This window comes from Pararhizobium sp. LjRoot255 (assembly GCF_964252905.1).
Taxonomy (GTDB): Bacteria; Pseudomonadota; Alphaproteobacteria; order Rhizobiales; family Rhizobiaceae; genus Pararhizobium.
On sequence record NZ_CAXUPQ020000001.1, the window covers coordinates 55,242 to 167,217 of the forward strand.

General features: G+C 61.1%; 113 protein-coding genes and 4 tRNA genes (2 of these 117 only partly in view). 39 read left to right on the forward strand and 78 right to left on the reverse strand.

The window, feature by feature from the left end; translation table 11 throughout:
- Positions 1-404: the 3' portion of a hypothetical protein gene (locus ACSQ2W_RS00285; protein ID WP_436084447.1), read on the forward strand. 178 nt of this gene lie to the left of the window's left edge; 404 of the gene's 582 nt are visible here — the last part of the coding sequence; its start codon lies beyond the left edge, outside the window; its stop codon occupies positions 402-404.
- 26 nt (positions 405-430) lie between these two features.
- On the opposite strand, the gene ACSQ2W_RS00290 is transcribed toward ACSQ2W_RS00285, so the two are convergent.
- The 25 genes from ACSQ2W_RS00290 to ACSQ2W_RS00410 form a co-directional block, all read right to left on the reverse strand.
- Positions 431-1,114, reverse strand: coding sequence for an ABC transporter ATP-binding protein (locus ACSQ2W_RS00290; protein WP_436084448.1), 684 nt, complete (start codon positions 1,112-1,114; stop codon positions 431-433).
- An 18-nt stretch (positions 1,115-1,132) separates the two neighbouring features.
- Complete coding sequence (locus ACSQ2W_RS00295) at positions 1,133-2,443, reverse strand: lipoprotein-releasing ABC transporter permease subunit (RefSeq protein WP_436084449.1); 1,311 nt, start codon at positions 2,441-2,443, stop codon at positions 1,133-1,135.
- Positions 2,444-2,453: 10 nt separating this feature from the next.
- Positions 2,454-3,782, reverse strand: a complete 1,329-nt coding sequence (gene proS, locus ACSQ2W_RS00300) for a proline--tRNA ligase (RefSeq protein ID WP_436084450.1) — start codon at positions 3,780-3,782, stop codon at positions 2,454-2,456.
- A 702-nt stretch (positions 3,783-4,484) separates the two neighbouring features.
- Positions 4,485-4,754 (reverse strand): DUF1467 family protein, encoded by a 270-nt coding sequence (locus tag ACSQ2W_RS00305; RefSeq protein ID WP_436084451.1) that lies wholly within the window; start codon positions 4,752-4,754, stop codon positions 4,485-4,487.
- A gap of 108 nt (positions 4,755-4,862) precedes the next feature.
- The gene (gene mce, locus ACSQ2W_RS00310) at positions 4,863-5,267 is read right to left on the reverse strand and encodes a methylmalonyl-CoA epimerase (protein ID WP_436084452.1); all 405 of its coding nucleotides are present in this window, start codon (positions 5,265-5,267) and stop codon (positions 4,863-4,865) included.
- Positions 5,268-5,300: 33 nt separating this feature from the next.
- The gene (locus ACSQ2W_RS00315) at positions 5,301-6,968 is read right to left on the reverse strand and encodes a ribonuclease J (protein WP_436084453.1); all 1,668 of its coding nucleotides are present in this window, start codon (positions 6,966-6,968) and stop codon (positions 5,301-5,303) included.
- 19 nt (positions 6,969-6,987) lie between these two features.
- A complete protein-coding gene (locus tag ACSQ2W_RS00320; RefSeq protein WP_436087630.1) occupies positions 6,988-7,752 on the reverse strand; it encodes a biotin--[acetyl-CoA-carboxylase] ligase in 765 nt (254 codons plus the stop codon).
- Entirely contained in the window at positions 7,752-9,194 is a 1,443-nt protein-coding gene (gene nuoN, locus ACSQ2W_RS00325; RefSeq protein WP_436084454.1) for an NADH-quinone oxidoreductase subunit NuoN, read from the reverse strand. Before nuoN ends, ACSQ2W_RS00320 begins: the two co-directional genes overlap by 1 nt.
- An 18-nt stretch (positions 9,195-9,212) precedes the next feature.
- The gene (locus ACSQ2W_RS00330) at positions 9,213-10,724 is read right to left on the reverse strand and encodes an NADH-quinone oxidoreductase subunit M (protein ID WP_436084455.1); all 1,512 of its coding nucleotides are present in this window, start codon (positions 10,722-10,724) and stop codon (positions 9,213-9,215) included.
- Positions 10,724-12,721 (reverse strand): NADH-quinone oxidoreductase subunit L, encoded by a 1,998-nt coding sequence (gene nuoL / locus ACSQ2W_RS00335; RefSeq protein WP_436084456.1) that lies wholly within the window; start codon positions 12,719-12,721, stop codon positions 10,724-10,726. The genes ACSQ2W_RS00330 and nuoL overlap by 1 nt, the downstream gene beginning before the upstream one ends.
- A gap of 7 nt (positions 12,722-12,728) precedes the next feature.
- Entirely contained in the window at positions 12,729-13,037 is a 309-nt protein-coding gene (gene nuoK / locus ACSQ2W_RS00340) for an NADH-quinone oxidoreductase subunit NuoK (protein WP_436081730.1), read from the reverse strand.
- Between the two features lie 27 nt (positions 13,038-13,064).
- Positions 13,065-13,679 (reverse strand): NADH-quinone oxidoreductase subunit J, encoded by a 615-nt coding sequence (locus tag ACSQ2W_RS00345; RefSeq protein WP_436087631.1) that lies wholly within the window; start codon positions 13,677-13,679, stop codon positions 13,065-13,067.
- Positions 13,680-13,801: 122 nt separating this feature from the next.
- Positions 13,802-14,293 (reverse strand): NADH-quinone oxidoreductase subunit NuoI, encoded by a 492-nt coding sequence (nuoI, locus tag ACSQ2W_RS00350; RefSeq protein ID WP_436081731.1) that lies wholly within the window; start codon positions 14,291-14,293, stop codon positions 13,802-13,804.
- A 64-nt stretch (positions 14,294-14,357) separates the two neighbouring features.
- Positions 14,358-15,401: an NADH-quinone oxidoreductase subunit NuoH gene (gene nuoH, locus ACSQ2W_RS00355; RefSeq protein ID WP_436084457.1), complete on the reverse strand. Its 1,044-nt coding sequence runs from the start codon at positions 15,399-15,401 to the stop codon at positions 14,358-14,360.
- A 21-nt stretch (positions 15,402-15,422) separates the two neighbouring features.
- Positions 15,423-17,504 carry an NADH-quinone oxidoreductase subunit NuoG gene (gene nuoG / locus ACSQ2W_RS00360; RefSeq protein ID WP_436084458.1) on the reverse strand — a complete coding sequence of 694 codons (2,082 nt, stop codon included), beginning with the start codon at positions 17,502-17,504 and terminating at the stop codon, positions 15,423-15,425.
- Between the two features lie 113 nt (positions 17,505-17,617).
- Positions 17,618-18,304 (reverse strand): NADH:ubiquinone oxidoreductase, encoded by a 687-nt coding sequence (locus ACSQ2W_RS00365; protein ID WP_436084459.1) that lies wholly within the window; start codon positions 18,302-18,304, stop codon positions 17,618-17,620.
- 5 nt (positions 18,305-18,309) lie between these two features.
- Positions 18,310-19,614 (reverse strand): NADH-quinone oxidoreductase subunit NuoF, encoded by a 1,305-nt coding sequence (gene nuoF / locus ACSQ2W_RS00370; protein WP_436084460.1) that lies wholly within the window; start codon positions 19,612-19,614, stop codon positions 18,310-18,312.
- 11 nt (positions 19,615-19,625) lie between these two features.
- Positions 19,626-20,750: an NADH-quinone oxidoreductase subunit E gene (locus ACSQ2W_RS00375; protein ID WP_436084461.1), complete on the reverse strand. Its 1,125-nt coding sequence runs from the start codon at positions 20,748-20,750 to the stop codon at positions 19,626-19,628.
- Between the two features lie 15 nt (positions 20,751-20,765).
- Positions 20,766-21,029: a hypothetical protein gene (locus tag ACSQ2W_RS00380; protein ID WP_436081737.1), complete on the reverse strand. Its 264-nt coding sequence runs from the start codon at positions 21,027-21,029 to the stop codon at positions 20,766-20,768.
- A complete protein-coding gene (locus tag ACSQ2W_RS00385; RefSeq protein ID WP_436084462.1) occupies positions 21,029-22,219 on the reverse strand; it encodes an NADH-quinone oxidoreductase subunit D in 1,191 nt (396 codons plus the stop codon). Before ACSQ2W_RS00385 ends, ACSQ2W_RS00380 begins: the two co-directional genes overlap by 1 nt.
- Before the next feature lie 57 nt (positions 22,220-22,276).
- Positions 22,277-22,882, reverse strand: coding sequence for an NADH-quinone oxidoreductase subunit C (locus ACSQ2W_RS00390; RefSeq protein ID WP_436084463.1), 606 nt, complete (start codon positions 22,880-22,882; stop codon positions 22,277-22,279).
- Between the two features lie 17 nt (positions 22,883-22,899).
- Positions 22,900-23,478 carry a NuoB/complex I 20 kDa subunit family protein gene (locus ACSQ2W_RS00395; protein ID WP_436084464.1) on the reverse strand — a complete coding sequence of 193 codons (579 nt, stop codon included), beginning with the start codon at positions 23,476-23,478 and terminating at the stop codon, positions 22,900-22,902.
- Entirely contained in the window at positions 23,469-23,834 is a 366-nt protein-coding gene (locus ACSQ2W_RS00400; RefSeq protein WP_026203374.1) for an NADH-quinone oxidoreductase subunit A, read from the reverse strand. The genes ACSQ2W_RS00395 and ACSQ2W_RS00400 overlap by 10 nt, the downstream gene beginning before the upstream one ends.
- Before the next feature lie 621 nt (positions 23,835-24,455).
- A tRNA-Asp gene (locus ACSQ2W_RS00405) sits at positions 24,456-24,532 on the reverse strand.
- 47 nt (positions 24,533-24,579) lie between these two features.
- Positions 24,580-24,656, reverse strand: a tRNA-Asp gene (locus ACSQ2W_RS00410).
- A 404-nt stretch (positions 24,657-25,060) separates the two neighbouring features.
- Here ACSQ2W_RS00410 and ACSQ2W_RS00415 point away from each other — a divergent pair.
- Positions 25,061-25,136, forward strand: a tRNA-Val gene (locus tag ACSQ2W_RS00415).
- Positions 25,137-25,330: 194 nt separating this feature from the next.
- Positions 25,331-25,603 (forward strand): hypothetical protein, encoded by a 273-nt coding sequence (locus ACSQ2W_RS00420; protein WP_436084465.1) that lies wholly within the window; start codon positions 25,331-25,333, stop codon positions 25,601-25,603.
- A gap of 110 nt (positions 25,604-25,713) precedes the next feature.
- Here ACSQ2W_RS00420 and ACSQ2W_RS00425 read toward each other — a convergent pair whose 3' ends face one another.
- The 4 genes from ACSQ2W_RS00425 to ACSQ2W_RS00440 form a co-directional block, all read right to left on the reverse strand.
- Positions 25,714-26,088: a CAP-Gly domain protein gene (locus ACSQ2W_RS00425; protein WP_436084466.1), complete on the reverse strand. Its 375-nt coding sequence runs from the start codon at positions 26,086-26,088 to the stop codon at positions 25,714-25,716.
- A gap of 178 nt (positions 26,089-26,266) precedes the next feature.
- Complete coding sequence (locus tag ACSQ2W_RS00430; protein WP_436084467.1) at positions 26,267-26,665, reverse strand: (R)-mandelonitrile lyase; 399 nt, start codon at positions 26,663-26,665, stop codon at positions 26,267-26,269.
- 140 nt (positions 26,666-26,805) lie between these two features.
- A complete protein-coding gene (locus ACSQ2W_RS00435) occupies positions 26,806-30,282 on the reverse strand; it encodes an AAA family ATPase (protein WP_436084468.1) in 3,477 nt (1,158 codons plus the stop codon).
- Entirely contained in the window at positions 30,282-31,559 is a 1,278-nt protein-coding gene (locus ACSQ2W_RS00440) for a metallophosphoesterase family protein (protein ID WP_436084469.1), read from the reverse strand. The genes ACSQ2W_RS00435 and ACSQ2W_RS00440 overlap by 1 nt, the downstream gene beginning before the upstream one ends.
- Positions 31,560-31,728: 169 nt before the next feature.
- Between ACSQ2W_RS00440 and ACSQ2W_RS00445 the strand changes: the two genes are divergently transcribed.
- Positions 31,729-32,196: a MarR family winged helix-turn-helix transcriptional regulator gene (locus tag ACSQ2W_RS00445; RefSeq protein ID WP_436081746.1), complete on the forward strand. Its 468-nt coding sequence runs from the start codon at positions 31,729-31,731 to the stop codon at positions 32,194-32,196.
- Between the two features lie 241 nt (positions 32,197-32,437).
- Here ACSQ2W_RS00445 and hupB read toward each other — a convergent pair whose 3' ends face one another.
- The 6 genes from hupB to ACSQ2W_RS00475 form a co-directional block, all read right to left on the reverse strand.
- The gene (gene hupB / locus ACSQ2W_RS00450; protein WP_037121853.1) at positions 32,438-32,710 is read right to left on the reverse strand and encodes a DNA-binding protein HupB; all 273 of its coding nucleotides are present in this window, start codon (positions 32,708-32,710) and stop codon (positions 32,438-32,440) included.
- A gap of 230 nt (positions 32,711-32,940) precedes the next feature.
- Positions 32,941-35,361: an endopeptidase La gene (lon, locus tag ACSQ2W_RS00455; RefSeq protein ID WP_436084470.1), complete on the reverse strand. Its 2,421-nt coding sequence runs from the start codon at positions 35,359-35,361 to the stop codon at positions 32,941-32,943.
- Between the two features lie 466 nt (positions 35,362-35,827).
- Positions 35,828-37,105, reverse strand: coding sequence for an ATP-dependent Clp protease ATP-binding subunit ClpX (clpX, locus tag ACSQ2W_RS00460; RefSeq protein WP_037121850.1), 1,278 nt, complete (start codon positions 37,103-37,105; stop codon positions 35,828-35,830).
- 301 nt (positions 37,106-37,406) lie between these two features.
- A complete protein-coding gene (gene clpP / locus ACSQ2W_RS00465; RefSeq protein WP_037121848.1) occupies positions 37,407-38,039 on the reverse strand; it encodes an ATP-dependent Clp endopeptidase proteolytic subunit ClpP in 633 nt (210 codons plus the stop codon).
- Between the two features lie 270 nt (positions 38,040-38,309).
- Positions 38,310-39,869, reverse strand: coding sequence for a phospholipase D family protein (locus ACSQ2W_RS00470; RefSeq protein ID WP_436084471.1), 1,560 nt, complete (start codon positions 39,867-39,869; stop codon positions 38,310-38,312).
- An 18-nt stretch (positions 39,870-39,887) separates the two neighbouring features.
- Positions 39,888-40,742, reverse strand: a complete 855-nt coding sequence (locus ACSQ2W_RS00475; RefSeq protein WP_436084472.1) for an endonuclease/exonuclease/phosphatase family protein — start codon at positions 40,740-40,742, stop codon at positions 39,888-39,890.
- A 212-nt stretch (positions 40,743-40,954) separates the two neighbouring features.
- On the opposite strand from ACSQ2W_RS00475, the gene ACSQ2W_RS00480 reads away from it, so the two are divergent.
- Positions 40,955-42,202, forward strand: coding sequence for a cytochrome P450 (locus ACSQ2W_RS00480; protein WP_436084473.1), 1,248 nt, complete (start codon positions 40,955-40,957; stop codon positions 42,200-42,202).
- Positions 42,203-42,221: 19 nt separating this feature from the next.
- Here the strand turns inward: ACSQ2W_RS00480 and ACSQ2W_RS00485 are convergent, their stop codons facing one another.
- The 4 genes from ACSQ2W_RS00485 to ACSQ2W_RS00500 all read right to left on the reverse strand — a co-directional run bounded on the left by ACSQ2W_RS00485 (position 42,222) and on the right by ACSQ2W_RS00500 (position 45,321).
- Entirely contained in the window at positions 42,222-42,980 is a 759-nt protein-coding gene (locus tag ACSQ2W_RS00485) for an adenylate/guanylate cyclase domain-containing protein (RefSeq protein ID WP_436084474.1), read from the reverse strand.
- 104 nt (positions 42,981-43,084) lie between these two features.
- A complete protein-coding gene (locus ACSQ2W_RS00490; protein ID WP_436084475.1) occupies positions 43,085-43,429 on the reverse strand; it encodes a cupin domain-containing protein in 345 nt (114 codons plus the stop codon).
- 49 nt (positions 43,430-43,478) lie between these two features.
- Complete coding sequence (locus ACSQ2W_RS00495) at positions 43,479-44,759, reverse strand: O-acetylhomoserine aminocarboxypropyltransferase (RefSeq protein WP_436084476.1); 1,281 nt, start codon at positions 44,757-44,759, stop codon at positions 43,479-43,481.
- Between the two features lie 133 nt (positions 44,760-44,892).
- The gene (locus ACSQ2W_RS00500) at positions 44,893-45,321 is read right to left on the reverse strand and encodes a CoA-binding protein (RefSeq protein ID WP_436084477.1); all 429 of its coding nucleotides are present in this window, start codon (positions 45,319-45,321) and stop codon (positions 44,893-44,895) included.
- A 209-nt stretch (positions 45,322-45,530) separates the two neighbouring features.
- Between ACSQ2W_RS00500 and ACSQ2W_RS00505 the strand changes: the two genes are divergently transcribed.
- Genes ACSQ2W_RS00505 through ACSQ2W_RS00515 form a run of 3 tightly spaced genes read left to right on the forward strand, consistent with a single transcriptional unit; the run spans position 45,531 to position 46,939 of the window.
- Positions 45,531-46,367 carry an EamA family transporter gene (locus ACSQ2W_RS00505; RefSeq protein ID WP_436084478.1) on the forward strand — a complete coding sequence of 279 codons (837 nt, stop codon included), beginning with the start codon at positions 45,531-45,533 and terminating at the stop codon, positions 46,365-46,367.
- A gap of 51 nt (positions 46,368-46,418) precedes the next feature.
- Positions 46,419-46,673 (forward strand): type II toxin-antitoxin system Phd/YefM family antitoxin, encoded by a 255-nt coding sequence (locus ACSQ2W_RS00510; RefSeq protein WP_436084479.1) that lies wholly within the window; start codon positions 46,419-46,421, stop codon positions 46,671-46,673.
- The gene (locus ACSQ2W_RS00515) at positions 46,670-46,939 is read left to right on the forward strand and encodes a Txe/YoeB family addiction module toxin (RefSeq protein ID WP_436084480.1); all 270 of its coding nucleotides are present in this window, start codon (positions 46,670-46,672) and stop codon (positions 46,937-46,939) included. The genes ACSQ2W_RS00510 and ACSQ2W_RS00515 overlap by 4 nt, the downstream gene beginning before the upstream one ends.
- Positions 46,940-46,942: 3 nt before the next feature.
- Here ACSQ2W_RS00515 and ACSQ2W_RS00520 read toward each other — a convergent pair whose 3' ends face one another.
- Positions 46,943-47,764 (reverse strand): enoyl-CoA hydratase, encoded by an 822-nt coding sequence (locus tag ACSQ2W_RS00520; RefSeq protein ID WP_436084481.1) that lies wholly within the window; start codon positions 47,762-47,764, stop codon positions 46,943-46,945.
- A gap of 386 nt (positions 47,765-48,150) precedes the next feature.
- On the opposite strand from ACSQ2W_RS00520, the gene rplM reads away from it, so the two are divergent.
- Positions 48,151-48,615, forward strand: coding sequence for a 50S ribosomal protein L13 (gene rplM / locus ACSQ2W_RS00525; protein WP_349433858.1), 465 nt, complete (start codon positions 48,151-48,153; stop codon positions 48,613-48,615).
- A 2-nt stretch (positions 48,616-48,617) separates the two neighbouring features.
- On the forward strand, positions 48,618-49,085 hold the full coding sequence (rpsI, locus tag ACSQ2W_RS00530) for a 30S ribosomal protein S9 (RefSeq protein WP_264265780.1): 468 nt from the start codon (positions 48,618-48,620) through the stop codon (positions 49,083-49,085).
- Positions 49,086-49,200: 115 nt separating this feature from the next.
- Here rpsI and ACSQ2W_RS00535 read toward each other — a convergent pair whose 3' ends face one another.
- Positions 49,201-49,662 carry an Lrp/AsnC family transcriptional regulator gene (locus tag ACSQ2W_RS00535; RefSeq protein WP_436081777.1) on the reverse strand — a complete coding sequence of 154 codons (462 nt, stop codon included), beginning with the start codon at positions 49,660-49,662 and terminating at the stop codon, positions 49,201-49,203.
- A 152-nt stretch (positions 49,663-49,814) separates the two neighbouring features.
- Between ACSQ2W_RS00535 and ACSQ2W_RS00540 the strand changes: the two genes are divergently transcribed.
- Positions 49,815-50,606, forward strand: a complete 792-nt coding sequence (locus ACSQ2W_RS00540) for a phenylalanine 4-monooxygenase (RefSeq protein WP_436084482.1) — start codon at positions 49,815-49,817, stop codon at positions 50,604-50,606.
- An 8-nt stretch (positions 50,607-50,614) separates the two neighbouring features.
- Here ACSQ2W_RS00540 and ACSQ2W_RS00545 read toward each other — a convergent pair whose 3' ends face one another.
- On the reverse strand, positions 50,615-51,772 hold the full coding sequence (locus ACSQ2W_RS00545) for an acyltransferase family protein (protein WP_436084483.1): 1,158 nt from the start codon (positions 51,770-51,772) through the stop codon (positions 50,615-50,617).
- A gap of 230 nt (positions 51,773-52,002) precedes the next feature.
- Between ACSQ2W_RS00545 and speB the strand changes: the two genes are divergently transcribed.
- Positions 52,003-52,959 carry an agmatinase gene (speB, locus tag ACSQ2W_RS00550; protein ID WP_436084484.1) on the forward strand — a complete coding sequence of 319 codons (957 nt, stop codon included), beginning with the start codon at positions 52,003-52,005 and terminating at the stop codon, positions 52,957-52,959.
- A gap of 81 nt (positions 52,960-53,040) precedes the next feature.
- The gene (gene argC, locus ACSQ2W_RS00555) at positions 53,041-53,973 is read left to right on the forward strand and encodes an N-acetyl-gamma-glutamyl-phosphate reductase (protein ID WP_436084485.1); all 933 of its coding nucleotides are present in this window, start codon (positions 53,041-53,043) and stop codon (positions 53,971-53,973) included.
- 52 nt (positions 53,974-54,025) lie between these two features.
- Here argC and ACSQ2W_RS00560 read toward each other — a convergent pair whose 3' ends face one another.
- A complete protein-coding gene (locus ACSQ2W_RS00560) occupies positions 54,026-55,129 on the reverse strand; it encodes a COX15/CtaA family protein (RefSeq protein ID WP_436084486.1) in 1,104 nt (367 codons plus the stop codon).
- Between the two features lie 181 nt (positions 55,130-55,310).
- Between ACSQ2W_RS00560 and ACSQ2W_RS00565 the strand changes: the two genes are divergently transcribed.
- The 3 genes from ACSQ2W_RS00565 to ACSQ2W_RS00575 all read left to right on the forward strand — a co-directional run bounded on the left by ACSQ2W_RS00565 (position 55,311) and on the right by ACSQ2W_RS00575 (position 57,695).
- Positions 55,311-55,523, forward strand: coding sequence for a DUF2842 domain-containing protein (locus tag ACSQ2W_RS00565; protein ID WP_436081783.1), 213 nt, complete (start codon positions 55,311-55,313; stop codon positions 55,521-55,523).
- A gap of 12 nt (positions 55,524-55,535) precedes the next feature.
- On the forward strand, positions 55,536-56,279 hold the full coding sequence (locus tag ACSQ2W_RS00570; RefSeq protein WP_436084487.1) for a metallophosphoesterase family protein: 744 nt from the start codon (positions 55,536-55,538) through the stop codon (positions 56,277-56,279).
- A gap of 147 nt (positions 56,280-56,426) precedes the next feature.
- Positions 56,427-57,695 (forward strand): GNAT family N-acetyltransferase, encoded by a 1,269-nt coding sequence (locus ACSQ2W_RS00575; protein WP_436087632.1) that lies wholly within the window; start codon positions 56,427-56,429, stop codon positions 57,693-57,695.
- Between the two features lie 10 nt (positions 57,696-57,705).
- Here the strand turns inward: ACSQ2W_RS00575 and ACSQ2W_RS00580 are convergent, their stop codons facing one another.
- Entirely contained in the window at positions 57,706-59,820 is a 2,115-nt protein-coding gene (locus tag ACSQ2W_RS00580; RefSeq protein WP_436084488.1) for a GumC family protein, read from the reverse strand.
- A gap of 213 nt (positions 59,821-60,033) precedes the next feature.
- On the opposite strand from ACSQ2W_RS00580, the gene ACSQ2W_RS00585 reads away from it, so the two are divergent.
- The 5 genes from ACSQ2W_RS00585 (at position 60,034) to ACSQ2W_RS00605 (ending at position 65,897) form a co-directional block, all read left to right on the forward strand.
- Entirely contained in the window at positions 60,034-60,609 is a 576-nt protein-coding gene (locus ACSQ2W_RS00585; protein WP_436084489.1) for a polysaccharide biosynthesis/export family protein, read from the forward strand.
- Between the two features lie 5 nt (positions 60,610-60,614).
- Positions 60,615-61,790, forward strand: a complete 1,176-nt coding sequence (locus tag ACSQ2W_RS00590) for a glycosyltransferase family 4 protein (RefSeq protein WP_436084490.1) — start codon at positions 60,615-60,617, stop codon at positions 61,788-61,790.
- Positions 61,791-61,847: 57 nt separating this feature from the next.
- On the forward strand, positions 61,848-63,407 hold the full coding sequence (locus tag ACSQ2W_RS00595) for an undecaprenyl-phosphate glucose phosphotransferase (protein ID WP_436084491.1): 1,560 nt from the start codon (positions 61,848-61,850) through the stop codon (positions 63,405-63,407).
- Entirely contained in the window at positions 63,404-64,669 is a 1,266-nt protein-coding gene (locus ACSQ2W_RS00600; RefSeq protein ID WP_436084492.1) for an O-antigen ligase family protein, read from the forward strand. Before ACSQ2W_RS00595 ends, ACSQ2W_RS00600 begins: the two co-directional genes overlap by 4 nt.
- A 61-nt stretch (positions 64,670-64,730) precedes the next feature.
- A complete protein-coding gene (locus ACSQ2W_RS00605) occupies positions 64,731-65,897 on the forward strand; it encodes a glycosyltransferase (protein ID WP_436084493.1) in 1,167 nt (388 codons plus the stop codon).
- On the opposite strand, the gene ACSQ2W_RS00610 is transcribed toward ACSQ2W_RS00605, so the two are convergent.
- Positions 65,894-66,547, reverse strand: coding sequence for a thermonuclease family protein (locus ACSQ2W_RS00610; RefSeq protein ID WP_436084494.1), 654 nt, complete (start codon positions 66,545-66,547; stop codon positions 65,894-65,896). The two genes, ACSQ2W_RS00605 and ACSQ2W_RS00610, sit on opposite strands and share 4 nt — an antisense overlap.
- A gap of 178 nt (positions 66,548-66,725) precedes the next feature.
- Here ACSQ2W_RS00610 and ACSQ2W_RS00615 point away from each other — a divergent pair, with 178 nt between their 5' ends.
- Both ACSQ2W_RS00615 and ACSQ2W_RS00620 read left to right on the forward strand, forming a co-directional pair.
- Complete coding sequence (locus tag ACSQ2W_RS00615; RefSeq protein ID WP_436084495.1) at positions 66,726-67,103, forward strand: hypothetical protein; 378 nt, start codon at positions 66,726-66,728, stop codon at positions 67,101-67,103.
- Between the two features lie 293 nt (positions 67,104-67,396).
- Positions 67,397-67,473 (forward strand) — tRNA-Pro (locus ACSQ2W_RS00620).
- 112 nt (positions 67,474-67,585) lie between these two features.
- On the opposite strand, the gene ACSQ2W_RS00625 is transcribed toward ACSQ2W_RS00620, so the two are convergent.
- From ACSQ2W_RS00625 to ACSQ2W_RS00670, 10 genes are all read right to left on the reverse strand, one after another.
- Entirely contained in the window at positions 67,586-68,359 is a 774-nt protein-coding gene (locus ACSQ2W_RS00625) for a DUF2726 domain-containing protein (RefSeq protein WP_436084496.1), read from the reverse strand.
- A gap of 226 nt (positions 68,360-68,585) precedes the next feature.
- Positions 68,586-68,852: a hypothetical protein gene (locus ACSQ2W_RS00630; protein ID WP_436084497.1), complete on the reverse strand. Its 267-nt coding sequence runs from the start codon at positions 68,850-68,852 to the stop codon at positions 68,586-68,588.
- A gap of 5 nt (positions 68,853-68,857) precedes the next feature.
- The gene (locus ACSQ2W_RS00635; RefSeq protein WP_436084498.1) at positions 68,858-69,208 is read right to left on the reverse strand and encodes a hypothetical protein; all 351 of its coding nucleotides are present in this window, start codon (positions 69,206-69,208) and stop codon (positions 68,858-68,860) included.
- 64 nt (positions 69,209-69,272) lie between these two features.
- Complete coding sequence (locus tag ACSQ2W_RS00640) at positions 69,273-69,518, reverse strand: DUF982 domain-containing protein (RefSeq protein ID WP_436084499.1); 246 nt, start codon at positions 69,516-69,518, stop codon at positions 69,273-69,275.
- Positions 69,519-69,651: 133 nt separating this feature from the next.
- A complete protein-coding gene (locus tag ACSQ2W_RS00645; RefSeq protein ID WP_113003932.1) occupies positions 69,652-70,185 on the reverse strand; it encodes a MerR family transcriptional regulator in 534 nt (177 codons plus the stop codon).
- A gap of 124 nt (positions 70,186-70,309) precedes the next feature.
- On the reverse strand, positions 70,310-70,648 hold the full coding sequence (locus ACSQ2W_RS00650) for an integration host factor subunit alpha (RefSeq protein WP_436084500.1): 339 nt from the start codon (positions 70,646-70,648) through the stop codon (positions 70,310-70,312).
- Between the two features lie 94 nt (positions 70,649-70,742).
- A complete protein-coding gene (locus ACSQ2W_RS00655) occupies positions 70,743-71,714 on the reverse strand; it encodes a beta-ketoacyl-ACP synthase III (protein ID WP_436084501.1) in 972 nt (323 codons plus the stop codon).
- A gap of 6 nt (positions 71,715-71,720) precedes the next feature.
- Positions 71,721-72,779 carry a phosphate acyltransferase PlsX gene (plsX, locus tag ACSQ2W_RS00660; RefSeq protein WP_436084502.1) on the reverse strand — a complete coding sequence of 353 codons (1,059 nt, stop codon included), beginning with the start codon at positions 72,777-72,779 and terminating at the stop codon, positions 71,721-71,723.
- A 202-nt stretch (positions 72,780-72,981) separates the two neighbouring features.
- Positions 72,982-73,533, reverse strand: a complete 552-nt coding sequence (locus ACSQ2W_RS00665) for a YceD family protein (RefSeq protein WP_436084503.1) — start codon at positions 73,531-73,533, stop codon at positions 72,982-72,984.
- Between the two features lie 78 nt (positions 73,534-73,611).
- The gene (locus tag ACSQ2W_RS00670) at positions 73,612-74,151 is read right to left on the reverse strand and encodes a ubiquinol-cytochrome C chaperone family protein (protein WP_436084504.1); all 540 of its coding nucleotides are present in this window, start codon (positions 74,149-74,151) and stop codon (positions 73,612-73,614) included.
- A 131-nt stretch (positions 74,152-74,282) separates the two neighbouring features.
- On the opposite strand from ACSQ2W_RS00670, the gene ACSQ2W_RS00675 reads away from it, so the two are divergent.
- On the forward strand, positions 74,283-74,807 hold the full coding sequence (locus ACSQ2W_RS00675; protein ID WP_436084505.1) for an outer membrane protein assembly factor BamE: 525 nt from the start codon (positions 74,283-74,285) through the stop codon (positions 74,805-74,807).
- Between the two features lie 113 nt (positions 74,808-74,920).
- Here ACSQ2W_RS00675 and ACSQ2W_RS00680 read toward each other — a convergent pair whose 3' ends face one another.
- From ACSQ2W_RS00680 to ribH, 4 genes are all read right to left on the reverse strand, one after another.
- Complete coding sequence (locus ACSQ2W_RS00680; protein WP_436084506.1) at positions 74,921-77,056, reverse strand: sodium-translocating pyrophosphatase; 2,136 nt, start codon at positions 77,054-77,056, stop codon at positions 74,921-74,923.
- 220 nt (positions 77,057-77,276) lie between these two features.
- Positions 77,277-78,512: an MFS transporter gene (locus tag ACSQ2W_RS00685; protein ID WP_436084507.1), complete on the reverse strand. Its 1,236-nt coding sequence runs from the start codon at positions 78,510-78,512 to the stop codon at positions 77,277-77,279.
- Between the two features lie 9 nt (positions 78,513-78,521).
- Positions 78,522-79,004: a transcription antitermination factor NusB gene (nusB, locus tag ACSQ2W_RS00690; RefSeq protein ID WP_018326037.1), complete on the reverse strand. Its 483-nt coding sequence runs from the start codon at positions 79,002-79,004 to the stop codon at positions 78,522-78,524.
- Positions 79,001-79,462, reverse strand: a complete 462-nt coding sequence (gene ribH / locus ACSQ2W_RS00695) for a 6,7-dimethyl-8-ribityllumazine synthase (protein ID WP_436084508.1) — start codon at positions 79,460-79,462, stop codon at positions 79,001-79,003. Before ribH ends, nusB begins: the two co-directional genes overlap by 4 nt.
- Positions 79,463-79,668: 206 nt before the next feature.
- Between ribH and ACSQ2W_RS00700 the strand changes: the two genes are divergently transcribed.
- The 3 genes from ACSQ2W_RS00700 to ACSQ2W_RS00710 all read left to right on the forward strand — a co-directional run bounded on the left by ACSQ2W_RS00700 (position 79,669) and on the right by ACSQ2W_RS00710 (position 82,677).
- On the forward strand, positions 79,669-80,172 hold the full coding sequence (locus ACSQ2W_RS00700) for a cupin domain-containing protein (RefSeq protein WP_436084509.1): 504 nt from the start codon (positions 79,669-79,671) through the stop codon (positions 80,170-80,172).
- A gap of 43 nt (positions 80,173-80,215) precedes the next feature.
- Positions 80,216-80,734: a GNAT family N-acetyltransferase gene (locus ACSQ2W_RS00705; RefSeq protein WP_436084510.1), complete on the forward strand. Its 519-nt coding sequence runs from the start codon at positions 80,216-80,218 to the stop codon at positions 80,732-80,734.
- A gap of 170 nt (positions 80,735-80,904) precedes the next feature.
- Complete coding sequence (locus ACSQ2W_RS00710; protein WP_436084511.1) at positions 80,905-82,677, forward strand: adenylate/guanylate cyclase domain-containing protein; 1,773 nt, start codon at positions 80,905-80,907, stop codon at positions 82,675-82,677.
- Between the two features lie 41 nt (positions 82,678-82,718).
- On the opposite strand, the gene ACSQ2W_RS00715 is transcribed toward ACSQ2W_RS00710, so the two are convergent.
- The 7 genes from ACSQ2W_RS00715 to ACSQ2W_RS00745 all read right to left on the reverse strand — a co-directional run bounded on the left by ACSQ2W_RS00715 (position 82,719) and on the right by ACSQ2W_RS00745 (position 89,228).
- The gene (locus tag ACSQ2W_RS00715; RefSeq protein ID WP_436084512.1) at positions 82,719-83,342 is read right to left on the reverse strand and encodes a riboflavin synthase; all 624 of its coding nucleotides are present in this window, start codon (positions 83,340-83,342) and stop codon (positions 82,719-82,721) included.
- On the reverse strand, positions 83,342-84,451 hold the full coding sequence (gene ribD, locus ACSQ2W_RS00720; RefSeq protein ID WP_436084513.1) for a bifunctional diaminohydroxyphosphoribosylaminopyrimidine deaminase/5-amino-6-(5-phosphoribosylamino)uracil reductase RibD: 1,110 nt from the start codon (positions 84,449-84,451) through the stop codon (positions 83,342-83,344). Before ribD ends, ACSQ2W_RS00715 begins: the two co-directional genes overlap by 1 nt.
- 65 nt (positions 84,452-84,516) lie before the next feature.
- Positions 84,517-84,990, reverse strand: a complete 474-nt coding sequence (nrdR, locus tag ACSQ2W_RS00725; protein WP_037170417.1) for a transcriptional regulator NrdR — start codon at positions 84,988-84,990, stop codon at positions 84,517-84,519.
- 17 nt (positions 84,991-85,007) lie between these two features.
- On the reverse strand, positions 85,008-86,309 hold the full coding sequence (glyA, locus tag ACSQ2W_RS00730; protein WP_436084514.1) for a serine hydroxymethyltransferase: 1,302 nt from the start codon (positions 86,307-86,309) through the stop codon (positions 85,008-85,010).
- A gap of 172 nt (positions 86,310-86,481) precedes the next feature.
- Complete coding sequence (locus ACSQ2W_RS00735; protein ID WP_436084515.1) at positions 86,482-87,810, reverse strand: L,D-transpeptidase family protein; 1,329 nt, start codon at positions 87,808-87,810, stop codon at positions 86,482-86,484.
- A gap of 336 nt (positions 87,811-88,146) precedes the next feature.
- A complete protein-coding gene (gene ldtR, locus ACSQ2W_RS00740; RefSeq protein WP_436084516.1) occupies positions 88,147-88,659 on the reverse strand; it encodes a transcriptional regulator LdtR in 513 nt (170 codons plus the stop codon).
- A 131-nt stretch (positions 88,660-88,790) separates the two neighbouring features.
- Positions 88,791-89,228, reverse strand: a complete 438-nt coding sequence (locus tag ACSQ2W_RS00745) for a DUF6163 family protein (RefSeq protein ID WP_436084517.1) — start codon at positions 89,226-89,228, stop codon at positions 88,791-88,793.
- Between the two features lie 361 nt (positions 89,229-89,589).
- Here ACSQ2W_RS00745 and ACSQ2W_RS00750 point away from each other — a divergent pair, with 361 nt between their 5' ends.
- Positions 89,590-89,895, forward strand: coding sequence for a hypothetical protein (locus ACSQ2W_RS00750; protein ID WP_436081891.1), 306 nt, complete (start codon positions 89,590-89,592; stop codon positions 89,893-89,895).
- Between the two features lie 268 nt (positions 89,896-90,163).
- On the opposite strand, the gene ACSQ2W_RS00755 is transcribed toward ACSQ2W_RS00750, so the two are convergent.
- The 8 genes from ACSQ2W_RS00755 to ACSQ2W_RS00790 form a co-directional block, all read right to left on the reverse strand.
- On the reverse strand, positions 90,164-90,430 hold the full coding sequence (locus ACSQ2W_RS00755) for a DUF1488 domain-containing protein (RefSeq protein ID WP_436081892.1): 267 nt from the start codon (positions 90,428-90,430) through the stop codon (positions 90,164-90,166).
- Between the two features lie 130 nt (positions 90,431-90,560).
- The gene (locus ACSQ2W_RS00760) at positions 90,561-90,887 is read right to left on the reverse strand and encodes a hypothetical protein (RefSeq protein WP_436084518.1); all 327 of its coding nucleotides are present in this window, start codon (positions 90,885-90,887) and stop codon (positions 90,561-90,563) included.
- 267 nt (positions 90,888-91,154) lie between these two features.
- The gene (locus ACSQ2W_RS00765; protein WP_436084519.1) at positions 91,155-91,880 is read right to left on the reverse strand and encodes an amino acid ABC transporter ATP-binding protein; all 726 of its coding nucleotides are present in this window, start codon (positions 91,878-91,880) and stop codon (positions 91,155-91,157) included.
- Entirely contained in the window at positions 91,858-92,517 is a 660-nt protein-coding gene (locus ACSQ2W_RS00770) for an amino acid ABC transporter permease (protein ID WP_436084520.1), read from the reverse strand. The genes ACSQ2W_RS00765 and ACSQ2W_RS00770 overlap by 23 nt, the downstream gene beginning before the upstream one ends.
- Complete coding sequence (locus tag ACSQ2W_RS00775; RefSeq protein WP_436084521.1) at positions 92,514-93,185, reverse strand: amino acid ABC transporter permease; 672 nt, start codon at positions 93,183-93,185, stop codon at positions 92,514-92,516. The genes ACSQ2W_RS00770 and ACSQ2W_RS00775 overlap by 4 nt, the downstream gene beginning before the upstream one ends.
- Positions 93,186-93,257: 72 nt before the next feature.
- On the reverse strand, positions 93,258-94,013 hold the full coding sequence (locus ACSQ2W_RS00780) for a transporter substrate-binding domain-containing protein (RefSeq protein WP_436087633.1): 756 nt from the start codon (positions 94,011-94,013) through the stop codon (positions 93,258-93,260).
- A 50-nt stretch (positions 94,014-94,063) separates the two neighbouring features.
- On the reverse strand, positions 94,064-94,798 hold the full coding sequence (locus ACSQ2W_RS00785; RefSeq protein WP_436084522.1) for a GntR family transcriptional regulator: 735 nt from the start codon (positions 94,796-94,798) through the stop codon (positions 94,064-94,066).
- A gap of 317 nt (positions 94,799-95,115) precedes the next feature.
- Entirely contained in the window at positions 95,116-95,514 is a 399-nt protein-coding gene (locus tag ACSQ2W_RS00790) for a RidA family protein (RefSeq protein WP_436084523.1), read from the reverse strand.
- A gap of 154 nt (positions 95,515-95,668) precedes the next feature.
- Here ACSQ2W_RS00790 and ACSQ2W_RS00795 point away from each other — a divergent pair, with 154 nt between their 5' ends.
- From ACSQ2W_RS00795 to ACSQ2W_RS00825, 7 genes are all read left to right on the forward strand, one after another.
- Positions 95,669-96,262 carry a TetR/AcrR family transcriptional regulator gene (locus ACSQ2W_RS00795; RefSeq protein ID WP_436084524.1) on the forward strand — a complete coding sequence of 198 codons (594 nt, stop codon included), beginning with the start codon at positions 95,669-95,671 and terminating at the stop codon, positions 96,260-96,262.
- Between the two features lie 375 nt (positions 96,263-96,637).
- A complete protein-coding gene (gene hemB / locus ACSQ2W_RS00800) occupies positions 96,638-97,654 on the forward strand; it encodes a porphobilinogen synthase (RefSeq protein ID WP_436084525.1) in 1,017 nt (338 codons plus the stop codon).
- 256 nt (positions 97,655-97,910) lie between these two features.
- Positions 97,911-98,375: an RDD family protein gene (locus ACSQ2W_RS00805; protein WP_436081900.1), complete on the forward strand. Its 465-nt coding sequence runs from the start codon at positions 97,911-97,913 to the stop codon at positions 98,373-98,375.
- Positions 98,376-98,550: 175 nt separating this feature from the next.
- Positions 98,551-99,321 carry an arginyltransferase gene (locus tag ACSQ2W_RS00810; protein ID WP_436084526.1) on the forward strand — a complete coding sequence of 257 codons (771 nt, stop codon included), beginning with the start codon at positions 98,551-98,553 and terminating at the stop codon, positions 99,319-99,321.
- Between the two features lie 3 nt (positions 99,322-99,324).
- Positions 99,325-100,221: a DMT family transporter gene (locus ACSQ2W_RS00815; protein ID WP_436084527.1), complete on the forward strand. Its 897-nt coding sequence runs from the start codon at positions 99,325-99,327 to the stop codon at positions 100,219-100,221.
- Between the two features lie 65 nt (positions 100,222-100,286).
- Positions 100,287-100,508, forward strand: a complete 222-nt coding sequence (locus ACSQ2W_RS00820; protein ID WP_436084528.1) for an AbrB/MazE/SpoVT family DNA-binding domain-containing protein — start codon at positions 100,287-100,289, stop codon at positions 100,506-100,508.
- Positions 100,505-100,894 (forward strand): type II toxin-antitoxin system death-on-curing family toxin, encoded by a 390-nt coding sequence (locus ACSQ2W_RS00825; protein ID WP_436084529.1) that lies wholly within the window; start codon positions 100,505-100,507, stop codon positions 100,892-100,894. The genes ACSQ2W_RS00820 and ACSQ2W_RS00825 overlap by 4 nt, the downstream gene beginning before the upstream one ends.
- Positions 100,895-100,909: 15 nt before the next feature.
- On the opposite strand, the gene parC is transcribed toward ACSQ2W_RS00825, so the two are convergent.
- Complete coding sequence (gene parC, locus ACSQ2W_RS00830) at positions 100,910-103,186, reverse strand: DNA topoisomerase IV subunit A (RefSeq protein WP_436084530.1); 2,277 nt, start codon at positions 103,184-103,186, stop codon at positions 100,910-100,912.
- A 382-nt stretch (positions 103,187-103,568) separates the two neighbouring features.
- Here parC and ACSQ2W_RS00835 point away from each other — a divergent pair, with 382 nt between their 5' ends.
- The gene (locus ACSQ2W_RS00835) at positions 103,569-104,762 is read left to right on the forward strand and encodes a hypothetical protein (protein WP_436084531.1); all 1,194 of its coding nucleotides are present in this window, start codon (positions 103,569-103,571) and stop codon (positions 104,760-104,762) included.
- Positions 104,763-104,832: 70 nt separating this feature from the next.
- Here the strand turns inward: ACSQ2W_RS00835 and ACSQ2W_RS00840 are convergent, their stop codons facing one another.
- The 3 genes from ACSQ2W_RS00840 to aspS form a co-directional block, all read right to left on the reverse strand.
- Complete coding sequence (locus ACSQ2W_RS00840; RefSeq protein WP_436084532.1) at positions 104,833-105,147, reverse strand: DUF1236 domain-containing protein; 315 nt, start codon at positions 105,145-105,147, stop codon at positions 104,833-104,835.
- A gap of 136 nt (positions 105,148-105,283) precedes the next feature.
- The gene (gene creD / locus ACSQ2W_RS00845) at positions 105,284-106,723 is read right to left on the reverse strand and encodes a cell envelope integrity protein CreD (protein WP_436084533.1); all 1,440 of its coding nucleotides are present in this window, start codon (positions 106,721-106,723) and stop codon (positions 105,284-105,286) included.
- Positions 106,724-106,906: 183 nt separating this feature from the next.
- Complete coding sequence (gene aspS, locus ACSQ2W_RS00850) at positions 106,907-108,697, reverse strand: aspartate--tRNA ligase (protein WP_436084534.1); 1,791 nt, start codon at positions 108,695-108,697, stop codon at positions 106,907-106,909.
- Positions 108,698-108,993: 296 nt separating this feature from the next.
- Here aspS and ACSQ2W_RS00855 point away from each other — a divergent pair, with 296 nt between their 5' ends.
- The 3 genes from ACSQ2W_RS00855 to rnd form a co-directional block, all read left to right on the forward strand.
- Positions 108,994-110,232, forward strand: coding sequence for an MFS transporter (locus ACSQ2W_RS00855; protein WP_436084535.1), 1,239 nt, complete (start codon positions 108,994-108,996; stop codon positions 110,230-110,232).
- A 91-nt stretch (positions 110,233-110,323) separates the two neighbouring features.
- Positions 110,324-111,724, forward strand: coding sequence for a multicopper oxidase family protein (locus ACSQ2W_RS00860; protein ID WP_436084536.1), 1,401 nt, complete (start codon positions 110,324-110,326; stop codon positions 111,722-111,724).
- 84 nt (positions 111,725-111,808) lie between these two features.
- Positions 111,809-111,976 carry the beginning of a ribonuclease D gene (rnd, locus tag ACSQ2W_RS00865; RefSeq protein ID WP_436084537.1) on the forward strand. The gene runs 978 nt beyond the window's last position, so the window shows 168 of its 1,146 coding nt (coding positions 1-168); its start codon is at positions 111,809-111,811; its stop codon lies beyond the right edge, outside the window.

Here is a 111,976-nt window from a genome sequence, read left to right on the forward strand (position 1 = left end):
ACGCGGTCTATATCTATCTCGACGACGGAGATACCGCGCGGTTGAAATTGAAAACCGTGGCGCCGAACAAGGTCTGGGGGGACCTGGTCATGGCCGGTCGAGCCCCCTTGATCGCTGCCTTGCCGAACGGCTCGATCCTGATCACGTCACATAACGACTCCATCGGCCGCAACCGCTGGGAGCAGAAGCTGACCGTCGCCTACCGCAATTTCGATTTCGTGGTCGCCGGATACACGTATTCGTCCTACGACACGCTCGACCTCGACAACACCTCGGAATGCGATTTCAACGTGCTCACGGGCAAGGGCAAGAGCAATGGCAAGCCGATCGCTACCAAGGGCGAAATTGTGCTGCTGAAAGATTGGTCGGACGATCGCGGCCAGTCGGCCTGTGGCAACGAATAGGGTTGCCTCGCCGCGCCGTGTTCCTGCTAAAGTTCCACGACCTTGCCATCCTCGATGGTGACGCGGCGGTCCATGCGCGACGCGAGCTCATAATTGTGCGTGGCGATCATTGCCGCGAGCCCTGATTGACGCACCAGCGCTTCCAGAGCTTCGAAGACATAGCCTGCCGTTTCCGGATCGAGATTGCCGGTCGGTTCATCGGCCAGCAGCACCAACGGCGCATTGGCGACGGCCCTGGCGATCGCAACACGCTGCTGTTCACCGCCAGAAAGCTCAGAGGGGCGATGCTCGGCGCGATGGCCGATGCGCATATAGTCGAGCAGTGCCGCGGCCCGTTCGCGCGCCTCGGCCTTTGCGAGACCGGCGATCAGCTGCGGCATCATGATGTTTTCGATCGCCGTGAATTCCGGCAGCAGGTGGTGGAACTGGTAGACGAAGCCGATGTCGTTGCGGCGGATCGCCGTGCGTTGCTCGTCGCCGAGCATGCCGCAGGATTGGCCGTTGATCAGCACCTCGCCGGCATCCGGTCGCTCGAGCAGCCCTGCCAGATGCAAAAGCGTCGACTTGCCGGTGCCGGACGGCGCCACGAGTGCGACGGTCTGCCCCCCATGCAGGGAAAAGTCGGCGCCCTTGAGGATCGACAGGACCCCCTCGCCCTGGGTGTAATGACGCTCGACGCCGGAAAGCTGCAATGCCACGCGCGCATTCATCGTGTCTGTAATCCTTATTTATTCATAGCGCAGAGCCTGAACCGGATCGAGGCGCGAGGCGCGCCAAGCCGGAAAGATCGTGGCGAGGAAGGACAGGCTGATCGCCATGACGACGACCGAGATGGTCTCGCCCGGGTTCATGTCGGCCGGAAGCTGGCTCAAGAAATAGAGTTCGGGGTTGAACAGCGTCGTGCCCGAAACCCAGGAAAAGAACTGGCGGATGGATTCGACGTTAAGGCAGACGATGATACCCAGAAGCACGCCCGCGAAAGTGCCGACGATGCCGATCGCCGCCCCCGTCATGAAGAAGATGCGCATGATCGAACCGGAGGACGCGCCCATGGTGCGCAGGATGGCGATGTCGCTGCCCTTGTCCTTCACCAGCATGATCAGGCCGGAGACAATGTTGAGCGCTGCCACCAGCACGATCAAAGTGAGGATCATGAACATGACGTTGCGCTCGACCTGCAGGGCGGAAAAGAAGGTCTTGTTGCGGTCGCGCCAGTCGCTGATCAGCACCTGGCGGCCGGCGGCATCCTCGATCGGCTGGCGCAGGTCATCGACCAGATCCGGATTTGTGACGAAGAGCTCGATCGACTGAGCGATGCCTTCGGCGTTGAAATAGAGCTGCGCCTCCTCGAGCGGCATGAAGATGATCGAGGCGTCATATTCCGACATGCCGATCTCGAAGATCGCCGAGACGGTATAGGACTTGACGCGCGGGTTGACGCCCATCGGCGTCACGTCGCCCTCGGGCGCGACCAGCGTGATCGTGCCGCCGGCCGTGATGCCGAGCTGTTCGGCCATGCGCGAGCCGATGGCAACACCGGTTCCGGCCGTATAGCCGACGAGATCGCCGGACTTGATATGGTCGGAGATGGACTTCATCTTGATGAGATCATCGGCGCGCACACCGCGTACCAGAGCACCGGTGCCTGCCCCGCCCGGCCCCGAGGCAAGCGTCTGCCCCTCGATCATCGGGATCGCCATGGTCACGCCCCTGACGCCGGAAAATTTCGCCGCCAGGTCCGCATAATTGTCGAGCGGCCCGTCGAGCGGCTGCACGATCATGTGGCCGTTGATGCCGAGAATGCGCGAGATGAGCTCGGTGCGAAAGCCGTTCATCACCGCCATGACGATGATCAGTGTCGCCACGCCGAGCATGATGCCGATGAAGGAAAAGCCGGCGATCACCGAAATGAATGCTTCCTTGCGCCGCGATCGCAGATAGCGCCAGGCCACCATGCGCTCGAACGTCGAAAACGGACGGCTCGACGGCGGCTGAACGGCGGCCGCCGCCTTGTCCTGCTCTAGCGTGGTGGCGCTCATCCCGGCTCCCTTATTTCGAAGCAGTCAGCTTGTTGATCGCAGCCTCGATGGTCAATGTCTCGCGGGCGCCGGTCTTGCGGTCCTTGAGTTCGACCTCACCGGCTGCGACCGAACGCGGACCGGCAATGATCTGCACCGGCACGCCGATCAGGTCGGCGGTGGCAAACTTGGTGCCGGCGCGGTCATCCTTGTCGTCATAGAGCGGATCAAGGCCCGCCTTGTTGAGCGCGCCATAGATGGTTTCGCAAGCCGCGTCGCAAGCGGCATCGCCGGATTTCATGTTGATCACGACCGCATCGAAGGGTGCGATTGAAGCCGGCCAGATGATGCCATTCTCGTCATGCGAGGCCTCGATGATCGCCGGCACCAGCCGCGTCGGACCGATGCCGTAGGAGCCCATATGCACCGTGTGCTCCTTGCCGTCCGGCCCTTGCACCTTGGCGCCCATGGCTTCGGAATACTTGGTGCCGAAATAGAAGATATGGCCAACCTCGATGCCGCGCGCGGACACCTTGGAGGCATCATCGATGCCGTTGAAAGCGGCCTCGTTGTGCATCTCCGACGTGGCGGCATAGAGCGACGTCCACTTGTCGAAGATCGCCTTCATTGCAGCCGCGTCCCAGAAATCGGTGTCTTCGGCCGGAACGTCGAAGTCCAGGAAATCCTTGTGGCAGAACACTTCCGATTCGCCGGTGTCGGCGAGGATGATGAATTCGTGGCTGAGATCGCCGCCGATCGGGCCGGTGTCGGCACGCATCGGAATGGCGCGAAGCCCCAGGCGCGAGAAGGTACGCAGATAGGCGGCAAACATCCGGTTATAGGAATCCACCGCGCCTTCGCGGTCGAGATCGAAGGAATAGGCGTCCTTCATCAGGAACTCGCGCGAGCGCATGGTGCCGAAACGCGGCCGGATCTCGTCGCGGAACTTCAGCTGGATATGGTAGAGGTTGAGCGGCAGGTCCTTGTAGGACTTCACATAGGAGCGGAACACATCGGTGATCATCTCCTCGTTGGTCGGGCCGTAGAGCATCGGCCGGTCCTGACGGTCCTTGATGCGCAGCATTTCCTTGCCGTAGGCGTCGTAACGGCCGCTTTCCTGCCAGAGTTCGGCCGATTGCAGCGTCGGCATCAACAATTCGACGGCGCCTGCCCGGTTCTGCTCCTCACGGATGATGGTGTTGACCTTGTCCAGCACCCGTTTACCCAGCGGCAGCCAGGTATAGATGCCGGCCGACTGCTGCCGAACCATGCCGGCGCGCAGCATCAGGCGATGCGATACGATCTCCGCTTCCTTCGGGTTTTCCTTCAGAATGGGCATGAAAAAGCGGGACAGGCGCATGAACGGGTTCCGGAACTTGATGCACTTCGCACTATCGTTGGATTCGGGCGAAATAACGTTGAGCTTGCAGCTCCCGCACGCTCAACGAGCATGCAACGGGCACTGCTGTTTGACTATGTACCGCGACGCCCCGACCAGCCGATTCAGTAAGAGGGATACACCGCGCCCAAGCGTTCATAGACGCTTCGCGACAGGAAGAAAACCCGTCATCTTCGCTGGCGTCACGGCGAGAGGAGCCGGCGTTTCGGGCGCTGAAAAAGCGGTCAAGGAGGTGCGGCAAAAAGGCACGGAAGTAACATCAACCCGACAGATATTGTCAATGGAAAAATTTTGCTCGACTGTAGCAAAAATGCAAAAAAATCAGATGACAACGCATAATGTTTAAGCTAGTTTCGGCTCACAAAAGAGGCAGGGAGATTAAATTCTTGTCGATTTCGCGGTCAAGTCTTGGGAGGATAAGATCTTAGGCGCGTTCACACGCAGCCACCGGTAACGGATAAGGATCACGCGATACTTTAAGAAACAAGGCTCTTAGCCTTGTTTTTTTTTGACTTTTCAGAAAATTGATTCTCCACCAAAAGCGTCGCCGCTCCAATCGTGTCTATTCCGTGGCAAGGCACCTCGACCGCATTGGCCCGACCATCCGTAAGCCGTCGCTATCGCAACAGTGAATGTCTCAACAACGACACGTTCGATTTGATCCTAGTAAAATTTCGGCGCGAATTGCGGAATTGCGTCCAAACCGTAGCCGAGGCGTACGGAGAGGATATACCACGCGACGTGGATAACGGCCGCCAGCACCGAGGTCAGCAGAAAAACCCGCAGCGCCCGGAAGCGCGCCGGCGCGCTCTCGACACTGCCGGGCACGACCTCGTTCTCCTCGGCCTGGGTGCGCAGACCGATCGGCAGCACGATGAACAGCGTCAGCCACCAGATGATGAAATAGATCGCAAAAATGGAAAAGATCGGCATCGTGGTCTCTCACTGCGAAGGGAACTGGAAGAGCTCCCTTTGGCATTGTTGGGCGTCGTTATACCGCTTTCCGGCTTGTCCGACAAACGCCCGGCTCGCGCCCTTCTGTCACACCTCTTCCAGTTCGATCAGCGTGCCGAAGAAATCCTTGGGGTGAAGGAAGAGCACCGGCTTTCCATGCGCCCCGATCTTCGGCTGGCCGTCGCCGAGAATCCGCCCGCCCGCAGCGACAAGACTATCGCGGGCGGCGATGATGTCATCGACCTCGTAGCAGATATGATGCATGCCGCCTGCGGGGTTCTTGGCAAGGAACGCTGCGATCGGGGAGGCGTCGCCAAGCGGCTCCAGCAATTCCACCTTGGTATTTTCCAGTGTCACGAAAACCACGCTGACGCCATGCTCGGGCAGCGCGTCCGGCGCGGTCACTGAGGCACCGAGCACAGACCGGTATTTTTCCGCCGCCTCGGCAAGGTTGGGAACGGCCAGAGCGATGTGATTGACACGTCCGAGCATGTGAATTTGCCTTTCGCGTGAACTTTCCGGCTCTCACAGCTTGTTGATGAACACGGTGACGACCGGTTTTTTGCCCCAGACCTCGTTGGCCGTGCCGCGAACCGCCCGTCGAACCGCTTCCTGCACCATGGCAAGATCCTTGCGCTTGCCGCGCGGGATGCTTTCGACGGCGCCAAGCACGGCATCATAGAGCGTATCATTCATGTCCTCGCCCTCGTCGTCGAATTCGGGAAGGCCGATGGTGACAACATCTGGGTCGGCGTTGAAATCATAGCGTTCGTCAAGCACGACGCTGACGGCAACATGGCCGGCAAAGGAAAGCTTGCGGCGCTCGCCGATGCCCATCTCGTCAAAGTCGCCGATCAGGCGGCCGTCCTTGTAGATGCGGCCATGCGGCGCCGTGCCGATTACCGTTGCCGGACCGGGCGCGAGCCGCAGGATATCTCCATTGCGCACCCGGGGAACAGTCTTGATGCCGGATTGCAGGCCGAGTTCCGCCTGTGCTGTCAGATGCGCCGCCTCGCCATGAACCGGCACGAGGATCTGCGGCCGTGTCCATTCGTACATCTGCTGCAGCTCGTGGCGGCGCGGGTGACCGGAAACATGCACGAGGGCTTCGCTATCGGTGACGATATGGATGCCCTGCTCGACGAGGCCATTCTTGATGTCGTTGATCGCCTTCTCGTTGCCGGGAATGGCGCGGGAAGAAAACACCACCGTATCGCCGGCCGTGAAGGCAACGTTGCGCATTTCGTCGCGGGCGATCTTTGCCAGCGCCGCGCGGGATTCTCCCTGGCTGCCGGTGAGGATCACCACGACCTTGTCACGCGGGATATAGCCGAATTCGTCTTCCGCGATGAACGGGTTCAATCCTTCCATCAGGCCGACATCGCGGGCGACGTCGCAGACGCGCTTCATTGAACTACCGAGCAGAAGGACTTCGCGGCCGGCGGCGGCGGACGCCTTGGCGATCGAGCGGATGCGGCCGACATTGGACGAGAAGGTGGTGATCGCGACACGGCCCGTGGCGTTCTCGATGATCTTGGTGAGGCTCTCAGAAACCTCCTCTTCCGAGGGCGAGACGCCATCGCGCATCGCGTTGGTGCTGTCGCACATCAGCGCCAGCACGCCCTCGTCGCCAACGGCGCGGAAGCGCGCCTCATCCGTCAACGGCCCGAGCGACGGTTCATGATCGATCTTCCAGTCGCCGGTGTGGACAAGGTTGCCGAGCGGCGTGCGGATCACCAGCGACATCGGCTCGGGGATCGAGTGGTTGACGCCGACCGCTTCGATCTCGAACGGACCGACATTGATCCGGTCGCCCTGCTTGAAGATCGTGATCGGTACGTCAGTGCGCGTTCGTTCGAAATTGCGTTTCGCATCAAGCATGCCGTCTGTAAACGGCGACGCATAGACCGGCACGTTCAGGCCCGGCCAAAGATCGGCGAGCGCGCCGTAGTGGTCTTCATGCGCATGGGTAATGATGATGCCCTTGAGGCTCTTGCGCTCCTCCGCCAGGAATCGGATGTCAGGCAGCACTAGGTCAACGCCCGGCAGGTCCGGTCCCGGAAAGGTCACGCCGCAATCGACCATGATCCACTGGCGGCTGGAGGGCGCACCATAGCCGTAAAGGGCCAGGTTCATGCCGATTTCCCCAACTCCGCCCAGCGGCAGGAAGACGAGTTCGTCTTGTTTGCTCATTTAATGATTGCGCCTTGTTTCATCCAAAAAATACATCGCCCGCGGCGATGCGGTGGACCATGCCTGCGCCCATGTCGAGCATCAGCCGGCCTTCTTCATCTATGCCTTCGAACCGTCCGGAAAGCGAGCGATCCGGCAGGTTGACGGTGATCTTCTGACCTATGCCGCTCGCTGCGGAGCGCCATTGTGCAATAATTTCGGCGATGCCCTGCCCGCGGTTCCAAATATTCAGTGCTTCGCCCATGCTGCGAAACAGGTGGGCAAACAATTCGTCCGGCGACACAGACGCCCCCTCCGCCTGCAGGCTTGTCACGGGATAGAGCCCATGGTCGGGCGCCCGCGCGACATTGATGCCGCAGCCAATGACAAGGGCATGCCTGCCGCCAGGCAACCCCTCGCCTTCGAGCAGGATACCGCAGCACTTCTTGCCGGCAATGAGGATGTCGTTCGGCCATTTGATCGATACGGGGTTGGACCCCGGCGGCATGACCGCCTGGATCGCTCGATGCACTGCGACGGCGACCGCGAGCGGAAGCGAATGAAGCTTGTCCATCGGCGCCGGGTCGATCAAAAGCAGCGAGGCATAGAGATTGCCCGGCTCCGAAGCCCAGGCCCGTCCACGCCGCCCCCGTCCTTCGAGCTGGCGTGTTGCGGTGATCCAGTGAAGTCCCGGATCACCCGCCCGGGCACGGATCAGGCATTCGGTGTTCGTCGATCCGACATCGCCAAGCGCGGTATGCCGGAAGTCATCGAGCGAGAGCGTGCCGATCCGGTCCTTGCTGATCAAAAGAAGGTCCGCGCTGCAACTTCGGCCGCCGTACCGATCGGTCCGCCGATCAGCACATAGGCAGCCACGAACAGACCGGAGAGACCGTAGACGAGACGCAACACGCCGGAGGGACGGGCGAATTCATCCTTGGCATCATCGAACCACATCAGCTTGATGACGCGCAGGTAATAGTAGGCACCCACGACCGAAGCCAGAACGCCGATGATCGCCAGTGCATAAAGCTGCGCCTCGATCGCCGCCATGAACACGAAATATTTGGCGAAGAAGCCAGCCAGCGGCGGAATGCCGGCCAGGGAGAACATCATCACCGTCAACACCGTCGCCATGAGAGGATTGGTCTGCGACAGGCCGGCGAGGTCATCGACGCCTTCGACGTGCTCGCCATCCTTGCGGCGCATCGACAGGATGCAGGCAAAGGTGCCAAGCGTCATGACCATATAGACCAGCATATAGATGAGCACACCGCGCACACCAGCCATGGAACCGCTGGCAAGACCGACCAGCGCGTAGCCCATATGGCCGATCGACGAATAGGCCATCAGTCGCTTGATGTTCTTCTGGCCGATCGCCGCAAATGCGCCGAGCAGCATCGAGGCGATCGAGATGAAGACGACGATCTGCTGCCAATCGCCGACAATCGGCTGGAACGGCGTGATCACCAGACGGATGAGCATCGCCATCGCTGCAACCTTTGGCGCAGCGGCGAAGAACGCCGTTACCGGTGTCGGCGCGCCTTCGTAGACATCCGGCGTCCACATGTGGAACGGAACGGCCGAAATCTTGAAGGCGACGCCCGCGAGAATGAAGACGAGCCCGAAAACCAGACCGAGCGAACGGCCTTCGGCCGATAGAGCAGACGCGATGGCCTCGAAGCCGGTATGGCCGGTGAAGCCATAAACCAGCGACATGCCGTAGAGCAGCATGCCCGATGACAGGGCGCCGAGAACGAAATATTTGAGGCCCGCTTCGGTCGAGCGGAGGTTGTCGCGGTGCATGGCAGCCACGACATAGAGCGACAGCGACTGCAGCTCGAGCGCGAGATAGACGGAGATGAGGTCGTTGGCCGAAATCATCAGCAGCATGCCGAGCGTCGCCAGCACTACCAGCACCGGGAACTCGAAGCGGTCGATACCCGCCGAGCGCGCCTCGCCCGCCGACATGATCAGGGTAACCAGGGAGCCGGCCAGTGTCAGCACCTTCATGAAGCGGGCGAACGGATCCGACAGGAACACGCCCCCATAGGCCTGACCGTCGCCGGTCTGCCAGATCAGCCAGGCACCCGAAACGGCAAGCAGGCCGACCGCAAGGCCGGTGACCAGTCCGGACGATTTCTCGCCCGAGAAGACACCGATCATCAACAGGACCATGGCGCCGACCGCAAGGATCAGCTCCGGCGTCGACAGATGCAGGCTAGCGAGGAATGTTTCAGCAGTCATTTCGATCCCGTCCTGTCGTCATTTCGCCGAAAGCGCAACGTCTTGCGCGGCCTGCACGGCGGCAGTGTAGTTGTTCACGAGGAGATCCACCGAGGCTGCCGTCGCATCGAACACCGGCGCCGGATAGACGCCGAAGAAGATGGTCAGCACGACAAGCGGGTAGAGGATTACCTTTTCCCGGCCGGAGAGGTCGAGCAGCGACTTCAGGCTGTCCTTCTCGAGCGCACCGAAGATCACGCGGCGGTAAAGCCAGAGCGCGTAGCAGGCCGAGAGAATAACGCCGCTCGTTGCGAAGAAGGCAACCCAGGTGTTTGCCCGGAAAGCACCGAGCAGCGTGGTGATTTCGCCAACGAAACCGGAGGTGCCGGGAAGGCCGACATTGGCCATGGTAAACACCATGAAGGCGACCGCATATTTCGGCATGTTGTTGACAAGGCCGCCATAGGCGCTGATCTCGCGGGTGTGGGTGCGGTCATAGACAACGCCGACGCAAAGGAAGAGCGCGCCCGAGACGATGCCGTGCGACAGCATCTGGAAGATCGCGCCCTGTACGCCTTGCGTATTGGCGGCGAAAATCCCCATGGTGACGTAGCCCATATGGGCGACCGACGAATAGGCGATCAGTTTCTTGATGTCGGACTGCATCATCGCGACGAGCGAGGTGTAGATGATGGCGACGATCGACAGCGAGAAGACCATGGGCGCAAAATATTCCGACGCCAGCGGGAACATCGGCAGCGAGAAGCGCAGGAAGCCGTAACCGCCGAGCTTCAAGAGGATGCCCGCCAGGATGACCGAGCCTGCCGTCGGCGCCTGGACGTGCGCATCGGGAAGCCAGGTATGAACCGGCCACATCGGCATCTTCACGGCGAAGGAGGCGAAGAAGGCAAGCCATAGCCAGGTCTGCATCTGGCGCGGGAAGTTGTAGGCAAGCAGTTCCGTAATATCGGTCGTGCCGGCTTGCCAGTACATCGCCATGATGGCGAGCAGCATCAGCACCGAGCCGAGCAGCGTATAGAGGAAGAACTTGTAGGACGCGTAGACGCGATCCCTGCCGCCCCAGACGCCGATGATGATGAACATCGGGATCAGGCCGGCTTCGAAGAACACGTAAAACAGCACGATATCGAGCGAGACAAAGACGCCGACCATGAACACTTCCAGAAGCAGGAAGGCGATCATGTACGCCTTCAGGCGCTTCTCGATGGTCACCCAACTCGCCAGCACGCAGAAGGGCATCAGGAAGGCCGATAGCACGACGAAGAGGACCGAAATGCCGTCTACGCCGAGATAATAGGAGATGCCCGTACCGAGCCAAGCATGCTTCTCGATCATCTGGAAGCCCGGGTTGGTGTAGTCGAAGCTCCACCAGACCCAGAGCGACAGGATGAACGTCGCGATCGTCGTCAAAAGCGAGATATTCAGGATATTGCGGCGACCGGAGGCGCTGTCTTCACGCATGAGAAGCAGAAGAGCAACGCCGGCCAGCGGCAGAAAGGTGACCGCGGAAAGAATGGGCCAATCGGTCATCAGAAGGAGCTCCCGAGCATCATCCAGGTAACGAGCGCCGCAATGCCGATCAGCATCGCGAAAGCATAGTGATAGAGGTAACCGGTCTGCAGGCGAACGACCCGGTCGGTGACGTCCATGACGCGGGCGGCGATGCCGTTCGGGCCAAAGCCGTCGATGACCCGGCCGTCGCCTTCCTTCCAGAGGAAGGTGCCAAGACGCTTGGCCGGACGCACGAACAGGAAGTCATAGATTTCGTCGAAATACCACTTGTTGAGCAGGAACTGGTAGAGGACGCGATGCTGATTGGCCAGGTACTTCGGCGTTTCAGGCGAGCGGATGTACATGTACCAGGCTGTGATCAGGCCGAGCGCCATGGCGCAGAACGGACTCCATTTCACCCAGAGCGGAACATGGTGATATTCCTCGAGCAGCTCGTTCTCCGGCAGCGTGAACAGCGAGCCCTGCCAGAATTCGGCATAGTGATGGCCGAAGAAATAATCGTGGAACAGGAAGCCGGCTAGAAGCGCGCCGGCGCCGAGAAGGTAGAGCGGCACCAGCATGACCTGCGGCGATTCATGGACGTGGTGCATGACTTCATGGGAGGCGCGCGGCCTGCCGTGGAAGGTCATGAAGGTCAGGCGCCAGGAATAGAAGCTCGTGAACAGCGCGGCGAGCACCAGCAGCGAGAAAGCGAAACCGGAGAGCACGCTATGTGAGGCGAAGGTCGATTCGATGATCGCGTCCTTCGAGAAGAAGCCTGCCGTACCGATGACCGTGCCTGGGATACCGACCCCCGTCAGCGCAATCGTGCCGATGAACATCGTCCAATAGGTCAGGGGAATGTGCCTGCGCAGACCGCCCATGAACCGCATGTCCTGTTCACCGTCGACGGCATGGATGACCGAGCCGGCGCCAAGGAACAGCAGCGCCTTGAAGAAGGCATGCGTGAACAGGTGGAAGATACCAGCACCATAGGCACCGACGCCGAGCGCCACGAACATGTAGCCGAGCTGCGAACAGGTCGAATAGGCGATGACGCGCTTGATGTCGTTCTGCACGAGGCCGACGGTTGCTGCGAAGAAGGCCGTGATCGCGCCGATCAGGACGACGACCGTGCGGGCATCCTCGGTCAGTTCGAACAGCGGTGACATGCGGGCAACAAGGAAGACGCCGGCGGTGACCATGGTTGCGGCATGGATGAGCGCCGACACAGGGGTCGGACCTTCCATGGCGTCCGGCAGCCAGGTGTGCAGCAGGAACTGCGCCGACTTGCCCATCGCGCCCATGAAGAGCAGCAGGCAGATGGCAGTGACAGCATGCGCCTTGTCGAGATGCATGCCGAAAAGGTTGATGACGGCTTCGCCGCCTTCAGCGGCCCCCTCGGCCGGCAGATAGCTTGCGGCCGCCGCGAAGATCGTTTCGAGATTGATCGAACCGAACAGAACGAAGACGCCGAAGATGCCGAGCGCGAAGCCGAAATCGCCGACGCGGTTGACGACAAAGGCCTTGATCGCGGCAGCGTTGGCCGACGGCTTCTTGTACCAGAAGCCGATCAGCAGATAGGACGCCAGACCCACGCCTTCCCAACCGAAGAACATCTGCAAGAGATTGTCCGACGTGATCAGCATCAGCATGGCGAAGGTGAACAGCGACAGATAGGCAAAGAAGCGCGGCCGGTTCGGATCGTGGTGCATGTAGCCGATCGAGTAAATATGCACCAGGCACGACACCGTGTTGACGACGACGAACATCACGGCCGTCAGCGTATCGACGCGGAACGCCCACTCGGCATCGAAGCTGCCGGACTGGATCCAGCGCATCACCATGACCTTGATCATCTCCGTCTCGCCGAGTGCGACGTTGAAGAAGACGAACCACGACAGCACGAGGACGATGACCATGAAGCCGCTGGTGACATATTCCGACGCCTTGGCACCAATCGAGGTGCCGAACAGGCCGGCGATCAGGAAGCCGATCAGCGGCAGGAAGACGATAGCTTGAATAATCGTATTCATTGCCCGCTCAGCCCTTCATCATGTTGACGTCTTCGACGGCGATCGAACCGCGGTTGCGGTAGAAGACGACGAGAATTGCAAGACCGATCGCGGCTTCCGCGGCCGCGACCGTCAGAATGAACAGGGCGAACACCTGGCCGGTGATGTCGTTCAAAAACGACGAGAAGGCGACCATGTTGATGTTCACCGCAAGCAGGAGGAGTTCCACCGACATCAGGATGATGATGACGTTCTTCCGGTTGAGGAAGATGCCGAAGACGCCGAGCGTAAACAGGACGGCGCTAACGGTCAGATAGTGGGAAATACCGATTTCCATGATGATTGTTCCTTGACCCCGCCCGCCTTAAAGACCTTGTCCCGATTTCACCTTGACCACTTCGACAGCGGTCTTCGGCGAACGGGCAACCTGTGTGGGAATATTCTGGCGCTTGATGTGTTCGCGATGGCGCAGCGTCAGCACGATGGCACCGATCATCGCGACCAGCAGAACCAGACCAGCGATCTGGAAGAAATAGACATAGTGCGTGTAGAGTACGTCACCGAGCGCGGCCGTATTCGTTCGGTCCGTCACAGCCGGGATCGGCATCGAAATCGACTTGGCAATCTCCGGCGAGAGCGTGCTGCCGCCGACCACGATGATCAGCTCGGCGGCAAGCACGAGGCCGATCAGCGCGCCGACCGGCGCGTAGTCAAGCACCCCTGCCCTCAATTCCGTGAAATCGATGTCGAGCATCATCACGACGAAGAGGAAGAGAACCGCGACCGCGCCGATATAGACAACCAGCAGGATCATCGCGAGGAACTCGGCGCCTGTCAGAAGGAACAGACCGGCCGAGTTGAAGAACGTCAGGATCAGGAACAGCACGGAATAAACCGGATTCCGCGCGGAAATGACCATGAACGCCGACGCAACCGCGACGAATGAAAAAAGATAGAAAAAAAGAGCCTGCAGACCCATGATCGGTGCCTTTTTCGTCTTCCCAAGGCAGGCATGACCGGCAGGCCACCCTTCCCACTGGCGGACCGGTCTTCCGGCCACGCCCAAAATCTCGTTTACGCCTGCCCGGCAATCGAACGGTCTCAGCGGTAAGGCGAGTCCATTGCGATGTTGCGGGCGATTTCCCGTTCCCAGCGGTCGCCGTTGGAAAGCAGGCGCTCCTTGTCGTAGTAGAGCTCCTCGCGCGTCTCCGTGGCGAACTCAAAGTTCGGACCTTCGACGATCGCGTCCACCGGACAGGCTTCCTGGCAGAAACCGCAATAGATGCATTTCACCATATCGATGTCGTAGCGGACCGTGCGGCGCGTGCCATCGTTGCGGCGCGGGCCGGCTTCGATGGTGATCGCCTGGGCAGGACAGATCGCCTCACACAGCTTGCAGGCGATGCAGCGCTCTTCGCCGTTCGGATAGCGGCGCAACGCATGCTCGCCGCGGAACCGCGGGCTGACGGGGCCTTTTTCGAACGGATAGTTCAGCGTCGACTTCGGCGCGAAGAAATAGCGCATCGACAGGAAGAACGCACCGACGAATTCCTTCAGGAACAGCGAACTGACGGCTTGCGACAGACTTGCCATCATCAACCTCCAAACATGCCGGCCTGGGAGGCGCCGGCGAATATTGCCAAACGGGGAGCGGACATCAGGCCCACACCACCAGTTTCAGCACAACTGCAACAATGAAGACCATGGCGAGCGACAGCGGAAGGAAGACCTTCCAACCGAGACGCATCAGCTGGTCATAGCGGTAGCGCGGCACGAAGGCCTTCACCATGGCGAACATGAAGAACACCATCGAGGCCTTCAGGACGAACCAGACGATGCCGGGAACCCAGTTCACGAACCAGACGTCGACCGGAGGCAGCCAGCCGCCGAGGAACAGGATCGTCGTCAGCGCGCACATCAGGCAGATGGCGGCATATTCGCCGAGCATGAACATCATGTAGGGCGTCGAGCCATATTCGACCATGAAGCCTGCAACCAGTTCCGATTCCGCTTCGACGAGGTCGAAGGGCGGACGGTTGGTTTCGGCCAGCGCCGAGATGAAGAAGACGATGAACATCGGGAACAACGGCAGCCAGTACCAGTCAAGAAACGAGCCGGGCAGCCCGATCATCGTACCGAGGCCGTCACGCTGCGAATCGACGATGTCCGTCAGATTCAGCGAGCCGGCGCAAAGCAACACGGTGACGATCACGAAACCGATCGAGACTTCGTAGGAGACCATCTGCGCTGCCGAGCGCAGCGCGCTGAGGAACGGATATTTCGAGTTCGATGCCCAACCGCCGATGATGACGCCGTAGACTTCAAGTGACGATATGGCGAACACATAGAGGATGCCGACGTTGATGTTTGCCATCACCCAGTTGGCATTGAGCGGAATGACGGCCCAGGCTGCCAGCGCCAGGGTGACGGAGACCAGCGGCGCAAGCAGGAACAGCACCTTGTTCGAGCCTGACGGGATGACCGGTTCCTTGAAGACGAACTTCAAAAGATCGGCGAAGGACTGGAAAAGACCCCAGGGGCCGACCACATTGGGTCCACGGCGCATCTGAACCGCGGCCCAGATCTTGCGGTCGGCGAGCAGAATGTAGGCGATGAAGATCAGCAGAGCGACCAGCAACAGCAGCGACTGGGCGATCATGAGGGCCGTTGGCCACACATAGGTCGAAATGAAAGCGTCCATTTTCGTCTTATTCCCTCGCGCTCATTCCGCCGCAGCTTTGAAGTTGTTGCGTGCCAAAGCCGAACATTCGGCCATGACGGCGGATGCGCGTGCTATCGGGTTCGTCAAATAGAAGTCTTTGACCGGAGACGCAAACACCGATTTGGCCATCTCACCGGCTTTTTGCCCAAGTGCGGCAATTTCACCGGTCGCGCCTGATGCGATCGCATCAACCTCAGCGAAATGCGGATGGGACGCATAGAGCTTTGCGCGCAATTCGCTCAGCGAATCAAACGGCAGGCGCTTGCCGAGCACATCCGACAGCGCGCGGATGATCGCCCAGTCCTCGCGCGCATCGCCCGGTGCGAAACCGGCGCGGTTGCCCATCTGGACACGGCCTTCGGTGTTGACCCAGGTTCCGGACTTTTCCGTGTAGGTCGCACCCGGCAGGATGACGTCGGCACGATGCGCACCTTCGTCGCCATGCGAACCGATATAGACGGTGAAGCCAGCGGTCCTGGCCGAGAAGTCCATCTCGTCAGCGCCGAGCAGGAAGAGCACGTCCATAGCAGTCAGCATCTCGGCTGCGGTCATGCCCCCCTCGCCCGGTACGAAACCGAGATCGAGGCCACCGACACGGGCGGCTGCCGTATGCAGAACGGCAAAACCGTTCCAGTCGGCGGTTACAGCGCCAACAGCGCCTGCGAGCTTGGCGGCGGCGGCAAGAACCGACGCGCCGTTGCCACCCGAAATCGCACCCTGACCGACGATGATCATCGGGCGCTGCGCCTTCTTCAAGACGCTCAGGAACTTGCCCTTGCCGCCGACCAGTTCGGCCAGCGTATCGGTGCCGGCGCCCAGATATTCGTAGGAATACCGCAGCTCGCTCTGCTCGCCGATCACGCCGATCGGGAAATTGGCCATGCGGAACCGCTTGCGGATGCGAGCGTTCAGAACCGAGGCCTCGAAGCGCGGGTTCGAGCCGATGATCAACAGCGCGTCGGCGTTTTCAATGCCTTGGATCGTCGGATTGAAAATGTAGCTTGAACGGCCGAACGACGGATCGAGCGCTGCGCCATCCTGGCGGCAGTCGATGTTCTTCGAGCCGAGCGACGAGATCAATTCCTTCAGCGCGTACATTTCCTCGACGGAGGCCAGATCGCCGGCGATCGCGCCGATCCTGTCGCCGCTCGTCCTGGCAACTGCCGACTTGATCGCGGCAAACGCCTCGTTCCAGGTCGCAGGCTGCAGACGGCCGTCCTTCTTCACATAGGGGCGGTCGAGGCGCTGGGTCTTCAGGCCATCCCAGATGAAGCGGGTCTTGTCGGAAATCCACTCTTCGTTGATCTCCTCGTTGACGCGCGGCATGACGCGCATCACTTCGCGGCCGCGCGTATCGACGCGGATCGCAGAACCGACGGCGTCCATGACGTCGATCGATTCGGTCTTGCCGAGTTCCCACGGACGGGCATTGAAGGCGTAGGGCTTGGAGGTCAGCGCGCCAACCGGGCAGAGGTCGACGACGTTGCCCTGCAACTCCGAGGTCATCGCCTGCTCGAGATAGGTGGTGATCTCGGCATCCTCGCCGCGGCCGATCAGGCCCAGTTCGGCGATACCGGCAACTTCGGTGGTGAAGCGGACGCACCGCGTGCAGTGGATGCAACGGTTCATCACGGTCTTGACCAGCGGGCCGATATACTTGTCCTCGACGGCGCGCTTGTTCTCGTTGTAGCGGGTCGAATCGACGCCGAAGGCCATGGCCTGGTCCTGCAGGTCGCACTCGCCGCCCTGATCGCAGATCGGACAATCGAGCGGATGGTTGATCAGCAGGAATTCCATGACGCCTTCGCGGGCCTTCTTGACCATCGGCGTGGTCGTGAAGACTTCCGGCGCTTCGCCGTTCGGGCCGGGACGCAGATCGCGCACGCCCATGGCGCAGGAGGCTGCCGGTTTCGGCGGCCCACCCTTCACTTCGATCAGACACATACGGCAGTTTCCGGCGACCGACAGCCGCTCATGAAAACAGAAGCGCGGAACCTCGGCGCCGGCTTCTTCACACGCTTGCAACAGCGTGAAATGATCCGGGACCTCGATCTCTTTTCCGTCAACTTTCAGCTTCGCCATCTTCGCACTCAATCCTGTCGTTCATTCGCCAGCCAAAGCGGCGAACAGAAATTATAAAGGCACGCTAACCTCTTGAACGGAAACCGTCTTCGATTGCCGTTCGAAACTCAATCTCAACCCTTCATCAGGGCCTTCGCCTGCTCGACCCAGCGATCCCGCGCGATGCGCCCGCCAAAACCGAGCTGCGCGTCGAAACGCTGCACATCTTTTTCGCTCCACGACGCCACGTCGGCGTAACGCCGGATACCCATGCCGTTCAGCACCTGTTCCAACTTCGGACCGATGCCCGAAATCTGCTTCAGGTCGTCGGCCTGCGTTTCGACTATGTGCGCCGCAGCCTTCTGCCGCTTCGGTTTTTCAACCTTCACCGGCGTCTTGACAGCCGGCTCTTGACTGACCGGCCTCGCGGCGACGGGCGTCGCGGAATCCGGCGCCTTCGCCACGGGTGCTGTTTCCCTTACCGCCGCCGTATCCACGACCACGGCAGCGCTTGCCACCGGCTCTGCGGGACTCTGCGCCGCTTTTTCATCTGCGACGGCCGTTTTCTGCGTCGTCCCGGCTACGCGCTGCATCGCGCCGAACATCAAGCCGGCAAAGTGACTGGTCATGCCGAGACCGATCGCAGTTGCCGCCGCCATCGCTGCTGCCTGCTGCTGCATCAGCGGATGCAGCGGCACCTTCGGCATGTCCTTCAACCATGCGGCCATGCCGAACGGATCGCCACCGGCCGGGGAATCCGCCGTAGGACCGGCATTTCCTGCCCACATTCCCTTGCCTGCTTCCTGTTCCGGCCTGGTCATATCGCTTACTCCGCTGCTTGCAGCACCGCCCCATGCGATGTCGAATTCCGCGTGTATTCGTCGATGCGCTTTTCCATCTCCGGACGAAAATTGCGGATCAAACCCTGGATCGGCCATGCGGCCGCGTCTCCGAGCGCGCAGATCGTGTGACCTTCGACCTGCTTCGTCACGTCGAACAGCATGTCGATTTCGCGCTTCTGGGCGCGGCCCTGAACCATGCGCTCCATGACGCGCATCATCCAGCCGGTACCTTCGCGGCACGGCGTGCACTGGCCGCAGCTCTCGTGCTTGTAGAATGCAGCCAGCCGCCAGATCGCCTTGATGATGTCGGTCGAGCGGTCCATTACGATGACCGCCGCCGTTCCGAACGACGACTTGACGTCGCGCATGCCGTCGAAATCCATCGGCGCATCAATGATGTCCTCGGCCTTGACCACCGGACAGGACGAACCACCCGGAATGACTGCCAGAAGATTGTCCCAGCCGCCGCGGATGCCGCCGCAATGGCGCTCGATCATCTCGCGGAACGGCACACCCATCGCATCTTCGAAGGTGCACGGCCTATTGACGTGGCCAGAAACCATGAACAGCTTGGTGCCGACATTGTTCGGACGGCCGATCGCTGAGAACCAGCCGGCGCCACGACGCAGGATCGTCGGCGCAACGGCGATGGATTCGACGTTGTTGACCGTCGTCGGGCAGCCGTAGAGACCCATATTCGCCGGGAATGGAGGCTTCAGGCGCGGCTGGCCCTTCTTGCCCTCGAGGCTTTCGAGCAGAGCCGTTTCTTCACCGCAGATATAGGCGCCGGCGCCATGATGGACGTAGATGTCCATGTCCCAGCCGTGCTTGTTGTTGGTGCCGAGAAGGCCGGCGTCATAGCATTCGTCGATCGCCGCCTGCAGCGCCTCGCGTTCGCGGATATATTCGCCGCGAACATAGATGTAGGCGGTATGCGCGCCCATCGCGAAGCTCGCGATCAGGCAGCCCTCGATCAGCGTATGCGGATCGTGGCGCATGATGTCGCGGTCCTTGCAGGTGCCGGGCTCGGACTCGTCGGCATTGACGACCAGGTAGTGCGGTCGGCCGTCGCTTTCCTTCGGCATGAAGGACCACTTGAGACCGGTCGGGAAGCCGGCCCCGCCACGGCCGCGAAGACCGGACGCCTTCATCTCGTTGATGATCCAGTCGCGGCCCTTTTCCAGGATCTGCTTGGTGCCATCCCAATGGCCGCGCGCCATCACGCCCTTCAGCGACTTGTCGTGAATGCCGTAGATATTGGTAAAAATGCGATCTTTATCGTCGAGCATGGTTCACCTGTTTATCGCGGCTTCTTGCCGAAGACTTTGATGTATTCGGCTTCGCCGCCCTTGGCCAGCGCCTTGGCTTGCTTGACCCAGTCGTCACGTTCGATGCGGCCCTTGAAATTCAGATAGCCGTCGATCCATTCGCGCTCGGCCTTCTTCCAGCCCGCAACCTGCGTGTAGGTGAAAATGCCGAGTTCATGCAGGGTGGCTTCGATCTTCGGACCGACGCCGGAAATCAGCTTCAGATCATCCAGGGTGGCCGGTTTCTCGATGCCGGCCGGGCGGTTCTTGTCCTGTAGTGACAGCTTTGCAGCGGCTGCCGTTGGCTTGGCGGTGACACCGCCTTCAGCCTTGGTCTCGCCGGCAACCTTGTCATTCGCCGCGGACTCCGCCTTTGCCGTTGCCGGCGTCTTCAGCGTCGGATCGGTCTCCGGCGCAGCGGTTTTCACCCTTGCGGCATAAGAAGGCGGCACGCTGACGGCGGGCTCGGCGCTCACCTTCTTGACGCGTGGCGTAGCCGGTTTCTTTTCCGGTGTCAGCAGCGTCGTCGGACCGCCGACAGGTGCCGAGAAGATGCGGTCGATCTGCGGCCCCGGCTTGACGTCGGAACCCTTGCCTGCGTCGAAACGGTCGATGATGTATTCCAGCTGCGGAACCGTGAGGTCTTCGTAGGTGTCCTTGAAGATCATCACCATCGGCGCGTTCACGCAGGTGCCCTGACACTCCACCTCTTCCCAGGACAGCGTGCCCGCCTCATTCGGCGTCAGCGGATCGGGGTGGATGCGCTTCTTGCAAAGATTGATCAGATCCTCGGAGCCGCGCAGCATGCAGGGCGTCGTGCCGCAGACCTGGACGTGGGCGCGCGTGCCAACCGGCTTCAGCTGGAACTGGGTGTAGAAGGTGGCGACTTCAAGCACGCGGATATAGGGCATGCCGAGCATGTCGGCGACGCTTTCGATTGCCGCCTTGGTCACCCAGCCATCCTGCTCTTGCGCCCGCATCAACAGCGGAATGACCGCGGATTGCTCGCGGCCTTTCGGGTATTTCTTGATCGTTGCCTTGGCCCATACCGCATTGTCCTTGCTGAAGGCAAAGCTCGCTGGCTGGACATTTTCCTCGGCTAGTCGACGAACGGACATTCTTCCCGCACCTTATCAGTTAATCGAACCGCACCGCGACTTCGTCAGGGAGACGAACTCGCAGGCATAGGCTGACTGGTCTTTCTGCAAAAATACAATATAGCGCGTGCCGTTCGGCACCGCGGCCCTGATCTCATAGCCCTGGCTCAGGAGCTTGCCCATGCCACTGCCCGACGAACTACTCATGCTCGGATCGCCGGTGTCTGTCGCAGTTTCCTGCGCGAACGCCGGCGCCGCCGCAAGCAGCGATCCGCAAAGCATCAGGGTGCTCAGACGCATCAACGGTCTACCTCGCCGAATACGATATCGAGCGAGCCAAGAATGGCCGATACGTCGGCCAGCTGGTGGCCACGACAGATGTAGTCCATCGCCTGCAGATGCGCGTAACCCGGGGCGCGGATCTTGCAGCGATAGGGCTTGTTGGAGCCGTCGGAGACGAGATAGACGCCAAATTCGCCCTTCGGCGCTTCGACGGCCGCGTAAACCTCGCCCTCCGGCACATGATAGCCTTCGGTGTAGAGCTTGAAATGATGGATCAGCGCTTCCATCGAGCGCTTCATCTCGCCACGCTTCGGAGGCACGATCTTGCCATCTAGCGACGAGACCGGCCCGATCTTGGCATCGCCGAGCAGGCGATCGACGCACTGGCGCATGATCTTGGCCGCTTCGCGCATCTCGATCATGCGGATCAGGTACCGGTCGTAGCAGTCGCCGTTCTTGCCGATCGGAATGTCGAAATCCATGTCGGCATAGCACTCGTAAGGCTGCGCCTTGCGCAGGTCCCATGCGGCACCCGAACCGCGCACCATGACGCCGGAAAAACCCCATGCCCAGGCATCGTCGAGCGTAACCACGCCGATATCGACGTTACGCTGCTTGAAGATGCGGTTGCCGGTCAGGAGTTCGTCGATATCATCGACGGTCTTCAGGAACGGATCGATCCACTTGCCGATGTCTTCCACCAGCTCGTGCGGCAGGTCCTGATGAACGCCGCCCGGACGGAAATAGGCCGAGTGCATGCGCGCGCCGCAGGCTCGCTCGTAGAACACCATCAGCTTCTCGCGCTCTTCGAAGCCCCAGAGCGGCGGCGTCAGCGCGCCGACGTCCATGGCCTGCGTCGTGACGTTCAGAAGGTGCGACAGGATACGGCCGATTTCCGAATAGAGAACGCGGATCAGCTGGCCGCGGATCGGCACTTCCGTTCCGGTCAATTTCTCAACCGCCAGCGCAAAGGCATGCTCCTGGTTCATCGGCGCGACATAGTCGAGCCGGTCGAAATAGGGCACGGCCTGCAGATAGGTCTTGGTTTCAATCAGCTTCTCGGTACCGCGATGCAATAGACCGATATGCGGATCGACGCGCTCGACGATTTCGCCGTCGAGTTCGAGAACAAGCCGCAAAACGCCGTGCGCCGCAGGGTGCTGTGGTCCGAAATTGATATTGAAATTGCGGACGTTATGTTCGTTCATGCCGCTTGCTCCAAGCCGGAAAGGTCCTCGCTCTTGCGGGGCCGCCGGCCTTCCTTGTCACTTCGCGTTTGCTTTTTCATCACCCGGCAGAACGTAATCCGTCCCTTCCCAAGGCGACATGAAGTCAAAGTTGCGGAATTCCTGTTTCAATTCCACCGGCTCGTAGACGACCCGCTTGGCTTCGTCGTCGTAGCGCACTTCGACGAAACCGGTCGTCGGAAAGTCCTTGCGCAGCGGATAACCCTCGAAACCGTAGTCGGTCAGAATGCGGCGCAGATCCGGGTGGCCGGTGAAGAGGATGCCGTACATGTCGTAGGCTTCCCGTTCGAACCAGTCGGCACCCGGATAGACAGCGCAGGCCGACGGCACCGGCTGATCTTCGCCGGTTGCGACCTTGACGCGGATGCGCAGGTTCTGCTTCGGCGACAGCAGATGATAGACGACATCGAAACGGTCAGGGCGCTGCGGCCAGTCCACACCGCAAATATCGGTAAAATTGACAAAACCGCAGCGGGCGTCGTCACGCAGGAAGGTCAACAGCGCAATCAGATTGTCCGCAGTCGCCGTCAGCGTCAGTTCGCCGAAGCTGATGACAGCATCGGAAATCAACGCGCCGCGGGTCTCGCGGATGTAGGTCGCCAGTCCGTTCAGGGCTTCACTCATGATCAGATCCCCTGCCCTTACCGTTCGATCGTGCCTGTGCGGCGGATCTTCTTCTGCAGCAGCAGCACCCCATAAAGGAGAGCCTCTGCCGTGGGAGGACAGCCTGGCACATAGATGTCGACCGGCACGACGCGATCACAGCCGCGCACCACCGAATAGGAATAGTGATAGTACCCGCCGCCATTGGCGCAGGAGCCCATCGAGATGACGTAACGCGGCTCGGGCATCTGGTCATAAACCTTGCGCAGAGCCGGCGCCATCTTGTTGGTGAGCGTGCCGGCGACGATCATGACGTCGGACTGGCGCGGCGAGGCGCGCGGCGCAAAGCCAAAGCGCTCGGCGTCATAACGCGGCATCGACATCTGCATCATTTCGACGGCGCAACAGGCCAGACCGAAGGTCATCCACATCAGCGAACCGGTGCGCGCCCAATTGATCAACTCGTCGGTCGACGTGACCAGAAATCCCTTGTCGGCAAGCTCGTTGTTGATCTCGCCAAAGTATTTGTCATTGCTGCCGATCGGCTTGCCGGTCGCGGGATCGACGATCCCCTTAGCCCTTGGCGCGACGAGCGTGGTGCTGGAGGTCAGTTCCATTCCAGCGCTCCCTTCTTCCATTCATAGATAAAGCCGATGGTGAGCACACCGAGGAAGACCATCATCGACCAGAAACCGAACCAGCCCATCTCCTTGAACGAAACGGCCCAGGGAAACAGGAAGGCCACTTCAAGATCGAAGATGATGAAGAGAATCGACACGAGATAGAATCGGATGTCGAACTTCATGCGGGCGTCGTCGAATGCGTTGAAGCCGCATTCATAGGCCGACAGCTTTTCATCGTCAGGCGCCTTGTAGGCGACGGCGAACGGCGCAATCAGCAGCGCCAGGCCGATGACCAGCGAGATACCGATGAAGATGGCGATCGGAATATAGGAACCGAGAAGGTCTGTCATTGTATCCGTCCCCGCCTGCGAGGCGCGCTGGAGAAGCGCAAAAAACAAAGCCCACAGGTCGAAAAGTATGTTGCAACGCCAAAGTCGTTAGCGCAGCCAGCGCCACTGTGCAAGCCTCCAGAACGGTTTTCATCCCCTTCCACGGGCGGAATGAAGACCGGGCAAAAGCTAGCATCTGCGCGAGCCACGCGCAAATCTCGCAAAACCCGCGAGTAGGCAGGCGCCCAGATCGCAACGGCCTCGCGGCACAGCTCCAGGGACATATGGTCGCGCGCGCTAAAATCGATTGAAATCTCACGTTGAATATCAGGAATTTACCCTCCGCGGCAGCCCGCAAGGCACCGCAACAGGGCATAGCCACCATCCGGGCTTCGCATGGGTGGAAATGCCTGTGACGACGTCGTGGTCGTAGCGGACGCCCGCGCGCGGCGACCGAGGAAGCGGAGACCGAGATATAGACCCGCGGCCACGGCCAGCCTCGATTCAGCCGGAGAAAACAGAGCCGGAATCGGCGCGACGGGTTTTGATCGCGACGGCCGCCGAAGCGCACGACGTCAAACCGCAATCAAACACGCGGCAGAGCCGCTTTTGCTGTTTCTCGTTTCGATTTAAAGACAAAAATGGCGCGAGTGACGGGGCTCGAACCCGCGACCTCCGGCGTGACAGGCCGGCACTCTAACCGACTGAGCTACACCCGCGCACTGGAATGGAAAACCCGGATTGGCGCAGAAGCACATCCTTGAAATGGCGCGAGTGACGGGGCTCGAACCCGCGACCTCCGGCGTGACAGGCCGGCACTCTAACCGACTGAGCTACACCCGCGCATTTCATTTCAAGCAATCCGGATGCTTTCGCATCCGCTCGAACCGGACTGGCCGCTTCGATGAGCGGCTAACTACGGGGTTCGTGTTTTAGTGTCAAGCACGTTTGGAGACAAAACGATGACAGCCGGCGAATTGTTTCCACAGGGACGAAAAAGCACAATGGAAAATGCACCGGAGACGGGGAGCCGCTCCTCTCCATCGCACTGGCATCGACCGCCGCGCCGCTTTGGCGGCATCGCAGTTCCGTCAGTTTTCCACAACGCATTCATCGCCTTGTTGCCGGGCTTATTCACGATCGCCCGCAAAAAAATCAAAAAATCTTTGCAAACGCTCTTGCGGTTTTTCGCCGATACGCATAGATCACGGCCACCGACGCGGCGGACGCTGATCCTGCTTCGCGAAGGGCGATTAGCTCAGTTGGTAGAGCGCCTCGTTTACACCGAGGATGTCGGGAGTTCGAGTCTCTCATCGCCCACCATTTATCCCTTGATATAAAAATTGCCTGTTTTCAGCGTGAAATCGTGTTCGCACGGCTATGTTGTGGGCACCGCTCGTTGCACTTGCCAATGGACGGCGGCATCGCCATGTGTTGGCGGATGAAAAGGTGGGGCGAGTGCGTTCCGTCCACCGGTGCGTTATTGTTGACAGGTTCGCGAATAACAGGGGATGCCGATGAGGAATGCGATTTTGACTGCAGCGCTTGCCACGGGGCTCGCCGCCTGCGCTGCCATGCCGGAACTTGCGCCTATACCCGGCAGCATCACCTATAATGACCAGCCGGCAACAAAACTGACCAAGGCGCCCGTCGGCAGCGTGGTGCGCCACCGGCTGAACGACGAATACGGTCGTCCCTCCGAAGAGACCTACGTCATCCAGCCGGACCGGTCATTGCGGCTCGTGCGCAGAGAGACCGTTTTCGACGGGAACGGCAACACGTCATTTTGAGAGGCGCGTGCGGGCGTGCCGCTAGGCAAGGCAGGGTTTCCCTCGGGAGCCCGTGACGTGGCCTGCAACACAGACTTGCCGCACCGATTCAAACAGACGCGTGACGCTCGTCAGATGGTTTCCTTCTTTCGCACCGGCGTCTTGCGCTTCGGTTCTTCCGGTGCCTCGGGCAAATACGGCTTTTCCCCCTTCGGCGTCGGCGCAAGCAGGTTCTTCAGCGCCGATAGCCGATCCTTCAGCAACGGCCGGAACCGCGTCGCGCGATAGGGCATATCATCCGCGCCGTAACCTTCAGGGCCATCATCGGGGCCGCGGTGGATTTCCGCCAGCTTGACGCCGATGAACTCGCCATCGACATAGTGCTTGTAGGGCCCAACCCAGCGGATCGTATAGATCTGGCCCTTGCGTATACCCTGATCGATCGAGACATGTTTGAACGTGTCGTTGATGCAGACGACCTTCTGTCCGACATGAAAATTGTACATCGCGAAATCCTTCTGCCCAGCCTCTATCCACGCGATTGCGGCCGGCAAGTTCCTTGCTATCAGATAGCGCTGGCCGGCCTCGCATTGCAACGAACAAGTCCCGGGAGGCACGCTACGACAAGCCTCAAGCGAAACACCTGCCGCCTCGGTCACGCCAACCAGCCGCAATGACGCAGCCTTATCCGCCACGATACTGGCTGTCCGTCACATGCTCCATCCAGTCCACCGCTTTTCCGTCAAGCGCCTCCTGGATGGCGATATGGGTCATGGCAGTGGCCGCGGCCGCGCCGTGCCAGTGTTTTTCACCCGGCGGAAACCAGACGACGTCCCCTGTCCTGATCTCGCGAATCGACTCGCCCCAGACCTGCGCCAGCCCGCTGCCGGCGGTGACGATCAAGGTTTGGCCGAGCGGATGCGTGTGCCAGGCCGTGCGTGCACCCGGTTCGAAGGTGACGGATGCGCACCGCATGCGGGCCGGTTCCGGCGCATCCATGATCGGATCCACCCGGACGCTGCCGATAAAATAGTCCGGCGACGGCTTGACCGACAGCCGGGATCCGCAGGGTTTGATCTCCATGGCAATGGCTCCTTGGTTCGACACATCTGTCATGCCGGTTGCCGCTTCGGGAATGGAAGCGGCGTTACGATGAACCATACCTTGCATATCACTGCCGCCGAATCGAGCCGTCACGGAGCGGCAAAAACGACAAGCGGCAGTCAAAGTGAATGGATCGTCACGTCCGGGCAGGCAGCACGGGCAATATCGCACAGGTGCTGATGGTGGGTGAGGTAGATCACCTGTCCGACCCGCGCCATGTCTGCCATCAGCGCGAAGGCATGTTGCGCGCGGCCGTCATCGAAGGTTTCCATGATGTCGTCGGCGATGAAGGGCAGGGATTCGCGCGTTGCCGCGACCTCGTGATAGCCGGCGATGCGCAACGCCAGATACAGCTGGAAACGGGTGCCCTTGGAAAGGTCGTCCGCCAGTTTCGAGCCGCCGCTGGCCGCGTTCGCGATCAGGAATTCCTTGCCGTTTTCCGCTTGGGTCGAAAGCCCGACATAATCGCCGCCGCTGATCGCGCTGAAGGCTGCCGAAGCCCGCTGCATCATCGCACTGCGATGCCGTTCGCGGTAGAGCCTGAGCGCCGTTTCGCCCGCAAGAATGCCGGTTTTAAGCCGCAGATAGGCGATCGCCCGCTCCTCGACTTCCGCCAGCAGGGTGCGGCGGCGTTCCTCGATATGGGCAGCCGCATCGCCGCCGCCAATTGCCGCCAGCGCCTTCTCCGCGTCACGCCGCTCGGCATGCAGTTCGCTGGCGTCTCGATCGCATTGCTCCCACCGCGACTGCAGTTCCGCGGCTTCCAGCCGCAGGCCCACCTCGTCGACTGCGCTCAGAATCATCTCCGCTTCTTCGACACGCCCGACAGCCAGGCGCGCCGCCAAATCGGATTCGGCTTCGGCAATCCGCTCCCGCAGACGACCACGCGCCTTGGCTGTCTCCAGCCATTCGGCGACTTCGGCGAGCGTGACGCAACCATAGAGATCGAGCATGCTTTGCTTCTGAGCGTCGTGGCGCCGCCGCGATCCGATCAAATCACGATGTTCTGACACACGCAGCTCATTCTCATCCGAAATCCGCCGAAGCAACGCGTCCTTTTGTTCGGCATCGGCAAATCGCTGACGGATCACCCGAAAAGCAAGCAATGGCTCATCGGGCGCCGGCAATACGAGCCTTTCGGCGAGACAGGCGACGGCGGTCGCGAAGGCCACCTGATCCTTGCGCATGCCGTCGATGCGATGGTCCAGGTCAGACCTGCGTTGGATGAGCTTGTCCAGTTCTTGAAGGACGGCAAGGACGGCCACCGTCTCCTGGACAGCCAAGGCCCTTCCGTCCCTGGCAAGCCAGGTCGCACCGATTGTCTCATCCCACCGCGCGATCCAGCCTGCCATTTCGGTATCCGCCGAGGACCAGGCCGCATCGCGCGCGCGCAAAGCCGCCTGCGTCCGCTCCACCGTCTCCGCGGCGGCGGCATGGGCGCGGTGTGCCGACTGCAGCGCCGTTATCGTGCGCTCGGCCAAGGCAAGTGCATCGTCCAGACGCTCGGGCATGCCTTTTGTCACCCCGCGTTCCGCGAATGCCCTCGCCAGCCGTTCGAGCGCCCGTTCCTCGTCTTCTCTTGCGAGACGCAAATCCTGACGCACTGCGCGAAGCTGATTGCGCACGTCCAATACCGCCGTCCGGCGGCTAAGCCAGGCAACCAGCTGATTGAGTTTTGTCTCTTCGGGAAGGCCACAGCCGCGAGCGGCCGCCGAAATCTCCCCCCTCAGCTCAGCGACCTCAGCGAGCACGGCCTGGTGCTGCTCACGAAACGCAGAAAGCTTTGCATTGCGCTCAGCGATGGAGAGGGAAAGCCCCCTCGCCGCAGCGAGATCTTCGGCTCGCGCCAGCCGCATCGCCGTCGCCTCATCGTCCTTGCGCAGGGCGGCTTCGAATGCACGTGCAGTCTCGCAAGCCAGGTGGGTCACATGAATCTGCCAGGCGTCATCCCGTTCCTGCCGCAACGTCCTCGCCATATCGTCGGCGGCAAAACCTCCGCTTCGCGTCAATTCCGCCAGCCGGGCTTCCTCCGCCGCAATCAGTGCCATCTCGTCGGCGATCCGGTCATCGAGCCGCTTCAGCTGTTCCGTCAACGCCGTTCGCCGCGCCGTCCACTCAGCGATATCGGTGTCTTCGGGGATGGCAAGAGCCGCCAAACTGTCCGCGTCCAGCTGAGACGGGGCCAATGCCGCGAGCTTTTCGGCAAGCTGGTCGTCGAGCGAGGCAAGCTGCCGGTTCCCCGCCTGCTGCCGCAGCAGGCAATCGTTCTGCCGCAGGCTTTGCAGGACATCGGCGAGATGCACCGGATCGCCCGAACCGGCGGCGCGGCCCGATTCCAACAGGGCCGCATGTGCCCTCATCGCCTCGCTGTTCGCCTCCACGGCAAGCTGCCGCTCCCGCACGGTCGTGACCAGTCGCTCGTTCAAGACGGAATAGTTCTGCGCCAGGCCCTGAATACGGCCGGTGACGACCGCAGGCAGAATGAGGGTCGCCGGGTTCGCCACATCGGCACGGTCCAGGCGTACAAGACATACGGCAATGTCTGCACCGATCTTGCCGCGCTCGTCGAGGCGATTGGACATGTCGCTCGCAGCCGATATATGGCGCGCTTCCAGCCCGGAGCGCTCCAAGTCAAGGATATCGGCTGCAAGAGCAAGCACGGCTCCGTCCCGCTCGATGGCGGCAATCTCGGCGCTCCTGCGCTGGATATCCGCTTCCAGCTGTTCAAGGCGGGTCTCGATCTCGGTTTCCTGACGCTGCAGCTGCGGCAGCATGGTGTGCCAGATAGCCGGCGGTTCTGGCATGTCGCAGAGAGCGCCAAGCTCAGCGCGCAGGCCGCGCAGCCGAGCCAGAAGCGGCAGTCCCTCGGTGCGGTCGCGGGCGTGGTCAAGGGAAACGTGCAGCTCTGCCCGTGCTTTCACCGCGGCCTCATGTCGTTCAGCAGCTACGTCCCGCGCCTTGCGCAGCACCGCAAACTCGCGTGCATTCACGTCGATTTTGCTCTTTTCGTCCTTCAGCGCATCGAGTTCCGCCTTCAACTCACCCAGTCGATGTTTTTGCCCTCGCGGCTTGTAGAAGGCATCGGCCTGCGCTTTCAGGCCGGACAGGACGGCGCTGCTGTCCGGCAGGCCGGAACTGGCGGAAAACAAGAGAGTTCCAAGTTCCCCCTCACTTTTCAGGATGCTTTCGCCGCCCTTTTCGATGCTGTCATCATCGAGCGAAAACATCATCTTGTAGGTCACCCGGTCGATCGAGCCGAGCGCTGCGGAAAACAGATTGTCCGGCAGCGGCTGGTCATCCGGTCCGAGAAGCGTATTTTGCCGGCGCTTGATCCGCGCGACAGCCCGAGCGCTGCCGCCGACTGCGATCACGCCGCCAATCCGCATTGTCTCGTAGGGGTGCAAAAAACCGTAGGTGCTGCGGTTGTCGATACCGAACAGCAGATCGAGAAAGGCGGAAAACAGCGTAGATTTCCCTGCCTCGTTCGGACCGTAGACGAGATGAAAATCCGGACGCTGATGGCGGGCATCACCAAAGTCGAGGCTGCGTCCGGTAAACTTGCCGTAGCGAACAAGGTCGAGACGATTGAGACGCATCAGCGGGCCGCCTCGCGTTCGCTGCCATGCAGATGCGCAAGCACATCATCGCTGCCGGCAGCCGCGATCGTTTCAACCAGCCGTGCTGCAGCTGCCTGGTCGCTGGCCAGGATCTCGCGGAGTTCACGCGGCAGCTGCTGCAGCAACTCATCCAGCATTGCCTCGGCTTCCTGACGAAAGGCGTGGGACGGCAGCACGTCGGAATGGATCAGGGCTGCAAGTTCCTCGACCGGATCAGGCCCGGACAGGGCGCCCGCGCCCTCCAGGCCGCGGCAATGGACATCGATCTTCTCGATCCAGCAACCGCCCAGCCCCGCGGCCATGCCGGAAAGTTCGGCAAGCAGAAAATCCGGATCGCGGCGGAGCTTCCAGGCAAGTGATGTGGCACCGGTCAGGGAAATTCGCAGGATGAGATGACCAGCAGGCGTTCGGTTTCTGAGCGATGACAGGGTTTCTGCCGCCCTGTCCAGCATCTGCCGCCAGTCCTGCGCGCCATCGAGATCGATCGGGACGCGCTCGAATACAGCCTGCCCGATCGCGCGTTCCTGATGCTCCAGTGAGCCGTCGTCGCCAACGGTCGCCAGCGTCACCGATTTCGGCCCGGCCTCGTTGATATCCCGCCCCTGCGGCATGCCGGGCATGACGATCAGTGGCTTTTCGGAATGTATTTGCCTAAGATGCACGTGGCCCAGCGCCCAATAGTCGAAACCGTGCCGCATAAGCTCGGCAACGCTGCAGGGCGCATAGGGATCATGCCCAGGCGTACCGGCCAGGCTGGTGTGCAGCATGCCGATGTTGACCGCATCCGCGATGGGCGCCTGGAACGACGGCAGCAGGCTCTCGGGCGCATGCGGATTGGCAAAGCCGATACCGTGAATATAAACCTCGCGCCCATCGGCGAGCGTCTTGGCCTGAACGGGCTTGGCATGGCCGGAGAACACATGGACGTTGGCCGGCAAGGTCAACTCGCGCGTCACCGTCGACTGGGAATCGTGATTGCCGCGGATCACGAAGACGCGGATGCCGGCGGCCTCCAGCCGGCGCAGCTCGCTCGCCAAATAAAGCGCCGTGTTCATCGATGTCTGCGAGCCGTCGTAGAGATCACCTGCAATCAGCAGGGCATCGACGTTTTCCGCCAGGCACAGGTCGACGATCCCTGCGAGCGCCGTCCGCGTCGCTCCGCGCACCAGTTCGGCAAGCTCCGGATTTTTCAGCGCCAGACTGCGCAAGGGGGAATCGAGATGAAGGTCGGCGGTGTGAACGAAGCGGAAAGGCATGACCGACCATGGCCTGCGGTCCGTGGTTGCGTCAATGCCGCAAACCCCTGCCCCGGCGACTATTCAGGCCTTTCACTGTTGCATGACGAAGAACTGAAAAATAAACTTGACTATGACGCTGGAAGTGCGGCCATTTGACATGGCACCTCATAATATCCATATAAAACCCATGAAATCCACATTCGAAGTCTCCGACAAGCTCTTTGAGCTTTACCACCGCGTTCACCGGCTCATCAACGAATCGATGACCGAGGAAGGCGTGTCGCTGGCACGCAGCAAGTTTCTGTTTTTTTTGAGCAAGCTCGGCCCCTGCCGGTCGACTGACATAGCCTGCGCGCTCAATTTCGCGCCGCGCACCGTAACGGAAGCAATCGACGGGCTTGAACGTGACAAGCTGGTGGTGCGCGCACCCGATCCGGAAGACCGGCGGGCCAAGATCGTCTCGATCACCGATGTCGGCCGCATCGTTTTGGAAGCCGCCGAACATCCGCGAAAACAGCTGATCGAGGAAATCTTCTCGGCGCTCGATGACGAGCAGCTTGACCAGATGCACGACATCGTCAGTCGCCTCGTCGCCAAGGCCGACGAAATCCGCAAGCGCAAGGAAGACGGCGGGGACGAGATCGCCGCTGAATAGCCAGACCTCGCAGGTCGAATTATAGTTGCGATAGAAAGGGCCGGGACCATGACGTCTCGGCTTTTTCCGTTATCGGTACGGACGCAACGACAGCGCTCTGCCACCGCATCGTCCGCGACCCGGAGCTTCATGCCTGAATGAGGTGCGAATCGAAAAGAGGCCCGGGAAAACCCGGGCCTCAATCAACCTGCCATCGAACCGCCGGCGTTGCCGCCACGGTGCTGCAGATGAAACATGAAACTTAGTTTACGGCGTCCTTCAGACCCTTGCCGGCTGAGAACTTCGGCACGTTGCGTGCCGGGATGTCTACTTCTGCGCCGGTGGACGGGTTGCGACCCTTGGATGCTTCGCGACGGCTGACCGAGAAATTACCGAAGCCGACGAGACGAACGTCGCCGCCGTTCTTCAGTTCCACCTGGATAGCGTCGAAGATTGCATCAACTGCAGAAGATGCGTCCGTCTTCGAAAGTCCGGCCTTCTCGGCAACTGCTGACACGAGCTCATTCTTGTTCATGTTTCCACCCCTTTCAATACTGGTTCGAAACGACTCAATTTTTAAGCCGGGGGCAGCATACGCAAGACCCTCGCCTTGGCAAACCCAATCGCTCCGAATCCCTAGGAATGCAAGGCTTTGCGGGAGGTTTTACATAAAAAAGACCGGCAAAAATGCCGGTCTTCCACTATTTATGTGCCAAATCGATCCCCGTATGGTTGCGGGCATCATTTGACGTTCACGTCAAGTGCCTAGTGGGCAATCGACACCGCGGTGTCATCGGCCGGATCAGCAGCCGCGATCGGAACCACCTGCTTGGACGAATCCCACTCGATCGCCACCGGAACCCGCAACAGCGCGTGGCTCAGAACCTCGCCGATATGCGAAACCGGGATGATCTCCATGTTGTTCTTCACGTTGTCCGGAATGTCCGCCAGATCCTTGGCGTTTTCTTCCGGGATCAGCACCTTCTTGATGCCGCCGCGAAGTGCCGCAAGCAGCTTTTCCTTCAAACCGCCGATCGGCAGCACGCGGCCGCGCAGCGTGATTTCGCCGGTCATTGCCACGTCCTTGTTGACCGGGATGCCGGTCATGATCGAGACGATCGCCGTTGCCATGGCAACACCTGCGGACGGGCCGTCCTTCGGCGTCGCACCTTCCGGCACGTGCACGTGGATATCGCTCCGATCGAACAACGGCGGCTCGATACCGAAATCGATGGCCCGCGAGCGGACATAGGAGGCCGCCGCCGAGATCGATTCCTTCATCACGTCCCTGAGATTACCGGTCACCGTCATGCGGCCCTTGCCAGGCATCATGACGCCTTCGATCGTCAGCAGTTCGCCGCCGACCTCGGTCCAGGCGAGACCCGTGACGACACCCACCTGGTCGGCGCGCTCGGCTTCGCCGTGGCGATAGCGCGGAACGCCGAGATAGTCGTTGATGTTCTCTGCGGTAACCTCAACCTTGTCGGTACGACCTTTCAGGATTTCGGTCACGGCCTTGCGGGCGACCTTCATCAGTTCGCGTTCAAGGCTGCGCACGCCGGCTTCGCGGGTATAGGTCTGGATCACCGCTGAGATAGCACCGTCGGTTATCGAGAACTCCTTCGGCTGAAGCGCGTGGTCGGCAATCGCCTTCGGCAAGAGGTGCCGCTTGGCGATTTCCAGCTTTTCCTCTTCCGTGTAACCGGCGATGCGGATCACTTCCATGCGGTCCATCAGCGGCGCCGGAATGTTCAGCGTGTTGGCCGTGGTGATGAACATCACGTTCGACAGGTCATATTCCACTTCGAGATAGTGGTCCATGAAGGTAAAGTTCTGTTCCGGATCCAGCACCTCGAGCAGGGCCGAGGACGGGTCGCCGCGGAAATCCTGACCCATCTTGTCGATCTCGTCGAGCAGGAAGAGCGGATTGGACTTCTTCGCCTTCTTCATCGACTGGATGACCTTGCCGGGCATCGAGCCGATATAGGTGCGGCGGTGGCCGCGGATCTCGGCTTCGTCACGAACGCCGCCGAGTGCCATGCGGATATATTCACGGCCGGTCGCCTTGGCGATCGACTTCGCAAGCGAGGTCTTGCCGACGCCCGGAGGGCCGACGAGGCACAGGATCGGTCCTTTGATCTTCTGCGACCGCGCCTGCACGGCAAGATATTCGATGATCCGTTCCTTGACCTTGTCGAGACCGAAATGATCGTGTTCGAGCACCTGTTCGGCATGGTTGAGGTCGGTCTTAACCTTCGACTTCTTGCCCCACGGAATGCCGAGCAGCCAATCCAGATAGTTGCGCACGACGGTGGCTTCCGCCGACATCGGGCTCATCTGGCGCAGCTTCTTGACTTCCGCGTCTGCCTTTTCACGGGCTTCCTTGGAGAGCTTGGTCTTGGTGATGCGGTCTTCCAGCTCGGCCATCTCGTCGCGGCCTTCGTCGCCGTCACCGAGTTCCTTCTGGATCGCCTTCATCTGCTCGTTGAGGTAATATTCGCGTTGCGTCTTCTCCATCTGACGCTTGACGCGCGAGCGGATGCGCTTCTCGACCTGGAGAACGGAGATCTCGCCTTCCATGAAGCCAAGGGCCTTCTCAAGGCGCAGCTTGACGCTCGTCGTCTCGAGCATTTCCTGCTTTTCGACGATCTTTATGGAAAGATGCGAGGCAACCGTGTCGGCGAGCTTCGAATAGTCTTCAATCTGGCTGGCTGCGCCGACGACTTCCGGAGAAATCTTCTTGTTGAGCTTCACATAGCTCTCGAACTCCGAGACCACCGAGCGGCTGAGCGCCTCGATCTCGACCGGATCCTCTTCAGGCTCCGGCAGCGCATGCGCCATTGCTTCGTAGAACTCTTCGCGATGGGTATAGCCGTCGATCTCGGCGCGCGAACGCCCCTCGACCAGAACCTTGACGGTGCCGTCAGGGAGCTTCAAGAGCTGCAGCACGTTGGCGATCGTGCCGATCTGATAGATCGCCGAGGCTTCCGGATCATCGTCGCTCGCATTGATCTGGGTGGCAAGCATGATCTGCTTGTCGGTGCCCATGACCTCTTCCAGCGCGCGGATCGATTTTTCACGGCCGACAAACAGAGGCACGATCATGTGCGGGAACACCACGATGTCGCGCAGCGGCAGCACCGGATAGGTCGCGCTCTCAATTGCCGGAGACGTTTTGTTCGTCATGTCATTTCCTTTCCGTCCCGTTTCCGGGCCCGTTACCCGAAGCGTTCAAGGGCGCTTCCGGTCCTCATTCTTTCCACTGTCAGGTGGAGTGTGTGACGTCTGTTTTCAACCCTTTGCCGGCGACCGGCCTGGGAGGCGCCGTAGCCGGACATTAATGACATCTGACTGTCGCGGACCTTGCCGCGGGACTGAACGCACACGATTCGTATCATATAAGCAGATACGGGATCATAGTATAATTGCGTTGTTGGCCGCGTTTAGCAATCACGGATTCTATCCATTGCTGGACCGTTGGCGATATCCCCCGCCACGTTTTCTGTGCATCCGAGCCCTGCGATGCACGCAAGGCTCGCGGGACTGCTTCGGCTTTGCACCATCGCGGGAGTCTCCGTCCCCGATGTGTCACATATGCCCCACAAAAAAGGCCCGCGCGTGGCGGGCCTCTTGAACTTAAGTCGGGTGCGGATCAGGCCGAGACGTTGGCCTTCTCTTCCGAGCGCTCCGAATAGATGTAGAGCGGACGGGCAGAGCCCTTGACCACCTCGTCGGAGATGACCACTTCACGCACACCTTCCAGCGTCGGCAGCTCGAACATGGTGTCGAGCAGGATCTTTTCCATGATCGAGCGCAGGCCGCGGGCGCCGGTCTTGCGCACGATCGCCTTGCGGGCAATCTCGCGCAGCGCATCCTCGTGGAAGGTCAGTTCGACGTCTTCCATCTCGAACAGGCGCTGGTACTGCTTGATCAGCGCGTTCTTCGGCTCGGACAGGATCTGGATCAGGGCCGGTTCGTCGAGGTCCTCAAGCGTCGCCAGCACCGGCAGACGGCCGATGAATTCGGGGATGAGGCCGAACTTCACCAGGTCTTCGGGCTCCAGTTCGCGCAGGACTTCGCCAACGCGGCGATCTTCCGGTGCGCGCACCGCGGCACCGAAGCCGATCGAGGTCTTTTCGCCGCGCGCCGAGATGATCTTGTCGAGACCGGCAAAAGCGCCGCCGCAGATGAACAGGATGTTGGTCGTATCCACCTGCAGGAATTCCTGCTGCGGATGCTTGCGGCCGCCCTGGGGCGGAACCGATGCGACCGTGCCTTCCATGATCTTCAGAAGCGCCTGCTGCACGCCCTCGCCCGAAACGTCACGGGTGATCGACGGATTGTCGGACTTGCGCGAGATCTTGTCGACTTCGTCGATGTAGACGATGCCGCGCTGCGCCCGCTCGACGTTATAGTCGGCCGACTGCAGCAGCTTCAGGATGATGTTCTCGACATCCTCGCCGACATAGCCGGCTTCGGTCAGCGTCGTCGCGTCAGCCATCGTGAACGGCACGTCGATGATGCGCGCCAGCGTCTGGGCCAGATAGGTCTTGCCGCAACCGGTCGGGCCGACGAGCATGATGTTGGACTTCGCCAACTCGACGTCGGTGCCCTTGGCGGCATGCGCCAGACGCTTGTAGTGGTTATGGACGGCGACCGACAGGATACGCTTGGCCTGCTGCTGACCGATCACATATTCGTCGAGGACCTTGATGATCTCCTGCGGCGTCGGAACGCCGTCACGGGATTTGACCATCGAGGTCTTGTTCTCTTCGCGGATGATGTCCATGCAGAGCTCTACGCATTCATCGCAGATGAACACGGTCGGTCCGGCAATCAGCTTGCGGACCTCATGCTGGCTCTTGCCGCAGAAGGAACAATACAGGGTATTCTTCGAGTCACCGCCGTTGCTACCGCTGACTTTGCTCATATCACTTTCCTTCCAGCACGCCGGACACCTCCTGAAAGGTGAAACGGACTACTCAACCCGTTCCGCAATTCTTTCCGCCTTCATACGCGAAAATGCGGCACTTTCGGGAGTACGAACCGGCTTCAAACAACCACGTTTGATGTCCGGCAGCAACGAATCTCCCACCGAATACCGAATGCTAGGACCTCAAACTTCAACATAGCATTAACGGTCAATATTAACGGCTTTGGCCTGCGGATAAAGCCCTATCAGGGATACAAATGTGTCACAAATGCATCTATCCGCACACAAAAGCTTGAAATCAAGCCTGCTCGGCCGTTTCCATGGCCTCACGCGAGGTGATGACCTTGTCGACGACACCCCAGCTAAGTGCTTCATCCGCACTCATAAAATGGTCTCGGTCAAGCGTCTGTTCAACCTCTTCATAGGTCCGGCCGGTGTGCTTGACATAGACTTCGTTCAGGCGGCGCTTCATTTTCAGAATATCGCGGGCATGCCGTTCGATGTCGGATGCCTGGCCCTGGAAGCCGCCGGAAGGCTGGTGAACCATGATGCGGGCGTTCGGCGTCGCAAAGCGCATGTCCTTGTGACCGGCGGCCAGAAGCAGCGAGCCCATCGATGCGGCCTGGCCGATGCACAGCGTCGAAACGGCAGGCTTGATGAACTGCATCGTATCGTAGATCGCCATGCCGGCAGTCACGACGCCGCCCGGCGAATTGATATAGAGCGCGATTTCCTTCTTCGGGTTCTCGGCCTCGAGGAACAGCAACTGGGCGCAGATCAGCGTTGCCATCTGGTCTTCCACGGCACCCGTCAAAAAGATGATGCGCTCTTTCAGAAGGCGCGAGAAAATGTCGTAGGAACGTTCGCCGCGATTGGTCTGTTCAACGACCATCGGCACAAGAGCCATGGCGGTATCAACGGGATTTCTCATGTCAAACCTTTGTCTAGCTGGCGCGCAAATTCTCCTGCGCGCCGGGAATCATCGGGAATATCTCGCTTCATACATAGAGTGTCCAAGTACCCCACTCAAGTCGCGAACGCTGCATAACGTTAATACCGCCGCAGCCCAACATTCCCGTCACGGCACATTCATGCACGATCCTTTAGCGATTCCTAAGGAGCGCGATACGGCCCCGGTCGCTTTTTGAACGTTTTCACACAGGCATTCGGGCTTTCAGGGTAAAAAATGGGTAAATTGAGGTCAAAGCTGGGATTCGATCGGCAGGATGCTGATGATCCCTGCAGTCAGGCGGCGCAGGAGCCCGGCCTCCGGCTCGCGGCGAAGCACACGCGGCGTGTTGTTCTCGGTGTCGTGCCAGCGCAGACGGCCGTCCTCGAGGGTCAGCCGGAAGCTGTTGGCCGGGCGTGTCTCCTCCTCGAAGACCGCCTCGACTTCATCGACAAGCCCCGGATGGGTGAAGAGCACGCCCATTTCCGTATTAAGGGACGCCGAGCGCGGATCGAAATTCAGCGACCCGACGAAGGCCGTCTTGCCGTCGACCATGAAGGCCTTGGTATGAAGGCTGGCGCCCCGCGATCCGAACAGCGACATTCGTCTGGGATCGCCGAATTCGTGGATCGCCTTCAATTCGAACAGCGTCGCACCGCTCTTCAGCAGCGCCTTGCGATAATTGACGTAGGCTCCGTGAACCGCGGCAACATCGGTGGCGGCAAGCGAATTCGTCAGGACCGCAACCTTGACCCCCCTGTCGATGAGCCTGGCGATCTCTGCAATGCCCTGGCTGCCGGGAATGAAATAGGGCGAAATGATCTGCACGTCGTGCTGCGCTGAGGTCAGGACCGGCATCAGTTCGCGCATGATCCAGTTGTTGCGCTTCTGCAGAAATGCCTTCTCCGGCGGATCCGATACGAGTTTGGCGTCGCCTGTCCAGTGAAGGGGCTCTGCTGTCGGCATCCAGCCGCCGTGCTTCACTGCCGCATCAATATGCGTCAGATAGTGCTGACCGCCTGATGTCGCCGCGATCCTTTCGAGCTTCGCCCTGAACGCCGGCAGATAGTGCTTGCGCAGCGTCCGCAATGATCCAATCGGCAGCACGACAGGGCTATTCCAGTAACAGTCGAAGACCGTAGCTGCTTCCATAGCCACAGGGCCGAGCATCCAGACATCGAGATCGCGGAAATTCGCCTGCTCGCCCGCGTCGAAATAGGCGTCGCCAATGTTGCGGCCGCCGGCGATCACCAGATGGCCATCGGCGATCCACTGCTTGTTGTGCATACGCCGCGAGGTGCGCAGAGGCCGCAGCATCATCTCCAAACCGCGCCTGAAGCGATCGGTCCGTGCCCGGCTTGGATTGAACAGACGTACCTCGATGTTCGGATGGGCATCGAGCGACAGGCACATGCGATCGTGCAGGCCGGCATTGATGTCGTCAAGCAGCAGGCGCACGCGGACGCCGCGGTCGGCAGCGGCGAGTACCTCGCGGGTCAGCATCCGCCCGGTCAGGTCGTTCTTCCAGTAGTAATACTGCAGATCGAGACTGCGGCCTGCCTTGCGGGCAGACAGCGCCCGCAGCGCGAAGGCCGACATATTGTCGGCGATCAGCGCGACACCGTTCAACCCGGGATGACCGTCGATAAGCGGGGCCGCCAACCGGTCCAGTTCGGTCTGCTCGCCCCCCGGCATCAGCGCGCTCGACGCCGGCCCATGCAGACGCCGCCCGAAACGGCCATAGGCATAGACCAGGATCAACGCCAACAGGCCGGACGCAAAAACAGAGAGAGCAACGATAGCGGCACGCATGAGACGACAACCTGTGCGTCAGGATTGGGCCGCGGAAACCGCTTCGGTCATAATCGTACCGGTGCCGGCGAGCGCGGCCTTCAGATCAATATAGGCCTTGATCGGCAGATGGTCAGATGCCACCCGCGAAAGCGGCGAATTGTGCACCTCGACGGCCGTGACAAGATTGTGCGGGCTGCCCAGCACGCGATCGAGCGCCAAGAGAGGAAAACGCGAGGGAAAACTCGGCACCGCAGTCGCAGCGTGATCGAAAACGGGACTGAGGAAGCGCAACGCCGAGCGAGGCCCCAGACGCCATTCGTTGAGATCGCCTATCAAAAGCGTCGGTCGCTCCTCCGCCTCGCTGATGGCGGCCAGGATCGCCTCCGCCTGCCGGGCACGGGAATGCCTGAGCAGGCCGAAATGGGCGGCGATGATCCTGAGCGGCCCGTGCTTGAGATCGAGATCGACGACGAGCGCGCCGCGCGGCTCGACGCCGGGCAGGTCCAGTTGATGAACCTTGGCGACGGCGCCCTCGCGCAACAACAGCACGTTGCCATGCCAGCCATGCCCCTTGGACGAAAAGGCGGCGATCGGCACCGAAATGAGGTGACACTCCCGATGCAGCCGTTCCAGGTCCAGAAGCCCTGCCCGCTCCCCGAAACGCTGATCGACCTCCTGCAGCGCGATGATATCGGCGCCGATTTCACCGATCACTTCCGTGGTCCGCCCGGGGTCGAAGCGATTGTCGGTGCCGACGCATTTGTGGATGTTGTAGGAGGCTATGACGGTGTCGCCCCGCTCGCCAGCCGGATCCCGGCCCGCAAGCGAGACGCGCTTTCCGCGGATCGCGGCCAAAATGCCCGCTGACAGGCTGTTGTGCGACGAAGCCATAGTCTCTCTCTGGTCCCTGCCGTTCATCGTGCAAAATAGACGTGCCGCGCTGCAAGGCAAGGCGGTATCCGGCAAATGCGAACTTTTGAACCTCTACGCCCCAACTTTCGAGAGGCGATATCTAGGCATCGTCCCGACAATTTTCTTGCCGAGGACGCTGCTTGAACCATAGATCAGGTCAAACAACTATTCCATCCAGCGAGAATTCCTCCATGTCTGCGCCCTCAGCACTTTCCATCAACCCAGCGAGCCGGCATGTCAGCATCGACGTGCGCAATCCGGCCTTCTATCAGGAGCCGCTGTCCGCCTACGCCGCCTTGCATGCGCAATGTCCCGCCTTCTTCTGGGAAGAGCCGCAGCAGTGGTATTTTGCAGGCTACGACCGGGTGAACGGCCTCCTGCGCGACCGCCGCTTCGGCCGCCAGATCCTGCATGTGGCAACGCGCGAGGAACTCGGGCTGCCAGAGCCGAAGCCGCATCTTACGGATTTCGACCGGCTGGAAAGCTACTCGCTGCTCGAACTGGAACCGCCGGCCCACACGCGGCTTCGCACACTGGTCAACCGCGCCTTCGTCTCGCGCCAGATCGAACAGCTGCGTCCGGAAATCGCCACACTCGCACACGCGATCATCGACGGCTTCGAAAAGAACGGCGAAGTCGAACTGCTGAAGACCTATGCCGAGCTCATTCCGGTAACGGTGATTGCCCGCATGCTCGGCGTGCCGGTGGACATGGCGCCGGAACTGCTCGACTGGTCGCACCGCATGGTGCGCATGTACATGTTCAATCCGACGCTCGAGACGGAGCTCGACGCCAACCAGGCGTCAGCCGAGTTCAGTGACTATCTGAAGAGCATCATCGACTGGAAGCGCGACAATCCGGCCGATGATCTCCTCACGCACATGATCACCATCGAGAAGGACGGCGAGCGACTGTCCGACGACGAACTTATCTCGACGGCGGTTCTTCTGCTTAATGCCGGCCACGAGGCGACCGTGCACCAGCTCGGCAACGCCGTGCGCGTCCTGCTCGAAACAGGCACGCCTGCGGACCAGGCTTTTGCTGACGATACCGCCACCGAGCGCACGATCGAGGAGTGCATGCGCTATGCCGCACCGCTGCACATCTTCCAGCGCTACGCCCTCTTTGATATCGAGCTTGAGGACGGCATCAGCCTCAGGAAGGGCGACAAGATCGGCCTGCTGCTTGCCGCCGCCAACGTCGATCCGAAGAAATTCTCCGATCCCCTTCTCTTCCGCCCCGGCCGCAACGAAGGCCCGCACGTCTCCTTCGGCGCCGGCCTGCATTTCTGCATCGGCGCGCCGCTCGCAAGGCTGGAACTGAAGCTGTCGCTGCCGATCCTGTTCGAGCGGCTTCCGGGACTGCGGCTCAAAAGCGAACCGCAGGTGAAGGACAGCTACCATTTCCACGGGCTGGAACGGCTGGAATTGGCGTGGTGAGACAGGCCCGCCACGCCGGTCAGCCGCGCGGGGTAAGAACATAGGCAGGCACGGGATGCTCGATGCCCTTGAGTACAAGGAGCCGCGTGGCAGCAGGGACGACAAGATCCTGCGCCTGCGCCGCAGCTTCGTCGGAGACCAGAATCTCGCCTCCGGCCGCCTGAGATTCAAGACGGGCGGTCAAGTTTACCGTACCGCCAATCGCCGTGAAGTCGCTGCGGAAGGTTGAGAACTCCCCAATTTCGACCTGACCGGTGTGGACGCCGACACCAACGCCGAATGCGTCGATCGGAACTGCTGCACCGCGCGCTTTCATTTCCTCAAGCACTGAAGCGCAGCGCCGCTGAATGTCGATCGCCGCCGTGATCGCAGCTTTGGCATGGTGCTCGTTTTTGATTGGAAAATTGAAGATCGCCATCAGGCCATCGCCCATCTGTTTGTTGACGATCCCATCGTAGGCCCAAATGGCCTGGGCGCATTGGTCCTGAAAGGCGCTGACGATGTCGCTCAGGGTGACGGCGTCCATCCGCTCGGACAAATGGGTATAGCCGCGGATGTCGGCAAACAAGATTGTGGCGGTGGCGGAGATGTGCCGCTGCTTTTTGACGTAACGGAAAGACCGTTCGCAGATCGTGCAGATGTTCGGGTTCATCTTGCTGCGCGTGATGCCGCAGACGCGAAATGGAACTGCCAGCGGCCCCTTGATAGGGATCGGCACGTGCATCTGATCCCAGCAGCCCCGGCAGATGAGGGCTTGTTCGTGTGTCGTCGACCGCATTGACTAGACACCCCTGACTTGCCTGGCAGCCCCCACAAGCGTTCTCGCGTGAGCCAGACTGTCCCTTTCGACAGCGTTTGGCAAGCTGGGCCGCGCCGTTCCGTTCAAACCCGAATGACATAGTCCTTGCGAGTCGTTTCAATCACTTCCCAGGTTCCCTTGAAGCCGGGTCTGAGGATCATGCTGTCCCCGGCTTTCAGATGCGTTTCGGCGCCATCCTCTTCGGTGACGACGGAATGGCCGGAGAGGATGTGGAAATATTCCCACTCCTCGTAAACGATCCGCCATTTTCCCGGCGTCGCCTCCCAGATGCCGGCGTAGATGCCGCCATCGGCTTGCTCGAAATTCCAGGTGCGGAACTGCGGATTGCCGGAAATCAGACGATCCGGCGCAGGACGGTCGACCTCCGGTTCAAACGACGACGGATCAAATAGCAGCGCGTGGATCATGATGGCTCCATCGGAGAAACGGCCGGTGTCCCGGCCATCTTAAACTCAGTCAAACCTTGGCAAGCGATTGGTCGAGGTCGGCGATGATGTCGGCGACGTCCTCGATGCCGACCGAAAGGCGCACGACTTCCGGCCCGGCCCCCGCCGCCGCCTGCTGTTCCGGCGTCAACTGCCGGTGGGTCGTGGACGCAGGATGGATGACGAGCGAGCGGGTGTCGCCGATATTGGCGAGGTGCGAGAACATCTCCAGTCCCTCGACGAAGCGTTTCCCCGCCTCATAGCCATCCTTCAGGCCGAAGGTGAATACCGCGCCAGCGCCCTTCGGCGAATATGTCCGCTGAAGCGAGTGGTTCGCATCAGCCTCCAGACCAGCGTAGCGGACCCAAGCGACCTTGTCATGCGAGTTGAGCCAGGTGGCGACCGCAAGGGCATTGTCGCAATGGCGCTGCATCCTGAGCGGCAGCGTCTCGATGCCTGTCAGAAGAAGGAAGGCGTTGAACGGCGAGAGCGCCGGGCCGAAGTCGCGCAGGCCTAGCACACGGCAGGCGATGGCGAAGGCGAAGTTGCCGAAGGTCGCATGCAGCACCATGCCGGCATATTCCGGTCGCGGCTCCGACAAGATCGGGTATTTGCCCGATTTCGACCAGTCGAACGTACCGCCATCGACGATCACGCCGCCCATCGAGTTGCCGTGCCCGCCCATGAACTTGGTCAGTGAATGCACGATGATGTCAGCGCCATGCTCGATCGGCTGGATCAGATATGGCGTCGCCATCGTGTTGTCGACGATCAGTGGCAAGCCATGCTTTTTCGCGATCTGCGAAATCGCCGCAATATCGACGAATGTGCCGCCGGGATTGGCGAGGCTCTCGATGAAGATCGCCTTGGTGCGCTCGTCGATCTGGCTTTCGAACGACGAAATATCCGCCGTATCGACCCACCGCACCCGCCAGTCGAAGGATTTGAAGGCATTGCCGAACTGGTTGACGGAACCGCCATAGAGCTGGCGCGCGGCGAGAAAATTGTCGCCCGGGCTCATGATGGCGTGGAAGACCAGCAACTGCGCCGCATGGCCGGAGGCGACGGCGAGCGCTGCCGTGCCGCCTTCGAGCGCCGCGACCCGCTCTTCCAGCACCGCCTGCGTCGGGTTCATGATGCGGGTATAGATGTTGCCGAAGGCCTGCAGGCCGAACAGCGAGGCGGCGTGATCCGCATCGTTGAAGACGAAGCTCGTCGTCTGGTAGATCGGCGTCGCGCGCGCGCCGGTGGCCGGATCAGGCTGGGCGCCGGCGTGAATGGCAAGCGTATTGAAACCTGGATTGTTCTTCACGGACATGTTCTCCCTCGCCCAAGATCGGCGCACTATTTCAGAGGCCACAGCTGCTGGTCAAAGACTGTTTTACTGGATATACACGCTGGGCGAGTATTGATTTCCAATCTCTGGCCGGATGCCAGCGGCGCCGTCAGCCGACCAGACGCGGATATTCGATCGCCGGACAGCGGTCCATGACGACCTTTATGCCCCGCTCTTCCGCCTTTGCTGCCGCTTGATCGTCGCGCACCGACAATTGCCCCCAGATCACCTTCGGCCGCACGTCCAGCGCAAGGATTTCATCGACCAGGGCCGGGAGGGCATGGGCGGCACGGAAGACATCCACCATGTCGATGGGCTCGGGAACATCAGCGAGCCGGGCATAGACCTTCTGCCCCTGGATTTCCTTGCCGGCGTGGCCCGGATTGACCGGGAAAACCGTATAGCCCTTGCGCAGCAGGAACGCCATCACGCGATGGCTTGGTCGTGCGGGGTTCGGCGACGCGCCGACCAGCGCAATCGTCTTCGTCGATTTCAGAATGTCGGAGATATAAAAATCCGGATAGGCATCATGGTTCATCGTCGAAGTCCACCCAAAGCAATCGTCGCGCAATAATTGGGATAGCCTCCGCCACTGTCAACCAATCGACGGCGCTTTGCATGCAAATCCAAGGCGAGCTCGCGGCGTAGCCAAATCTGGCCCGCCATCAGAATCGGGTTGCTTTTCACGATCCACACCTTCAGAAAATACCGGTAATTCATCGTCCTCGCATCCCGTAAAGGTTCCTCTTGCCCCTCGACGTCATCGCTCTGGTTCTGTTTGGGGCGTTACTGCACGCGACCTGGAATGCGCTGGTCAAAGCGGGATCGGAAAAATCGCTCGATGCGGCGATGATCGCCCTCGGCGCGGCGGCCGTTGCGCTGCCCCTCCTTCCCTTCATGCCACTGCCGCATCCGGATGCGTGGCCGTTCATCCTCGTGTCGGCGCTTTTCCAGTTCGTCTATTTCCAGCTTGTCGCCGCCTCCTACCGCGCCGGCGATATCGGTCTTGTCTATCCGCTGATGCGCGGCGTGGCGCCGTTGCTGGTTGCCGCGACAAGCGGCGCGCTGATCGGCGAGAACCTTTCGCCTGGCGCCCTGGCCGGTGTGCTGACGATCTCAACCGGCGTGCTTACGCTCGCCTTCGAAGCGCGCAAGGGCGGCAAACACGCCATCCTCCTGGCGCTCGCCAATGCCGTGGTCATCGCCTGCTATACCTATGTCGACGGTATCGGCGCCCGCATCGCGCTCAATCCGATCTCCTACACGCTCTGGATGGCCTTGCTGCCGCCGATGCTGCTGTTTTCCTGGGCCTTCATCACGCGCGGCGTCAAACCTGTCCTGCGCCATGTCCGCCATCAATGGTGGCGCGGGCTGATCGGCGGCGGCGGCTCGATCGGCGCCTATGGCCTGGCGCTGTGGGCGATGACGAAAGCACCGGTCGCAACCGTCGCGGCGCTGCGCGAAACATCGATCCTCTTCGCCATCGTCATTTCCATCGTTTTCCTCAAGGAACGCGTCAGCATCTTCCGCATCGCGGCCGCCTGCCTGATCGCACTCGGGGCGCTGATGCTGAAGCTGGCTTGAGAAATCCTGTGAAATAACGTATGTACAGGATCACGTACAAAGGATTTCGTCATGAACGTCATCAGCCTATCCGAACTTCGCGCCAATATGGCAAAGCACTTCGACCGGGTCGAAGAGGATCATGATGAACTGATCGTGACGCGGCAGAATCGCGAGCCGATGGTCGTCATGTCGCTGCGAGATTTCGAGAGCTGGAAGGAAACGATGTATCTGCTTTCCAACCCGGCGAACGCGAAGATGCTGCGTGAGTCGATTGCAGAGCTGAATGCAGGTCACGGCGTTGAGCATGAATTGATCGAGCCGTGAAGGTTCTTTTTTCCACTAAAGGCTGGGAACACTATCTGCATTGGGTCGAGACGGACAAGACGATCCTGCTGCGGCTCAACAAACTCATCGAAGAATGTCGGCGGACGCCGTTTTTGGGGCTCGGCAAACCCGAACCGCTACGCGGCGAATTTAAAGGATTCTGGTCGCGACGGATCAACGAGGAAGACAGATTAGTGTACCGTGTTATGGGGACTGCCGAAACGCAGACAATTGAAATTGTGGCGTGCCGCTATCACTACAAGTAGGCGTCAATCCTCTCTCCACTCCGGCATCCGCTTGCCCAGAAACGCGCCCATCCCCTCTTCCGCGTCGCGCCCCAGCATGTTTTCCACCATAACACCCGTGGCGAAATCATAGGCCTCGGCGATACCCATCTCCGCCTGCCTGTAAAACGCTTCCTTGCCGATCGTGAGCGCCTGCGGCGATTTCGAGGCGATCACGGCGGCGTATTTGTTGACGACCTGCTGCAGATACTGCTTCGGCACGATGCGGTTGACGAGGCCGAAATCCTTTGCCGTCGAGGCATCGATCGTCTCGCCGGTCAAAAGCATTTCCATCGCCTGCTTGCGGTGTGCTGCGCGCGACACGGCGACCATCGGCGTCGAGCAGAACAGGCCGATATTGACGCCGGGCGTGCAGAAGGTCGAGCTGTCCGTGCAAATCGCCAGATCGCAGCTCGCCACCAGCTGGCAGCCGGCAGCCGTCGCGAGCCCGTCGATCTCGGCGATAACCGGCTGCGGCAAGCGGTTGATCGTCAGCATGAGGTCGGCGCAAAGCCGGACGGATTTTTCGAAGAAGGCTCTGCCCCTGTCGTCGTCCGCGCGATGCGTGGTCAGTTCCTTGAGGTCATGGCCTGCCGAGAACAGCTCTCCGGAAGCGGCCAGGATAACGACACGAATGTCGGCGGCTTTGGCCGCGGCGGCGAGCTCCGCCATCAATGCTTCCATCAGCGCGATCGACAGGGCATTTGCCGGAGGATTGTTCAAGGTCAGCCGCAGCACATCGCCCGAAACTTGCCGCAACACCAGGCCATGCTGGTCTTGCCTGCGCAGGGAAACCACGTCTGCCATGTCTTTTCTCCTCAGTCTCATGTACGGATCGGCGCTTGGTACGCCGCAGCGGCTGGGGTTTCAAGCGCCCGGCCATGCTCGATGCCGCGATTTCGCGAGCTTGCCGGCGACGAACTGGTGGCGCACGCGACCGCGACCCATTCGATTCCACCAAGATAAATTGTGGTATCAAAATACCCCATTACTAACCACATGTTTTGTATAGGCAATTTTTCAAACTGCCTAGAACCGTAAGCTTGACGGCATTTCATCCCTTGCGTATAAGCCGCACCAGATCGCGGTCCTCTCGGGCCGCTTTCATTTTTGGCTGACTTTCGGGTTCGCCAATTCAAGCAACAAGAAACGCCCGGCGGCAACGCATCGGGTTCAAACGAAAGAGTTTTAACATGGCAACCTTCGTTCAGAAGCCTGCAGAGGTGGAGAAGAAGTGGATCCTCATCGATGCCGAAGGCCTCGTTGTCGGACGTCTCGCTTCCATCATCGCAAATCACCTGCGTGGCAAGCACAAAGCAACCTACACCCCTCACGTTGACGATGGCGACAATGTCATCGTGATCAACGCCGAGAAGGCTGTCCTGACCGGCAAGAAGTACACCGACAAGAAGTACTACTGGCACACCGGTTACCCGGGCGGCATCAAGGAGCGCACCGCGCGCCAGATCATCGAAGGCCGCTTCCCGGAGCGTGTTCTCGAGAAGGCTGTCGAGCGCATGGTTCCGCGTGGTCCGCTTGGCCGTCGCCAGATGAAGAACCTGCGCGTCTACGCCGGCACCAACCATCCGCATGAAGCACAGCAGCCGACCGTCCTCGACGTCGCCAAGCTGAATGCCAAGAACACAAGGAGCGCCTAATCGTGGCTGATCTCTCTTCTCTGAAAGACCTCGGCACGGCCACGGAAGCTTCGGCTCCGGTTCATGTCAAGAAGGTTGACGCCCAGGGCCGCTCCTATGCGACCGGCAAGCGCAAGAACGCCGTAGCCCGCGTCTGGGTCAAGCCGGGTTCCGGCAAGATCACCGTCAACGGCAAGGAATTCGCAAACTACTTCGCCCGTCCGGTTCTGCAGATGATCCTGCGCCAGCCGATCGTCGCTGCTGCCCGTGACGGCCAGTTCGACATCGACGCAACGGTAGCCGGCGGCGGTCTTTCCGGCCAGGCCGGTGCCGTTCGTCACGGCATCTCCAAGGCGCTGACCTACTTCGAACCGGGCCTGCGCTCGGTCCTGAAGAAGGGTGGCTTCCTGACCCGCGACAGCCGCGTCGTCGAGCGTAAGAAGTACGGTAAGGCCAAGGCCCGCCGTTCGTTCCAGTTCTCGAAGCGTTAATCGTTTCCAGACTTATCGATTTGGGAAGGCGGGCTTTGTCCCGCCTTTTTCTTTGACCACAGGGCTTGTGCAGGTCGTTGTCCCCAAACCGCTGCGCACTTGCAGGCGACAGGCGCTAGATCGGCAGTTCCGTCGAGAATTTGAGTTCGCGCAGCACGAAGCTCGAGACCACGGTGCGCACATGCGGGTTGCGCATCAGATACCGCGTCATGAAAGCCTCGTAGCTTTCGACATCGCTCGCCCGGATCTTCAGCATGTAGTCGAACGCGCCGGACAGCGCATAACATTCCATTATTTCCGGCCGCTCCAGCACGACGGAGGCAAAGGAGGCGACAGCTTCCTCATGGTGATCTTCCAGCGTCACATGGGCGATGACGCAGAGCTTGAGATCGAGCTTGCCGGGATCGAGCAGCGTCACCCGCTTGCGGATGACGCCATCGGCTTCGAGTTCCTGAATCTTCCGCCAGGCCGAACTCTGCGACATGCCCGCCTTCTCCGCCAGCTCGGCCAGCGACAGGCTGCCGTCGGCCTGGACGAGCTGCAGAAGCTTGCGGTGAAAGCTCCCAGTTTCTTTCATTTTCTGCCCGATCTGCGAAAACTCCTGCCAAGATTATGGCAATAGCCAGCAGGAAAGAAAGAAAAATCCGCTGTTCTGGGAGCATAATTATTTTTGAGGCGCCACACCCAGCCACGTGCTGGCCACGTGTTGGAATGACGGAGAATCAGAGCATGACGAAGGAAAGCAGCTACACCGCCAAACTGCCCGGCCCGGACGGTTTGTACGACTACACGCCCGAAGAAGACGCCATCTGGGGCGAGCTCTATGAGCGCCAGATGAAGTTGCTGGCAAACATGGCCTGCCGCGAATATCTGGATGGCGTCAAGACGCTTGGCCTCAGGCCGGACAAGGTTCCGCAACTGCGCGACGTCAACCGCCGCCTGAACGAAACCACCGGCTTCGGCGTCGAAGGCGTACCCGCCCTTATTCCGCCGTCGCAATTCTATGAGCTTCTGTCGCAGGGCAAATTCCCGCTCGCCACCTTCCTCCGCCGCCGCGAGCATATCGACTACATCGAAGAGCCCGACCTGTTTCATGAGGTGTTCGGCCATTGCCCGCTTTTGACCAACCAGAGCTACGCCAATTTCGTCCGCCGTTTCGGGCAAACGGCGGTGCACCTTGGCAAGGGCTATTCGTGGCACCTGTTCCGCATTTTCTGGTTCACGGTCGAATTCGGCCTGATCAACACGCAGGAAGGCCGGCGCTGCTACGGCGCGGGTATCGTGTCCTCGCCGAGCGAGGCGAAGGCCGCAATGAAGGGCACAGAGTGCGAATTCCGGCCATTCGACCTGTTGCACGTCCTCAGGACCCCCTACCGGATCGATATCGTCCAGCCGATCTACTATGTCATAGACAGCTTCGCCGATCTCGAAGCGATCATTGATCAGGATATCGGCGGCATGATCGAGAAGGCAAAATCGCTGGGTGATTTCGCCCCGACGTTCGAGGCGAAAGCATCCTGAAGCAGTCGTCAATAGGCGCGGCCGTCCCTCGGCCAGACGGCGGCAAGCCATCGGTTCAGGGCCCGGGTTGCGGGCCTTTCGAACCGTGAAAACTGCAAGGCGGATATCAGCACGATGACACCGAGCGCGACGATGGCCTCGAAAGCCAGCAGACCATAATTGCCGATTGCCCCCTTCGCGACGACCTTAACGAACAGCTGGATGACATAGACGTGCAGCAGATAGGTGGAGAACGACCAGTCGCCGAGGCGCGCAAGCCAAGGCTGGCGCATCGTGAACAGCGGGATGGCGCCAAGAACGAAAAACGCTGAAGGTATCCCCCAGATCAGATAGCGGATTTCATCGTAGTAGATGCCGCTCGCAGCCAGCCCCGCAAAGACCGGCGGAAGGCATAGGAGCCAAACGGGCCTGAACCATCTTTTGCTGTGGATCGCTGCACCATAGTTCCAGATGAGAATACCCAGCACGAATTCCAGGATGATCGGCTGCGTATAGAAGTCGAAAATCCGGCCGCCGTCGACAAGGGCGCCTCCGGCGACGCAAGCGCAAAGCATGAGCGCCGCGACAAGCAGCGTACGATCGCCAGACAGCCAGATCGAAGACGCGACAATGCCATAGAAGAAAATTTCGTAGTTCAGCGTCCAGCCGATCATCAGTGCGGGCAGCGTCGTGCCTTCAACGAAATCGGGCAGAAAAAACAGCGAGAAAAACATCCTGCTCCAGGTTAGGTCGGGATTGTTGACGACCGAGGGATAGACCAGGCAGAGCACGCAGAAAGCCAGGGTCATCAGCCAGTAGAGCGGCGCAATGCGGGCCGCCCGACGCAGAACGAATTCAAGCGGGGAGAACTGGGGCGTCCGGGCTGCGATCATCGCCATGATGTAGCCGCTGACAACGAAGAATATATCGACCCCGATTGCCCCGATCGCGAAGCCGTGACCCCAGCCGAACTGTGAAGTGAGCGATGTGGACAGATGGTGGAAGACCACCAGCCACGCCGCGATCGCCCGAAGGTACTGGATCGAATCGACCATCCCCGCCTGCTCTGGCCCCGCCTGCTCTGGCCCCGCCTGCTCTGGGGCGGTGGCCACGCGGGGAGCGCCGGCTGCGCGACGGAACGGTATCGACGCGGCGCCAGCCGTCAAAAGCAGTTTCTCCGAAATCATAAAGGATGCCTTTTCGTCCCGATAAGCCATGCATTTCGCATTTCTGTTTCAAATCGAGACAGACAAGGTGAAAACCGCGTGTCCCCGGCACCAGTCAAGCAAGTACCGTGCCAGAAACTTAAACGGTCTTCTCCACGGCAGGAAGCAATCCCCTTCCCCGATGGGGGATCAGCGGTTATCGTGCGCGCCCTGCCGCCATTTCAGCAGAACGACAAACGACGGGACCGACCATGGCCAACAAGACGATAGACCACGCGATCACCGCGACATCGCTGAAGAGCGCGGCGAGCGACCCGACCCATGCGGGCGTGCTGTCCTTCATGCGCCGGCGATATACCAAGAGCCTGAAGGGCGTCGATGCCGTCGTCTGGGGCATTCCCTTCGATGCGGCGACGTCCAATCGCCCCGGCGCACGCTTCGGGCCACAGGCGATCCGCGGGGCGTCGGCCATCTTCGACAACGATCCACAATATCCCTTCGAGCGCGACCTGTTCGCGGACATGGCAACGATCGACTATGGCGATTGCCTGCTCGACTACGGCGACCACAGCAAGACGCCCGCCACCATCGAACGCGAGGCGGAGAAAATCCTGACGAGCGGCGCCTTCCTGCTGACGCTTGGTGGCGACCACTTCGTCACGCTGCCGCTGCTGCGCGCCCACGCCGCTATCCACGGCCCCCTCTCTCTTGTCCACTTCGATGCGCATCAGGATACCTGGGCCGACGAGAAAGGCCGCATCGATCATGGCTCCTTCGTCGGTCGCGCCGCGCGCGAAGGGCTGATCGATACGGCAAGCTCCATCCAGCTCGGCGTCCGCACGCATGCGCCGGACGATTGCGGCATTCGCATCCTCTATGGCTATGATGTCGAGGAGATGAGCGCGGGCGAGATTGCCGACGTCATCCTTCGTCATGTCGCAGACCGCCCCGCCTATCTCACCTTCGATATCGACTGCCTCGACCCGGCCTATGCGCCCGGCACCGGCACTCCCGTTTCCGGCGGGCCGTCAAGCGCCAAGATCCTGTCGGTGATCCGCAAGCTCGGCGCGCTCGCCATCAAGGGCGCCGACGTGGTCGAGGTTGCGCCGGCCTATGACCATGCCGATATCACCGCCATTGCAGCCTCCACCATCGCAATGTATATGCTCGGCCTTCATGCCGAACAGCTGGCGGAACGGCGCGGCTGAGATTGTTGTCAAACTGATTCAATTTCATGCCAAAGTGATTCCGCACTCGCGGCTAATCGATTGGCAGGACAGGATAAAACCATGAAACCGAAGATCTTCATCGATGGCGAGCACGGCACTACCGGACTGCAGATCCGCAGCCGGATGGCGGGCCGTTCGAATGTCGAGCTCCTGTCCATTCCGGAAGCCGAGCGCCGCAATGCCGCCATCCGCGAAGACCTTTTGAACAGCGCCGATGTCGCTATCCTCTGCCTGCCCGACGATGCCTCGAAACAGGCGGTCGCGATGCTCGAAGGCAACAACAAGGTGCGCATCATCGACACCTCGACGGCGCACCGCATCGCGCCGGATTGGGCCTATGGCTTCGCCGAAATGGACAAGGGCCAGACCGGCAAGATCCGCGACGCCCGCCTCGTCGCAAATCCCGGCTGCTACCCCACAGGTGCCATCGGTCTTATCCGCCCGCTGCGGCAGGCCGGCATCCTGCCGGAAAATTATCCGGTAACGGTCAACGCCGTCTCCGGCTATACCGGCGGCGGCAAGCAGATGATCGCGCAGATGGAAGACCCGGCCAATCCGGATCACATCGCCTCGCCGAACTTCCTCTACGGCCTGACGCTCAAGCACAAGCACGTGCCGGAGATGCAGACCCACGGGCTGCTCGACCGCGCCCCGATCTTCTCCCCTTCGGTCGGCCGCTTCCCGCAGGGCATGATCGTCCAGGTGCCGCTGTTCCTCGACCAGCTCGCGGGCGGCGCGACGCGTGAAAGCATTCACGCAGCCCTCGTTGCCCACTATGCCGGACAGTCGATCGTCGAGATCGTATCCCTGGACGACAGCGCGAAAATGGCCCGCGTCGATGCCGTCGAGCTTGCCGGCAAGGACACGATGAAGCTTTATGTCTTCGGATCGAGCGGCGGCGAACAGGTCAATCTCGTCGCGCTGCTGGACAATCTCGGTAAGGGCGCGTCGGGGGCGGCAGTGCAGAACATGGACCTGATGCTGTCGGCTTGAACCCGCGCCTTTCCGGGGCGTCGGGCCTCGTCGCCATGGCAAGAGGCGCTGATCAGTCCCGCACGTCGATCGCCAGCGGACGCGGATATTCGCCGATGAAGGCGCGCCAATGGGCGACCGCGAAGCCGAGCACGATCAGCGCCCCGCCCTGATGCGCGACACCCCAGCCGACGTGCACCTGCAGGATCAGCGTGGTGATGCCGATGATCGCCTGGATCGTCACCAGCCCGAACAGCAGAACCGAACGCCGTGCATGGGTCGTGTCCGGCGCGCTGCGTAGCGAGGCGATCATGTGCATCAGCACGAAGGCGAACAGCACATAGGCGCCGATACGGTGGACGAACTGCACCGTCTTCGGGTTCTCGAACAGATTGAGCCATGTCGGCTGCTGGACGAACAGGTCACCCGGCACGAAGGACCCATCCATCAGCGGCCAGGTGTTGTAGCTCAGGCCCGCATCGAGGCCGGCGACCAGCGCGCCGAGATAGATCTGAACCAGCGCCATGCAGGCTATGATGGCAGCCATCTTCCTCGAACTCTTTGTCGGCGCCGGATCGCCCGCATGGGGCGCTAGTCCGCGGCTGACCCAGATGCAGGAGATGAAGATCAGGCAGGCAATGACGAGGTGGGTTGCGAGCCGGTACTGGCTGACCTCGGTGCGGTCGGCAAGGCCGGAGGACACCATCCACCAGCCGATGAAACCCTGAAAGCCGCCCAGCGCCAGAATGCCGATCAGCGGCAGTTTCAAACGAGACTCGATCTGTCCCCTGATCCAGAAGAAGGCTAGCGGCAGGGCAAAGATCAGGCCGATGGAGCGAGCGAGCAGCCGGTGCGCCCATTCCCACCAGAAGATCGTCTTGAAGCCTTCGACGGTCATGTCGCTGTTGAGCTGCGCATATTGCGGGATCTCTTTGTAGCGTGTGAACTCTTCCTGCCACTCGGCGTCGGAGAGCGGCGGAATGACCCCGTGGATCGGCTTCCACTGCGTGATCGAGAGCCCGGATTCGGTCAGCCGCGTCGCGCCACCGACGAGCACCAGCGCAAACAGCGCCAGCACGACGACGCCGAGCCAGATCCTGATCTGTGCGCGGTTGCGGCTGTCCGTGCCAATCTCGCTCAGGAGACGCTGTTGCGTTGCCAAATCGGTGCTCGCCATCGAGGACTCCACTCTTAAACGGCATGGCCCTGCCTGCGGGAGGCGATTTGTCTTAAGGGCGATGCATCAAAGCCGTTGATTTGCACGAGAGCAGCATGCAAAACAAGACTTATCCCTTTGCGGCATGCCGTCGCGGCCCAATGCCGATATGCGACCAAACCTGCCAACCGGAAAGACGTCAATGCCCGTACGCCTCAGAAAACTGATCGGCACTATCATCATCATCATTCTCGTCGTCGTCTATGCGCTGGCAGCCACCACCTTCGCCTCGCTGTTGCTTGGCGCTGCGCCATGGTGGGTGCACCTCGCCTATTTCTTCTTCACCGGCCTGTTGTGGGTGCTGCCCGCCATGCTGGTCATCAAGTGGATGGAAAAGCCCGCCAAGCCGCGCTGAACGGAGCATCGCATGAAGATCGCCGTGATCGCCGATATCCATGGCAACGACCTCGCACTCGAAGCCGTGCTCGCCGACATCGCCGTGCAGGGCATCGAGGATGTTGTCAATCTTGGCGACCACCTGAGCGGCCCGCTCAATGCGGCGCGAACGGCCGATACTCTGCTCGCGCGCGACTTCCCGTCGATCCGCGGCAATCATGATCGCTGGCTCATCACCGTCGATCCGGCCGAGATGGGACGTTCGGACCGCACCGCCTTTGACGAGTTGCAGCCGCGCCACCTCGAATGGCTGCGTGCCCTGCCCGCAACGCTGGTCCACCGGCAGGAGGTCTTTCTCTGCCACGGCACGCCGCAAAGCGACACCACCTATTGGCTCGAGGCTTTGACGGTCGACGGTGTCGTGCACATGGCGGAGCGTCAAGGGATCGAAGCCGCGGCCGTTGGCACGGACTTTCCCGTCATCCTCTGTGGCCACACGCATATCCAGCGTTCCGTCCGGCTTGCCGATGGACGGCTCGTCGTCAATCCCGGCAGCGTCGGCTGCCCGGGCTACGACGACGACGAGCCCGTGCCGCACAAGGTCGAGGCCGGCTCGCCGGATGCCTGCTACGCCATCCTCTCAAAGGCTGACGGACGTTGGGACGTGACGTTCCGCAAGGTGCCCTACGACCACATGGCCATGTCACGTCTCGCCCGGTCGCGTGGCCGCGACGAATGGGCCAATGTGCTCGCCACGGGTTGGCTTGACGCATAGGCGGCCACAATGCGCCCGGTTTTATCCATTCGGTAACCGCATTTGACGAAATGCCGGGTAGGCAACTGCCCGCGCGCCCGATTTAAATGAAGATAAGGGCATGCTTGCGCTAGATAGGGCTTCATCCAGCTCACGGAACGGCAAGCGATCATGACTGACGCGGACTTCAAGATGATGCCCGTTAACGAGGCCCGCAGCCGCGTCTGGCATGCACGCCGCGAAAAAGTGCATGATGTCGCCGTCACGCGCGCTCTCCGGCTGACGGTACACGTCGACATGCAGGCGCTGGAAGCCGATTGGCGCTTGCTGGAGGCATCGTCGGCGGCGTCGCTGCATCAGAGCTTCGACTGGTGCGCCGCCTGGGCAGCCACCCATGCCAACCAGTTGCTTCTGGTGCGCGGCAGCATCGGCCGCAAGACGGTCTTCATCCTGCCGCTCGAACTGGTCCGCGGCCGGTTCTTCCGTACGGCCCGGTTTATCGGCTCGCCACACAGCAACATCAACACGGGCCTCTTTGCCGCCGAGTTCGATCCACTGACCCGCGAACAGCTTGGCACATTGATTGCGGATCTCGCAACGAAACTGTCGCGCGTCGCCGATATCGTCACGCTGGAAAAGATGCCGTTCAAATGGCGGGGTGCCGGTCATCCACTCGCCTCGCTTCCGGCTGTGCGCAACCAGAATTCGTCGTTCCAGTTGCCGCTCCTTGTAAACTTCGAGGTGACGCTCGCGCAGCTCAACGCCAAACGGCGGCGCAAGAAATTTCGGGTTTCGGAAAAGCGGCTGGAAGCGCTTGGCGGCTACGAACACATTGTAGCCACAACACCGGACGAACGCCAACAGACGTTGAACCTGTTCTTCGAGCAGAAGGCCGCCCGCTTCAAGGCGCTCGGCCTTCCCGATGTCTTTCAGGACTGCGAGACGCAGGCCTTCTTCCACACACTCGCCGCCATCGGGCCGACCGGCGACAGGCAGCCGCTCGAACTGCACGCGATCCGCCTGTGCGGCAACCAACGGGGTCGCATCGTCGCGATCGCGGGCCTGTCGCGCAAGGGCGATCACGTCATCTGTCAGTTCGGATCGATCGACGAGGATATCGCAGCCGACGCCAGCCCCGGCGAATTGCTGTTTTATCTGATGATCCGCAAGTCCAATGCCGAAGGGGTTTCGCTGTTCGATTTCGGTATCGGCGACCAGACCTACAAGCGCTCCTGGTGCACGGTCGAAACGCCGCAGCAGGACATCGTCCTGCCGCTGACGATACGCGGACGTCTGGCGGCATCAGCCCACCGCTTTGCGGTCCGACTCAAGGCGCAGATCAAGAAGAACAAGCAGGCCTATGCCTTCGTGCAGCGCTTGCGCCAACGCCGGCAAACACCGGGCAGCGCATCAGTCACCCACACAGACGACGACTGAACAGCGCTTCTCAGGCCGCGCGGCGGCCGGGTTTCCCCGACTGCGGATAACCCGTTCCCGTCATCAGCACGATCTCGCCGAAACCTTCGACATCAAAGCCGGTGATCAGGTCGACAATCTCCGCATTGGCGGCGGCAGGTGCCGAGATGATGATTTTCGTATCCTTGGACCGCGTTACCTTGCGGATGGCGCCAACACCGGCTGCACCGCATTCGACAAGCACCGTGTCATAGGCGTTCGACAAGGCATCGATAATTATCTGCAGCCGCTCGATGCCGCGGACCGCAAGGACCGGGTCGGCATCACCCTGCGGGATGATATGCGCGTCAGACAGGCGATCGGCATGGATCGTCTCGGTGAACGGAACCTCGCCCACCAGCAGATTGGTGATGCCCGCGAGATCGGCCGACTGTGCCATCAGCCGCGTCGGGCAGGCCGTGCCGGTCAGATCGATCAGCACGATCTTGCGCCCCTCCTCGGCGACCAGCCGGGCGAGCATGACAGCATTGGTCGAACCCGCATCACCCGCAGGCGATATGGAGATAGCGACGCGAATGTCATCGTCGCAGAGGTGGGCGGCGACCGATTCGACGGAGAAATCATCAGCTCCCGCGGCCTCCATCTCGTCCGGCGCAGTCGCGGGCTGGGATGCGGTTTCGCTCATCGGCGCTGCTTCCGGCCGTTCCGCTTCGAAGTCCAGCTCTACCTCCTGGCCGACCGGGCGCAGGGCGCGGCCGCTGAACAGTTCTGAAAGCATGATGACCACGCAACTGACGAGGAAGCTGGCAAGGGCCGCGACAATGGTGATCGGCAGGATCTTGGGGAAATGCCGCTCGGTCGGCTCGACCGCCTGGGAAATGACGCGCGCGTCGGCAGGTGCGGCGTTCTCGCCGCTGCGCGACGTCGCCTCGCGGTAGCGCGCCAGATAGGTTTCGAGCAACTGCCGTTGCGCCGTCGCTTCCCGCTCCAGCGCTCGCAGCCCGACCTCGTCTTCGCCCGCCTTGGCCGACGTCGCTTTCAGCGTGTTGAGCTGCGCCACAAGCTGGCGCTCGCGCAACCGGCCGACATTGGCTTCGTTTTCGAGGCTGCCGAGTATCTTCTTCGTTTCGCTGACAATCTGCGCGCGAATGCCCTGAAGCTGGGATTTCAAGGCCTTGAGGCGTGGATGCCCGTCAAGCAGGGTCGTAGAGAGATCGGCGATCTGGCCCTGGACGTTGGATTCGGTTTCCTTGAGACGCTGGATCATCGGCGAAGCGACAACATCGTTCAGCGTATCGACGGCGCGGCCGCTCGCAAGTGCTGCGCGCACGTTCTCGGCGCGAGCCTCGGCGTTGGCGCGTTCGCCGCGCACGCGGGCAAGCTCGGTGGAAATATCGTTCAACTGCTTGGTCGCAAACGTGCCGCCGGTTTCGCCGGTGAGCAACAGGTCCGACGACGCTCGGTAGTCCGCAACCGTGGCCTCGGCATCGCGAACCTTTTCGCGCAGGTTGGCGATCTCGGGCTCCAGCCAGCGGCTGGCCTCCGTGTTGGAATCAAGCTTGGCGCCGCTCTGCAGCGACAGGAATACCTTGGCCATCGCGTTCGGGATGGCGGCTGCCAGGCGCGGGTCCTTGGAGGTGAACTGGATCGCGATCACCCGCGACTTCTCCACCTGGTAGACCTGCAGCTTCTCCTGGAACTCCTTCAGTACGCGCTCTTCCGGCGGCAGGTCGAGCGGGTTCTTCCTAATGCCGAGCATCACCAGAATATCGGAAATCGCCGAAGGGTCCGCTGTCGGATCGAATTCCGGCAGTTCATGCAACTTCATTTCGCGAGCGACCTGTTTGATCAGATCGACCGAGCGCAGCACCTGCACCTGACTGGAAATGCCGGATTCGTCGAAGGGGCTGTCGGTTGTCTGCGGCGGTCCCTGGTTGTTGGCGCCGCTGAATTCCGGCTGGCGCGATTCGATCAGCAGCCGCGCCTCGCTCTGATAGTTGGGAGACATCAAACTCGTACCGGTGAATGCCAGGCCGGCGAAGACGACGGTCGCGGCAAGCACCCTGCCCCGCCGCCGCCAGATGGCGCGGAACAGACCGCCGAGATCGATGTCTACATCCTGATGACCGCCGTTGACGCCCGACATGCGCTTTACCCCGAACCTGCATACACCGCGGCACCGTAAACAAACATGGTAACGCAAGGGTTAATGAAACCGGCGCGCGCGCTCTGCCAACAACCACCGAATGTAGAGTAAACGCACAACCGGCGGCAAAATGTGCTGCACCTTTACCGGCTATTAACCCTAACGGATTGATAACATCGGGCCATGACTTGGTTCCTGGAGCGCGAGAGCCCAATGACGTCCGCACGATTGAAAACAGGCCTTGCCGTGGCCGCACTCTCTCTGTGCCTCGTCGTGTCGGGCTGCAGCAGCTACCAGCCTGCGCCAAAGGCATTTCATGAGGCAACGATCCAGCCGTACCGCGTCGATAGCGGTGATAGGCTGCGCATCAGCGTCTTCGAACAGGCCGGCCTGACCGGCACCTATACGGTCGATCAGGCGGGCTATGTCGCCTTCCCGTTGATCGGCGCCGTGCCGTCGCGCGGCCACACGCTGCCCGAGATGGAGACGATGATCGCCGGCAAGCTTCGCGAGGGCTACCTGCGCGATCCGGACGTGACGATCGAGGTCGACCGCTACCGCTCGGTCTTCATCATGGGCGAAGTCGGCCAGGCCGGGCAATATTCCTACGTTCCGGGCATGACGGTGCAGAACGCCATTGCGGTTGCTGGCGGCTATTCGCCACGCGCCAACCAGGCGAATGTCGACGTCACCCGCAAGATCAACGGACGTATCCTTACCGGCCGGGTTTCGATCTCCGATCCGATCATGGCCGGCGACACCATCTATGTGCGTGAGCGGCTGTTCTGACAGCCATGCCGGATCCCCGCCCGCTGCGCATCATTCATTGCTTCAGGTCGCCGATCGGCGGCATTTTCCGCCATGTGCGCGATCTGGTCGAAGCGCATGCCAGGCAGGGTCATGAAATCGGTATCGTCTGCGACAGCACCACGGGAGGCAGCCACGAAGACGCTCTTTTCGACGAGATAAGGCCGTTCCTCGCGCTTGGTCTCGTCCGCCTGCCGATCCCCCGGTCCATCGGCCCGACCGATCTGGCGGCACTCTGGAGCAGCTACAAGGAAATCAGAAGTTTGCAGCCGGATATCCTGCACGGTCATGGCGCCAAAGGCGGCGTCCTCTCCCGGATCATCGGCTCAGCCTTGCGGGTGAACAGGTATTGCGTTGCCCGCCTTTATTCGCCGCATGGCGGCAGCTTGCACTACGACAGCGGCACGTTTTCCGGCAAGGTCGTGTTTGTTCTCGAGCGTCTTCAGGAATATCTGACGGACGCCATCGTCTTCGTCTGTGATTTCGAGCGTACGACCTACGAGACGAAGGTCGGCAAGCCGCGTACCCGCAGCGAATTGATCTACAACGGCGTCGACGATCGCGATTTCGAGACTGTCCATGCCAGGCCCGACGCCGTTGATTTCCTCTATATCGGCATGCTGCGCGACCTGAAGGGGCCGGACCTCTTCGTCGATGCTTTCGCGCGGGCGGAGCGCACCATCGGCAAGCCGCTGTCGGCCATGATGATCGGCGACGGGCCGCAAAAGGCCAAATACGAGCAGATGATGCTGGAACGCGGTCTTGGCCGCCGCATCGAAATGCTGCCGGCGATGAAAGCACGCGACGCATTTGCCTTGACGCGCAATGTCGTCGTGCCTTCGCGCGCCGAATCCATGCCCTATATCGTGCTTGAGGCGCTGGCCGCCCGCAAGCCGGTGATTGCCGCCCGGGTCGGTGGCATTCCGGAGGTGCTAGGCCCTGGAAGTTCTGCTCTTGCGGTTCCGAGCGACGCACAGTCGCTTGCCAATGTCATGACGGCCGCGATGACCGAGCAGGACTGGGCGGCCAAGGTGATGCCGGATGCAGGAGCATTCAAGGCAGCCTTCGCGACATCCACCATGGCTGGCAGCGTCATGCGGCTCTATAGCCAGCTTGTCCCGGATTTGGCCGCGCGGCAGAACAGCGGCCACAACCGCTCGTAAGCGTTTCTTAGGGGCTTTCTGCTATCCCGAACGGATATAAACGGCCGAGCGGATATCATGAACCAGATCGACAAACCGGAAACTTTCGATACCGAGGCGCTACGAAAGAAGATCTCCGAAATACGGACCATGACGCCGGGCGAGAAACACGGCGACGAACCGCGCGAACTCAACCCGCTGGCCCGCCGCATCGCCGCGCAATTCCGTACCGACACCTATTCTCCGAACATGATCATCGGCCTGATGCGGCTGTTCGAATTCACCGCTTTGTTCGCCATCGGCTATGCCATCCACATGCTCTATGTCGCGCCGAAGCTGGAGGACTGGCTCGGCTATTGCGGCATGATTGCCGGCGGCTCGGCACTGACCGTCGCCTTCCTGCAATTGTGCGACGGCTATCAGGTTCCCCTGCTGCGTTCGTCCGCACGCGCCTTGCCGCGGTTGATGGCCTGCTGGACGCTGGCCTTCGCCTCCATGGCTCTGGCGCTGTTCCTGCTCAAGATCGGCGGCACCTTCTCGCGCCTCTCTTTCGGCGGCTGGTATCTCTTCGGCGCCTTCTTCCTTGTCGCCGAGCGCACCTTCATCGCCTATTCGATCCGCCGCTGGGCGCGCAACGGCACGATGGAGCGGCGGGCAGTCATCGTCGGCGGCGGCCAGCCGGCCAAGGACCTGATCCGCTCGCTCGAACAGCAATCCGACAACGACATCCGCATCTGCGGCATCTTCGACGATCGCGACGAGCGCCGCTCGCCGGTGATCGTCGCGGGCTATCCGAAGCTCGGCACCGTCGCCGAACTGGTCGACTTCGCCCGCCTCACCCGCATCGACATGCTGATCATCGCCCTGCCGCTGTCGGCGGAAAAACGCATCCTTGAACTTTTGAAGAAGCTCTGGATCCTGCCGGCCGATATCCGTCTTGCGGCCCACGCCAACAATCTCCGTTTCCGGCCGCGCAGCTATTCGCATGTCGGCAAGGTGCCGATGCTCGACATCTTCGACAAGCCGATCGCCGACTGGGATTCGGTTGCCAAGCGTATCTTCGATGTGTTCTTCAGTCTTATCGCCCTCGTCCTCCTCTGGCCGGTGTTTATCGGAGCGGCGATCGCGGTAAAGGTGAGTTCACCCGGCCCGATCATCTTCAAGCAGAAGCGCCATGGCTTCAACAACGAGACGATCGAGGTCTACAAGTTCCGCTCCATGTACACCAACATGAGCGATCCAACGGCCCGCAATGCCGTCACGAAGGGCGACCCGCGCGTCACTCGGGTCGGGCGGTTCCTGCGCAAATCCTCGATCGATGAACTGCCGCAGATCTTCAATGTGCTGAAAGGCCAGTTGTCCCTTGTAGGTCCGAGGCCCCACGCAGTCCTCGCCCAGACCGCCGAGCGCACCTATTCGGATGTCGTCGAGGGCTACTTCGCCCGCCACCGCGTCAAGCCGGGCGTCACCGGCTGGGCACAGATCAACGGTTGGCGCGGCGAGATCGACAATGACGAGAAGATCAAGTTCCGCACGGCCTTTGATCTCTACTATATCGAAAACTGGTCGCTGTGGTTCGATCTGAAGATCCTGTTTCTGACGCCGATCCGGCTTCTCAACACGGAAAACGCCTATTGAGCACGCTCGGCGCCACGTCTGCCGCGGGCTTTCGTCCGCAGCTTGCCGCCGTGGCGATCCTCGGCTCGGGCATGGTGACCTTCGGCGTCTTCCTGTCGGGCTTCGTCATTGCCGAGCCGGCGCCCTATGAGGTCTTCATGGCGACGCTGATCGGCCTCTGGTTCCTCTTCGGGCTGAAAATCTCGCGCGCCGTCGCGCCGCTGTTTGCCCTGCTCATCCTGTTCATGACCGGCGGCATCCTGTCGCTGACCGTCATGAGCGACCTTGCGACGGGGCCGATGTACATGGCCGTATCCGGCTTCCTGGCCCTGACGGCGATCTTCTACGCGGCAATTATCGAAGCGCGCCACGAGCGCCTGAAACTGATCTTCGATGCCTGGGTTGCCGCCGGCGTCCTCACCTCGCTGCTCGGCATTCTCGGCTATTTCGGCGCGATACCGGGTGCTCAGAATTTTACGCTCTACGACCGCGCCAAGGGCGCTTTCCAGGATCCCAACGTCTTCGGGCCGTTCCTCGTCGCTCCGTCGATCTATCTCATGTACCGGCTGCTCACCGAGCGGATCACCACCGCGCCGATCAAGGCCGCCGCGATCCTGATCATGGCGCTCGGCCTGTTCCTGTCCTTCTCGCGCGCGGCCTGGGCGCTCTATCTCTTCGGCGCCTGCGCCCTCGTGCTCGTCATGCTGCTCAAGGAACGCACGGGCGCCTTCCGACTGAAAATCCTGGTGCTGGCGCTTGGCGGCGCGCTGCTAATGATCGCGGCACTGGTTGTTGCGCTGCAGATTCCGCAGATCGCTGATCTGTTCTCCAACCGTACGCAGCTTGTCCAGGACTATGATGGCGGCCATCTCGGCCGTTTCGATCGCCACAAGATCGGTTTCCTGATGTCTATGGAACAGCCGCTCGGCATCGGCCCGATGGTATTCAGCTCGATCTTTCCCGAGGACGAACACAATATCTGGCTGAAGTGCCTCACCTCCTATGGCTGGCTTGGCTTCGTCAGCTATATTACGCTGATTATCTGGACAGTGACCATGGGCTTTCGCTTCCTGCTGCTCGACCGGCCCTGGCAGCCCTACCTGATGATCGCCTGGATCGTGCTGATCGGCCACGCGGCGATCGGCAATGTCATCGACACCGACCACTGGCGTCATGTCTATCTGCTGCTCGGCGTCATCTGGGGCTGTGGTGCCCTGGAGCACCGCCACCGTCGCAGGGCCACCCTGACGCGTCTGCTTTCGGCTGCGCCAACGCTGCGTTAACATCAACATTGTAAGAGACTACGGATCGGTTCCGCATCGGGGCCGGCGGCGGATTGTCAGAATGAGCATCGACCCTCCTATCGCTGAAATTGGCGGCAGCCTGCGTATTCTCCAGGTGCTCGAGCCGAGCGGCGGCGGCTCGGGGCGCCATTTCCTCGATCTTTGCCGCGGGCTGAAACGCCGCGGTCATCATGTCGAAGCGGTGTACTCACCGGTTCGCGCGGAGGATGCATTTGTCCGCGAATTGAAATCCCTCAATTTGCCGGCCGTCCACACCCTTGCAATGAAACGTGCTCCCGGCTGGTCCGACATTGCGGCCTTCCGCGCACTTCGCGACATCATTGCAGATGGCGGGCCGTTCGACATCATCCATAGTCACAGTTCGAAGGCCGGCGCGCTCGCGCGCCCTCACCTGCCCGGCCGCCACATTCCGCGCGTCTACACGCCACATGCCTTCCGCACCATGGACCCGGCCCTCGGCAAAGCCGGACGCCTGATCTACGGCGCCATCGAACTGATCCTGGCAAGCCTCTTCACCGACCATCTCATTTGCGTGTCCAACGACGAATATGCCCATGCCCGATCGCTTGGAATCCCGGAGCGCAGACTATCGGTCATCGTCAACGGCGTCGCGTCGCTGCGGCTTGACATGGCAAAGACGGTCCGCGCCAGCTTCGGTATCACGCCCGAAACCTTCGTCTTTGGCTTCGTCGGGCGCCTGTCGCATCAAAAGGCCCCCGAACGGCTGATCGAAGCCTTCCGCAAGGCCGCGGCGCGCCTGCCCGATGCACAGCTGATCATGGTCGGCTCGGGCGAACGCGAGCGGCAGGTGCGCAAGGCCATCGCCGAGAGCGGCCTGCAAAACCGGATTCGCCTGACGTCGGCCTTTACCGGCTCCCAGGCCATCCCCGCCTTCGACGTCCTCGTCATGCCGAGCCGCTACGAGGCAATGTCCTATGTGATGCTGGAAGCAGCCGCGGCCGGAAAGCCGATCATTTCGACTGACGTCGGCGGAGCATCGACGGCAATCGACAGGGACAAAAGCGGCCTGATCGTCGCGAACGACGGCGATACCGGCAAGCTGGCAAACGCGATGATCGAAAGCGCCGATCCTGCCCGCTACAAAGCCATGGTCGCAGCCGCTGAGGCAAGAATGTCGGATTTTTCGATGGAGAAGATGATCGACAAGACGCAAGCCGTCTACCGGCAGCTTGCCGCACGGGCTTAACCCTCTGCGCACCAGCCCCGCTTGCCATCCGCCCCGTGCCGCGCCAGGCCCTCGGCCACAAGCATGTCGCCAATCGAGCGCCCCTCGCCCACCGTCACCTGGGCATCCTGCGCGCCGGCCTTTCCACCCGCCGCGGCAAGTTGAACCTCGCCGGCATTGAGAATTTCCCATAGCCGCCGTTTTGCCAGCGAGCCGAACTTGCGCTCGTTGTCGCATTTTGCCTGTTTGATGCGCGGCACCTGGATATCCGCGATCTGGATTTTCTGGCGCCCGTACCAGAACGTGCCGCCGTCAACGACGCAGTTTTCGAGCGTTACCGTGCAGAAATAATAGGTTCCCGGCTTGCGGCCGCTGGTCTTTTGGCCGCTCGGCTCCCAGGCCGCCTGCTCGACCGGGCGCGTTCCCGGCCGCGGCATCGCCAGGGCCGGCCTTGCCTTTTCCGGCTCGGCGCGCTTTTCCACCGGTCGCGGCTTGGCGATCGACGCCGTATGGAACGGCGCCGCCATCGGCAGGAGGTCCGCGCGATGATCATAGGCGATGGCCGCGCTGACCGACAGGACACCGGCCAGATACCAGGACCACATGCCGCCCTTCGCCTGCTTCCGGCCCGTCCGCCGCTTCCGGCCTTTTCTACCCGCTGTCTTCGCCATCACCCGGCTCCCCGATTAACAACCGGCATTATCGGGACAACCAGTTGCTGAAAGGTTGCCATGAACCTTGAGGACTTTTTTTGCAGCGATACCGGCTGCCGTCTTGCATTGCGGGAGAGCTTGCGCGAACTTCTCATGCTGGCATTTTTAAGCACTGGCTAATCTTTTGGGGCTAGATATGAAAGCTATTTTGACTGCAATTTTACTTTCTGTTGCCGCACTTTCTCTAAGCGGGTGGTCAGCGAGCGCCGCCGATATTAAAACCTTCATCTATGGATGCACCTCAGATGGCAAGCCGGCACGCATCCGTGTTTGGGTACCGCTCAAGGATCGTAAAACCGTGCAAGCTGCTTTTCGGCAGGTCATTGGCGGGAAGTCGTCCGACTGGTTCGTCTCACAAAAGCGAACCCCCTTCGGAAAAGATTGGCAGAACGCCCTGGCGGAGCTTGACCACCTGAGCAGAGGAAAACTTCCAAAGCAGAACCCGATTGCCGTGGCAAACTCGGTCACTATCAGCACGCGGGACAGTAGCAAACGAAAGTATTGCAGCGGCTGATACTGCCGCGGTAATATATAGCACTCCGCGCATCCTTGTGACGAGAAATGACGCCTTAGGGGCGGCGCTTTTGTAAGCGTTTCCGCGCTTGGCCCCCCTCCATACATACCCTCCAACAATCTGCGAGATGCGATGAACCGCCAAAGGGCTCGGAGCAACGGAACGCTTTAAGCGCACAGGTGTGAATTGCGTCGCTGTTTTTGCCACGGCGCGCCGAAATTTCCACTTTGTTTCGAAATCGAGTTTTTTCCCCTTGCGCCCTAAGCGTTGAGAATATACGGCTCTTTTCGGTTCGGAGCGTAGCGCAGCCCGGTAGCGCACTTGACTGGGGGTCAAGGGGTCGTGGGTTCGAATCCCGCCGCTCCGACCATTTTCTCCTTTGAAATCCTTAGTCTTTTAGAAGCCGGAATATCGCGAAAGCGGGAAATTCGGAAAATTGGGGCCGGTTTGGGCTTGGACTGAAGCCACAAGGGCCGCGGCCGCTATTCGGGCGTTCCCGGCTTGTCTACCAGCTTCTCGACCAACCGCCTAAGTTCCGACGGCGTAGTTTGGCCAGCCACGACCTCGTAATAGCCGATCCCAGCGCGTCGCAGCGCCTCTTTCTTGACGGCATCGCGCGCGGCCGCGGCGCCCTGATGATGCGCCCCGCCTTGATATTCGATGGCGTATCGAGGCCGACAGTCGCCATCCACCAGCAGCAAATCGACCCGTTTAGAGTTGATGCAACTGTACGCGACTGCATCCTTGCTGCGGAGGACCTCGCCCAATGAAACTTGCGCCATCACCTGCCATGCAGGGTTGCAGCCAATCACGATGCGGTCAAGTTCCTTAAACACACGCGCCTCGCTCCTGTTGAGAAGCGGCTGAATCGTGAAACTCGCATCCATAACAATGCGCAACTGGTCAGCAGCGTCGGCTTGCTTCGGGGGCTTCGGCTCAGACCTCTGAAGCCAGGGTGCAATGGCGATGCTCGCGCCGCTACGTTTTTCCTCCCAGAGGGAGCGGTTCCTTGTCCGCCATGCCTGCCTTCGCATCCGGGACAGGAATTGCTCGACGGTCATACCAACGAAGGCGCCGGCAAACAGAACGGCGACAAGAAGGTAAGGCTTCTCGATCAGCGCAAGAATTTCGGCAAGGTGGTCGCTTACCGTCATGGCGCCGGCAGCATCCACCGCGAGCGCACCAATAGCCAGCCCAGATGCGGCGAAAAACAGCGACCTCTTTCGCAGACCACGGTTACTCTGGCGATAGTCCATGCCCCTCTCCGCCGTTTCGCACCCAGATCGTAAACGCTGGGCCCCGCGGCGAAAAGCTACACAAAAGAGTTAGCCCGGTGCTTTTTGCGCGGCCCCGGGCATCAACACCTCCCGCAAAAGCGAAAAGTGTTACCCATGTCTCCGGTACAAAACGTCCACCTATCTCTCAGGTCGGGCACCTTTGAAGCCCTCGTCTATCTTCCCGCCCCGCCCCCAGCAGCGGCCGTCAATGCACCGACGCCTCCGGCTCCGGGTCCTCCAGAAACGACCGGATGCCGTCGCGCTCGACGGTCGCGAGGAATTCCTCGAAGGCATCCTTGTCGGTGGGAAACGGCTCTTCCCAGACGGTCAAGCCCTCCTCCTGATCGATCACCTCCATCGTCCAGCCGTCGTTGCTTCCCGCATCGCGGAAGATATCGACGAGCACGGTGACGCCGTCATCGGTGAATTCGCCGGCGAAATCCGAATGCTCGAGCTTCTGCTTCTTTGCCATGATGCCTATGCCTGTTTCGGGTTGGTGACGGTGGCGATGAGCCGGCCCCGGGAGCGTTCGCGGGTGGCGGTCCCCTCGAGGCGTTTTGCGGCTTCCTTGATTTCTAGCGGCGTAAACAGCGAGCGATATTGCGCCCGCACCATCGCCGCCTCCATCGACAATTCGGTCTTGCCGGCGTCGATCAGGCGCTCGAGCCCGGTCGTACCCGGCTTGAACACCAGTTCCTTTGCCGCCTCGACGCCGCCCTTCAAAATGACGAGACGGCGAAACAGGACCGGCCGGAAGCCGAAACGCGCGCAATGGTCGTAGAGGGCGAGCATCTCGGCGTGAAACTTCGCCTGAAGGGATTTCGTCATGTCGTGCTTTTCTTCATCCGGGGTAGGAGATATGGAGGCGCGAGGCGGCGAAACCAAGGGCCTCTCACTCCTGGACATGGATCTCCGCCTCGGCGGCGGCCGCGATGAACGCTTTTCGCGCATCTTCCGCCGACTTCTTGCCTTCGACGGCCGCAGCACAGATATCGAGCGCGCGGTTCAAGGCCGGGGCATCGTCCAGCGGCCAGTCCTCGATCATCGCCCAGGACGCCTCGGTGATATTGGAGATCGTCACATATTTGCCCGGTCCCTCAAGGGCCAGCGTCACGCTTTTCGTCCAGGGCTTTTCCATGCGCAACGCCTTGCTCTAAAAATCGATGGAGTTTCGTACCATACACGCTCGTGACGGCAAGAGAGGAAAAGCGGCGAACAGACGCATGCCCATATCGGCACCTAATCCGCGCGGAAACGGCGCCCCGCCCTTTCTACCGCACCTGATCGAGCAGGCGCTTGCATTCCAGGAGATCGTAAAGCGCCTCCTGCAGCAGGGCGCGATCCTCCTTGCCGACGGATGTCTTGCCGATCGAGATTTCCGGCGTCTCGTCATTGCCGCCGACGAAGGAGAAGAACCGGCGGCTCGCCGGCGCCTTGGCGCGGCCGACGATCTGATCTTCTTCCGGATTGCCGAGCTTCGGCTGTGCCGGCTCCTCGATATTGGCCGCAGCCAGCGCCTCGACGGTGGCGAGGTCGCCGCTGGCGATCGCCGCGACGAACTTGTTGCCGTTCATCTTCAGGAGCTTCTGCACGCCCTTGATCGTATAGCCGTGATCATAGAGCAGATGCCGGATGCCCTTCAGCAGATCGACGTCTTCCGGCCGGTAATAGCGCCGGCCGCCGCCGCGTTTCATCGGCTTGATCTGCGGAAAGCGCGTCTCCCAGAATCGAAGCACGTGCTGCGGCAAGTCGAGATCATCGGCTACTTCACTGATGGTGCGGAACGCGTCCGGGCTCTTGTCCATGTATTCCCCCATCGAACACGGCTGCGGCGGCGCGGTAAGCCAGCGCCACGCATGATTACACGAATCATGCGTATTTCAACGGCTTATGGACGTGTTTTCAACCACTTTAATGATAAGTGAGCGATTACATAGCCGGCGATTGCGGTTTCAGCTTGACCTTGCGTGAAAGATGCGCCTTGAGAACGCGCTGCTTCAGCACGTTGGAGGCTTTGAAAGTCATGACGCGGCGGGGCGAAATCGGCACTTCCTCGCCGGTTTTCGGATTGCGGCCGATGCGCTCGTTCTTGTCGCGCACCTGGAACGTGGCGAAGGAGGAGAGCTTGACGCTTTCGCCGCGCACGATGGCATTGCAGATCTCATCAATCACAGTCTCGACCAGTTCGGCCGATTCCGTTCGGGAAAGACCGACCTTGCGAAAAACCGATTCGGCCAAGTCTGCTCGTGTCACCGTTTTTCCGCTCATCGTCCCCCACCGATTTTCTTGAAATATCGATTAGCCCGGAAGAGTATTGCCCTTGTCCATTCCGGTCAAGCCTCTGCGTTATATTGTCTTTTCTTTACCAGCGCAGCAGCACCGAACCCCAGGTGAAGCCGCCGCCCATGGCCTCGAGCAGGACGAGATCGCCCTCCTTGATGCGGCCGTCGGATGCCGCGACGTTGAGCGCCAGCGGAATGGAGGCGGCGGACGTGTTGCCGTGGAGGTCGACTGTAACCACAACCTTGTCGAGCGGGATGCCGAGCTTCCTGGCCGAGCCGTCGATGATGCGGCGGTTGGCCTGGTGCGGCACCAGCCAGTCGAGGTCCTCGGCCGTCGTGCCGGTCGCCTCGAAAGCGGCTTCGATGACGTCGGTGATCATGCCGACCGCATGCTTGAAGACCTCGCGGCCCTCCATGCGCAGATGGCCGACCGTGCCGGTGGTGGACGGTCCACCGTCGACATAGAGCTTTTCCTTGTGCGCGCCATCCGAGCGCAGTTGCGCTGTCAGGACGCCGCGATCGGCCGTGGTTCCGCTGCCTTCCTGGCCTTCCAGGATAATGGCGCCGGCGCCGTCGCCGAACAGGACGCAGGTCGTGCGGTCGCTCCAATCGAGTATGCGAGAAAACGTCTCTGCCCCAATGACCAGCACGCGCTTGGCAAGACCACCGCGGATATAGGCATCGGCCGTGGCAACGGCATAGACGAAGCCGGAGCAGACCGCCTGCATGTCGAAGGCCGCGCCATGATGCATGCCGAGGCGGTTCTGGATGTTGACGGCGGTCGCCGGAAAGGTGTTGTCCGGCGTCGAGGTCGCGACGATGATCACGTCGAGGTCGGCAGGCGTCAGGCCGGCCCGATCCAGGGCTGCGCGCGCCGCCGCCTCTCCCAGCGATGCCGTCGTTTCGCCCTCGCCGGCGATATGGCGCTGGCGGATGCCGGTGCGCTGCACGATCCATTCGTCGGACGTGTCGACCTGCTCTTCCATTTCGCTATTGGTCATCACCCGTTTGGGAAGCGACGCCCCAAAACCGCGAACCACAGAACGGATCATATCTCTTCAAACCTCGTCAGCCAGACCGCGCGCAGCACCTTCGGAAGGGCGCGAGGCATGGTATTTTTGCAAATCGTTTTCGATCTTGGCCTTCAGGCCATTGCGGACCATGTCGTAGCCGACGTCGATCGCCGCTGCGAAACCTTCCGCGTCGGTTCCTCCATGGCTCTTGATCACGACACCATTAAGGCCGAGGAAGACGCCGCCATTGACCTTGCGCGGATCCATCTTCTCGCGCAGGCGGTCAAAGGCGCCCTTGGCAAGAATATATCCTATTTTGGCAAGCAGCGTGCGCGACATCGCGGCGCGCAGATATTCGGCGATCTGCCGGGCGGTGCCCTCGGATGCCTTGAGCGCGATGTTGCCGGCAAAGCCTTCCGTCACCACGACGTCGACCGTGCCGCGGCCGATGTCGTCGCCCTCGACGAAGCCGAGATAGTCGATGCCGTCGGGCGCCGCTTCACGGATCAGCCGTCCGGCTTCCTTGACCTCTTCCTGCCCCTTGATCTCCTCGACGCCGACATTAAGCAGCCCGAGCGTCGGGCGCTCGACTTCGAACAGGGCGCGCGCCATGGCGCCACCCATCAGAGCGAAATCCATCAACTGCTGCGCGTCCGCGCCGATCGTTGCACCGACGTCGAGTACGATGCTCTCGCCTTTCAGCGTCGGCCAAATCGCCGCGATCGCGGGGCGCTGGATGCCGGGCATGGTGCGCAGGCAAAACACCGACATCGCCATCAGCGCGCCGGTATTGCCGGCCGAAACGACCACATCCGCGTCACCCTTGCTGACGGCGTCGATCGCCTGCCACATGCTCGCCTTGCCGCGGCCGCGCCTCAGCGCCTGGCTCGGCTTCTCATCCATGGCAATCGCCAGTTCGGATGCGTGAAAGGTACTGTTCGCCTTCAGCTTGGGATATTTTTCCAGGAGCGGCGCGCACTGATCCTCAAGGCCATACAGTACGAAACGGATATCGGGATGCCGTTCGAGCGCCCTTGCGGCACCCGGGATGACGACCTGCGGACCGAAGTCGCCGCCCATCACATCAAGAGAAATTCTTACCACGCGTGCCTTATCCTTTGTTCCTGCCACACTGCATGTTTCGTCCCGGCGCAATCTGTGTGAGCGATGGAGACACACGTGTTTTCATGACGTTTGAGCGCAACGGCCCCTGCTTGCGGGGCAAACGACCCAACGGGCTGGATTTCGGCCAAAATACCGTTTTTCGCTGATGTGACAACCGAATTGTGCCGCGCCTTTTCCAGACTCAGTCCTTTTTCCAATCCTTGAGCACGGCAAAGGGATTGGGACGGACATCATCCTTCTCGCTGCTTTCGATCCGTTCACCGAAGTTCGCCCCATGCTTGCGCGGATAGGGGTCGATCGCCAGCGCTGCGTGTTCTGTCACAGTCACGCCCACATCGATGGTGTCACCGGTGAACATGTCGGGAAGATCCGGACCATCCGGATCGAGAATCATCTCGCCGCTGTCATTGGCGGCAATCCGCGCCAACCGCGAGCCCTCCGGCACGAAGATCGCTTCCACCGGTTCGTCGATCTCCGATTCCACCGGCTCCAGCGTCACCACGCAGGCCTGGGCGATCTTCGCCTTGACGCGACCCTTGACCTTCACGCCATCCTTCTTCCAGCGGGCGATCTGCAGATCGGAAGAGAGCGACAGCACCTCCGACACATTCCACAGGTCGCGCAGCGCCTTGCGCTCTGTGGCATTCGCCTCGATATGAACCGTCACGGCATTGGCGGAGATATGGCCAACCTTGACCGGATAGGAAAACGCGGGTTTCTCGTCGTGGTTCATCGTCAAGTCCTTTCGGGCAGCGTCGCCGCCCAAGATAGTGCTGCCGGTGCTCTGGCGTCGCGGTTGCCGGGCCGGGCCTCAGACCGCCGCTTCGGCCAAGTCGATCCGGCCGGTTTCTACGACATCCTCTGCCTCTTCCGCAAGCTGCGCTTCAACATGGAGCATATAGCCGGCAAGCCCGCGCATGGAGAGGGCCGGATCGTCCGCCTGCGGGTGAAAATTGCGCTTCAGCGCCGCCGCCAGTTCATCGCCATCCTTATGGTCCAGCGCCGCGGCATAGCTTTCGAGCCGGCCGTAGAACATCGCGGCGAACTTCTTCATCTTCTTCGGCACGCTGACGTCGCCGACGCCGAGCTCCCGGATCGAATGATCGACATCCTCGAAGAAGGCGTCGATGATTTCCTGCGCGATCTCCTGCCCTGCCCGCTGCGAACTGCGCGTGCGCCGGAAATAGAGGATCAGCGTCGCCGACAGCATTTCGAAGCGCCCCATCACCGTATCTGGAACGCCAAGATCGGTATAGAGATAAGGCCGCCGGGCGGCCGCGGTCAAAAGGTCGTACTGGCGCGCGACGATGGCCGCATTGCTGTTTTTTTTGCCGAACAGTCCTAATATCATCATAAAGCCCAAGTTTGACCGCTTCAAAATGCGCCGGCCCGCGCATCCTGTTATTGCATGATCGCTGAAGCTGGTTTACCGAAGCAGGCACGAAATGCAATGGCGCATCTGCCAGCGTTACCTTGAGGGAGATGTCGTTGACGAAACGGTATTTCAAGTCAGACATGAAATTTCTGAGCAACGTCACTTTTACATTGGCAATTTGCGCAACGACCCTTTCGGGATGCAAGACGGCAGAGGTGCTGAACACCAGCCAGACCATCAATCAGGGTTATGTCGTCGATCAGGAAACGCTGGCCTTGGCGCCGGTCGGCTCCAGCCGCGAACAGGTGCTCCTGTCGCTCGGCACCCCCTCGACGACCGCGACCTTCGACAATGAAGTGTTCTACTACATCTCGCAGAAGCGTCAGCGGCCGGTGGCCTTCATGAAGGCGAAGCTGGTCGACCAGAGCGTTCTTGCCGTCTATTTCGACAAGGAAGGCGTCGTCTCGCAATTGGCGCACTACACGCTGCAGGACGGCAAGGTCTTCGACGTGATTTCCCGCACGACACCGACCGGCGGCAAGGAAATGACCTTCCTCGGCCAGCTCTTGAGCGGCAACGGCATCGGCAAGAGCATGGCGCGGTCGATCTTCGCGGACGGCTCGGACAAGTAGCGACCGGCAAGCTGCTCGCAACCAACAAAGAAACCCGCGGAAATCGCTTTCCGCGGGTTCTTTTTTTTGGCGATTGAGCGCCGCGTGCCAACTGACACGCGGCGCGGTAACGATCACGCAAGGACCGCCAGAAGCAGAAGAGCGACGATGTTGGTGATCTTGATCGCCGGGTTGACCGCGGGGCCGGCGGTATCCTTGTAGGGATCGCCGACCGTATCGCCGGTGACGGATGCCTTGTGGGCTTCCGAGCCCTTCATGTGCCGCGTGCCGTCCTTGTCGACGAAGCCGTCTTCGAAACTCTTCTTGGCATTGTCCCAGGCGCCGCCGCCCGAGGTCATCGAAATGGCGACGAACAGGCCGTTGACGATGACGCCGAGCAACGAGGCACCAAGTGCTGCAAAGGCGGACGCCTTCGAGCCTGACAGCGCCAGCACGCCAAAATAGACGACGATCGGCGCCAGCACCGGCAGGAGCGACGGCACGATCATTTCGCGGATTGCCGCCTTGGTCAGCATGTCGACGGCGCGGCCATAATCCGGCTTCTCCGTTCCTGCCATGATGCCTGGCTTTTCCTTGAACTGGCGGCGGACCTCCTCCACCACCGAACCGGCTGCCCGGCCGACGGCGGTCATGGCGATGCCGCCGAACAGGTAGGGAATGAGCCCGCCGAAGATCAGGCCGGAGACAACGTAGGGGTTGGACAGATCAAACGAGATCGCCCCGATATCCGCAAAATAGGGATATTTGTCGCCGTTCGCCGCGAAATACTTGAGATCGTTCGAGTAGGCGGCGAACAGCACCAGGGCGCCGAGACCGGCGGAGCCGATCGCATAACCCTTGGTGACCGCCTTGGTGGTGTTGCCGACCGCGTCGAGCGCATCGGTCGACTTACGCACCTCCGGCGGCAGATGCGACATCTCGGCGATGCCGCCGGCATTGTCGGTGACCGGACCGAAGGCATCGAGTGCCACGATCATGCCTGCGATACCGAGCATGGCGGTGACCGCGATACCGGTGCCGAACAGGCCTGCCAGCTGATAAGTCGAAATGATACCGCCAACGATGATGATGGCCGGAAGCGCAGTCGATTCCAGCGACACGGCAAGCCCCTGGATGACGTTGGTGCCATGGCCGCTGACGGAGGCCTGGGCGATGGAAATCACCGGCCGCTTGTTCGTGCCGGTATAATATTCGGTGATCACCACGATCAGCGCTGTGACGACGAGGCCGAGAATGCCACAGACGAACAGGTTGGCACCGGTGATGTCCTTGCCATCCACGACGCCTATCGAGCCCCAGCCGATGGTGAGCGACGTTGCGGCACCAAGGCCGATGATCGACAAGAGGCCGGTGACGATCAGCCCCTTGTAGAGCGCGCCCATGATCGAGCCGTTCGAGCCAAGCTTGACGAAGAAGGCGCCGATGATCGAGGTGATGATGCAGGCGCCGCAGATAGCGAGCGGATAAGTCATCACCACTGCGAGGTTCGCAGCGCCGGCAAAGAAGATCGACGCCAGTACCATGGTGGCGACGATCGAGACGGCATAGGTCTCGAACAGATCGGCGGCCATGCCGGCGCAGTCGCCGACATTGTCGCCGACGTTGTCGGCGATGGTGGCCGGGTTGCGCGGATCGTCCTCCGGAATGCCGGCTTCCACCTTGCCGACGAGATCGCCGCCGACATCGGCGCCCTTGGTGAAAATGCCGCCGCCGAGACGGGCAAAGATCGAGATGAGCGAAGCGCCGAAGCCGAGCGACACAAGCGAGTCGCTCACTTCACGCGAACCTTCCGGCAGTCCGAGGCCGGCGGTCAGCACCAGATAGTAGATCGACACGCCGAGCAGCGCCAGACCGGCGACGAGCATGCCGGTGATGGCACCGGACTTGAAGGCGATATCGAGGCCTGCCGCGAGGCTGACCGACGAGGCCTGCGCCGTGCGCACATTGGCCCGGACCGAGACATGCATGCCGATGAAACCGGCAGCCCCCGACAGGACAGCACCGATCAGGAAGCCAACGGCGGCTGTCGCGGAGAGAAGAACCCATGCAGCGACGAAAACGACGGCGCCGACCATGGCAATGGTCATGTATTGACGTGTGAGATAGGCCTGCGCCCCCTCGCGTATGAAGCCTGCGATCTCTTGCATGCGGGCATTGCCCTGATCGGCTGATAGCACCGATTGCGTCGCCCAGGCGGCATAAACCACCGAAAGCAACCCGCATGCGATAACGCCCAGTAATATGGTCATTTCGCACTTTCCTCCGTTTAAGCCTGCGGGCTCACTCCGTTCCACAGGCCCCCAAAAAGCGCTGCGAACCGTGCCTCCTCTTCAAGCGACGGTAGCAGACGTGGCGAGAGAGTGCGGGGACGAATCGGGATCGTCAAGCCGCCACAATCGGAAAAACCCACGTTTTTCGGTAAGTTGGCGGCACCTTACAGGAGCGGGAAAGCAGTTTTAGCGTCAAATCTCAGGCAGGACGCCGCTTTTCGGCAATAAACAGCGAAATCAGCAATAGAAGGCAAAATGCCGTAACCGGCCAGACCGCCGCACTCAGCATATCCCAGCCATAGGCCGTCAGCACCTTGCCCGAACCGAAGGATGCCAGCGCGACCGCGGTGAACAGGATGATGTCGTGAAACCCCTGTACCTTGTCGGCCTCCTGCGGCCTGTAGCTCGAAGCGACGATTGCGGTCGAGCCGATGAAGCCGAAGTTCCAGCCGGCGCCGAGCAGGACGAGTGCGCCCCAGAAGTTCCACAGAGCGATGCCCGCATGGGCAACCAGCGCGCAGAGCATGAGGAGCACCAGGCCGCAGGCGACGATCCTTTCGGCGCCGTAGCGGCTGACCAGCATGCCGGTGAAGAAGCTGGGCGCGAACATCGCCAGCACATGCCACTGGATGCCAAGCGTCGCCATGTCCTGCGAAAAGCCGCAGCCGACGACCATGGCGATCGGCGCGCCGGTCATCATGAAGGTCATCAGTGCATACGTGGAGATACCGCAGGTCATGCCGGTCAGGAAGCGCTGGTTCATCACGATCTGCCGCAGCGGCCTCACCGGCCCGATCGGAGCGGCGCCGGTAGCAGGGCGCTGGTCGGGAAGCCGCAGGAAGGCCAGAATGGCGATTGCCGCAAGGCAGGTCGGGATCAGCGCGAGGAAGGCGCCGGCAAAGAAAACCGGCGCGAGCATGTCCTTGGTCAGGATGACGAGCTGCGGCCCGAGCACGGCGGAAACCATGCCGCCCGCCAGAATCCAGGAAATCGCCCGGGGCTTGTAGAAGCCGGGGGAGGCATCGGCAGCGGCGAAACGCAACTTCTGGGTAAAGCCGCCGGACACGCCGGACAGGCACAGACCCAGCGCAAACAGCCAGAAGTCGTTGAGAAACAGCGCATAGGCCGCAAGCACGCCGCCACAGGCGCCAAGCAGGGCGCCGGCCATGAAGGCCGCCTTGCGGCCGAGCAGTCTCGAAGCGGCAGCGACGAAGACCGCGCCAAGCGCCACGCCGGCATTGAAACCTGTCAACGGCGCGGTCGCGAGCGACTTGTCGTCGCCGAGCAGCTGATAACCGGCAACGCCGCCGACGGCAAAGACGATCGGCCCGATCGTGCCCAGCACGGCCTGGGCGGCCGTGAGAAGGTAGACATTGCGGCGGGCGCCGCGCAGTTCATGATCCATGCCCCGCAACGCGCCTGCCTGCACTGTCATCGGATGACCCTATTTCTTGACGTCGGTTCTGATCGTCCGGGCGATCCGGTCGAGCACCGCATTGACGAGCTTCGGCTCATCATCCTCGAAGAAGGCCTTGGCGATCTCGACATATTCGGTGACGATGACGGCGACGGGAACGTCCTTGCGCTCGCGAAGTTCGAACGTGCCGGCACGCAGGATGGCGCGGACCGTCGAGTCCAGGCGCGACAGCGCCCAGTCGTCCTGAAGGGCCGTGCCGATCAAAGGATCCAGCAAACGCTGGTCGCGCACGACACCCGAAACGATCGAGCGGAACCAGGAGGCGTCCGCCTTCAGATAGGTGTCGCCATCGAGTTCCTGGCCCAGCCGGTGGGCTTCGTATTCGGCGACGATCTCCAGCACGCCGGTGCCGCCGATGTCCATCTGGTAGAGCGCTTGCACGGCGGCCAGACGGGCAGCCCCGCGCTGGTTGGCCTGCTTGATCGGCGGATCGGAAGGAATATCGCTCACAGTTCGCCGCCCAGCTTGAGTTTCAGGTCGATCATCGTCAGCGCGGCGCGGGCGGCAAAACCGCCCTTGTCGCCTTCGCTCTTCCTGGCACGTGCCCAGGCCTGGTCGTCATTCTCGACCGTCAGGATGCCGTTGCCGATGGCAAGGCTTTCGCTGACGGCAAGATCCATCAGGGCACGCGAGGACTCGTTGGCGACGATGTCGAAATGATAGGTCTCGCCGCGGATGACCATGCCGAGCGCAACGAAGCCGTCATATTCGGTGCCGCCATTGTCGGCGCCGTCGAGCGCCATGGCAATCGCGGCTGGAATTTCGAGCGCGCCTGGAACGGTCACGACGTCATAGGTCGCGCCGGCCTCTTTCAGCGCCGAGGTCGCACCATCGAGCAGCGTGTCGGCCATGTCGTCATAGAAGCGCGCTTCCACAATCAGGATATGTGGTTTCTCGGTATCGGACATTTGTCACCTGTCTGAAAAGGGGGGCCGGACATCTCCAGCGCAGGCGGCGGTCAAATCATGCCAAGGCCCGGTTGGCAAGCATTTTTCGCAGCCGAACGCGGATTCCAATCAGACCCTGGCGAGGATAGCGGACGCAAAAGCGCCAATTGCTTTCGTCTTTTCAATCTCATGACGCCTCGATAAAACGTTCTGGAGTGAAGAAGGACATGTCAGATATGCAAAAACCGATCGTCAACCCCGCCGAACTCGAACTGGAACACTGGACCGAAGGCACATTCTTCGAGTCCCGCGACGCGTCCTTCGGCAGGCAACTTGGCCTCAAGGATCTCGGCATCGGCTACGGCGAAGTGCCGCCGGGCAAGTCCGGCTGTCCGTTTCACAATCACCATATCGAGGAGGAACTGTTCGTCATCCTGAGCGGCGAAGGCGAATATCGCTTCGGTCCGAACCGCTATCCGGTCAAGCCCGGTGACGTGCTCGGCGCCCCGGCCGGCGGACCGGACACCGCCCACCACCTGATCAACACCGGTACAGTCCCGCTGAAATATCTATCCATCTCGGCCAATGCGAAGGCCGAAATCGTCGAATATCCGGATTCGGGCAAGTTTCTGGCAAAATCGCGCGCCACGGATGGCGGCAAGCCGAGCTTCCGCTTTATCGGAAGGCGGGAAAACGAAGTCGACTATTGGGACGGCGAGCCGGGAATCTGATCGAATGACGGAATCGACCTTTGAACCGGACTGAACGACCAAAATGCACAGCGTCCCCACCATCGAGACCGAACGCATGATCCTGCGCCCCTACCGGCGCGACGATTTCGGCCCCTACAGTACGCTCTTTGCCGATCCCGAGGTGACGCGCTTCATCGGCGGCGTGCCGTTCTCGCGCGAACAGGCCTGGACGCGGTTTCTGCGCCAGGTCGGCATGTGGCACTATTTCGGTTTCGGCTTCTTCGCCCTGCAGGACCGCGAGACCGGCCAGTTCATCGGCGAGGCCGGCTTCCACGACCTCCACCGCGTCGTCAGCCCGTCTCTCGAAGGCACGATGGAGACAGGCTGGGCGCTCTCCCCCCGCTCCCACGGCCGCGGCCTCGCCACCGAAGCCGTCAGTGCTGCGCTCCGCTGGGGCGACCAGCAATTCCCGGCGCTGCGGAAAACCTGTATTATCGACGTCGAAAACCTCGCCTCGATCCGGGTGGCATCGAAACTCCGCTTCAAGGAAGCGCGGCGGACGGTCTATCACGGGGCGCAGGTGATCTTGCTGGAGCGATGAGGTTCAGAAATGCTGGCTTGGCGCCACAGCCGCGCCGATCAATGATCAAATCCTGTCTCTTGAACGACATACCGATTGCCCGAGGCGGCGATGGTCAAGCGGACCGATCAGGTTTAGAGTCCGTGTGACGGCGCGTTCGCCGCCTCACACGACAAGGATGGGTCTGCACCATGACGGGCGAGCATGTTCAGCGCAGGCTTGCTGCCATACTTGCGGCCGATGTGGTCGGCTACTCGCGCCTGATGGAGACCGACGAGGCCGGCACGCTGGCTCGGCTGAAGGCGTTGCGCGGAGCCGTCATCGACCCGGCCGTCGCACGCCATTGCGGCCGCATGGTCAAGCTCATGGGCGATGGCGCGCTGCTGGAGTTTGCGAGCGCCGTCGAGGCGGTGACCTGCGCCATGGAGATCCAGAAACTGGTGCCGGAGCACGATCCCGGCAGTTCTCCTGAAAACCGGATCCAGTTCCGCATCGGCATCAATGTCGGCGACGTGATCGTCGATGGCGACGATATATACGGCGACGGCGTCAATGTCGCTGCCCGGATCGAGGCCCTGGCGCAGCCCGGCGGCATCTACATCTCCCGTTCCGCCGCCGATCAGGTGCGCGACAAGATCCCCGTCGGGATAGAGAGCCGCGGATCGCAGACTGTCAAGAACATCGCGCGGCCCATCGAGATTTTCTGCCTCGTCAACGGCGACGCCCGGCACCCCCTTGCCACTGGCGCCACGACGGCATCATCTCAACCGTCGCGAACCGAGAAGACCTCGATCGCCGTGCTCGCCTTCAACAACATGAGCGGCGATGCGGACCAGGAGTATTTCTCGGACGGCATCAGCGAGGACATCATCACCGATCTCGCAAAACTCTCGGATTTGCATGTCATCGCCCGCAATTCCTCGTTCGTCTACAAGAAGAGTCCCGTTCCGATCCGCGACGTCGCGGCCGCACTCGGGGTCCGCTATGTGCTTGAAGGAAGCGTGCGCAAGGCTGGCAACAGGGTGCGGGTCACCGCGCAGCTAATCGATGCGACGACGGGCGGCCATGCCTGGGCCGATCGTTTCGACCGTGACCTGACGGACATCTTCGCAGTTCAGGACGAACTCACCCAGCAGATCGTTGCCGCGCTGAAAATCAGGTTGACGACGTCGGAAATTGACCGTCTCTCCGGCAAGCGGATTGCCGACATCACGGCCTACAATTACTTCCTGCAGGGGCGTGATCAGGTGTGGCTGCATACGCGGGCAGGCAACATCAATGCCCGCGCTTTCATGGCAAAGGTCATCGATATCGATCCGGACTGTGCGGCGGCTCACGCGTTCACCGCGTTCACGCACATCAATGACTATGTGAACGGTTGGGCCGCCGAGCCGGATACGGCTTTGTCGACCGGCCTCGATCTCGCCCGCCGCGCGGTCGCGATGGACGACGAAGAGCCCGAAGCGCATTTCGCCTTGGGGGTGGCGCTGTTGTGGAGCCGCGAGATCGACAAGGCTCTCGATGCCGCGGCGCGCTGTATTGCCCTCAGGCCCAGTGCGGCGGACGCGCGTGTTCTGAAGGCTCACGTCCAGATCTTCAGCGGCCTTCCCTCCGAAGCGGTCGAGACGCTCGAGAGATACATGCAGCTCGATCCTTTTTATCCCGAGATCGCGCTGCAATTTCTCGCCGAAGCGCAGCTCTCGCTGGGCCGGTTCGACCTGGCTGCCGAGACGCTCCGCAAGCGGCTGGCGCGCAATCCGGAGTCGGCCACAGCCTATGCCTTGCTTGCGTCTTGCTATGGCCATCTCGGACAAATCGAGGAGGGCCGCTCCGCCTGGACGCAGGCCTTGAGGATCGATCCCGGCTACTCGATCGAACACCGGCGGCGGGTGTTGCCGTACAAGAACCCTGCCGATTTCGAACTGCGCGTCGAAGGTCTGCGACGGCTCGGTCTTGCTGTTTGAGGTAGGTAGGCTGCCTTACCCTTGCGGTAGCCTCTTCCCCCTCACGCCTCCGCCTTCGGTGCCGGAAACTCCGCCAGCCTTGCCGCGTAGCGCGCCATCGTATCGACCTCGAAATTGACGAAATCGCCGGCCCTGCGCTCGCCCCAGGTCGTCACTTCCAGCGAGTGACGGATCAAAAGCACGTCGAACTCCGCGCCATCGACGGCGTTGACAGTCAGTGAGGTACCGTCGAGGGCGACGGAACCCTTCGGGGCCACGAATTTCGCCAGATGTTCCGGCGCGCGCAGGCGAAAGCGGGTCGCCTCGCCTTCCGTTTCGACCGACAGGATTTCCGCCTTGCCGTCGACATGGCCGGAAACGAGATGGCCGCCGAGTTCGTCGCCGATCTTCAGCGAGCGTTCGAGATTGATCGGCTGCCCCGCCGTCCAAGACGAGATCGTCGTCAGGCGCCGCGCCTCTTCCCAGGCCTCGACCTCGAACCAGCGGCCATTGGCACCCTCTTCGGGCAGCCTCGTCACCGTCAGGCAGACGCCGGAGCAGGCGATCGAGGCGCCGATGTCGATGCCCTTCGGATCATAGGCGGTGGCGATGCGCAGCTTGATGCCCTCGTCGAGCGGGGTGATCGTTTCGACGGTGCCGATATCGGTGATAATGCCGGTGAACATCAGGGGGTTCTTTCGTATTCGTAGGTGTCGAGAAGGTCGTCGCCGAAGGTGTCCGTCCGCGTGTGGACGAAACCGACGGGCAGGAGGCTCCGGTCAAGTGGGGATGGCACCCCCTCTTCGCCAAGGGTCGACGGTCCGGTAAACAGTAAAATCCGGTCGACAAGCCCGGCATTGAGAAACAGCTCAGCCGTCCGTGCGCCACCTTCGACCAAAAGCGAGGAGATCCCGCGCGTCGCGAGCGCTTCGAGGAGAAGGTCGATGTGGCGCGGATCGCAAACCAGCACTTCGACGCCTGCGGCCTCGAGCGCCGCCTGCCGGCCTTGCCCGCCCTTGGCTACGCCATCCGCGGCGACGACGATGACCGGAATCTCGCGGGCCGTCCGCACCAGCTTCGAGGTGAGCGGCAAGCGCAGGTCCTGATCAAGCACGATGCGCAGCGGCGAGCGATGTTCAAGCCCGGGAATGCGCACCGTCAGTTCCGGATCGTCGGCAATGGCCGTGCCAATACCGACAAGAATCGCATCGGTCTCGGCGCGCAGCCGGTGCACGAATTCGCGGGCCGGGGCGCCGGTGATGCGCACCTGGCCATGGCCCCTGATCCCGATCATGCCGTCAGCGGAAACTGCAAGTTTCAGAGTCACATAAGGCCGGTTGTCGCGCTTGCGCATGAGGTAGGCCTCAAGCTCGCGCTCGCCCTCGTCCTCCAGCACGCCCGTTACGACCTCGATGCCCGCCTCGCGCAGCATGGCAAGTCCCCGCCCCGCGACCCGTTCGTCGGGATCGGTCACGGCAACGACGACGCGGGCAACACCGGCCGCAATCAGCGCATCGGCGCAAGGCGGCGTCTTACCGTGATGGGAGCAAGGTTCGAGTGTCACATAGGCCGTTGCGCCGCGCGCCGCCTCTCCGGCGGCAGTGAGAGCGCCCGTCTCCGCATGCGGCCGCCCGCCGATCGCGGTGACGGCGCTGCCGACGATCCTCTGGCCCTCGCCGTCGTCGCGGACGATCACGCAACCGACAGAGGGGTTGGAACCGGTTGCGCCAAGGTGCTGGTGCGCGAGCTTCAGCGCCTCAGCCATGAACCTTTCGTCGTCCGCCCTGCCTGCCATGTCAATGAAGTTCCGTTCTCGCCCCGGAAATGTCAAACGCCGCCTTTCGGCGGCGTCGGGTTTGCTCAGGCCCCAGGATCGCGGGCAATCTTGGCGCTGATCTCGGCGATCACCTTCTCGAAATCCTCCGCATGGGAGAAATCGCGATAGACCGAGGCATAGCGGACGAAGGCGACGTCATCCAGGCTCTTGAGCGCTTCGAGAACCTGCAGACCGATCTCTTCGGACGGGATTTCCGTCTCGCCCGAGCTTTCCAGCCGCCGGACGATGCCGGAAACGGCCCGCTCGATCCGGTCGCGATCGACCGGCCGCTTGCGCAGCGCGATTTCGAACGACCGCAGCAGCTTGTCGCGGTCGAACGGCGCCTTGCGGCCGGTCTTTTTCAGGATCATCAGTTCCCGCAGTTGCACCCGTTCGAAGGTCGTGAAGCGTCCGCCGCAATCGGGGCAGATGCGCCGGCGGCGAATGGCGGCGCCGTCCTCTGCAGGACGGCTATCCTTCACCTGGCTGTCTTCCGATCCGCAATAGGGGCAGCGCATCCGGGCTCCTGTCCTGATTACATATAGGGGTACATCGGGAAGCGGTCGGTCAGCTTGACGACCTTCTCGCGAACACCCGCTTCGACAGCGGCATTGCCTTCATCCGAATTGGCGACCTTCAGGCCGTCGAGGACTTCAACGATCAGGTTGCCGATCTCGCGGAATTCCGCTTCCTTGAAGCCACGCGTCGTGCCGGCCGGCGTGCCGAGACGGATGCCGGAGGTGACGAAGGGCTTTTCCGGGTCAAACGGAATGCCGTTCTTGTTGCAGGTGACGTAGGCGCGGCCAAGCGCTGCTTCGGCGCGCTTGCCGGTGGCGTTCTTCTTGCGAAGATCGACCAGCATCAGATGGTTGTCGGTGCCGCCCGAGACGATGTCGAGACCGCCGGCCACCAGCGTTTCGGAGAGCGCCCTGGCATTCTTGACGATCTGGGCCGCGTAATCCTGGAAGTCCGGCTGCAACGCTTCGCCGAGCGCTACGGCCTTGGCGGCAATGACGTGCATCAGCGGGCCGCCCTGCAGGCCCGGGAAGACGGCCGAGTTGAACTTCTTCGCCAGATCCTCGTCATTGGTGAGGATCATGCCGCCGCGCGGTCCGCGCAGCGACTTGTGGGTCGTGGTCGTCGCAACATGGCAATGCGGGAACGGCGACGGATGCTGGTTACCGGCAACGAGACCGGCAATGTGGGCCATGTCGACCATCAAGTACGCGCCCACCTCATCGGCGATCTCGCGGAAGCGCTTCCAGTCCCAGATGCGGGAGTAGGCCGTGCCGCCGGCGATGATGAGCTTCGGCTTGTGGGTGCGCGCCTTTTCGGCAACAGCATCCATGTCGAGCAGGTTGTCACCTTCGCGCACGCCGTAGGAAACGACGTTGAACCATTTGCCGGACATGTTGACCGGCGAACCGTGCGTCAGGTGACCGCCCGAGTTGAGATCGAGGCCCATGAAGGTGTCGCCCGGCTGCAAGAGCGCCAGGAACACCGCCTGGTTCATCTGCGAACCCGAGTTCGGCTGGACGTTGGCGAAATTGACGCCGAACAGCTTTTTCGCGCGTTCGATCGCCAGTTCTTCGGCGATATCGACGAACTGGCAGCCGCCGTAGTAGCGCTTGCCCGGATAACCCTCGGCATATTTGTTGGTCATGATCGAACCCTGCGCTTCCAGAACGGCGCGCGAGACGATGTTTTCCGAGGCGATCAGCTCGATTTCGTGACGCTGGCGGCCGAGTTCCTTCTCGATCGCGCCGAAAATGTCCGGATCGCTGTCGGCAAGGGAACGGCTGAAGAAAATGTCAGTGGCGGCGGAAGAAACGCTCATTCTCAAAGCTCCTCGAGAGACTGTGGCACGCTGTTTATCGTCCTCGCATGGCAAGGGCAATACGGGCTGTGCGATTTGCGCCATTTCCCCCACCTGCCGCGCCGGAGCCCGAATGCGAAAGGCCGCGCATCCCAAGGGATACGCGGCCTTGCGAAAAGAAAGGCAGATCGCCTTATTGCGGCAGCAAGTCCTCCTCGACCGAACCTGCAGCCTGCTCGATGCCCGTCGTGGTCTGCAGCGCCAGTTCCTGCTCGCCGTCCATCTGATAGATGTCGTCGCGGAACTGCACGATGCCGTCCGTTGCCGCCCAGGCGGTGATGTATTTGAAGTAGACCGGAACCTCCACGGCAAGCTGGATCGGCGAATTCTGACCCGAACGGATCGACGCCTCGATCTGCTGACGCGACCAGCCGGGCGTGTCGCGCAGAAGCCAGGTCGTCAGGTCGCGGACGTTCTGCACGCGCACGCAGCCCGAACTCTCGAAGCGGGCGAGCTTGTTGAACAGGCCCTGCTGCGGCGTGTCGTGCATGTACTCGTTATTTTCGTTATGGAAATTGATCTTGGTCGAGGCCATGGCATTGGTCTTGCCGGGATCCTGGCGGAACGTCACGTTCGGGGCCTTTTCGGCATTCCAGTCGATCGTCTCGGGAGCAACCTCGTTGCCCTTGCCGTCGATGAGGCGGATCGAATTCTTCTTCAGATATTCCGGATCCTTGCGCATCAAGGGAACGATGTCCTTTTCGACGATCGAGCGCGGAGCCGTCCAATAGGGGTTGAGGATGACCTCGTAGATCTTCGAGTTGATGATGTGGGTCGGACGGCTGATGCGGCCGACAACGGCTGTATGGCGCGTCGCCACGCGGCCGTTTTCGACCGCTTCGATATAGGCGGCCGGAATATTCACCATGACGTAGCGGCCACCGAGGTCGCCCGACATCGACTGCAGGCGAACCACGTTGGTGTTCAACTGCTGAAGGCGAACATCTGCTGAGATGTTCATCGCCTTGATGGAGTATTCGCCGAGTACGCCGTCGGCAGGCAGGCCGTGGCGGGCCTGGAAGCGCTTGACCGCGCCATCGACATAGCTGTCGAAGGAATTGGAAATACCGGCAGATTGAGGAAGGTCGCCGACAATCATCAGCCGCTGGCGAAGGGCCTGCACGGCCGGATCAGAAACGCCCATCTCCAGCTTTGCACCAGCCGGATTGACCTGCGGCCAGCCGCCGGCGGAGACGATCTGCTGATACTGGGCAATGGCATTCTGCGTGTTGGCAAGCGTATCCATGCCGAAGATCGGCGTGTTGGAAACGACAGCGGTTGCGCTGCGCGAAGCCTTGGCGTCGAACTGGTCGTCCCAGGCGCCGCGGCGCGGCGCATTGATGATCTCGTCGAGCGCGTCCTGCGCCAGAGCACCGCCGGCCCATGTCGCCGCGCCAAAGACCGCGGCAGAACGCAGAAAGCTGCGGCGTGAGAAAGCATCAATTCCGTTTTTCTTCGACATAGTCCCTACCATCTAATGCTGCGACGCAAAGCGCAGCGCTATCACAGATATGGTTAACAAACGCAAACTATACCCCGTCCCGCCCGGTTCACATTCGCGGGAGCGCGACTGCAAATTGCCGTTCGTGGCCCATCGGCAACAGGCGGAAACGAGAAGCCTCGTAGCTCACATTCTCTTGCCGTCGTCGCTGTCACAGTAATATGGCCAATTCGTGTCGCCTGCGGGTGATATCCGCTTGGATACTAACGCTCTGATTGTTGTCGGAATCCAAGATGCGCGAAAGCCGGACGCTCATCAGCGTCCGGCTTTCGCGCATCCAGATTGAACAAGATCAACTCAGAGCTTGTAGAGCATCGTGTCGTTCCAGAAGCGGTCGAGACGCTGCAAAAGCTTGTTCATCTGGCCGAATTCGTCGGTGCCGATGCCGCCGACCTTCTGGATCGAGCCGATATGGCGCTCGTAAAGCTTGGCAACCGTCTCGGCGATCTCCTGGCCATCGTCCGTCAGGCTGATGCGGACCGAGCGGCGGTCGATGCGCGAGCGCTGGTGGTTGATGAAGCCGAGGTCAACCAGCTTTTTAACATTGTAGGATACGTTGGAGCCGAGGTAATAACCGCGCGAGCGCAGTTCGCCGGCCGTCAGTTCGGAATTGCCGATGTTGAAGAGGAGAAGCGCCTGGACGGCGTTGACGTCGGAGCGGCCCGAGCGGTCGAATTCGTCCTTGATGACGTCGAGCAGACGACGGTGAAGACGCTCGACGAGGTGGAGGGATTCCATGTAGAGCGAACGGATCGCGTCTTCATGCGGATCTTTGATGGCAACGGCCTGCGGTTTCATTTTGGTGTTCATGATGGATGCCTCACTGTTTTGTTTGGCGGTGTATGTTTCTCTTCCCGCCTTGAGTGAGACATTATCGAATACGTATAAAATTCGACTTAAACTACAGCCTTAACAGCGCCTTACCATCCACAGCCCTTGTTTCAGGGTAAATCATTTCTTGCGGCCTTGGCCTGTCTGGCCCGCTGGTAGAGGATCGCAAGCCGGAAAAGGACGAAGGTGACGGCGACCGTTCCATGCATCGCCAGCAGCATCGGCTTCTTGCCGAAAATCTCCGGATAGAAGCCGAACATCGTGACTTCTGCGGCTGCCGCCACCACCCAGAGCACCGGCCCCCAGGAGACCAGAAGCCACAGGCCGAGGGCTGCCACCGGGTAGACCACCGCGAGCGCCGTGGCGGCCACACGCCAGGGCACCGGCAACAGATCGAACCGCCCGCTCCCCCCAAACGAGAAGCCGATCAGAAGCGCCCAGTAATTGAGCCCGAACCAGAAACACGCGACCGCAATCAGCCGCAGCAACAACCCGAAGATCGTTTCCGTCAGCGACAGTTTCGGCACTTTCACAGAATCAGGAGCCATGGCGCGGAGAATAGGCGGCGGGGGGGTGATTTGCCAGACGGATGTTTTCGGCAAGGAGCGGCTGCGGATTGTCAGGCTGGACCGGAGACAAATCATTGCTCCGAGGGGGCCGCCACGCCTGGCGGCCACGGGGTCGAGCACATTGGTGGTAGCAAGGATGGTCCGCAAGCGCCGCAAGCCGCCCAACAAAAGCTATGCTGATCATTGCCGACTGTAGCTGCTTGGATGTGGGCGTTCATGTTCATGGTCGACATCTCCCCTTTTCCGGATGGCGTTTACGTCTAAAAGAGGAGCGCGCTTTGGAAGATTTGCAGGTAATTATTGACGGTAAACTACGCGACAGCAACGCGATGAGACGATCATGGGGAAGGCCCTTGCCGTGAGCGAAAGCGACATGTCGAAATGGGATGTCGACCTCGAGAACAAACTGAAAGCCTACACCCTCCTCGAATGGGGCACGGCCACCGCGGACCCGTATCATGTCATCATGCGGGTCGGCTACGCTATCTCCAAGAGGGAATGGGATCAGTACCGGGACACGGAACTTTCGCCCCATCAGCTTCAGGTGGCAATGTCTCCGGCCGCGGCCAAGGAACTCGGAGCCCATCTGATCCGCTACGCCAAAAAACTGGAAAAACAGGTTCCAGCCAAACGTATGCAAAACTAGCGTCAGTCATGAATAATTCCTGATGCGCGATCGTCATACCTTCAGCCCCCGGGCAGGGTTAGAGGCCGCCGTGTGTTTTGGGTGGTAAAGGGGGCGGCGGCCTCGCTAACTTCTCCACAGAAAGTCGAAGCCATGTTGCCCGCACAACAGATCTCGAGCCTGTCGGGCTTTCACAGTATCAGAAGCCATGGTGCGGCGGGTGCGCGCGCTGCCAGACCGATGTTTTCTAGGGGATGCGCGCGGATGAGCATACGCCCGTTGCGCGAAACTATCTGAAGTTCGACAAATCCAGAAGCACCATTGCTTGCCGCTTCGCGTTGTATGCACGTTTCGCAACGTCCAGGATTTTGGGACGCATCTTGTCGAAAGCGTCGAGATAGTCCCGCTCCGCTGCGGTCCGTAAAACCAGTCCTTTGGCGAGAACGTCGGCGGTCACGAAGAATTTGACCTCGAACATGCCGTCGTAGCCGGTAAACCGGACACGCATTTTGGCTTCGTCATAACTGCGGGCACTATTGGGAAACGACAGAGTCATTACGCACTTTCGATTTGCATGAGGCACAAGCAATTACTGCATGGCGAAATAGGCGGCGAACATCAGGGACAAGACTAATGACGACTTGATCAGGAACAGCGCCACCGCAGGCGCAACCGGTAAGCCGGACTTAAACATCTTCGGGTCCCACCCCGTCCTGTTCGTTCGCCTGAAGAGGTGTGCTTCGCCCGTTCTTCCAAGTGTAGACTGCGATTCCCGCCTGGGAGACACAAGGCGCGTTCATATCCGAGAACGGCTGGTCCGAACCGCTTCCCATGCCATGCAGATTCGTGATTCTCACGGAAAGTCTGAACCGGTTGTGCAGAAAATAGATCAGTTCCGAGCGCCCGACCAACGTCGCAGCCGGCGGCTTCAAGTCGACGCCACAATGGCGGCCCCGGTCAATGGATCTCAGATCTATGGAATCGACAAAATCTTGCTGGATGGTGGAAGACACGATGTCCTCCTTTGTTGAGGCTAGGGTATGACGGCCCTCAAGCGGCAGCGCCCGCATAAAATGCTGCCGAAGCACGAAACATGCGCTAATTGCAGCTTCCATACAAGACAATTATATCGCGTACCATTTCCAGATGCACCGGATCGGTGGCGAACAGAGAGCGCAGGTTCGCGGGCATCACCCTCTCCCCGGCTGGGGAGATGGTTATCTCCCGGCCCATGCCTCGCCCCGCCTCAGGCGCCGCGAACCACCCCAGTCCCGCGCGCCTCAGTGCACCCCAAGAAACTGCTGCAGTTCCGGCGTCTTCGGACTGCTGAACACCTCTTGCGGCGGCCCGATCTCGTGCACGCGCCCCTCGTGCATGAAGACCACCCTTGAGCAGACGTCGCGGGCGAACCTCATTTCGTGCGTCACCATCAAAAGCGTCATGCCTTCCGCGGCAAGCTCGCGGACGACCGCCAGCACTTCGGCCACCAGTTCCGGGTCGAGCGCCGAGGTGATTTCGTCGCAAAGAAGCGCGATCGGCTGCATCGCGAGCGCCCGGGCGATCGCCACCCGCTGCTGCTGGCCGCCCGAAAGCTCGTCCGGATAGGCATCGAACTTGTGCCCCAGCCCGACCCGGTCGAGCATCTTGCGCGCCATAGCGTCGGCCTCCGCCTTCGCGGTCTTCCTGACGACAGTCTGGGAAAGGATGACGTTGCCGCCGACCGTCAGATGCGGAAAGAGGTTGAACTGCTGGAAGATCATCCCGACCTTCAGCCGCAGCGCCTTCAGATGCACCTCATCGTCGAGCAGCTGCGCGCCGGCGACCGAGATCGAGCCCTGCGTGATGGTTTCCAGCCCGTTGATGCAGCGAAGCAGCGTCGACTTGCCCGAGCCGCTCTTGCCGATAATGGCAATCACTTCGCCAGGCTCGACGTCGAGATTGATCCCCTTCAGAACCTCGTTGGTGCCGTAGCTTTTGCGGACCTCAGTGATTTCGATGAGCGACATTGAGCTTCCTTTCGAGAATTTGGCTGCTCCTGGAAAGGGGCCAGCAGAGCGCGAAATAGATGAGTGCGACGAGGCCGTAGACGGTGAAGGGCTGGAAGGTGGCGTTGGTGACGACGGTTCCGGCCTTCGAGAGTTCGACGAAACCGATGATCGACGTCAGCGCCGTGCCTTTGACGACCTGGACCGAAAAGCCGACGGTCGGCGGCACGGCGATCTTCAGCGCCTGCGGGAGGATGACGTAGCGCATCTGCTGCAGCCGCCCCATGCCGAGGCTGGCAGAGGCCTCCCATTGTCCCTTGGCGATCGATTCAACGCAGCCCCGCCAGATTTCGGCGAGAAACGATGCCGTCCACAGGATGAGCGCCAGACCCGCGGCAAGCCAGGCCGGAACATCGACGCCGAACAGACCGAGGCCGAAGAAGGCGATGAAAAGCTGCATCAGGAGCGGCGTGCCCTGAAACAGCTCGATGTAGTATTTCGCAAAAGCCCTCGCCATCTTGCGCTTGCTGATGCGCAGGAAGAGCAGGAGCAGTCCGACCGCCCCTCCCCCGACGAACGAGACGAGCGACAGCAGGATGGTCCAGCGCGTCGCCAGCAGGAGATTGCGCAGGATATCCCATGTGGAAAATTCGATCATCGTACCACCCTCCGGGGAAAGATGAGGCCGCCGGCCACGACGAGCAACTGGCGCAGCAGGATCGCGAGGCAGAGATAGATGAGGGTCGAGACCATATAGGCCTCGAAGGCCCGGAAGGTCCGAGACTGGATGAAATTGGCGGCAAAGGTCAGGTCCTCGGCGGCGATCTGGGAGACGACCGAGGAGCCGAGCATGACGATGACCACCTGCGACGACAAGGCCGGCCAGATGCGCTGCAGCGCGGGCACCAGCACGACATGGCGGAAAGTTTCGAAGCGCGTCATGGCGAGGCTGGCGCCCGCCTCGAACTGGCCCTTCGGCGTCGCCTGGATGCCGGCACGGATGATCTCGCAGCTATAGGCGCCGAGATTGACCACCATGGCGATGTTGGCGGCCGTCAGTTCGCCAAGTTGAAGGCCGAGCGACGGCAGGCCGAAGAAAATGAAGAAGAGCTGGATCAGGAAGGGCGTGTTGCGGATCAGCTCGACATAAGCGGCCACGACCGGCTTCAGCCATGAAGGCCCCAGCGCCCGCGCCCAGGCACAGAATGTGCCCAGCGATATTCCGAGCACCGCGCCGACGGCAATCAGCTGGAGGGTTATCAGAACGCCCTTGAGGATTTGCGGATAATATTCGGCCAGCCAGCCGAATTCAAAAACATAGTTCAAGTTGTGCCCCTCTTCGTCTTCAACGGCGGTTTCGCCATCCCGCGACGTGCGGGATGGCGACCATCAATCCGGTCAGAGGTCGGCCGGAAGATCGGCGCCGAGCCATTTCTGGGAGATGCCGTTGAGCGTGCCGTCCGTCTTGGCGGCGGCGATGACGCCGTTGATCTTTTCGAGCAGCGCCGCCTCGTTCTTGTTCATGCCGATGTAGCAGGGCGAGTTCTTGATCAGGAACTTCAGCTCAGGGCGCTTCGGCGGGTTTTTGGCGAGAATGGCGGCCGCAACGACGTTACCGGTCGCGACCACGTCCACCTGGCCGGAGAGGAAGGCGGAGATCGTGCCGTTGTTGTCCTCGTAGCGCTTGATCGTCGCGTCGGCCGGGGCGACCTTGGTCAGTTCCAGATCCTCGACGGCGCCGCGCGTGACGCCGACGGTCTTGCCGGAAAGTTCCTCAGCCTTAGCTACAGCGACATCTGCGGGGGCGAAGACGCCGTTGAAGAACGGGGCGTAAGGCGTGGAGAAGTCGATCACCGCTTCGCGTTCGGCATTCTTGCCGAGGCTCGAAATCACCAGATCGACCTTGTTGGTCTGCAGGTAGGGAATGCGGTTGGCGCTGGTGACGGGGACGAGTTCGGTTTTCACGCCGAGCTTTTCTGCGATCAGATTGGCAATGTCGATATCATAGCCCATCGGCGCCATGTCTGTGCCGACGCTGCCGAAGGGCGGGAAATCCTGCGGAACGGCGACGCGGATCGTGCCGCGGGCGGTGATGTCGGCCAGCGCGTCGGCGCGGGAGGCCGAAGCCGTGGCAAAGATGGCGGCAACGGCCATTGCCGCGGCGGCGAGATGTTTGGTGAATGTCATGCTGTTCTCCTTTGCGATTATTTCTTCTGGGATGAGACGGCCGCTTCTTTCGAGTTCGCGGCCGCGGGTGGAAGGGAAAGCGAGGTGCGCAGTTCCGACAGCGGATCGCGGCGCGACGTCAGGTCGAGACCTTCCTCGACCTCCTCGAGATGCGCGATGCTGAGCTCGGCGGCCCTCGCGAAATTGCCAGCCTCCAGCGCGTCGACGATCGCGCAGTGGCCGAGATGGGACTGCATGGCGTGGAAATCCGACTGGTAGAGCAGGGAAATCAGGATGGTCCGCGCCGTCAGGTCGCGCAGGATCTCGATAAGCACGCCATTGCCGCTGAGTTCGGCCAGCCGGATGTGGAAATCGCCCATCAGGCAGGTCAGACGCTGCTTGTCGCCGGCGGAAATCGCCTCCTTTTCCTCGGCGAGATGCGCGTGCAGTTTCTCTCGCCCGGCCTCCGTCAATTCGTTCATCGAGCGAAGCAGGCCGGATTCGATGACACGCCGGGCGGCGTATACCGTCATGGCTTCGCCAGCCGAGGGTTCGGCCACGAACCAGCCGCGGCGGGGACTGACATGGACAATGGCGCGGGTTTCAAGCCGCATCATCGCCTCCCGCACCCGCGTGCGCGAGACGCCGAAAAGCGTTGCCAGCTGGTTCTCGCTGAGGCGCGTGCCGGGTTTGATGCGGGCCGAAAGGATACCGGAGACAATGGACCGCTCGATATCGTCCTGCGCCGTCTGTGCTGTATGTAAATCTTGCATACCAGACAGGAGAGCAAGCCGCGTGCCAAGTTTCAGAAAGGTGCCGAGTCAAGAACTTAGTGTCTTACCGCGATGAACATGATGAAAAATGCGGCAGAGGACCGTTCATGTGGCGTTTTTTGCTGCAAAGCACAAAGGTGGTTTTCATGACCTTCGGCGCAGATCAACATAGGTATCGGTAGCAACCACCAGCTTCGCCTTTTTGGCCCATAGCGGTCATAGAGCTTTCGCAAACTCCATCGCACGAGCCCTCTTCTGGAGAGCGCTCGTGCGACGGAACATGGCGATTTTCACCGCACCTCGGTGGTGTGGCGATGTCAATTACTTGCCGGAATACGGGCGATGACCTTTATCTCGAAGTCGAAACCGGCGAGCCAGTTTACGCCGAGCGCAGTCCAATTCGGGTAGGGTGGCTTGCTGAAAATCTGTTGCTTGACAGCCATGATCGTTCCGAACTGGTTTTCAGGGTCAGTGTGGAAGGTGGTTACGTCCACGATATCATCCATCGTGCAGCCCGCTGCGCTCAGCGTAGCCTTAAGGTTTTCAAAGGCCAGCCGTACTTGGCGTTCGAAATCGGGTTCGGGTGTTCCATCGGAACGGCTACCAACCTGTCCGGACACAAACAGCAGATCACCGGATCGGATAGCGGCGGAATAGCCGTGCTCCTCGTAAAGTGTGTGCCTATTAGCAGGAAAGATTGCTTCGCGTTGGGTCATTCTGATCTCACTTATTGTTGGCAACAACGGATGAGCGCGAAGTAACGCTTCACAAGCTCGCGCTCTGTTTGATATACGGTTCGTATGTTGAATATCCGATATACGCACCGTATGTCAAGTTTATATACGCACCGTATGTCACTGGGAGGATCGAATGGCGAAAACACGCAGCGAAACGATGCAGGAAAACCGCGTCAAGTTGATAGCGGCTGCGAGAAAGGCTTTTGCGGAAAAGGGGTTCTCCGCCGCGTCAATGGACGAGCTGACGGCTGACGTCGGTCTGACACGGGGCGCGCTTTACCACAACTTCGGAGACAAGCGAGGGCTCCTGGCGGCGGTTGTCGATCAGATTGACACGGAAATGGCGGCGCGCGCTAAAGAGATTGGGGCTCGGGCGGGTAACGATTGGCAGGGTCTGCTCGCCGAGGGTGCGGCCTATATCGAGATGGCGCTAAATCCAGAAGTCCAACGCATCGTTCTGCTCGACGGACCCGCGGTGTTAGGTGATCCCTCGCAGTGGCCAAGCCAGAACAGTTGTCTACAGGTGACCAAGGGCACCGTGGAGCGCCTTATCGCACAAGGCATCCTCAAGCCGCTTGACGCAGAGGCGGCGGCCCGACTGCTTAGCGGTGCGGCTCTCAATGCCGCTCTCTGGATCGCCGCGAGCGAAAACCCGCAGGCCGTTCTGCCGAAGGCGGTCGAGGCTTTTCGTTCCTTGGCGGCAGGTCTGCTTTTGGAGCGTTTGTGAGCTACTAAAGGCCAAAGTCGAGCTTCCAGACTGAGACATTGGCTTCGCGGAATCCTCAGTTGAAGCTACAGCCTTCAAGACTTGGGGCTTGCGACTGGAGCACTTCTGCTGTTGGCGCGAAGCGGAAGCGGATCAGCGCCAATCATTGGCCCACAGCCTGGAACGCAAAAATAAGCCAAAGTAAATCGTAAGCTTGAATATCTCCGAGGCATAGCGAACCACGGCGGATTTTTCCGGGCGTGGCTATTGACCGTTGAAGCCTCGTCAAACTCCCCGTGAGGGGCGAGTAAACGTGCCGCACCTCAACCATTTTCCTTTGCCCGCATCGCATGATAAACCGCCACCACGCACACGAACGACCGAAAGACGACCGATATGACCGACAAGACCAACCCTGTTGACCTCGTCACCGGCCACCGGCGCATGCGCCGCAACCGCAAGGCCGACTGGACGCGCCGGATGGTGCAGGAGAACCGGTTGACAGTCGATGATCTGATCTGGCCGATCTTCGTCGTTCCCGGCTCCGGCATCGTCGAGCCGATCGAGGCGATGCCCGGCGTCAACCGCATGAGCGTCGACAAGGCCGTCGAGGCGGCAAAGGAAGCCGCCGATCTCGGCATCCCGGCCCTCGCCACCTTTCCCAACATCGAGATGCGGCTGCGCGACGAAACCGGCTCCAACAGCCTTGCCGCCAACAATCTGATCAACGAGACCACGCGGGCGATCAAAAAAGCCGTGCCGAACATCGGCGTCATCACGGACGTGGCGCTCGATCCGTTCACCAGCCACGGCCATGACGGCATCCTGCGTGACGGCGTGATCGTCAACGACGAGACGGTTGCACAGATCGCCAGGGCCGCCGTCGTGCAGGCCGAGGCCGGCGCCGACATCATCGCCCCATCCGACATGATGGACGGCCGCGTCGGCGCCATCCGCCGGGCACTCGATGCGGCAAGCCACCAGAATGTCGGCATCATGTCTTACGCCACAAAATTCGCCTCCGCCTTCTACGGCCCCTATCGCGAGGCGATCGGCACCGGCGGCCTGCTCAAGGGCGACAAGAAAACCTATTACATCGACCCCGCCAACGGCACCGAGGCGATGCGCGACGCCGCCCTCGATGTCGAGGAAGGCGCCGACATGCTGATGGTCAAGCCCGGCCTGCCCTATCTCGATATCTGCTGGCGGATGAAGGAAAGCTTTGGCCTGCCGGTCTTCGCCTACCAGGTCTCCGGAGAGTACACGATGATCAAGGCGGCTGCCGCCAATGGCTGGATCGATGGCGAACGCGTCATGCTGGAAACCCTGCTCGCCTTCAAGCGCGCCGGCTGCGACGGCATCCTGAGCTATTTTGCCATGGACGTGGCGCGAATTCTGGCGAAGCGACCTTGACGCCGTTCGAAAGCGACACAGTGCATAGCCTGGACGTCGTGACCTTGAACTTTTACGCTGCTGAAGCGGAAACCTATTCGCTGCAGGCACGCGGAGCGAAGAGCGGTGGCGGTTACGACGGCGAGATAACGGCATGGCTGCACGTAACTGCAGTCCGTTCGGCATAAGCCGGCCGCTTGCGCCCCGTTTTCCCCCGCCATTTGCATTTTTCTCCCGCCCTCCCCATATCCGTGCCTGTCGACGATGGAGAACGGCCATGACTGTGCAGGATGAAAATTTGCGAATCCCGAGCAATGACTGGCGGGCCTATCAGGGTGTTCTCAGCCGCCGCGTCATTGCCTTCGTGATCGACTATGCGATCGTCGCACTCCTGTGGATCCCGGCCGCCGTCGTCGTTTTCTTCCTCGGCATCCTGACCCTCGGCCTCGGCTTCCTGCTCTATCCGGTGCTCTTCGCCGGTCTCGCCATGCTCTATTTCGGCCTGACCGTCGGCGGCCCGAAACAGGCCTCGCCCGGAATGAACTTGATGGGCATCGCCATTGCCCGGACAGACGGCCGGCCGATGGATTTTCTGACCGCCATCGTGCATCTGGTGATCTTCTGGATCGCCAACGCGCTGCTCACCCCGCTGGTCCTGCTGATCGGCCTCTTCACCGACCGCGGCCGCCTGCTGCACGACCTTCTGATCGGCACGGTGACGGTCCGCCGCGACATTTATTGATTCGCCTTCCGGCAGGGCGGCAGGGTCTGCCCTTCCCTCGCCATAGCGAAAACAGCCCGAAAACACAGATTTAGCGCAGCGCGACACGACGTTCAAAAAGTCGCGATTGACCTTTTTCAATCTTGCGCCATGCTGATGTTTTCGAAGCGGCCCTGAAGAGCGATCTCCGCAGCATATGAACACGCAAACTGCACCGTCTCCACAGTTCTACCTGACCGCACCGGCGACCTGCCCCTATCTGCCGCACGAGATGGAGCGGAAAGTGTTTACCCACATGGTGGGCGAACGGGCGCCCGAGCTCAATGATCTCCTGACGCAAGGCGGCTTCCGCCGGTCACAGAACATCGCCTACCGGCCGGCTTGTGAAACCTGCCGGGCCTGTATCTCGGTGCGCATCATCGCCAGCGAATTTTCCCCCAGCCGCTCGATGCGGCGCATCCTTGCCCTCAACAGTGACCTGATTTCGACCGAATATCCGGCCGAGCCCTCCGGCGAGCAGTACAACCTGTTCCGCCGCTATCTCGACCACCGTCACCAGAAGGGCGGCATGTCGGACATGTCCGTCCTCGATTACGCGATGATGGTGGAGGATACGCATGTCAACACCAAGATCATCGAGTACCGCCTGAAGGTCGAGGGCGACGGCATCGGCAAGGCCAAGGGGCCGCTGATCGCAGCCGCCCTCACCGACAAGATGGCTGACGGCCTGTCGATGGTCTATTCCTATTTCGACCCGGACCTATCGCACCGCTCGCTCGGCACATACATGATCCTCGACCATATCCGAAAGGCGCAGGAGCGCGGCCTGCCGCATGTCTATCTCGGCTACTGGGTCAAGGGGTCGCGCAAGATGGACTACAAGACAAAGTTTTTGCCGCAGGAGCACCTTATGGCCCGCGGCTGGGAGCGCTATACAGCCGAGAGCGCAGCCACCGCACAGGACTGAATCGTGAGTCACACCATTGATGCCGCCCACCATCGCCGTGGCCTTCTCATCACCGGGCTGGGCGGCCTTGCCCTCTCCTTCGACATTCCGCTGATCCGTTCCTCGGACGGAGAAGTCTGGTCGCTGCTCGCCGTCCGCAGCCTCTGCACCTTTGTGGTGGCGCTCCTGGCTTGGGTCGTGCTCAACCGGTTTCTCGGGCGGAAAATCGCGCTGCTGCCGGGCAAGGCGGGACTGGCAGCCGGCCTGTTCTACGGCCTGGGCTCCTTCACCTTCCTGCTGTCCGTCTTCAACACCGCAACCGCCAACGTCGTCTTCATCGTCGCCTTCACCTCGATGTTCGCAGCCGTGCTGTCCTGGATCTTCCTGAAGGAACGCCCCTCCAATGCGACCTTGGTGACGATGGCGATCATGGTCTTCGGCGTCGGCCTGATCGTCCAGGACGGATTGAAGAGCGGCAATTTCTTCGGCGATGCCATGGCGGTCTGCTCGGCACTGCTGCTCGCCCTGGCCATCACCGTCAGCCGGGCCAGCGGCCGGGACATGGGGCTGGTGCCGCTGGCAACCGCGATCTTCCCCTGCATCCTCGGTTACATCCTGTCGCCAGCCGAAGGCCTCGCAATCGCCCATCCCGGCTGGATCATGTTCGACGGGCTGGTCATGATCCCGCTCGCCTTCTTCTGCCTCGCCACCGGCCCGCGCTACCTGTCGGCACCGGAAGTCGGCATGTTCTACCTGCTCGAAACCATCCTCGCCCCGATCTGGATCGGGATCGTCTTCAGCGAAGTCCCAACCATCCAGACGCTGGCCGGCGGTGCGATCCTGATCCTCGCGCTGGTCGGGCATTCGGTGTGGCAGATGCGGCAACGATCCGCATCGGCCGTCGCGCCGCCGTTACATTGAGACATTGCATTGTAGAACTGTCTGGCTGATGTTATAACACCTGTTATAACATCAGGAGTTCACACATGAACGTGACCATTCGAAGGATCGGCAACTCCGAAGGCGTGATTATCCCGAAAGAGGTTCTTGACCGGTTGGGCTTGAAGGCCGGGGATCAACTCAGCCTCCAGGAGGTCGACACCGGCATCCAACTGGTCGTGCAGCAAGCGGATTTGAGCGAGCAGGTAAAAGCCGCTCGCGTGGGCATGGAAAAGTACCGCGTCGCCCTTCGTGAACTCGCGAAATGACATCACCAAAATGGTTGACGCGCGAAGCCGTGGAGATCATGCACCGGGAGCAATCGGCCGAACATGGCGGCCTCCCCGGCCTGAAGGACGAAAACGCGCTTGAGGCTGCGTTCGCGCGACCGCTGAACAAGGCTGCCTATGGCGAAAATGAAGTCTTTGTTCTTGCTGCCGCTTACCTATACGGCATCGTTCGCAACCATCCGTTCTCAGATGGGAATAAACGGACGGGATTTCTTGCCGCGTTCACCTTCCTGTTGATTAACGGATACCTGATCGAAGCCCAGCAGGCGTCGATCATCGCATTTGTGCTCGTCGTTGCTGCGGGTGAAATCGATGAAGTCGGCACGGCAGAGTTTCTCCGAGATGTTTCGGTTAAACTGGCTTAGTTCTCCGCGTAAAAATCACCCCGTAAACTTGCCACTCCGCGGAAAGCCTTTCGGCACCGTTCTGCCCGCAGACGCCCGGTCGCCCAGCCATTCGAGGAGTTCGTCCCTGGTCTTGACGAAACTGCGGCCGGCGCTGTCGGCCCAGGTCAGGCCGTCGGCGATGGCGAAGCAGCGGATGTCGCAGATGCCGCCGTCCTTGTAGCGCTGCAGGCGCACGCCCTTGCCGCGGCCCATTTCCGGGATCTGCGCCAGCGGGAAGACCAGCATCTTGCGGTTTTCGCCGACGATCGCAACATGATCGCCTTTCACCGGGATGACGAGCTTGGCCTCGTCCGGCATGGTGACGTTCATGATCTGCTTGCCCTTGCGGGTATTGGCAGCCATGTCGGCCTCCGGCACGACGAAGCCGTTGCCGGCGGCCGACGAGATCAGCAGCTTGCGAGCGGGGTCATGCACGAAGGCCGTCAGAACGTCCTGGTCGTTTTCCATATCGACGATGATGCGCAGAGGCTCGCCATGGCCGCGCCCGCCCGGCAGCTTGTCGCCGCCTAGCGTGTAGGCCTTGCCGCCGGTGGTGACGACGAGGATGCGGTCGGTGGTGGAGGCCGTGAACGACAGTTTCAGGCCGTCGCCTTCCTTGAACTGCAAGGTCGAGACGTCGGCGATGTGGCCCTTCAGCGCGCGAATCCAGCCCTTCTCGGAGATGACGACGGTGATCGGTTCCTTCTCGATCATCGCCTGCTGAATCGCCTCCAGATCGGCTTCCGGTGCGTTCGAGAACAGCGTGCGGCGGCGGCCGATTTCGGTGGCCTTGGCGAATTTCTTCTTTACCTCGCCGATTTCCCAGGCGACGGTCTGCCACTGCTTGTCGTCGGAGGCGAGCAGCGTCTCGATTTCCGCCTTCTCCTTCGACAAGGCATCGAATTCGGTGCGGATCTCGAATTCCTCGAGCTTGCGCAAAGAGCGCAGCCGCATGTTGAGGATCGATTCGGCCTGCAGGTCGGTGAGCGTAAAGCGCTCGATCAGGGCGGGCTTCGGTTCATCCTCCTCGCGGATAATGCGGATGACTTCGTCGAGGTTGAGATAGGCAATGAGATAGCCGCCCAAAATTTCGAGACGGCGGTCGATGGCGGCGAGCCGGAAGCGCGAACGGCGCAGCAGAACCTCGCGGCGATGGGCCAGCCATTCGAGCAGAACCTCGTTCAGCGCCATCACCTTGGGCACGCGGCCCATCGACAGGACGTTCATGTTGAGCGGAATGCGGTTTTCGAGCTCCGACAGCTTGAACAGCGATTCCATCAGGATCGTCGGGTCGACCGAACGGCTCTTCGGCACCAGCACAAGGCGGACATCCTCGGCCGATTCGTCGCGTACGTCTTCGAGGAGCGGCAGCTTGCGGGCCAAAAGAAGCTCGGCGATCTTCTCGATCAGCCGCGACTTCTGCACCTGGAAGGGGATTTCGGTGACGATGATCTGATAGCCGCCGCGGCCGGTATCCTCGACTTCCCATTTGGCACGGACGCGGAAACCGCCGCGGCCGGTCTTGTAGGCTTCGATGATGCTGTCGCGGCTGTCGATGATGATACCGCCGGTCGGAAGGTCGGGGCCTTCGATCCCGCCCCTTTCGGGGTTGTTCGGATCGAACATCAGGTCTTCGATGGTCGCATCCGGGTTCTTGATCAGGTGCAGCGCCGCATCGCAGAGTTCATGGGCATTGTGCGGCGGAATGGATGTTGCCATGCCGACGGCGATGCCGGAGGCGCCGTTTGCCAGAAGGTTCGGGAAGGCGCCCGGCAGAACAACGGGCTCCTGGTCTTCCTCGTTGTAGGTCGGGCGGAAATCGCACGCGTCCTGGTCGATGCCTTCGAGAAGCAGGCTCGCCACGTCAGTCATGCGTGCTTCGGTGTAGCGGTATGCGGCGGCGCTGTCGCCGTCGATATTGCCGAAGTTGCCCTGCCCGTCGACGATCGGATAGCGTTGGGAGAAATCCTGCGCCAGGCGCACCAGGGCGTCATAGACCGACTGGTCGCCATGCGGGTGGAACTTACCGATGACGTCACCGACGATGCGGGCGCACTTCTTGAACGACGAGTTGGAGCGCAGCCCCATTTCGCTCATCGCATGGACGATGCGGCGATGCACCGGCTTCAGGCCGTCGCGAACATCCGGCAGCGCGCGGTGCATGATGGTCGACAGCGCATAAGCAAGGTAGCGCTCTTCCAGCGCCGCCTTGAGGTCAACAGGCAGAATGTGGTCGTCTCCGCCCGACGGCGGCAAAAGGCTTTGTCCCATGGTTTCTTGCTATCTCAAGAAACCCGCAACAGCAAGGATTGCAGGGCATTGCGCTGTGGAGAACCACTGTCGCAACGATAGCGTCAACGGCTGCCACGGAGGTCGAAAATATATCAAAGGCCCTCTACCACATATGGTTGCAGACGTGCTATTCGCCGATCGCTGCTTCGAAACGATACCTTGCAAATGCCGCTGTGCGTAAATTTACCGTTCTCGCCACCCGTGAATCTTGCCGATGGATAGTGGCTGCCCGCAAAGGCCGGTTCGACGAAACAGCAACACCGCAAGACATGACGCCGTAAACGGATTTGAATATATTTCGACCTTAATCCGTACTAGGAATGCCTTCCAGATTAAACCTTTCCAACAAAGGACCCTCCTCATGATGCCTACCCGCAACCTCCGTCTGATGCTGGCCAGCGCCGCTTTTATCGGCCTTTCCGGTCCGGCCCTCGCGCTCGACGGCGCGGATCTCGTCACCAAGCTGAATGCTTCCTATGCGCTCAACGGCGGGAACGTCACCTATGAGAACGTCTCAGTCGATGGCACGACGGTGACGCTGACCGGTGTCAGTGTCAAATCGACAGCGGCTCCAGGCAAGGACTTCAAGATTGGCGACGTGACGCTCGAGGGCGTCGAGGAAACCGACGGCGGCGGCTACTATATCGAGACCGTGGCCCTTCCTGATGTCGACATCAAGGAGGACGACGCGGCGATAACGGCCAAGGACATAACCATCGGCGGCCTTTCCATCCCCGGCAATCCGTCGGGCGGCACCATCAACGATATCGCGCTTTACGAAACCGCAGGCACCGGCCCGGTCACGGTCACCGTCAAGGGCAAGCAGGTTTTCTCGATGGAGGAATCCGACGCCAATCTGACGAAGCAGGAAAGTGACGCCGGCTTCGACTTCGACGCGACATTCTCGGGCATCAAGGCCGATCTTTCCGAAGTCGAGGACGCCAAGGCCAGGGACGCCATCGAGAAACTCGGCCTGAAGACGCTCGACGGCGAAATGACGATGAAAGGCAGCTGGGAAATCGCCAGCGGCAATGTCTCGCTCGAGGAATATGCCTTCGACTTCGCCAACGTCGGCCGGCTTGCCCTTGCCTTCAATATTTCCGGCTACACGCTCGACTTCGTGAAGGCCATGCAGGAGGCGATGAAGGCGCAGGAAGCCAATCCGAACAAGGAAGAAGCCAGTCAGGCGATGGGCCTTGCCATGATGGGTCTCGCCCAGCAGCTGACCTTCAAAAGCGCCTCGATCCGCTTCGACGACGCGACGATCACCAAGCGCGTCCTTGACTATATCGGCTCCCAGCAGGGCGTTTCCGGCGATCAGCTGGCGCAATCGCTGAAGGGCATGGTGCCGCTGATGATGGCGCAGCTCAACGTGCCGGAACTGCAGAACCAGGTCTCGACCGCCGTCAACAGCTATCTTGACGCGCCGAAGAGCCTGACGATCAGCGCAGAGCCGGAAAATCCGGTTCCCTTCCCGATGATCGTCGGCGCAGCCATGGGTGCTCCGAACACGGTGCCGAGCGTGCTCGGCGTCAAAGTGACGGCGAACGACTGATAGCGGGCAACCGGACATTCAGAAGCCCCGGCCGATCAAGGAACGGCCGGGGCTTCTTTTTGCTTCCACTCTATTCCAGAACCTGAATGACAGTGCGGTTTTGCGGATTGACGATCACGCGCCGCTGATTGACGACAGTATAGGCATACTCGGGGTGCCCATCGACCAGATGAAGCTGGATCGTGTCCGGCAAGGGCTGCCCGACAACGATGGCACCCTCATAGGCGACGGACGGAATCGGACGCTCCAGGACATAGGTCCGAACCTCGCCGGGAAGCTCGACCGTGGTCGAACTGGTGACGCCAGGATCGACCACGGCCTGGGAAAAGGCCGGCGCCGAGAGCGCCATGAAGACCGCAGAGACGGCCAGAACTGTCTTGTGCATGCTCTTTCTCCTTGCTCTTACCCGTCAACAACAGCCCGGCCGGGAGAAAGTTCCAATTTTTGGGCACTCGGCGGTTCCCCGTTGGGCAACGAAAAACCCGGCGGGAGCCGCCGGGTCTGTTTCTGCAAGCGTGCTCTCAGGTCCTTGTTGTTGCCCCGGACCAGTCGACATTGCGGGTCGAGAACATGGTCGCAGCAATTGTCATAAAGGAGATCAGCGCACCGGCAAGCAGCGCGTATTCGTCTTCGCGCAGGATCAGATACATGACTGCATAGGCGGCACCTAGCGCGAAGGCGAGGACTGCGCCGCGCTGAAAGCTGCTGGTGACCGAGCCAACATAGGTCGCAATCAACCCGGTCGTGGCGAATGACGCGACGACGTAGGCGATCTCGAAGCCGGTATGTTCGGCGAGCGCGAGCAGCAGAATGTAGAAGACAACCAGCGCAAGGCCGGTCAACACATATTGGATCCAGTGGACCTTGCGGACGTTTTTGAGTTCGATGATGAAAACAGCGAGGAACACCACCGAGAAGAAGCCGATCGAATATTTCAGCGTCCGTGCCACCACCTTATAGAACTTCACGGGCTCGACCAGGTTGATGGACATCAGGCTGTTCGACAGCGGCATGACGGAACCGGACACAACCCGATCGACGCCGCGAGCCAGATAGGGAATTGTCCATTTGGCGGAAAATCCCTTGGCGTCGATCGCCTTCTCGTCCGGCAGGAATAAGCCCTCAAAGCCCGGATGCGGCCAGTTGGCCTCGGCCGAAACGCGGGTGGTCTGACCGGCCGGTGCAATCGAGAAGCTGCGCGAGCCATTGAGCGAGAGATCGACGGCAAAGGCAAAGCCGCTTTCGAGCACGGTGCGGCCGATCAGCCGGTTCACGCCCGAGTCGAGCCTTGCGGGCGGCGCGTAGGGATCGGGCAATGCCGGCATCAACGACGATATGGCCTTCATTCCCGGCTCGAACGGCAACAGCGGCCCGCCGTCGATCCGCACGCCGGCGTCGGAGCGGATGCCGGTGATATCGGCGATGCTCAGGACCAGCATCGCGCGATCGAGGTCCGGCTTACCCTCGATTTGGCGCAGGTCCTCTACCATGCCCTGTTCAAACCGGCCCGATACGGCAATTTTGGCATTGTACACCGGCAGGCTGTAGATCGACCGCCTGCGCTCCTCGGTGACGAGCCTCGACTCCACATTCAGCGTTTCCGGCATCAGCAGCGCCCATTCGGTGACCGTCTGCCAAATGATACGGCCGTCGATGGTCTGGTTGCGATTGACTTCGAAGGGGACGGCAACATAGGGACCGTTCAGCACCTGCGGACCACCCCATCCCCTGGCGATGCCGGACGAGACTTCCTCCGCCCGGCGGCCGCGCTCCTCCACGAGCCCCCATACCAGCAGCGTCGGGATCAGCAGCGCTATGGATATGAAGCCGATCATGATGAACTTGACACCGGGCGATGACAGGAGGGCTCTCATACCGCCCGGTTGCCCTGCCGTGTCGGACCGGGATGGTTTGGAATTGTCTCCGGAATCTTCGTCCGGACTTGCGTCGATATCGGTCATGTCTAAACCCCCAGACACTGAAAACCGGCTGGGTACGCGCCGGTGCCACTATCGTTAAAAGTGCATTGAGGCGGATTGCGCGCGAAATATCGCCACTTTGAGGGCTCTTTTCAGGCGAATTGCAGATGAAAAAACCCGGCATTCGCATGCCGGGTTCCAAGGAATTCGTCGGTGAAAAGACGCTCAGTCCTTCTTCGCCGTCGGGATGACCCGCAGCGCCAGTTCCCGCAGCTGCGCAGGCGTTGCCGGGCTCGGGGCACCCATCAGCAGGTCCTGGGCCTGCTGGTTCATCGGGAACAGCGTGACTTCGCGCAGGTTCTTGGCGCCGACGAGCAGCATGATGACGCGGTCGATACCGGCAGCCATGCCGCCATGCGGCGGGGCGCCGTACTGGAAGGCGCGGTAGAGGCCGCCGAACTGCTCCTCGACCTCCTCGGCCGACTTGCCGGTGAGTTCGAAGGCCTTGACCATGAGTTCCGGCAGCTGGTTACGGATCGAGCCCGAGGCGATCTCGAAGCCGTTGCAGACGAGGTCGTACTGGTAGGCCTTGAGCGACAGCGGATCCTGCGTGTTCAAGGCTTCCAGACCACCCTGCGGCATCGAGAAGGGGTTGTGGGCGAAGTCGATCTTTTTTTCATCTTCCAGCCATTCATAGAAGGGGAAGTCGATGATCCAGCACAACTCGAAGCGGTCGCGGTCGACGAGGTTCAGTTCCTCGCCGGCGCGGGTGCGGGCTTCGCCGGCAAACTTGTAGAACTTGGCCGGGTCGCCGGCGACAAAGAAGCAGGCATCGCCGTCCTCGAGGCCGAGCTGGGTGCGGATCGCATCGGTGCGGTCCTCGCCGATGTTCTTGGCGAGCGGGCCGGCACCTTCGAGCTTCTCGCCTTCCTTGCGCCAGAAGATATAGCCCAGCCCCGGCTGGCCGGTCGATTGCGCCCAGGCGTTCATGCGGTCGCAAAAGGCGCGCGAACCGCCGGTCTTGGCCGGGATCGCCCAGACCTCGACCTTTGGGTTCGACGCGATCATGTTGGCGAACACCTTGAAGCCGGAGCCGGCGAAATGCTCGGTGACGGCCTGCATCTCGATCGGATTGCGCAGGTCCGGCTTGTCGGAGCCGTAGGTGCGGACCGCCGTCTCATGGGGAATGCGACGGAAAGTCTGCGTCACCGGCTTGCCTTCGGAGAACTGTTCGAAGACGCCGCGCAGGACCGGCTCCATCGTGTTCCAGACGTCTTCCTGGGTGACGAAGCTCATTTCCAGGTCAAGCTGGTAGAATTCGCCCGGCAGGCGGTCGGCGCGCGGGTCTTCGTCGCGGAAGCACGGCGCGATCTGGAAATAACGGTCGAAACCGGCGACCATCAGGAGCTGCTTGTACTGCTGCGGCGCCTGCGGCAGGGCGAAGAACTTGCCTTCATGGATGCGGCTCGGCACCAGGAAGTCGCGCGCGCCTTCCGGCGAGGACGCCGTCAGGATCGGCGTCGAATATTCGGCAAAGCCGATCTCGTTCATGCGGCGGCGCATGTCGGCGATGATCTGGGTGCGCTTGACGATGTTCCTGTGCAGCGTCTCGCGGCGCAGGTCGAGGAACCGGTATTTCAGGCGGACGTCTTCGGGATATTCAGGCTCGCCGAAGACCGGCAGCGGCAGCTCCTTGGCGGCGGAGAGGACTTCGATCTCCTGCGCATAGAGCTCGATCTCGCCGGTTGCCATGTGCTTGTTGACGGTGTCGTCCGAGCGCGCCTTGACGAGGCCGTCGACGCGGATGACCCACTCGCCGCGTACGGTTTCCGCCGCCTTGAAGGCCGGGCTGTCGGGATCGACGACGATCTGCGTCATGCCGTAGTGATCGCGAAGGTCGATGAACAGCAGGCCGCCATGGTCACGGACGCGGTGAACCCAGCCGGACAGACGGACGGTCTGGCCGACATCGGATTTGCTAAGAGCGGCACAAGTGTGGCTGCGGTAAGGGTGCATCATATTATCCTGGAACCAAGGGTGGCGCGCAGCCACGCCAAAGCGCGCTGCGGCAGCGTCAAAATCGGGCGGAAAAGCGCATGGTGAGGCCGATTTGTCAAGGCCGGGGCACCGATGACCGGGGTTGCCGGGAGGATACGGCTGCTGTTCGGCGCCGATCGATCGTTGAAACCGCCCATCCATACGGGAAGCTGAACGGACCATCAATTATCGTGACTGTTTTTGACGGCGCGGGCCGTTTAAGGATGATCCTCGGCACGCAGGCATAGAGTCGCGTCCGTCCGGATGATTTCTTCATGTCCCAGATTCGCCCGCTCATCCCCCTCCTGATCACCGCCGGCATACTGATCGGCGGTAACGGGCTTCAGGGGACGTATATTTCATTGCGGGCGCTTCAGGAGGGGTTTTCGACCTCGCTGATCGGCCTTGTCGGCACGGGCTACAATATCGGCTTTGCCATCGGCTGCATCTATGTGACGCGAATCCTGCGCTCGATCGGGCATATCCGGACGTTTTCGGCCATGGCGGCCATCGCGTCCGCCGCCTCCATTGCCATGGTGCTCTTGATCGATCCGTGGTTCTGGTTCCTGATGCGACTGGTTGCCGGCATCTGTTTTGCGAGCCTGTTCGCCACCGTCGAAAGCTGGCTCAATGCGCGGGTGACGAATTCCAACCGCGCCCGCACGCTGTCGATCTACCGCCTGGTCGATCTCGGCTCGGTCACGGCGGCGCAATATCTGATCCCGACCGTCGGCATCGAAGGCTTCCAGCTTTTTGCCATCGTCTCCATGGCGCTGACTTTGTCGCTGGTACCGATCGCCTTTGCCGACCGTTCGAGCCCGGGCGCACCGGAAGCCATCAAGTTCGACATCAAGGCGCTATGGAACATCTCGCCGCTCGCAACGATCGGCTGCATCGTGGTGGGTCTCACCAACTCGACCTTCCGTTCGCTTGGACCGATCTATGCCGAGGGTATCGGCCTGTCGATCACTGCGATTGCCACCTTCATGAGCGTCGGCATCATCGGCGGCGTCGTGCTGCAATATCCGCTCGGGCTCTATTCCGACCGGCTGGACCGGCGGCTGATTATCCTCTTCGCCACCTTCGGCTCGCTCATCGCCGGTCTCTACCTCGCCTTCTTCGCCGGCAGCGACGAGTGGCTGAATTTCATCGGCATCTTCGTCTTCGGCGCCTTCGCCATGCCGCTCTATTCGCTCTGCTCGGCCCATGCCAACGACCACGCCGCCGAAGGCCAGCATGCGCTGGTGTCTGCGGGCATGCTGTTCTTCTGGTCGTGCGGCGCCGTTGTCGGCCCGCTGTTTGCCTCCTTCATGCTGGATATCTTCGGACCGCAGGCATTGTTCATCTATACGGCTGCGGTGCTTGCCGCCTTCATGCTCTACACCCTGCAGCGCATGACGGCGCGCGGCGCGGTGCCGGCCGGCGCGCGGCGGATGCGCTTCCGCAACCTGTTGCGCACGTCCTCCTTCTTCAACAAGCTTGCGGCAGCACCCGGGGAAAAGAAGGACGCCTAACCACTGCGGCAAGATGCCGGCGCTTTGCAATTGCTGAATGATGCCGTCAAGTTTAAGAGGCGTAAGCATCTCAACTGCCGGAACCCTCCTCATGCCAGTCATCAGCCGCCGCACGCTTCTCAAGGGATCAGCCGCCGCAGCCGCCTCCTTCTCGCTTGGCGCCGGCCTTGCGGCCAGAAGCGGTGCCGCCGCCCCCTCGCCGCTTTCGCTCAAGGCGCAGCTCATTGATGCAAAGCTTGCGACGGACGGCATCACGCCAAAGGTGATGACCTACGGGACAGACCAGGCCGCCACAGGCATGCCGCCGGTTATCCGGATGAGGAAAGGTGAACCCTTTGCCGCCCGCCTAGTGAACGCCCTTGACGAGCCGACGACGATCCATTGGCACGGTCTGCGCATCGTCAATGCGATGGACGGCGTTCCGGAGATGACGCAGCCTTACGTCTATCCAGGCGACAGCTTCGACTATGCCTTCACGCCGCCGGACGCCGGCATCTTCTGGTATCATCCGCATTGCAACACGCTGACCCAGATGGGCCATGGCCTCACCGGTGTCATCGTCGTCGAAAACCCCTCCGATCCGGTCTTCGACGCCGAAATCGTGCTCAATCTGCGCGACTGGCGATTGGGCAATGGCGGCGCATTCCTCGCTCCGTTCAAACCCCGCGACGCGGCGCGCGGGGGCACCTATGGCACGATCCGCACGGCCAACTGGCAGCAAGAGCCCGCCTACGACGCGCCGTCCGGCGGCCTTGTGCGGGTTCGGCTGGCGGCGACCGACGTCACGCGCATCTACACGCTGGGAGCGGATGGGGCAGCAGCTGTGGTCATCGCACTTGACGGCAACCCGGTTGAGACGCCCTTCCACCTCGACCGCCTGGATTTCGGCCCCGGCCAGCGCGTCGAGCTGATCCTGCGCATGCCGGACACGGAGGGCACAGTGGTCAGGCTCGGCAATTTCCGCGGCTCCCATCCCTGGACGATCGCGACCGTGCGGGCGACCGGCGCCTCGCTGAAACGCGATATCGGCGATGTCAAACCGCTTGCCGCCAATCCGATCGCCGAGGCCGATCTGTCGACCGCCGAACGCATTCCTCTCGATTTCACCGCAACGGCCGAACATGCGCCGGCGCCAAGCATCTGCGGCACGCTCGGCTATACCCTCTGGGCAATCAACAAGGTGCCGTGGCCGGGCGATACGCTCGATCCGGTGGCACCGCTTTCGGAGCTGAAGCTTGGCAGGAGCTATGTGCTGCAGGTCAGGAACCGTACGCCGCATGCGCATCCGATCCACCTGCATGGCCTCAGCTTCCGTATCCTCAGTTCGAACAAGCGCACGATGCTGCCGCCGCCAACAGACACCATCCTTTTGCTTCCAGACGAGCAGGCAGAACTCGGTTTCGTCGCCGACAACCTTGGAGACTGGCTGCTGCATTGCCATATCATCGAGCATCAGAAGACCGGAATGTCGGGATATTTCCGTATCGCGTGAGCTTTTTGCCATTGTGGCAGATAGCGCGAAGCGATACATCGGGTGAGTTTATAGCCTCATTTCCGCCATAGTGATTGAAGTTTGATGATCGAGACAACCGCCGAACTCGCCGCCGCCTGCGAAACGCTGGCTCAGGGGCAGTACCTGACAATCGACACGGAATTTCTCCGCGAAACGACCTTCTGGCCGCAGCTGTGCCTGATCCAGATGGCCGGACCGGACATCGCCGTCATCGTCGATCCGATGGCGAAG

Bases quoted from the DNA above. Each gene is read 5' to 3' on its own strand.
- ACSQ2W_RS00290 (WP_436084448.1), bottom strand. From the start codon at position 1,114: ATGAATGCGCGCGTGGCATTGCAGCTTTCCGGCGTCGAGCGTCATTAC.
- ACSQ2W_RS00295 (WP_436084449.1), bottom strand. From the start codon at position 2,443: ATGAGCGCCACCACGCTAGAGCAGGACAAGGCGGCGGCCGCCGTTCAG.
- proS (WP_436084450.1), bottom strand. From the start codon at position 3,782: ATGCGCCTGTCCCGCTTTTTCATGCCCATTCTGAAGGAAAACCCGAAG.
- ACSQ2W_RS00305 (WP_436084451.1), bottom strand. From the start codon at position 4,754: ATGCCGATCTTTTCCATTTTTGCGATCTATTTCATCATCTGGTGGCTG.
- mce (WP_436084452.1), bottom strand. From the start codon at position 5,267: ATGCTCGGACGTGTCAATCACATCGCTCTGGCCGTTCCCAACCTTGCC.
- ACSQ2W_RS00315 (WP_436084453.1), bottom strand. From the start codon at position 6,968: ATGAGCAAACAAGACGAACTCGTCTTCCTGCCGCTGGGCGGAGTTGGG.
- nuoN (WP_436084454.1), bottom strand. From the start codon at position 9,194: ATGACTGCTGAAACATTCCTCGCTAGCCTGCATCTGTCGACGCCGGAG.
- ACSQ2W_RS00330 (WP_436084455.1), bottom strand. From the start codon at position 10,724: ATGACCGATTGGCCCATTCTTTCCGCGGTCACCTTTCTGCCGCTGGCC.
- nuoL (WP_436084456.1), bottom strand. From the start codon at position 12,721: ATGAATACGATTATTCAAGCTATCGTCTTCCTGCCGCTGATCGGCTTC.
- nuoK (WP_436081730.1), bottom strand. From the start codon at position 13,037: ATGGAAATCGGTATTTCCCACTATCTGACCGTTAGCGCCGTCCTGTTT.
- ACSQ2W_RS00345 (WP_436087631.1), bottom strand. From the start codon at position 13,679: ATGGGTCTGCAGGCTCTTTTTTTCTATCTTTTTTCATTCGTCGCGGTT.
- nuoI (WP_436081731.1), bottom strand. From the start codon at position 14,293: ATGGCAAGTCTGTCGCAAGCCGTCAGTTCGCTGTTCCTGAAGGAATTC.
- nuoH (WP_436084457.1), bottom strand. From the start codon at position 15,401: ATGGACGCTTTCATTTCGACCTATGTGTGGCCAACGGCCCTCATGATC.
- nuoG (WP_436084458.1), bottom strand. From the start codon at position 17,504: ATGGCGAAGCTGAAAGTTGACGGAAAAGAGATCGAGGTCCCGGATCAT.
- ACSQ2W_RS00365 (WP_436084459.1), bottom strand. From the start codon at position 18,304: ATGACCAGGCCGGAACAGGAAGCAGGCAAGGGAATGTGGGCAGGAAAT.
- nuoF (WP_436084460.1), bottom strand. From the start codon at position 19,614: ATGCTCGACGATAAAGATCGCATTTTTACCAATATCTACGGCATTCAC.
- ACSQ2W_RS00375 (WP_436084461.1), bottom strand. From the start codon at position 20,750: ATGTCCGTTCGTCGACTAGCCGAGGAAAATGTCCAGCCAGCGAGCTTT.
- ACSQ2W_RS00380 (WP_436081737.1), bottom strand. From the start codon at position 21,029: ATGCGTCTGAGCACCCTGATGCTTTGCGGATCGCTGCTTGCGGCGGCG.
- ACSQ2W_RS00385 (WP_436084462.1), bottom strand. From the start codon at position 22,219: ATGAACGAACATAACGTCCGCAATTTCAATATCAATTTCGGACCACAG.
- ACSQ2W_RS00390 (WP_436084463.1), bottom strand. From the start codon at position 22,882: ATGAGTGAAGCCCTGAACGGACTGGCGACCTACATCCGCGAGACCCGC.
- ACSQ2W_RS00395 (WP_436084464.1), bottom strand. From the start codon at position 23,478: ATGGAACTGACCTCCAGCACCACGCTCGTCGCGCCAAGGGCTAAGGGG.
- ACSQ2W_RS00400 (WP_026203374.1), bottom strand. From the start codon at position 23,834: ATGACAGACCTTCTCGGTTCCTATATTCCGATCGCCATCTTCATCGGT.
- ACSQ2W_RS00420 (WP_436084465.1), top strand. From the start codon at position 25,331: ATGAGGAATGCGATTTTGACTGCAGCGCTTGCCACGGGGCTCGCCGCC.
- ACSQ2W_RS00425 (WP_436084466.1), bottom strand. From the start codon at position 26,088: ATGTACAATTTTCATGTCGGACAGAAGGTCGTCTGCATCAACGACACG.
- ACSQ2W_RS00430 (WP_436084467.1), bottom strand. From the start codon at position 26,665: ATGGAGATCAAACCCTGCGGATCCCGGCTGTCGGTCAAGCCGTCGCCG.
- ACSQ2W_RS00435 (WP_436084468.1), bottom strand. From the start codon at position 30,282: ATGCGTCTCAATCGTCTCGACCTTGTTCGCTACGGCAAGTTTACCGGA.
- ACSQ2W_RS00440 (WP_436084469.1), bottom strand. From the start codon at position 31,559: ATGCCTTTCCGCTTCGTTCACACCGCCGACCTTCATCTCGATTCCCCC.
- ACSQ2W_RS00445 (WP_436081746.1), top strand. From the start codon at position 31,729: ATGAAATCCACATTCGAAGTCTCCGACAAGCTCTTTGAGCTTTACCAC.
- hupB (WP_037121853.1), bottom strand. From the start codon at position 32,710: ATGAACAAGAATGAGCTCGTGTCAGCAGTTGCCGAGAAGGCCGGACTT.
- lon (WP_436084470.1), bottom strand. From the start codon at position 35,361: ATGACGAACAAAACGTCTCCGGCAATTGAGAGCGCGACCTATCCGGTG.
- clpX (WP_037121850.1), bottom strand. From the start codon at position 37,105: ATGAGCAAAGTCAGCGGTAGCAACGGCGGTGACTCGAAGAATACCCTG.
- clpP (WP_037121848.1), bottom strand. From the start codon at position 38,039: ATGAGAAATCCCGTTGATACCGCCATGGCTCTTGTGCCGATGGTCGTT.
- ACSQ2W_RS00470 (WP_436084471.1), bottom strand. From the start codon at position 39,869: ATGCGTGCCGCTATCGTTGCTCTCTCTGTTTTTGCGTCCGGCCTGTTG.
- ACSQ2W_RS00475 (WP_436084472.1), bottom strand. From the start codon at position 40,742: ATGGCTTCGTCGCACAACAGCCTGTCAGCGGGCATTTTGGCCGCGATC.
- ACSQ2W_RS00480 (WP_436084473.1), top strand. From the start codon at position 40,955: ATGTCTGCGCCCTCAGCACTTTCCATCAACCCAGCGAGCCGGCATGTC.
- ACSQ2W_RS00485 (WP_436084474.1), bottom strand. From the start codon at position 42,980: ATGCGGTCGACGACACACGAACAAGCCCTCATCTGCCGGGGCTGCTGG.
- ACSQ2W_RS00490 (WP_436084475.1), bottom strand. From the start codon at position 43,429: ATGATCCACGCGCTGCTATTTGATCCGTCGTCGTTTGAACCGGAGGTC.
- ACSQ2W_RS00500 (WP_436084477.1), bottom strand. From the start codon at position 45,321: ATGAACCATGATGCCTATCCGGATTTTTATATCTCCGACATTCTGAAA.
- ACSQ2W_RS00510 (WP_436084479.1), top strand. From the start codon at position 46,419: ATGAACGTCATCAGCCTATCCGAACTTCGCGCCAATATGGCAAAGCAC.
- ACSQ2W_RS00520 (WP_436084481.1), bottom strand. From the start codon at position 47,764: ATGGCAGACGTGGTTTCCCTGCGCAGGCAAGACCAGCATGGCCTGGTG.
- rplM (WP_349433858.1), top strand. From the start codon at position 48,151: ATGGCAACCTTCGTTCAGAAGCCTGCAGAGGTGGAGAAGAAGTGGATC.
- ACSQ2W_RS00535 (WP_436081777.1), bottom strand. From the start codon at position 49,662: ATGAAAGAAACTGGGAGCTTTCACCGCAAGCTTCTGCAGCTCGTCCAG.
- ACSQ2W_RS00540 (WP_436084482.1), top strand. From the start codon at position 49,815: ATGACGAAGGAAAGCAGCTACACCGCCAAACTGCCCGGCCCGGACGGT.
- ACSQ2W_RS00545 (WP_436084483.1), bottom strand. From the start codon at position 51,772: ATGATTTCGGAGAAACTGCTTTTGACGGCTGGCGCCGCGTCGATACCG.
- speB (WP_436084484.1), top strand. From the start codon at position 52,003: ATGGCCAACAAGACGATAGACCACGCGATCACCGCGACATCGCTGAAG.
- argC (WP_436084485.1), top strand. From the start codon at position 53,041: ATGAAACCGAAGATCTTCATCGATGGCGAGCACGGCACTACCGGACTG.
- ACSQ2W_RS00560 (WP_436084486.1), bottom strand. From the start codon at position 55,129: ATGGCGAGCACCGATTTGGCAACGCAACAGCGTCTCCTGAGCGAGATT.
- ACSQ2W_RS00565 (WP_436081783.1), top strand. From the start codon at position 55,311: ATGCCCGTACGCCTCAGAAAACTGATCGGCACTATCATCATCATCATT.
- ACSQ2W_RS00570 (WP_436084487.1), top strand. From the start codon at position 55,536: ATGAAGATCGCCGTGATCGCCGATATCCATGGCAACGACCTCGCACTC.
- ACSQ2W_RS00580 (WP_436084488.1), bottom strand. From the start codon at position 59,820: ATGTCGGGCGTCAACGGCGGTCATCAGGATGTAGACATCGATCTCGGC.
- ACSQ2W_RS00585 (WP_436084489.1), top strand. From the start codon at position 60,034: ATGACGTCCGCACGATTGAAAACAGGCCTTGCCGTGGCCGCACTCTCT.
- ACSQ2W_RS00590 (WP_436084490.1), top strand. From the start codon at position 60,615: ATGCCGGATCCCCGCCCGCTGCGCATCATTCATTGCTTCAGGTCGCCG.
- ACSQ2W_RS00595 (WP_436084491.1), top strand. From the start codon at position 61,848: ATGAACCAGATCGACAAACCGGAAACTTTCGATACCGAGGCGCTACGA.
- ACSQ2W_RS00605 (WP_436084493.1), top strand. From the start codon at position 64,731: ATGAGCATCGACCCTCCTATCGCTGAAATTGGCGGCAGCCTGCGTATT.
- ACSQ2W_RS00610 (WP_436084494.1), bottom strand. From the start codon at position 66,547: ATGGCGAAGACAGCGGGTAGAAAAGGCCGGAAGCGGCGGACGGGCCGG.
- ACSQ2W_RS00615 (WP_436084495.1), top strand. From the start codon at position 66,726: ATGAAAGCTATTTTGACTGCAATTTTACTTTCTGTTGCCGCACTTTCT.
- ACSQ2W_RS00625 (WP_436084496.1), bottom strand. From the start codon at position 68,359: ATGGACTATCGCCAGAGTAACCGTGGTCTGCGAAAGAGGTCGCTGTTT.
- ACSQ2W_RS00630 (WP_436084497.1), bottom strand. From the start codon at position 68,852: ATGGCAAAGAAGCAGAAGCTCGAGCATTCGGATTTCGCCGGCGAATTC.
- ACSQ2W_RS00635 (WP_436084498.1), bottom strand. From the start codon at position 69,208: ATGACGAAATCCCTTCAGGCGAAGTTTCACGCCGAGATGCTCGCCCTC.
- ACSQ2W_RS00640 (WP_436084499.1), bottom strand. From the start codon at position 69,518: ATGGAAAAGCCCTGGACGAAAAGCGTGACGCTGGCCCTTGAGGGACCG.
- ACSQ2W_RS00645 (WP_113003932.1), bottom strand. From the start codon at position 70,185: ATGGACAAGAGCCCGGACGCGTTCCGCACCATCAGTGAAGTAGCCGAT.
- ACSQ2W_RS00650 (WP_436084500.1), bottom strand. From the start codon at position 70,648: ATGAGCGGAAAAACGGTGACACGAGCAGACTTGGCCGAATCGGTTTTT.
- ACSQ2W_RS00655 (WP_436084501.1), bottom strand. From the start codon at position 71,714: ATGATCCGTTCTGTGGTTCGCGGTTTTGGGGCGTCGCTTCCCAAACGG.
- ACSQ2W_RS00665 (WP_436084503.1), bottom strand. From the start codon at position 73,533: ATGAACCACGACGAGAAACCCGCGTTTTCCTATCCGGTCAAGGTTGGC.
- ACSQ2W_RS00670 (WP_436084504.1), bottom strand. From the start codon at position 74,151: ATGATATTAGGACTGTTCGGCAAAAAAAACAGCAATGCGGCCATCGTC.
- ACSQ2W_RS00675 (WP_436084505.1), top strand. From the start codon at position 74,283: ATGTCGTTGACGAAACGGTATTTCAAGTCAGACATGAAATTTCTGAGC.
- ACSQ2W_RS00680 (WP_436084506.1), bottom strand. From the start codon at position 77,056: ATGACCATATTACTGGGCGTTATCGCATGCGGGTTGCTTTCGGTGGTT.
- ACSQ2W_RS00685 (WP_436084507.1), bottom strand. From the start codon at position 78,512: ATGACAGTGCAGGCAGGCGCGTTGCGGGGCATGGATCATGAACTGCGC.
- ribH (WP_436084508.1), bottom strand. From the start codon at position 79,462: ATGTCCGATACCGAGAAACCACATATCCTGATTGTGGAAGCGCGCTTC.
- ACSQ2W_RS00700 (WP_436084509.1), top strand. From the start codon at position 79,669: ATGTCAGATATGCAAAAACCGATCGTCAACCCCGCCGAACTCGAACTG.
- ACSQ2W_RS00705 (WP_436084510.1), top strand. From the start codon at position 80,216: ATGCACAGCGTCCCCACCATCGAGACCGAACGCATGATCCTGCGCCCC.
- ACSQ2W_RS00710 (WP_436084511.1), top strand. From the start codon at position 80,905: ATGACGGGCGAGCATGTTCAGCGCAGGCTTGCTGCCATACTTGCGGCC.
- ACSQ2W_RS00715 (WP_436084512.1), bottom strand. From the start codon at position 83,342: ATGTTCACCGGCATTATCACCGATATCGGCACCGTCGAAACGATCACC.
- ribD (WP_436084513.1), bottom strand. From the start codon at position 84,451: ATGGCAGGCAGGGCGGACGACGAAAGGTTCATGGCTGAGGCGCTGAAG.
- nrdR (WP_037170417.1), bottom strand. From the start codon at position 84,990: ATGCGCTGCCCCTATTGCGGATCGGAAGACAGCCAGGTGAAGGATAGC.
- glyA (WP_436084514.1), bottom strand. From the start codon at position 86,309: ATGAGCGTTTCTTCCGCCGCCACTGACATTTTCTTCAGCCGTTCCCTT.
- ACSQ2W_RS00735 (WP_436084515.1), bottom strand. From the start codon at position 87,810: ATGTCGAAGAAAAACGGAATTGATGCTTTCTCACGCCGCAGCTTTCTG.
- ldtR (WP_436084516.1), bottom strand. From the start codon at position 88,659: ATGAACACCAAAATGAAACCGCAGGCCGTTGCCATCAAAGATCCGCAT.
- ACSQ2W_RS00745 (WP_436084517.1), bottom strand. From the start codon at position 89,228: ATGGCTCCTGATTCTGTGAAAGTGCCGAAACTGTCGCTGACGGAAACG.
- ACSQ2W_RS00750 (WP_436081891.1), top strand. From the start codon at position 89,590: ATGGGGAAGGCCCTTGCCGTGAGCGAAAGCGACATGTCGAAATGGGAT.
- ACSQ2W_RS00755 (WP_436081892.1), bottom strand. From the start codon at position 90,430: ATGACTCTGTCGTTTCCCAATAGTGCCCGCAGTTATGACGAAGCCAAA.
- ACSQ2W_RS00765 (WP_436084519.1), bottom strand. From the start codon at position 91,880: ATGTCGCTCATCGAAATCACTGAGGTCCGCAAAAGCTACGGCACCAAC.
- ACSQ2W_RS00770 (WP_436084520.1), bottom strand. From the start codon at position 92,517: ATGATCGAATTTTCCACATGGGATATCCTGCGCAATCTCCTGCTGGCG.
- ACSQ2W_RS00780 (WP_436087633.1), bottom strand. From the start codon at position 94,013: ATGGCCGTTGCCGCCATCTTTGCCACGGCTTCGGCCTCCCGCGCCGAC.
- ACSQ2W_RS00785 (WP_436084522.1), bottom strand. From the start codon at position 94,798: ATGCAAGATTTACATACAGCACAGACGGCGCAGGACGATATCGAGCGG.
- ACSQ2W_RS00790 (WP_436084523.1), bottom strand. From the start codon at position 95,514: ATGACCCAACGCGAAGCAATCTTTCCTGCTAATAGGCACACACTTTAC.
- ACSQ2W_RS00795 (WP_436084524.1), top strand. From the start codon at position 95,669: ATGGCGAAAACACGCAGCGAAACGATGCAGGAAAACCGCGTCAAGTTG.
- hemB (WP_436084525.1), top strand. From the start codon at position 96,638: ATGACCGACAAGACCAACCCTGTTGACCTCGTCACCGGCCACCGGCGC.
- ACSQ2W_RS00805 (WP_436081900.1), top strand. From the start codon at position 97,911: ATGACTGTGCAGGATGAAAATTTGCGAATCCCGAGCAATGACTGGCGG.
- ACSQ2W_RS00810 (WP_436084526.1), top strand. From the start codon at position 98,551: ATGAACACGCAAACTGCACCGTCTCCACAGTTCTACCTGACCGCACCG.
- ACSQ2W_RS00820 (WP_436084528.1), top strand. From the start codon at position 100,287: ATGAACGTGACCATTCGAAGGATCGGCAACTCCGAAGGCGTGATTATC.
- ACSQ2W_RS00825 (WP_436084529.1), top strand. From the start codon at position 100,505: ATGACATCACCAAAATGGTTGACGCGCGAAGCCGTGGAGATCATGCAC.
- parC (WP_436084530.1), bottom strand. From the start codon at position 103,186: ATGGGACAAAGCCTTTTGCCGCCGTCGGGCGGAGACGACCACATTCTG.
- ACSQ2W_RS00835 (WP_436084531.1), top strand. From the start codon at position 103,569: ATGATGCCTACCCGCAACCTCCGTCTGATGCTGGCCAGCGCCGCTTTT.
- ACSQ2W_RS00840 (WP_436084532.1), bottom strand. From the start codon at position 105,147: ATGCACAAGACAGTTCTGGCCGTCTCTGCGGTCTTCATGGCGCTCTCG.
- creD (WP_436084533.1), bottom strand. From the start codon at position 106,723: ATGACCGATATCGACGCAAGTCCGGACGAAGATTCCGGAGACAATTCC.
- aspS (WP_436084534.1), bottom strand. From the start codon at position 108,697: ATGCACCCTTACCGCAGCCACACTTGTGCCGCTCTTAGCAAATCCGAT.
- ACSQ2W_RS00855 (WP_436084535.1), top strand. From the start codon at position 108,994: ATGTCCCAGATTCGCCCGCTCATCCCCCTCCTGATCACCGCCGGCATA.
- ACSQ2W_RS00860 (WP_436084536.1), top strand. From the start codon at position 110,324: ATGCCAGTCATCAGCCGCCGCACGCTTCTCAAGGGATCAGCCGCCGCA.